General features: G+C 68.0%; 98 protein-coding genes, 1 tRNA gene, 1 pseudogene and 1 riboswitch (1 of these 101 running past the window's edge). Of the genes and pseudogenes, 71 read left to right on the top strand and 29 right to left on the bottom strand.

Features of this window, described 5'->3' with window-relative positions; translation table 11 throughout:
• On the bottom strand, positions 1 to 936 hold the 5' portion of the coding sequence (locus QZ853_RS20500) for a GspE/PulE family protein (protein WP_295579843.1). Its footprint begins 900 nt before the window's first position; the window shows 936 of its 1836 coding nt (coding positions 1–936); it begins with the start codon at positions 934 to 936; its stop codon lies beyond the left edge, outside the window.
• 83 nt (positions 937 to 1019) lie between these two features.
• Between QZ853_RS20500 and glyQ the strand changes: the two genes are divergently transcribed.
• The 8 genes from glyQ to QZ853_RS20460 all read left to right on the top strand — a co-directional run bounded on the left by glyQ (position 1020) and on the right by QZ853_RS20460 (position 17530).
• Complete coding sequence (glyQ, locus tag QZ853_RS20495; RefSeq protein ID WP_049430272.1) at positions 1020 to 1931, top strand: glycine--tRNA ligase subunit alpha; 912 nt, start codon at positions 1020 to 1022, stop codon at positions 1929 to 1931.
• 75 nt (positions 1932 to 2006) lie between these two features.
• Positions 2007 to 4082 (top strand): glycine--tRNA ligase subunit beta, encoded by a 2076-nt coding sequence (gene glyS, locus QZ853_RS20490; protein ID WP_295579840.1) that lies wholly within the window; start codon positions 2007 to 2009, stop codon positions 4080 to 4082.
• A 234-nt stretch (positions 4083 to 4316) separates the two neighbouring features.
• Positions 4317 to 6113, top strand: a complete 1797-nt coding sequence (locus tag QZ853_RS20485; protein ID WP_295579928.1) for an autotransporter assembly complex family protein — start codon at positions 4317 to 4319, stop codon at positions 6111 to 6113.
• Entirely contained in the window at positions 6110 to 9970 is a 3861-nt protein-coding gene (locus tag QZ853_RS20480) for a translocation/assembly module TamB domain-containing protein (RefSeq protein ID WP_295579837.1), read from the top strand. Before QZ853_RS20485 ends, QZ853_RS20480 begins: the two co-directional genes overlap by 4 nt.
• A 135-nt stretch (positions 9971 to 10105) precedes the next feature.
• Complete coding sequence (locus QZ853_RS20475; RefSeq protein ID WP_295579834.1) at positions 10106 to 12253, top strand: S46 family peptidase; 2148 nt, start codon at positions 10106 to 10108, stop codon at positions 12251 to 12253.
• 151 nt (positions 12254 to 12404) lie between these two features.
• Complete coding sequence (locus QZ853_RS20470) at positions 12405 to 15863, top strand: PAS domain-containing hybrid sensor histidine kinase/response regulator (RefSeq protein WP_295579831.1); 3459 nt, start codon at positions 12405 to 12407, stop codon at positions 15861 to 15863.
• Positions 15864 to 16002: 139 nt separating this feature from the next.
• Positions 16003 to 16092, top strand: a riboswitch (yybP-ykoY riboswitch).
• Positions 16093 to 16180: 88 nt separating this feature from the next.
• Positions 16181 to 16756: a manganese efflux pump MntP family protein gene (locus QZ853_RS20465; RefSeq protein ID WP_295579804.1), complete on the top strand. Its 576-nt coding sequence runs from the start codon at positions 16181 to 16183 to the stop codon at positions 16754 to 16756.
• A 114-nt stretch (positions 16757 to 16870) separates the two neighbouring features.
• Positions 16871 to 17530 (top strand): transposase, encoded by a 660-nt coding sequence (locus tag QZ853_RS20460; protein WP_345777924.1) that lies wholly within the window; start codon positions 16871 to 16873, stop codon positions 17528 to 17530.
• Here the strand turns inward: QZ853_RS20460 and QZ853_RS20455 are convergent.
• A complete protein-coding gene (locus QZ853_RS20455; protein WP_005411662.1) occupies positions 17418 to 18083 on the bottom strand; it encodes a response regulator transcription factor in 666 nt (221 codons plus the stop codon). The two genes, QZ853_RS20460 and QZ853_RS20455, sit on opposite strands and share 113 nt — an antisense overlap.
• A gap of 80 nt (positions 18084 to 18163) precedes the next feature.
• Positions 18164 to 20107, bottom strand: a complete 1944-nt coding sequence (gene acs, locus QZ853_RS20450) for an acetate--CoA ligase (RefSeq protein WP_295579792.1) — start codon at positions 20105 to 20107, stop codon at positions 18164 to 18166.
• Positions 20108 to 20351: 244 nt separating this feature from the next.
• Between acs and QZ853_RS20445 the strand changes: the two genes are divergently transcribed.
• The 4 genes from QZ853_RS20445 to xth all read left to right on the top strand — a co-directional run bounded on the left by QZ853_RS20445 (position 20352) and on the right by xth (position 26083).
• The gene (locus tag QZ853_RS20445) at positions 20352 to 21779 is read left to right on the top strand and encodes a DcaP family trimeric outer membrane transporter (RefSeq protein WP_295579779.1); all 1428 of its coding nucleotides are present in this window, start codon (positions 20352 to 20354) and stop codon (positions 21777 to 21779) included.
• Between the two features lie 98 nt (positions 21780 to 21877).
• Positions 21878 to 23539 (top strand): MFS transporter, encoded by a 1662-nt coding sequence (locus QZ853_RS20440; RefSeq protein WP_295579768.1) that lies wholly within the window; start codon positions 21878 to 21880, stop codon positions 23537 to 23539.
• 196 nt (positions 23540 to 23735) lie between these two features.
• Positions 23736 to 25145, top strand: coding sequence for a coniferyl aldehyde dehydrogenase (locus tag QZ853_RS20435; protein WP_295579765.1), 1410 nt, complete (start codon positions 23736 to 23738; stop codon positions 25143 to 25145).
• 170 nt (positions 25146 to 25315) lie between these two features.
• Positions 25316 to 26083, top strand: coding sequence for an exodeoxyribonuclease III (gene xth / locus QZ853_RS20430; protein WP_295579761.1), 768 nt, complete (start codon positions 25316 to 25318; stop codon positions 26081 to 26083).
• A gap of 72 nt (positions 26084 to 26155) precedes the next feature.
• Here xth and QZ853_RS20425 read toward each other — a convergent pair whose 3' ends face one another.
• Positions 26156 to 26407: a GlsB/YeaQ/YmgE family stress response membrane protein gene (locus QZ853_RS20425; RefSeq protein ID WP_295579757.1), complete on the bottom strand. Its 252-nt coding sequence runs from the start codon at positions 26405 to 26407 to the stop codon at positions 26156 to 26158.
• Between the two features lie 84 nt (positions 26408 to 26491).
• Here QZ853_RS20425 and QZ853_RS20420 point away from each other — a divergent pair, with 84 nt between their 5' ends.
• The 9 genes from QZ853_RS20420 (at position 26492) to QZ853_RS20380 (ending at position 34578) form a co-directional block, all read left to right on the top strand.
• Complete coding sequence (locus tag QZ853_RS20420; RefSeq protein WP_295579754.1) at positions 26492 to 27091, top strand: 4'-phosphopantetheinyl transferase superfamily protein; 600 nt, start codon at positions 26492 to 26494, stop codon at positions 27089 to 27091.
• Between the two features lie 39 nt (positions 27092 to 27130).
• Positions 27131 to 27769 (top strand): 16S rRNA (guanine(527)-N(7))-methyltransferase RsmG, encoded by a 639-nt coding sequence (gene rsmG, locus QZ853_RS20415; RefSeq protein ID WP_295579751.1) that lies wholly within the window; start codon positions 27131 to 27133, stop codon positions 27767 to 27769.
• A 113-nt stretch (positions 27770 to 27882) separates the two neighbouring features.
• A complete protein-coding gene (locus tag QZ853_RS20410) occupies positions 27883 to 28680 on the top strand; it encodes a ParA family protein (RefSeq protein ID WP_295579748.1) in 798 nt (265 codons plus the stop codon).
• Entirely contained in the window at positions 28680 to 29603 is a 924-nt protein-coding gene (locus QZ853_RS20405; RefSeq protein WP_295579743.1) for a ParB/RepB/Spo0J family partition protein, read from the top strand. Before QZ853_RS20410 ends, QZ853_RS20405 begins: the two co-directional genes overlap by 1 nt.
• Before the next feature lie 117 nt (positions 29604 to 29720).
• The gene (locus QZ853_RS20400) at positions 29721 to 30452 is read left to right on the top strand and encodes a suppressor of fused domain protein (RefSeq protein WP_295579731.1); all 732 of its coding nucleotides are present in this window, start codon (positions 29721 to 29723) and stop codon (positions 30450 to 30452) included.
• A gap of 51 nt (positions 30453 to 30503) precedes the next feature.
• Positions 30504 to 31469, top strand: coding sequence for an NAD-dependent epimerase/dehydratase family protein (locus QZ853_RS20395; protein WP_295579717.1), 966 nt, complete (start codon positions 30504 to 30506; stop codon positions 31467 to 31469).
• A gap of 90 nt (positions 31470 to 31559) precedes the next feature.
• Positions 31560 to 32282 carry a glycosyltransferase family 2 protein gene (locus QZ853_RS20390; protein WP_295579705.1) on the top strand — a complete coding sequence of 241 codons (723 nt, stop codon included), beginning with the start codon at positions 31560 to 31562 and terminating at the stop codon, positions 32280 to 32282.
• Positions 32282 to 32629: a lipid-A-disaccharide synthase N-terminal domain-containing protein gene (locus QZ853_RS20385; protein WP_049415940.1), complete on the top strand. Its 348-nt coding sequence runs from the start codon at positions 32282 to 32284 to the stop codon at positions 32627 to 32629. Before QZ853_RS20390 ends, QZ853_RS20385 begins: the two co-directional genes overlap by 1 nt.
• Positions 32630 to 32805: 176 nt before the next feature.
• Entirely contained in the window at positions 32806 to 34578 is a 1773-nt protein-coding gene (locus QZ853_RS20380; RefSeq protein ID WP_295579693.1) for a DUF885 family protein, read from the top strand.
• Between the two features lie 126 nt (positions 34579 to 34704).
• Here QZ853_RS20380 and QZ853_RS20375 read toward each other — a convergent pair whose 3' ends face one another.
• From QZ853_RS20375 to QZ853_RS20355, 5 genes are all read right to left on the bottom strand, one after another.
• Positions 34705 to 37914 (bottom strand): CusA/CzcA family heavy metal efflux RND transporter, encoded by a 3210-nt coding sequence (locus QZ853_RS20375; protein WP_295579682.1) that lies wholly within the window; start codon positions 37912 to 37914, stop codon positions 34705 to 34707.
• A 10-nt stretch (positions 37915 to 37924) separates the two neighbouring features.
• Positions 37925 to 39130, bottom strand: a complete 1206-nt coding sequence (locus QZ853_RS20370; RefSeq protein ID WP_295579674.1) for an efflux RND transporter periplasmic adaptor subunit — start codon at positions 39128 to 39130, stop codon at positions 37925 to 37927.
• Positions 39127 to 40380 (bottom strand): TolC family protein, encoded by a 1254-nt coding sequence (locus QZ853_RS20365; protein WP_295579671.1) that lies wholly within the window; start codon positions 40378 to 40380, stop codon positions 39127 to 39129. Before QZ853_RS20365 ends, QZ853_RS20370 begins: the two co-directional genes overlap by 4 nt.
• A gap of 56 nt (positions 40381 to 40436) precedes the next feature.
• Positions 40437 to 40775, bottom strand: coding sequence for a hypothetical protein (locus tag QZ853_RS20360; RefSeq protein WP_295579668.1), 339 nt, complete (start codon positions 40773 to 40775; stop codon positions 40437 to 40439).
• Between the two features lie 166 nt (positions 40776 to 40941).
• Positions 40942 to 41331 (bottom strand): RidA family protein, encoded by a 390-nt coding sequence (locus tag QZ853_RS20355; protein WP_295579665.1) that lies wholly within the window; start codon positions 41329 to 41331, stop codon positions 40942 to 40944.
• Between the two features lie 108 nt (positions 41332 to 41439).
• Here QZ853_RS20355 and QZ853_RS20350 point away from each other — a divergent pair, with 108 nt between their 5' ends.
• The gene (locus QZ853_RS20350; RefSeq protein WP_295579663.1) at positions 41440 to 42333 is read left to right on the top strand and encodes a LysR family transcriptional regulator; all 894 of its coding nucleotides are present in this window, start codon (positions 41440 to 41442) and stop codon (positions 42331 to 42333) included.
• Positions 42334 to 42501: 168 nt separating this feature from the next.
• Positions 42502 to 43011 carry a DNA polymerase III subunit epsilon gene (gene dnaQ, locus QZ853_RS20345; protein WP_295579658.1) on the top strand — a complete coding sequence of 170 codons (510 nt, stop codon included), beginning with the start codon at positions 42502 to 42504 and terminating at the stop codon, positions 43009 to 43011.
• A gap of 13 nt (positions 43012 to 43024) precedes the next feature.
• Here dnaQ and QZ853_RS20340 read toward each other — a convergent pair whose 3' ends face one another.
• Positions 43025 to 44239: a glycosyltransferase gene (locus tag QZ853_RS20340; RefSeq protein WP_295579646.1), complete on the bottom strand. Its 1215-nt coding sequence runs from the start codon at positions 44237 to 44239 to the stop codon at positions 43025 to 43027.
• Between the two features lie 281 nt (positions 44240 to 44520).
• Here QZ853_RS20340 and rpmB point away from each other — a divergent pair, with 281 nt between their 5' ends.
• The 8 genes from rpmB to QZ853_RS20300 all read left to right on the top strand — a co-directional run bounded on the left by rpmB (position 44521) and on the right by QZ853_RS20300 (position 52044).
• Complete coding sequence (rpmB, locus tag QZ853_RS20335) at positions 44521 to 44757, top strand: 50S ribosomal protein L28 (RefSeq protein ID WP_005411638.1); 237 nt, start codon at positions 44521 to 44523, stop codon at positions 44755 to 44757.
• A gap of 10 nt (positions 44758 to 44767) precedes the next feature.
• Positions 44768 to 44935, top strand: coding sequence for a 50S ribosomal protein L33 (gene rpmG / locus QZ853_RS20330; RefSeq protein WP_169411268.1), 168 nt, complete (start codon positions 44768 to 44770; stop codon positions 44933 to 44935).
• A 219-nt stretch (positions 44936 to 45154) separates the two neighbouring features.
• Entirely contained in the window at positions 45155 to 46573 is a 1419-nt protein-coding gene (gene cls / locus QZ853_RS20325) for a cardiolipin synthase (protein WP_295579926.1), read from the top strand.
• Between the two features lie 45 nt (positions 46574 to 46618).
• Entirely contained in the window at positions 46619 to 48040 is a 1422-nt protein-coding gene (locus tag QZ853_RS20320) for an FAD/NAD(P)-binding protein (protein WP_295579634.1), read from the top strand.
• A gap of 9 nt (positions 48041 to 48049) precedes the next feature.
• Positions 48050 to 50242, top strand: a complete 2193-nt coding sequence (gene uvrD / locus QZ853_RS20315) for a DNA helicase II (RefSeq protein WP_295579622.1) — start codon at positions 48050 to 48052, stop codon at positions 50240 to 50242.
• A 64-nt stretch (positions 50243 to 50306) separates the two neighbouring features.
• Complete coding sequence (locus QZ853_RS20310; protein ID WP_295579611.1) at positions 50307 to 50633, top strand: low molecular weight protein tyrosine phosphatase family protein; 327 nt, start codon at positions 50307 to 50309, stop codon at positions 50631 to 50633.
• 178 nt (positions 50634 to 50811) lie between these two features.
• Entirely contained in the window at positions 50812 to 51366 is a 555-nt protein-coding gene (locus tag QZ853_RS20305) for a hypothetical protein (protein WP_295579599.1), read from the top strand.
• Between the two features lie 231 nt (positions 51367 to 51597).
• Positions 51598 to 52044: a universal stress protein gene (locus tag QZ853_RS20300; RefSeq protein ID WP_005411629.1), complete on the top strand. Its 447-nt coding sequence runs from the start codon at positions 51598 to 51600 to the stop codon at positions 52042 to 52044.
• 149 nt (positions 52045 to 52193) lie between these two features.
• Here the strand turns inward: QZ853_RS20300 and QZ853_RS20295 are convergent, their stop codons facing one another.
• Positions 52194 to 52478: a DUF2782 domain-containing protein gene (locus QZ853_RS20295; RefSeq protein WP_057500897.1), complete on the bottom strand. Its 285-nt coding sequence runs from the start codon at positions 52476 to 52478 to the stop codon at positions 52194 to 52196.
• 97 nt (positions 52479 to 52575) lie between these two features.
• Here QZ853_RS20295 and polA point away from each other — a divergent pair, with 97 nt between their 5' ends.
• Both polA and QZ853_RS20285 read left to right on the top strand, forming a co-directional pair.
• A complete protein-coding gene (gene polA, locus QZ853_RS20290; protein ID WP_295579588.1) occupies positions 52576 to 55350 on the top strand; it encodes a DNA polymerase I in 2775 nt (924 codons plus the stop codon).
• A gap of 364 nt (positions 55351 to 55714) precedes the next feature.
• Positions 55715 to 56194 carry a YetF domain-containing protein gene (locus QZ853_RS20285; RefSeq protein ID WP_295579584.1) on the top strand — a complete coding sequence of 160 codons (480 nt, stop codon included), beginning with the start codon at positions 55715 to 55717 and terminating at the stop codon, positions 56192 to 56194.
• 76 nt (positions 56195 to 56270) lie between these two features.
• Here the strand turns inward: QZ853_RS20285 and QZ853_RS20280 are convergent, their stop codons facing one another.
• The 7 genes from QZ853_RS20280 to QZ853_RS20250 all read right to left on the bottom strand — a co-directional run bounded on the left by QZ853_RS20280 (position 56271) and on the right by QZ853_RS20250 (position 64664).
• On the bottom strand, positions 56271 to 57434 hold the full coding sequence (locus QZ853_RS20280; RefSeq protein WP_295579581.1) for a hypothetical protein: 1164 nt from the start codon (positions 57432 to 57434) through the stop codon (positions 56271 to 56273).
• Positions 57435 to 57528: 94 nt separating this feature from the next.
• Positions 57529 to 58425 (bottom strand): oxygen-dependent coproporphyrinogen oxidase, encoded by an 897-nt coding sequence (gene hemF / locus QZ853_RS20275; RefSeq protein WP_295579579.1) that lies wholly within the window; start codon positions 58423 to 58425, stop codon positions 57529 to 57531.
• Between the two features lie 54 nt (positions 58426 to 58479).
• A complete protein-coding gene (locus tag QZ853_RS20270; RefSeq protein ID WP_295579576.1) occupies positions 58480 to 60096 on the bottom strand; it encodes a hypothetical protein in 1617 nt (538 codons plus the stop codon).
• Between the two features lie 37 nt (positions 60097 to 60133).
• Positions 60134 to 61255 carry a hypothetical protein gene (locus tag QZ853_RS20265; protein ID WP_295579572.1) on the bottom strand — a complete coding sequence of 374 codons (1122 nt, stop codon included), beginning with the start codon at positions 61253 to 61255 and terminating at the stop codon, positions 60134 to 60136.
• Between the two features lie 35 nt (positions 61256 to 61290).
• Positions 61291 to 61848, bottom strand: a complete 558-nt coding sequence (locus QZ853_RS20260) for a hypothetical protein (RefSeq protein WP_295579569.1) — start codon at positions 61846 to 61848, stop codon at positions 61291 to 61293.
• Between the two features lie 30 nt (positions 61849 to 61878).
• A complete protein-coding gene (locus QZ853_RS20255) occupies positions 61879 to 62298 on the bottom strand; it encodes an NUDIX domain-containing protein (protein WP_295579567.1) in 420 nt (139 codons plus the stop codon).
• Positions 62295 to 64664: a S9 family peptidase gene (locus QZ853_RS20250; RefSeq protein WP_295579563.1), complete on the bottom strand. Its 2370-nt coding sequence runs from the start codon at positions 64662 to 64664 to the stop codon at positions 62295 to 62297. The genes QZ853_RS20255 and QZ853_RS20250 overlap by 4 nt, the downstream gene beginning before the upstream one ends.
• A gap of 150 nt (positions 64665 to 64814) precedes the next feature.
• Here QZ853_RS20250 and QZ853_RS20245 point away from each other — a divergent pair, with 150 nt between their 5' ends.
• From QZ853_RS20245 to QZ853_RS20105, 29 genes are all read left to right on the top strand, one after another.
• Positions 64815 to 65258 carry a hypothetical protein gene (locus QZ853_RS20245; protein WP_295579560.1) on the top strand — a complete coding sequence of 148 codons (444 nt, stop codon included), beginning with the start codon at positions 64815 to 64817 and terminating at the stop codon, positions 65256 to 65258.
• Between the two features lie 79 nt (positions 65259 to 65337).
• Positions 65338 to 65667 (top strand): hypothetical protein, encoded by a 330-nt coding sequence (locus tag QZ853_RS20240; RefSeq protein WP_295579557.1) that lies wholly within the window; start codon positions 65338 to 65340, stop codon positions 65665 to 65667.
• Positions 65668 to 65703: 36 nt separating this feature from the next.
• Complete coding sequence (locus QZ853_RS20235; protein WP_295579546.1) at positions 65704 to 66348, top strand: sigma-70 family RNA polymerase sigma factor; 645 nt, start codon at positions 65704 to 65706, stop codon at positions 66346 to 66348.
• The gene (locus QZ853_RS20230; RefSeq protein WP_295579535.1) at positions 66345 to 66560 is read left to right on the top strand and encodes a hypothetical protein; all 216 of its coding nucleotides are present in this window, start codon (positions 66345 to 66347) and stop codon (positions 66558 to 66560) included. The genes QZ853_RS20235 and QZ853_RS20230 overlap by 4 nt, the downstream gene beginning before the upstream one ends.
• Before the next feature lie 248 nt (positions 66561 to 66808).
• Positions 66809 to 68206, top strand: coding sequence for a cytochrome ubiquinol oxidase subunit I (locus tag QZ853_RS20225; protein WP_295579525.1), 1398 nt, complete (start codon positions 66809 to 66811; stop codon positions 68204 to 68206).
• A gap of 1 nt (position 68207) precedes the next feature.
• Positions 68208 to 69221, top strand: coding sequence for a cytochrome d ubiquinol oxidase subunit II (gene cydB / locus QZ853_RS20220; RefSeq protein WP_295579510.1), 1014 nt, complete (start codon positions 68208 to 68210; stop codon positions 69219 to 69221).
• A 216-nt stretch (positions 69222 to 69437) separates the two neighbouring features.
• Positions 69438 to 70181 (top strand): beta-ketoacyl synthase chain length factor, encoded by a 744-nt coding sequence (locus QZ853_RS20215; RefSeq protein WP_295579499.1) that lies wholly within the window; start codon positions 69438 to 69440, stop codon positions 70179 to 70181.
• Positions 70174 to 70971, top strand: a complete 798-nt coding sequence (locus QZ853_RS20210; RefSeq protein ID WP_295579489.1) for a lysophospholipid acyltransferase family protein — start codon at positions 70174 to 70176, stop codon at positions 70969 to 70971. Before QZ853_RS20215 ends, QZ853_RS20210 begins: the two co-directional genes overlap by 8 nt.
• Complete coding sequence (locus tag QZ853_RS20205; protein ID WP_005411610.1) at positions 70958 to 71215, top strand: phosphopantetheine-binding protein; 258 nt, start codon at positions 70958 to 70960, stop codon at positions 71213 to 71215. The genes QZ853_RS20210 and QZ853_RS20205 overlap by 14 nt, the downstream gene beginning before the upstream one ends.
• A gap of 17 nt (positions 71216 to 71232) precedes the next feature.
• On the top strand, positions 71233 to 71490 hold the full coding sequence (locus QZ853_RS20200) for an acyl carrier protein (RefSeq protein ID WP_057497823.1): 258 nt from the start codon (positions 71233 to 71235) through the stop codon (positions 71488 to 71490).
• A gap of 22 nt (positions 71491 to 71512) precedes the next feature.
• Entirely contained in the window at positions 71513 to 72064 is a 552-nt protein-coding gene (locus tag QZ853_RS20195) for a hypothetical protein (RefSeq protein WP_249842469.1), read from the top strand.
• Positions 72057 to 73742, top strand: a complete 1686-nt coding sequence (locus QZ853_RS20190; RefSeq protein ID WP_295579486.1) for an AMP-binding protein — start codon at positions 72057 to 72059, stop codon at positions 73740 to 73742. Before QZ853_RS20195 ends, QZ853_RS20190 begins: the two co-directional genes overlap by 8 nt.
• Positions 73732 to 74502: a glycosyltransferase family 2 protein gene (locus tag QZ853_RS20185; protein WP_295579483.1), complete on the top strand. Its 771-nt coding sequence runs from the start codon at positions 73732 to 73734 to the stop codon at positions 74500 to 74502. The genes QZ853_RS20190 and QZ853_RS20185 overlap by 11 nt, the downstream gene beginning before the upstream one ends.
• A 1-nt stretch (position 74503) precedes the next feature.
• Positions 74504 to 75445 carry an acyltransferase gene (locus QZ853_RS20180; protein WP_295579481.1) on the top strand — a complete coding sequence of 314 codons (942 nt, stop codon included), beginning with the start codon at positions 74504 to 74506 and terminating at the stop codon, positions 75443 to 75445.
• Entirely contained in the window at positions 75435 to 76985 is a 1551-nt protein-coding gene (locus tag QZ853_RS20175) for an aromatic amino acid ammonia-lyase (RefSeq protein WP_295579478.1), read from the top strand. The genes QZ853_RS20180 and QZ853_RS20175 overlap by 11 nt, the downstream gene beginning before the upstream one ends.
• Positions 76972 to 77403 (top strand): acyl-CoA thioesterase, encoded by a 432-nt coding sequence (locus QZ853_RS20170; RefSeq protein ID WP_197591585.1) that lies wholly within the window; start codon positions 76972 to 76974, stop codon positions 77401 to 77403. The genes QZ853_RS20175 and QZ853_RS20170 overlap by 14 nt, the downstream gene beginning before the upstream one ends.
• Positions 77404 to 77405: 2 nt before the next feature.
• Entirely contained in the window at positions 77406 to 78029 is a 624-nt protein-coding gene (locus QZ853_RS20165) for an outer membrane lipoprotein carrier protein LolA (protein ID WP_295579924.1), read from the top strand.
• Positions 78007 to 80376, top strand: a complete 2370-nt coding sequence (locus QZ853_RS20160) for a hypothetical protein (protein ID WP_295579471.1) — start codon at positions 78007 to 78009, stop codon at positions 80374 to 80376. Before QZ853_RS20165 ends, QZ853_RS20160 begins: the two co-directional genes overlap by 23 nt.
• A gap of 53 nt (positions 80377 to 80429) precedes the next feature.
• Entirely contained in the window at positions 80430 to 81680 is a 1251-nt protein-coding gene (locus QZ853_RS20155) for an NAD(P)/FAD-dependent oxidoreductase (RefSeq protein WP_295579468.1), read from the top strand.
• Positions 81668 to 82225, top strand: coding sequence for a DUF3261 domain-containing protein (locus tag QZ853_RS20150; protein ID WP_295579465.1), 558 nt, complete (start codon positions 81668 to 81670; stop codon positions 82223 to 82225). Before QZ853_RS20155 ends, QZ853_RS20150 begins: the two co-directional genes overlap by 13 nt.
• The gene (locus tag QZ853_RS20145) at positions 82222 to 83406 is read left to right on the top strand and encodes a beta-ketoacyl-[acyl-carrier-protein] synthase family protein (RefSeq protein ID WP_295579462.1); all 1185 of its coding nucleotides are present in this window, start codon (positions 82222 to 82224) and stop codon (positions 83404 to 83406) included. The genes QZ853_RS20150 and QZ853_RS20145 overlap by 4 nt, the downstream gene beginning before the upstream one ends.
• Positions 83403 to 83858 (top strand): hotdog family protein, encoded by a 456-nt coding sequence (locus QZ853_RS20140; RefSeq protein ID WP_295579459.1) that lies wholly within the window; start codon positions 83403 to 83405, stop codon positions 83856 to 83858. The genes QZ853_RS20145 and QZ853_RS20140 overlap by 4 nt, the downstream gene beginning before the upstream one ends.
• A complete protein-coding gene (locus QZ853_RS20135) occupies positions 83855 to 84586 on the top strand; it encodes a 3-ketoacyl-ACP reductase FabG2 (RefSeq protein WP_295579457.1) in 732 nt (243 codons plus the stop codon). Before QZ853_RS20140 ends, QZ853_RS20135 begins: the two co-directional genes overlap by 4 nt.
• Positions 84586 to 85824 carry a beta-ketoacyl-ACP synthase gene (locus QZ853_RS20130; protein WP_295579427.1) on the top strand — a complete coding sequence of 413 codons (1239 nt, stop codon included), beginning with the start codon at positions 84586 to 84588 and terminating at the stop codon, positions 85822 to 85824. Before QZ853_RS20135 ends, QZ853_RS20130 begins: the two co-directional genes overlap by 1 nt.
• A 58-nt stretch (positions 85825 to 85882) precedes the next feature.
• Positions 85883 to 86323: an excinuclease ATPase subunit gene (locus QZ853_RS20125; protein WP_295579415.1), complete on the top strand. Its 441-nt coding sequence runs from the start codon at positions 85883 to 85885 to the stop codon at positions 86321 to 86323.
• A 61-nt stretch (positions 86324 to 86384) separates the two neighbouring features.
• Complete coding sequence (locus QZ853_RS20120; protein ID WP_295579405.1) at positions 86385 to 86666, top strand: hypothetical protein; 282 nt, start codon at positions 86385 to 86387, stop codon at positions 86664 to 86666.
• 48 nt (positions 86667 to 86714) lie between these two features.
• On the top strand, positions 86715 to 86879 hold the full coding sequence (locus QZ853_RS20115; protein WP_295579402.1) for a hypothetical protein: 165 nt from the start codon (positions 86715 to 86717) through the stop codon (positions 86877 to 86879).
• Between the two features lie 150 nt (positions 86880 to 87029).
• Positions 87030 to 87290, top strand: a complete 261-nt coding sequence (locus QZ853_RS20110) for a YcgL domain-containing protein (protein ID WP_106549965.1) — start codon at positions 87030 to 87032, stop codon at positions 87288 to 87290.
• Positions 87283 to 90621, top strand: coding sequence for an ankyrin repeat domain-containing protein (locus QZ853_RS20105; RefSeq protein ID WP_295579399.1), 3339 nt, complete (start codon positions 87283 to 87285; stop codon positions 90619 to 90621). The genes QZ853_RS20110 and QZ853_RS20105 overlap by 8 nt, the downstream gene beginning before the upstream one ends.
• A gap of 168 nt (positions 90622 to 90789) precedes the next feature.
• On the opposite strand, the gene QZ853_RS20100 is transcribed toward QZ853_RS20105, so the two are convergent.
• Positions 90790 to 92568 carry a monovalent cation:proton antiporter-2 (CPA2) family protein gene (locus QZ853_RS20100; RefSeq protein ID WP_295579396.1) on the bottom strand — a complete coding sequence of 593 codons (1779 nt, stop codon included), beginning with the start codon at positions 92566 to 92568 and terminating at the stop codon, positions 90790 to 90792.
• Between the two features lie 374 nt (positions 92569 to 92942).
• Here QZ853_RS20100 and mgtE point away from each other — a divergent pair, with 374 nt between their 5' ends.
• Entirely contained in the window at positions 92943 to 94313 is a 1371-nt protein-coding gene (gene mgtE / locus QZ853_RS20095) for a magnesium transporter (protein ID WP_295579394.1), read from the top strand.
• 129 nt (positions 94314 to 94442) lie between these two features.
• The gene (locus QZ853_RS20090) at positions 94443 to 97169 is read left to right on the top strand and encodes a bifunctional acetate--CoA ligase family protein/GNAT family N-acetyltransferase (RefSeq protein WP_295579391.1); all 2727 of its coding nucleotides are present in this window, start codon (positions 94443 to 94445) and stop codon (positions 97167 to 97169) included.
• Positions 97170 to 97184: 15 nt separating this feature from the next.
• On the opposite strand, the pseudogene QZ853_RS20085 reads toward QZ853_RS20090, so the two are convergent.
• Positions 97185 to 97334 (bottom strand): annotated as a pseudogene (locus tag QZ853_RS20085) (heavy metal-binding domain-containing protein); the annotation flags it as partial.
• Positions 97335 to 97368: 34 nt separating this feature from the next.
• On the opposite strand from QZ853_RS20085, the gene QZ853_RS20080 reads away from it, so the two are divergent.
• The gene (locus QZ853_RS20080; RefSeq protein WP_295579388.1) at positions 97369 to 98076 is read left to right on the top strand and encodes an alpha/beta hydrolase; all 708 of its coding nucleotides are present in this window, start codon (positions 97369 to 97371) and stop codon (positions 98074 to 98076) included.
• 106 nt (positions 98077 to 98182) lie between these two features.
• Here QZ853_RS20080 and dkgB read toward each other — a convergent pair whose 3' ends face one another.
• On the bottom strand, positions 98183 to 98992 hold the full coding sequence (gene dkgB, locus QZ853_RS20075) for a 2,5-didehydrogluconate reductase DkgB (RefSeq protein WP_295579384.1): 810 nt from the start codon (positions 98990 to 98992) through the stop codon (positions 98183 to 98185).
• 85 nt (positions 98993 to 99077) lie between these two features.
• On the bottom strand, positions 99078 to 100292 hold the full coding sequence (locus QZ853_RS20070) for an MFS transporter (RefSeq protein ID WP_295579371.1): 1215 nt from the start codon (positions 100290 to 100292) through the stop codon (positions 99078 to 99080).
• A 105-nt stretch (positions 100293 to 100397) separates the two neighbouring features.
• Between QZ853_RS20070 and QZ853_RS20065 the strand changes: the two genes are divergently transcribed.
• Positions 100398 to 101300, top strand: a complete 903-nt coding sequence (locus tag QZ853_RS20065; protein WP_295579338.1) for a LysR family transcriptional regulator — start codon at positions 100398 to 100400, stop codon at positions 101298 to 101300.
• Between the two features lie 91 nt (positions 101301 to 101391).
• Here QZ853_RS20065 and QZ853_RS20060 read toward each other — a convergent pair whose 3' ends face one another.
• Positions 101392 to 103512, bottom strand: coding sequence for a methyl-accepting chemotaxis protein (locus QZ853_RS20060; RefSeq protein ID WP_295579325.1), 2121 nt, complete (start codon positions 103510 to 103512; stop codon positions 101392 to 101394).
• 183 nt (positions 103513 to 103695) lie between these two features.
• On the opposite strand from QZ853_RS20060, the gene QZ853_RS20055 reads away from it, so the two are divergent.
• Positions 103696 to 104151: an Rrf2 family transcriptional regulator gene (locus QZ853_RS20055; protein ID WP_295579312.1), complete on the top strand. Its 456-nt coding sequence runs from the start codon at positions 103696 to 103698 to the stop codon at positions 104149 to 104151.
• Complete coding sequence (locus QZ853_RS20050; RefSeq protein ID WP_295579309.1) at positions 104141 to 105046, top strand: NAD(P)/FAD-dependent oxidoreductase; 906 nt, start codon at positions 104141 to 104143, stop codon at positions 105044 to 105046. Before QZ853_RS20055 ends, QZ853_RS20050 begins: the two co-directional genes overlap by 11 nt.
• Before the next feature lie 45 nt (positions 105047 to 105091).
• Here QZ853_RS20050 and QZ853_RS20045 read toward each other — a convergent pair whose 3' ends face one another.
• The 4 genes from QZ853_RS20045 to QZ853_RS20030 all read right to left on the bottom strand — a co-directional run bounded on the left by QZ853_RS20045 (position 105092) and on the right by QZ853_RS20030 (position 109519).
• Positions 105092 to 106312 (bottom strand): RtcB family protein, encoded by a 1221-nt coding sequence (locus QZ853_RS20045; RefSeq protein ID WP_295579306.1) that lies wholly within the window; start codon positions 106310 to 106312, stop codon positions 105092 to 105094.
• 56 nt (positions 106313 to 106368) lie between these two features.
• Positions 106369 to 107493: a slipin family protein gene (locus QZ853_RS20040; protein WP_295579303.1), complete on the bottom strand. Its 1125-nt coding sequence runs from the start codon at positions 107491 to 107493 to the stop codon at positions 106369 to 106371.
• Positions 107494 to 107847: 354 nt separating this feature from the next.
• Positions 107848 to 107918, bottom strand: a tRNA-Gln gene (locus QZ853_RS20035).
• A gap of 644 nt (positions 107919 to 108562) precedes the next feature.
• Positions 108563 to 109519, bottom strand: a complete 957-nt coding sequence (locus QZ853_RS20030) for an aldo/keto reductase (RefSeq protein WP_295579301.1) — start codon at positions 109517 to 109519, stop codon at positions 108563 to 108565.
• Positions 109520 to 109688: 169 nt separating this feature from the next.
• Between QZ853_RS20030 and QZ853_RS20025 the strand changes: the two genes are divergently transcribed.
• Both QZ853_RS20025 and QZ853_RS20020 read left to right on the top strand, forming a co-directional pair.
• Entirely contained in the window at positions 109689 to 110546 is an 858-nt protein-coding gene (locus QZ853_RS20025) for a methyltransferase (RefSeq protein ID WP_295579298.1), read from the top strand.
• A 137-nt stretch (positions 110547 to 110683) separates the two neighbouring features.
• Complete coding sequence (locus tag QZ853_RS20020; protein ID WP_295579921.1) at positions 110684 to 111223, top strand: pseudouridine synthase; 540 nt, start codon at positions 110684 to 110686, stop codon at positions 111221 to 111223.
• 101 nt (positions 111224 to 111324) lie between these two features.
• Here the strand turns inward: QZ853_RS20020 and QZ853_RS20015 are convergent, their stop codons facing one another.
• Together QZ853_RS20015 and hrpB are read right to left on the bottom strand one after the other, a co-directional pair.
• Positions 111325 to 111699 (bottom strand): hypothetical protein, encoded by a 375-nt coding sequence (locus QZ853_RS20015; RefSeq protein ID WP_295579295.1) that lies wholly within the window; start codon positions 111697 to 111699, stop codon positions 111325 to 111327.
• Positions 111700 to 111925: 226 nt separating this feature from the next.
• Complete coding sequence (gene hrpB, locus QZ853_RS20010) at positions 111926 to 114430, bottom strand: ATP-dependent helicase HrpB (RefSeq protein ID WP_295579292.1); 2505 nt, start codon at positions 114428 to 114430, stop codon at positions 111926 to 111928.
• 67 nt (positions 114431 to 114497) lie between these two features.
• Between hrpB and QZ853_RS20005 the strand changes: the two genes are divergently transcribed.
• A complete protein-coding gene (locus QZ853_RS20005) occupies positions 114498 to 115295 on the top strand; it encodes a TatD family hydrolase (RefSeq protein ID WP_295579285.1) in 798 nt (265 codons plus the stop codon).
• Positions 115296 to 115343 lie beyond the last annotated feature (48 nt).

The following is a 115343-nucleotide window of genomic DNA, read 5'->3' as shown; positions in this document are numbered from 1 at the left end:
GGCCGTGGGCATGGTCGACAGGCGCATCTCGACCTCGCGGCCCCCTGGCGAACGGGTCTTGATGCGACCATCCTGCGGGCGTCGGCGCTCGGCCAGGTCCATGCGGCCCAGCACCTTGATGCGGCTGACCACGGCGGTCATCACTGCCGGCGGCACTTCGAACACCTTGTGCAGCACGCCGTCGATGCGGAAGCGCATGCGCCCCATCTCGCGGCGCGGTTCCAGGTGGATGTCCGAGGCGCGCTGTTCGTAGGCGTACTGCAGCAGCCAGTCGACGATGTGCACGATGTGCTGGTCGTCGGCGTTGACGTCGCCGGTGCGGCCCAGTTCGACCAGCTGCTCGAAGCTGGGCAGGGTGGTGCTGGCCTCGCCACGCGCGTCGCTGCGGGCGCCGCGCACCGAGCGGGTCACCCCGTAGAACTCCATGGTGTAGCGGTGCAGGTCCAGGGGGTTGACCACCGCCAGTTCGATGCGGCGGCGGGTCAGGTGCTGCAGGTCACGACGCCATTCCTGCACCAGCGGCTCGCTGGTGGCCACCAGCACGCGCTCGGCATCCACCGCCAGCGGCAGGAAACGATGACGTCGGGCGTAGGCGTGCGACACCAGTGCCGTGACCGCGGCGACATCGACCCGGGTCGGGTCGATGCGCAGGTAGCGGCTGCCGGTGCGCTGCGCCAGCCATTCGGTGAGGCGTTCCAGGCTCAGTTCGCCGCCGCCGGTGGCGGCCAGCTTGAGGTTGGACAGCAGCACCAGCGGATGCACTTCACTGGCGTTGCGCGCGCCCTGCGCCGAAAAGCGCATGCGTTCGCGGTCCTGTTCGGCCACCAGGCCATCGGCGATCAGCGCCGCAGCGATCTGCTCGAAATGCAGCCGTCCCCTGGGCAGCGGGATGCCGCCCGCCTCGCCGGGCGTGCCTGCTGGCAGCCGATGTTCCATCTGCCTGCTCCTCCCGGGTACGGAATGCCCCGCAGGTCGGCCGTTATACTAGCGCACCCCCTTGCCGGCCAAGACTCGTACGCATGTCCGCGACCCCGACCGTTCCGATCACCTTCCAGGGCCTGATCCAGACCCTGAACCAGTTCTGGGCCCAGCAGGGCTGCGTGCTCATCCAGCCGCTCGACCTGGAGGTGGGCGCCGGTACCTTCCACCCGGCCACCTTCCTGCGTGCGATCGGTCCGGAAGGCTGGAATGCGGCCTACGTGCAGCCCTCGCGTCGCCCGACCGACGGCCGCTACGGCGAAAACCCGAACCGCCTGCAGCGCTATTACCAGTACCAGGTGGCGATGAAGCCGGCGCCGGACAACATCCAGCAGCTGTACCTGGATTCGCTGAAGGCGCTGGGCATCGACCCGCTGGTGCACGACCTGCGCTTTGTCGAGGACAACTGGGAATCGCCCACGCTGGGCGCGTGGGGCCTGGGCTGGGAAGTCTGGCTCAACGGCATGGAAGTGACCCAGTTCACCTACTTCCAGCAGGCCGGTGGCCTGGAATGCCGCCCGGTGCTGGGCGAGATCACCTACGGTCTCGAACGCCTGTGCATGTACCTGCAGAACTGCGACAACGTCTACGACCTGGTCTGGACCTACGGCCCGGACGGCCAGCCGGTGACCTACGGCGACGTCTACCACCAGAACGAGGTGGAGCAGAGCACCTACAACTTCGAATACGCCGACGTGGAAGAGCTGTTCCATCGCTTCGATGCCTGCGAGCGTGAGGCGCAGAAGCTGGTGGAAGTGAACCTGCCGCTGCCGGCCTACGAACAGGTGATGAAGGCCAGCCACACCTTCAACCTGCTCGATGCGCGCCGCGCGATCAGCGTGACCGAGCGCCAGCGCTACATCCTGCGTGTGCGCGCGCTGGCCCAGGCGGTGGCCAAGGCCTACTACGAGCAGCGCGAGAAGCTGGGCTTCCCGGGCGCGAAGAAGGCCTGACGGCCGCTCTCCCTCTCTCAACTTCCGGGGCGCCGGACGCGTTGCGCGCTGCGCCCCCACCACAGGATCGAACCGATGAGCCAACTGTCCCCCCTGCTGATCGAACTAGGCACCGAGGAGCTGCCGGTCAAGGCGCTGCCGGGCCTGGCCCAGGCCTTCTTCGACGGTGTTGTCGACGGCCTGCGCAAGCGCGGCGTCGCGCTGGAACTGGGCGATGCGCGCCCGCTGTCGACCCCGCGCCGCCTGGCCGTGCTGCTGCCGGGCGTCGGCCTGGAACAGCCGGAACAGCACAGCGAAGTGCTGGGCCCGTACCTGAACATCGCGCTGGATGCCGAAGGCCAGCCGACCAAGGCCCTGCAGGGCTTCGCCGCCAAGGCCGGGATCGACTGGACCACGTTGGAGAAGACCACCGACAACAAGGGTGAGCGCTTCGTGCACCGTGCGGTGCGCCCGGGCGCGAGCACCGCCAGCCTGCTGCCGGAGATCCTGCGCGAGGCGATCGAGGCGATGCCGATTCCCAAGCCGATGCGCTGGGGCGACCACGCCTGGGGCTTCGCGCGCCCGGCGCACTGGCTGGTGCTGCTGCACGGTGCCAACGTGGTCAAGGCCGAACTGTTCGGCCTGCAGGCCGGCCGCGTCAGCCGTGGCCATCGTTTCCACCACGACCAGACCGTGTCGCTGGCGCAGCCGCAGGACTACGTTGAAGCGCTGCGCGCTGCGTTCGTGCTGGTCGACCCGAGCGAGCGCCGTGCGCGCATCGTCGCCGAGGTCGAGTCTGCTGCGGCCAAGGCCGGTGGCAGCGCCCGCATCACCGACGACAACCTGGAGCAGGTGGTGAACCTGGTCGAATGGCCGTCGGCGGTGCTGTGCAGCTTCGAGCGCGCGTTCCTGGCGGTACCGCAGGAAGCGCTGATCGAGACGATGGAGATCAACCAGAAGTTCTTCCCGGTGCTTGATGACAGCGGCAAGCTGACCGAGAAGTTCATCGGCATCGCCAACATCGAGTCGAAGGACGTGGCCGAAGTGGCCAAGGGCTACGAGCGCGTGATCCGCCCGCGCTTCGCCGACGCCAAGTTCTTCTTCGATGAAGACCTGAAGCAGGGCCTGGCGTCCATGGGCGACGGCCTGAAGACGGTGACCTATCAGGCCAAGCTGGGCAGCGTGGCCGACAAGGTAGCGCGCGTGGCGGCCCTGGCTGCAGTGATCGCGCCGCAGGCCGGTGCCGATCCCGTGCTGGCCAAGCGTGCCGCCGAGCTGGCCAAGAACGATCTGCAGTCGCGCATGGTCAATGAATTCCCGGAACTGCAGGGCATCGCCGGCCGCCACTACGCCGTGGCCGGTGGCGAATCGGCCGAGGTGGCGCTGGCCATCGACGAGGCCTACCAGCCGCGCTTCGGTGGCGATGACATCGCACTGTCGGCGCTGGGCAAGGTGCTGGCCATTGCTGAGCGCTTGGACACCCTGGCCGGTGGCTTCGCTGCCGGCCTGAAGCCGACCGGCAACAAGGACCCGTTCGCCCTGCGCCGCAACGCGCTGGGCCTGGCCCGCACGGTCATCGAAAGCGGCTTCGAGCTGGACCTGCGCGCGCTGCTGGCCAGCGCCAACGTCGGCCTGGCGGCACGCAACGTGCAGGCCGATGTGGGCGAGCTGTACGACTTCATCCTCGACCGCCTGAAGGGCTACTACAGCGACAAGGGCGTGCCGGCCACGCACTTCAACGCCGTGGCCGAGCTGAAGCCTGCTTCGCTGTACGACTTCGACCGTCGCCTTGACGCAATCGGCACGTTTGCCGCGCTGCCGGAAGCCGAAGCGCTGGCCGCGGCCAACAAGCGCATCCGCAACATCCTGCGCAAGGCCGAGGGCGAGATTCCCGGCCAGATCGATCCGGCGCTGCTGCAGGAAGACGCAGAGCGTGCGCTGGCCGAGGCGGTCACCGCCGCCATCGATGACACCGGCGCCAGCCTGCATCACAAGGACTACGTGGCCGTGCTGGCACGCCTGGCGCGCCTGCGCCCGCAGGTTGATGCGTTCTTCGATGGCGTGATGGTCAATGCCGAGGATCCGGCACTGCGCGGCAACCGCCTGGCGCTGCTGACGCTGCTGGGTGAGCGCCTGGGCAAGGTGGCGGCGATCGAGCATCTGTCGAGCTGAGTTGTGGTGCCAAGCAAGCTTGGCACCCACCGGGAGTGCCGGCCGCTGGCCGGCATCGTCCCTGCGCACGGAACTGACGGTGGATGTCCATCGGGGTCATCGCCGGCATCGTGCACGATGCGGGCATCCTCGCCTGTGATCGCGATGATCGCCACAAAGGCGCGTATTTTGACCGCGACTTAACAACCGATCCCCAACGGCGTGATGCATTTCGCATCGTCACCTCCGGTCGGTATGCTGTGCCGCATGCAGCCAAAGAAATACGCCCTGCCGCTGATGGTCCTGTCGCTGGCCGCCACTACCGTGGCCCACGCGCGCGGCACCATCGACAAGGTGGACATCAAGGGATTGGACAAGGGCGACGACGCCGCAATCATCGAGAACATCCAGGAATCGCTGTCGCTATACGACACGATCGGCAAGGAGCAGGGCGAATCGCGCCTGGAGTACCTGTTGTCGCAGGCTGAGCGGCAGACCCGCCAGGCGCTGGAACCGTTCGGCTACTACAACCCGGTGATCACCGTTGAAGCACCGCGCGAGGATGAGCACGTGCGCGTTCTCATCCACGTCGACAAGGGCGCCCCGGTGACCGTGCGCCGCGAGCACATCGACATCACCGGCCCGGCAATCTACGATCAGTACCTGCAGGACGACCTGGCCGCGTTCAAGCCGCGCAAGGGCCAGCGCTTCGAGCACACCCAGTACGAAGCCAGCAAGATCACCATCACCCGGCGCCTGGCCGAGCGTGGCTACTTCGACGCCGACTACACCCAGCGTCAGGTGCAGATCACCCGCGCCGACAATGCTGCCGACATCGACCTGACCTGGGACAGCGGCCGCCGCTACAACATGGGACCGGTGCGTTTCCACCAGGACTACTTCGTCGACAAACTGTTCGATCCGCTGGTGTACTGGGACGAGGGCAGCTACTACCACGAGGGCAAGCTGGACCGGCTGCGGCAGTCGCTGACCAAGCTGGATTATTTCAGCGTGATCGACATCCAGCCACGGCCGGATCAGGCTGACGAGAACGGTGACGTGCCGGTGGACGTCAACCTGACCCGCGCCAAGCGCACCATCTACACCGCGGGCCTGAGCTACGGAAGCGAGAGCGGCCCGGGTGTGCGCGGCGGCATCGAGCGGCGGTTCCTGAACAGCCGCGGCCACAAGATGAATACGCAGCTGGACTATGCGCAGAAGCGCAAGAGCCTGGTCACCAGCTACCGCATCCCGGCGTTCGCCTGGCTCGACGGCTGGTACACCTTCGCTGCAAGCGCGTATGACGAGCAGACCGATTACATCGACCTGCGCAACTTCAAGCTGATCGCCAGCCGCAGCGGCGAGATCAACGAGCACTGGACCGCGATCGCTTCGGTCAACGCCCTGCGCGAGCGCTGGCGCTATGCGTCCGGCACCGAGTTCACCGACGCGGTCTACAACACCTCGACGCTGGTGTACCCGCAGATGGTTGCCGACTACGTAAACGTTGACGACACGATGTTCCCGCGCAAAGGCATCAGTGGTACGGCGACGATGCGCGCCGGCGTCGAAGGCGTCGGTTCGGATACCAGTTTCGTGCAGGCCAACGCGGTGCTGCGCTGGTACATCCCGGTGGGCGAGAGCAACCGGCTGATCCTGCGCGGCGAAGGTGGCACCACCTGGACCAGCGACCTGGTGGCGATGCCGCCGAGCCTGCGCTACTTCGCCGGTGGTGACCGCAGCATCCGCGGTTATGCCTACCGCGAGGTCGGCCCGCGCACGCCGGCGCCGGACAAGTACGCACTGGGTGCCAAGAACCTGGTGATCGGCTCGGCCGAGTACGAGCACTACTTCAATGGAGGCCCGTGGGGCGCGGCGGTGTTTGTCGATACCGGCAGTGCCTTCGACAACACCATCGACCTGCATACCGGCGTCGGCTTCGGCGTGCGCTGGAAATCGCCGGTCGGCCCGGTGCGTATCGATATCGCGCATGGCCTGAACAACCCGGATTCGCAGTTCCAGCTGTACCTGAACATCGGAGCGGACCTGTGAGCACGCCTGCCCCCACCCCGAACCCGAACACGCCGCCGCGCGTGCGCTTCTATCGCCGTCGCCGCTTCTGGGCGTGGTCCGGCGTGGGCGTGATCGGGCTGGTGCTGCTGGCCCTTCTGGCGGTGTACTGGCTGCTGCAGACCGTGGCCGGCCGTGACGTGCTGCTGGCCCAGGTGGTGGCCCGCCTGCCGGTCGGCGCCAGTTTCACCTGGGACAAGGTGGATGGCCCGGTGGCGGGCCCACTGACCCTGTACAACGTCGACTTCCGTTACAACGACATCCATTTCCATGCCGAACGCGCGCACCTGGAGCCGGACCTGCGCCCGCTGCTGGGCCGCAAGCTGCTGCTGGACAAGCTGGAGCTGACCAACGCGACCTTGAACCTGGCCAAGAGCGATGAGCCGTTCAAGCTGCCGTCGTGGCCGGACTCGCTGCCGCAGATCGAGATGCCGCTGGCGATCCAGGCCGATGCCATCGCCATCGATGGCTTCCGCATCAGCCAGGCCAACGAGCCGGTGATCGACATCAGCCGCGTGCGCGGTGGCATCGAGATCGCCAACGGCGAATTCCAGGCGCACAAACTGGTCGTGGACAGTGACATGGGCAATCTCACCGCCCAGGGCCGATACATCCCGGCCAAGGACTACGATACCGACGTGACCGTGACCGCCGTGCTGCCGGCACCGTGTGGGCGAACCGCCGCCACCCTGGGCTTGGTCGCGCGCGGCGACCTCGCGCACATGGAAGTGGCCGTGGCCGGCCGTGCACCGCAGCCGCTGAAGGCGATGCTGGTGTTCGACGGCCGCACCGATCCGGCCTGGAATGCCAGCGTACGCAGCGATGAACTGGATCTGGCGCTGCTGTCGCCGGCGCTGGCGAGCTCGGCGATCGCACCGCTGGCCCTGGACTTCACTGCCAGCGGCAAGGGCGGCAACGCCAATCTGCAGGGCAAGGTGAAGCAGGGCGATCAGGAACTGGAACTGGCCCCGTCGGTGGTGTCATTGCAGGACCAGGTGCTGAAGGTTTCGCCGCTGCGGTTGAAGGGCCTCGGCGGCGAAGCGCGGCTGGAAGGCACTGCCGATTTCAGCCAGGAAGACCAGCAGACACTCAATTTCTCGGTGGTCGCACGCGATCTGACCTACGTGCCTGCAGCGGACCCGAACACCGCCGGCAGCGCGCCGGTACCGGTGACGCTGAAGGAAGCGCGTTTCGGCCTGGCGGGTACGTTGAAGGCGTGGGCGGCGATAGGCCGTGCCGAAGTCGAACGCGAAAAGCAGAAGGCACAGCTGCGCTTTGACGTGCGCGGCAACGACCAGGCTGCATCGATCCACGAACTGCAGGCGCAGACGCCGGGTGGCCAGCTGCAGGTGGAAGGCCAGGTGGCGTGGGCACCGCAGCTGGACTGGGATGCCAAGGCCACGCTGAAGGACTTCGACCCCGGCTATTTCGTGCCGGGCTGGAATGGCCGCCTGTCCGGCAACCTGGCGTCCAAGGGCCGCCAGCTGCCGCCGCCGGCCAATGCGCCGCCGGGCACGGCCGGAACACTGGAAGCCACGGTGGACCTGCCGTCACTGAAGGGCATCCTGCGCCAGCGCAATCTCGATGCGCAGGGCAAGTTCGCGCTGCAGGGTGATCAGGGCCAGGGCGAACTGAAGCTGGCCCTGGGCAGCAGCCGGGTGACCGCGGCGGGCAAGGTCGGTGATCGCCTCGACATCGACGCCCGTTTCGAACCGCTGCAGCTGAGTGATCTGCTGCCGGGCGCCGATGGTGGCCTGCGTGGCCAGGTGCAGGTTAAGGGTCCGCGCGATGCGCCGGACATCACCGCCGATCTGGTGGGCAACAACCTCAATTGGGATGGCTACGGCGCCGGGAGCGTGAGCATCAAGGGCCACCTGCCGTGGCGCGGCGACAGCGGCACGCTGGCGGTACAGGGCCAGCAGGTCAATGCCGGCATGCTGCTGGAGCGGTTGAACATCGACGCGCAGGGCAGTGTCTCCAACCTGCGCCTTGCCGCGCAGACGCGCAACGAGATGGGCGCGATCGAACTGCAGGGAAGCGTGCGCCAGCAGGGCACGCAGTGGCGTGGCGAGCTGGCATCGCTGCGTATCGCACCGGTGAAGGGTGATGCCTGGTCGCTGCGTGCACCGGCGGCGTTCGCGATCAACGGCAGCACCTACACGCTGGGCGAAGCCTGCCTGGCAGCCGCCAGCAGCGGCGCGCTGTGCGCCCAGGCCAACTGGCCGCGCGAGGGCCTGCTGGTACGCAGTGATGCGCTGCCGCTGGCGCTGGTGCAACCCTGGCTGCCGCCGCAGTCGGGCCGCCGCATCTACCTGCGTGGCGATGTCAGCCTGGACGCGCAGATCCGCCCGCGCGGCAATGCCTGGGAAGGCCATGTGGAAGTGCGCTCGAAGGAGGGTGGCGTGCGCCTGGGCGAGAACCGCACCACGGTGGGCGATGCCTCACGTGGTGAGCTGGTGCGCTATGACCAGTTCTCGCTGAAGCTCGACATGACCCCGGCCAGCATCAAGGGCTATCTGGGCATGGGCTTCCAGGGCAACGGCTTCGTCGACGCCAAGATGCAGACCGGCTGGGAAGCCAGCGCGCCGTTGAATGGCGAGCTGTACCTCAACATGTCGCGGCTGTACTGGCTGGAGCTGTTCTCGCCGGACATCGTGCGCCCGACCGGCCTGATCGAAGGCCACGTCAGCCTGCGTGGCACGCGTGGCCAGCCGTCGCTGGGCGGTGATGCGCAGCTGAGCAACTTCAAGGGCGAGTTCCCGGCACTGGGCCTGACATTCGACCAGGGCAAGGGCAGCTTCGTGGCCCAGCCCGATGGTTCGGCCAAGATCACCGCGCAGGCCAACTCCGGCCAGGGCACGCTGTACGTGGATGGCGGCCTTTCCTGGTTCGGTGATGCACAGCCGCTGCAGCTGAAGATCCACGGCGACAACGTGCTGCTGTCCAACACCAGCGAACTGCGTATCGTCGCCAATCCCAACCTCGATTTCACCCTGGCCAAGGCGGCGATGGAGTTGCGCGGCACCGTGCATGTGCCCGAGGCCGATATCGATCTTGAACGCCTGGACCGCGGTACCTCGGTGTCTGAGGACGTGGTGGTGCTCGACCCGGTAGACCCGGAAGAATCGCGCACCTCGCCGCTGGACATGGACCTGACGGTCAGCCTGGGCGACAAGGTGAAGATGACCGGCTTCGGCCTGAAGGGCGCCCTGACCGGCAAGATGCAGGTCTGGGCCAAGCCCGGCCGCGAGATGACCGCCAACGGTGGCCTGGAAGTGAGCGGTCGCTACAAGGCCTACGGACAGGACCTGACCATCACCCGCGGCAACCTCACCTGGAACTACAACGCGGTGTCCGACCCGCGCATCAACATCCGTGCCGAGCGCCGGGTCGGTGATGTCACCGCCGGCATCGACGTGACCGGGCGTGCGCAGCAGCCGCGCGCGGACGTATGGTCCGATCCGGCGATGTCGCAGTCCGAAGCACTGGCGTACCTGGTGCTGGGGCGCAGCCTGACTGGTGCCAGCAGCGACCAGGCCCAGCAGGTGAACGCGGCTTCGGCGGCACTGTCGGCCGGCAGTGGCCTGCTCGCCTCGCAGCTGGGCGCCAAGCTGGGCCTGGACGATGCCGGCGTGAGCCAGTCGCGCGCGCTGGGCGGATCGGTGATCGGCGTCGGCAAGTACATCTCGCCCAAGCTGTACGTCGGCTACGGTGTGTCGCTGGTCGGCGCCGGCTCGGTGATCACGCTGAAGTACCTGCTGCGACGTGGCTTCGACGTGGAAGTGGAATCGAGTACGGTGGAAAACCGTGGTTCGATCAACTGGCGCAGGGAAAAGTAGCGCCACGCCATGCGTGGACGGGGCCACGCCGGGCCACGCCCGGCGGGTGCAATCCCCACCCCCAACCATCGGCCGTTGCCCCGCCGGGCCCCAGCGGCTATGGTCCCGGGCTGTTCTGTCGTACCGGATTGCCTCATGTCACCACGCAAAGCCCTTCCCACCGCCCTGGCCCTGGGCCTGACCCTCGCCGCCGGCGCACATGCCGATGAAGGCATGTGGATGCCGACCCAGCTGCCGGAGTTGGCCAAGCCGCTGCAGGCTGCCGGCTTCAAGGGCAATCCGGCCGACCTGGCCAACGTCACCGCGCCGCCACTGAGCGCGGTGGTGCGCGCCGGTGGTGGCACCGGTTCGTTCGTGTCCGCCGACGGCCTGCTGCTGACCAACCATCACGTGGCGATGGGCGTGATCCAGTACAACAGCTCGCCCGAGCACAACCTGATCGACAACGGCTTCATCGCCCAGGGGCGCGCCGATGAGCGCCCGGCCAATCCGGACTTCCGCGTGCTGGTCACCGTCGGCTTCGACAAGGTGACCGACCAGGTGCTGGCGCAGGCCCGCGGCAAGACCGGCCGCGCCTACTTCGATGCGGTGGATGCGGCCAGCAAGCAGATCGTGGCCGAGTGCGAGAAGGACGGCAGCGTGCGCTGCTCGGTGGCCAACATGTACTACGGCACCGACTTCTACCGTATCGCGCAGCTGGAACTGAGCGACGTGCGCCTGGTGTATGCCCCGCCGCGCGCGATCGGCAACTACGGCGACGAGATCGACAACTTCATGTGGCCGCGCCACACCGGTGACTTCACCCTGCTGCGCGCCTACGTCGGCAAGGACGGCAAGCCGGCTGCCTACAGCAAGGACAACGTGCCCTACCAGGCGCCGGCGCACCTGCAGATGTCGGTGGAAGGCCCGAAGGAAGGCGACTACGCGATGCTGGCCGGTTACCCGGGCATCACCTACCGCCACCGCACCGCGGCCGAGTTCGCCGGCCAGATCGATGCCGTGCTGCCGCGACGCGTATCGGTGTTCCAGCAGATGATCGATACCATCGAAGCCGCCAGCGCCAAGGATGCGCAGGCACGTACCCGCTATGCCTCGCAGCTGCAATCGCTGAAGAACAACCGCAAGCGCGCCGCCGGCGAGCTGGAAGGCCTGCTGCGCAGCGATGCCAAGGCCCAGCGTGCCGCCGACGAGAAGGCCATGCTGGCCGCGACCGACCGCAAGTACCAGGCCGACATCAAGGCGCTGCTGGCCAACCTGTCGCAGGGCGCGGCGGTGGGCGAACGTGACCTGCTGCTGGATCAGATGGCGATGCAGAGCCAGCTGCTGCGCTCGGCACTGCTGCTGGAGCGCCTGCGCATCGAATCGGCCAAGCCGGACGCGCAGCGCGAGAGCGGCTACCAGCAGCGTGACCAGGCGATGATTGAAGGCGTGCTCAAGCAGGTCCAACGCCGCTACGCGCCGGAAGTCGAGAAGGCCCTGCTGACCACCCTGCTGACCCGCTACCAGCAGCTGCCGGATGCGCAGCGCGTGGCCGAGTTCGACACGGCCTTCGGCCGTACCCCGGCGCAGCTGGCCAAGGCACTGGATACCCTTTACGCCGGCACCCAGCTGGGTGACGAGGCACAGCGCCTGTCGCGCTTTGCTGCCGCCCGCGAAGGCAAGGCGCTGGCGGCCGATCCGCTGATCGCCGTGGCTGGCCCGCTGGTGGCCGCGCAGCTGCGCATCGAGAACGAGAGCAAGACCCGCGAAGGCGAGCAGCTGCGCCTGCGCCCGGCCTACATGCAGGCACTGTTCGCCTGGCGTGCCAAGCAGGGCCGCGCGGTGTACCCGGATGCCAACCGCACCCTGCGCATCAGCTACGGCAAGGTCGAGGCACTGCACCCGCGCGACGGCGTGACCTACTCGCCGGTGACCACAGTGGCTGGCATCGTCGAGAAGAACACCAACGCCTATCCGTTCGATGCACCCAAGCCGTTGCTGGCGGCGATCGCCAAGGGCGATTTCGGCAGCACCGCCGACCCGGCGCTGAAGACCCAGACGGTCAACTTCCTGACCAACCTGGATACCACCGGCGGCAACTCCGGCTCGCCGGTGCTCAACGCCAAGGGCGAACTGATCGGCCTGAACTTCGACAGCAACTGGGAATCGGTCAGCGCCAGCTGGTGGTTCGACCCGCGCTACAAGCGCGCCGTGCACGTGGACATGCGCTACCTGCGCTGGCTGCTGGCCAAGGTCTACCCGGCACCCGAACTGCTGAAGGAAATGGGCGTACCGGCGGAATAAGGCCGGTTCGAGCACGGATTGCAGGCTCTCGCCTCGATGAGGGCCAGATGATTGTGGGCCCCCACCTTGGTGGGGGTGGTTGCCCCCAAGGAGCCCGTACACCCGGCCACGCCTGGCCTACACTGCGGGTTCCTCCGACGGAAACACACGCGTGGTCTCCAGTTGGATCCTGCTGCTGGTCTCGGTTGCCTATGCTGCGCTGCTGTTCGGCGTGGCGTGGTGGGGCGACCGTCGGCCGATGTATCCCGACCGGCCCTGGCTGCGGCCGGTGGTCTACAGCCTGGCGCTGGCTGTTTACTGCTCGTCGTGGACCTTCTACGGCGCGGTGGGTACCGCCGTGCGCAACGGTATCGGCTACCTGCCCATCTATATCGGTCCGTTGCTGCTGCTGTTGTTCGGCTGGCGCATCATCGAGCGCCTGGCGCTGATCGCGCGCAGCCAGAACGTGGTGTCCATCGCCGATTTCATCTCCTCGCGCTTCGGCCGCTCGCGGCGGTTGGCCGCGCTGGTCGCGATCATCGCGCTGATCGGCATCATTCCGTACCTGGCCCTGCAGTACAAAGCCGTGGCGATGAGCCTGCAGGTTCTCACCGGCAACACCGGCCCGACCGGGTACTTCAGCGACCCCGCGCTGTACGTGGCGCTGCTGATGGCATTGTTCGCCACGCTGTTCGGCACCCGCCAGGTCGATGCCACCGAGCACCACCACGGGATGATGCTGGCGATCGCCTTCGAATCGGTGATCAAGCTGCTGGCGATGCTCGCCGTGGGCGTGTTCGCCTACCTGTGGCTGAGCAACCGTACCGATGCGGTGGTCGAGTCGGTGCATACGCTGTTCACCGGCCTGCCGCCGGTCGGCTTCATCTCGCAGACGCTCCTCAGCTTCCTGGCCATCATCTGCCTGCCGCGCCAGTTCCACGTGGCGGTGGTCGAATGTGGCGACGTGCGCGACGTACGCCGCGCGCGCTGGATGTTCGGCGGCTACCTGGTGCTGATCTCGGCGATGGTGCTGCCGATCGCCACCGCGGGCGTGACCCTGTTCGGCACCGGCGGCAGCGTTGCCGATGACTCCATGGTGCTGGCGCTGCCGCTGGCCGAAGGCCGCAACGCGCTGGCACTGATCGCCTATGTGGGCGGTTTCTCGGCCGCCACCGGCATGGTCATCGTGTCCTCCATCGCACTGGCGACCATGGTCAGCAACGATCTGGTGATGCCGGTGCTGCTGCGCCGCAGTGGCGACCACCAGGAAGCGGCCGATGTCGCCTCGCGCGTCCTGTGGATCCGACGCCTGGCGATCCTGCTGCTGGCGCTGATGGCCTACAGCTACTACCGCACCAGCAGCAACGACAGCACGCTGGCGTCATATGGGCTGATGGCGTTCGCGGCGGTGGCGCAGTTCGCGCCGGGCCTGATCGGTGGCCTGTACTGGCGCGGCGCCAGCCGCCGTGGCGTCGAGATGGGCATGCTGCTCGGCTTCGCGACATGGCTGTACACACTGCTGCTGCCGGCGATGACCATGGCCGGCTGGGTTGATGCCGCCTGGGTGCAGCACGGTCCGTTCGGCATCGAGTGGCTGCGTCCGCAGCAGCTGTTCGGCATGACCGGCTGGGATCCGCTGACCCACGGCACGTTCTGGTCGCTGCTGGTCAACGCGGCGACGATGATGCTGGTGTCCGCGCGCTGGCGCCCCGGTGTGGACGAGCGGCTGCGCGCCGCGCCGTTCCTCGACCCGTATGCCGAGCGCCCGTCGGTGGCCGGTGGCTGGCCCGGTCATGTGCATGTGGGCGACCTGCTGGCACTGGCCTCCCGCGTGGTCGGCGAACGTCATGCGCGGCGTTCGTTCTTCGAGCAGGCGCAGTCGCTGGGCCGTGAACTGCAATCCTCCGCGCCTGCAGACCGCCCGTGGGTGCAGTTCACCGAACGCCTGCTGGCCGCGTCGATCGGCGCGGCGTCCGCACGCCTGCTGCTGACCAGCCTGCTGCGTGGCTCGGGCATGGACCTGGGCGAAGTGGTGGCAGTGCTGGACGAAGCCGGGCAGGAGCTGCGCTTCAACCGCGAGATCCTGTCGACCACGCTGGAGAACATCAGTGCCGGGGTCAGCGTGGTCGATCCTGACATGCGCCTGACGGCCTGGAACCGCCGCTACCAGGACATGTTCGGCTACCCCGACGGCATGCTCTACGTGGGCCGCCCGGTGGCCGACCTGATCCGTTACAACGCCGAGCGCGGTGAGCTGGGCGAAGGCGATATCGAAATCCAGATCAACCGTCGCATCGGCTACATGCGTGCCGGCTCGCCGCATGTGTTCGAACGCACGCGCAGCGATGGCAAGGTGATCGAGATGCGAGGCCAGGCGCTGCCCGGTGGCGGCTACGTGACCAGCTACAATGACATCACCGACTACAAGCATGCGGAAAAGGCGTTGCTTGAAGCCAACGAGACGCTGGAGCAGCGCGTAGCCGAGCGCTCGCACGAGGCCGAGGTCGCACAGCAGTCGAAGACCCGCTTCCTGGCCGCGATCAGCCACGACGTGCTGCAGCCGTTGAATGCCGCGCGGTTGTTTGCCTCGGCATTGCGTGACAGCGACCACGTGAGCGACGAGCAGAAGCACCTGGCCGAGCGCGTGGACGCGTCGTTGCGTGCGGCGGAGGAACTGCTCGATGGCCTGCTGGATGTATCGCGGCTGGATGCGGGCGGCCTGCATCCGGTGATCGGCGAGTTCGACGTCAGTGCACTGATGCGCGAACTGGCTGCACAGTACACGCCGGTCGCCGCGGGCCGTGGCCTGCGCCTGGACCTGTTCGCGCGTCCGGCGTGGGTACGCAGCGATCGCCGCCTGCTGCGCCGCGTGCTGCAGAACTTCCTGGCCAACGCGCTGCGCTACACACGGCAGGGGCGCATCGTGCTGGCGGTACGCCATCGCGGTGACGAAGTGGAACTGCAGGTGTGGGATACCGGCCCCGGCATTCCCGAGCACCACATGCGTCAGATCTTCGATGAGTTCCATCGCTACCAGCAGCCGTTCGACTGGGGCGAGCAGGGCCTGGGGCTGGGTTTGTCGATCTGCCAGCGCATCTCGCGCCTGCTCGACCATCGCCTCAATGCGCGCAGCCGGGTGGGCAGTGGATCGATGTTCTCGATCATCCTGCCGCGTGTGGCGCCGTTGCCGGGTTACACCGAACTGGCCACGCCGGTGCAGGCGGTGGCCGCACTGGTACGCAGCGATTCGCTGGCGGGGCTGCGCGTGCTGTGCGTGGACAACGACGAGGAAATCCTCGACGGCATGCGTGCGCTGCTCGGCCGTTGGCAGGTGCAGGTGATCACTGCATCGACGGTGGATCAGGCGTTGGAGAAAGTGGCCGAGCGCCCACAGGTGATGCTGGTCGATTACCACCTGCACGACCGGATGGATGGCCTGGACGCGCTGGTGGCACTGCGTGAAGCGGCCGGCTACCCGCTGCCGGGCGCGCTGCTGACCGCCGATGGCCGCGACGAGCTGAAGCGGACGGCACGCGAGCGTGGCTACCGCGTGCTGACCAAGCCGATCAAGCCGGCTTCACTGCGCGCCTTCCTGGGCGCGCTGCGCGATGCAGGCAACAGCGATGCCTGATGGCAACTGTAGAGCCGAGCCAACGCTCGGCTCCCGCCCGCAGCGCGGCGTTGATATAGCCATCGCTATACAAACCAGCCCTGCCTGCGCGTTTCGCTGGAAATGCGCCACGCGCGGATCGCGATGCTAAGCTTCGCGTCCCCTTGGGGAGTAGCCGGATTCCTTCGCAGGAATCGTCCACGTCAACATACTCGGCCAGTGCGCCGTGGCGTGGACAACCATGATGGTTGGCGAGACCAGCGGCCCGCGCGCGCAACGTCAGGTTGGGCGCGAGCGCAGGCCGTGCGTCCGTCCTAGCCCGACCTCAGCATCCGCCCATGTCCCCTCTTTCGATCCTCCTGATCGGCTTTGCCATGTCCACCGATGCCTTCGCTGCGGCGATCGGCAAGGGTGCGGCCATGCGCAAGCCGGTGTTCCGCGATGCACTGCGTGCCGGCATCATCTTCGGCGTCATCGAGGCGATCACGCCCGTCATCGGCTGGCTGCTCGGCCGCGCCGCGCTGCAGTACGTCGAAGCCTTCGACCACTGGATTGCCTTCGGCCTGCTCGGCGCGCTGGGCATCCACATGATCTACAACGGCCTGCGCCCGGACAGTGCGGAGGAAGACGAAGACCCTTCGCAGCACCACGGCTTCTGGAAGCTGGCGTTGACCGGTTTCGCCACCAGCATCGATGCGATGGCGGTGGGTATCGGCCTGGCCTTCATGGACGTGCATATCGGCGTGATGGCCGCGGTCATCGGCCTGTGCACGCTGACCATGGTCACCGTCGGCATCATGCTCGGCCGCGTGCTGGGCAGCATGGTCGGCAAGCGCGCCGAGATCATCGGTGGCGTGATCCTGGTGATCATCGGTGCGACGATCCTGTACGAACACCTGCACGGCGTGGGGTAACACCTGTTCCTGTAGAGCCGAGCCCATGCTCGGCTCTACATCAGGGTGTTGGCTGACGAGCATTGCAGTGTTGCACTGATGGAGAGGCTGTCATGCGCTCCATAGCCTCTTCGCATCGCCAGTCCCGCACTCCGCTATGGTCGTTGGCCGCATACCGGCAATGTCGATGCGCTCACCACGGCGACGCATGCGCGTCGTTCCTGGTTCAGTGACAAGGCCAACGTCGATCTTCTGATCGAAGCGCTGCGCATAGTCGAGCGGACTGGTCGCACCTTCTCCCTTGCCTGGGTGATCATGCCGGACCACCTGCATTGGTTGATCGGGTTGCGTAGCGGCACGCTGGCCGGCTGCATGCAGATCCTGAAGTCCAGGAGTGGAAGATCCATCGCCACGCGCGTTGATGCGAACGCGCCGATCTGGCAGCTGGGGTACTACGACCATGCGTTGCGCACTGATGACGGCCTGCGCGCGCAGGCGATGTACATCGTGGCCAATCCAGTGCGTGCTGGCTTGGCCAACTGTCTCGGCGAATATCCCCACGCCTGGAGCAGGTGGCCTCTGCGGGACTGGTGTGGCCTTCAGACGAAGAGCAGCCGAGCGGGGGCTCGGCTCTACAAGGGCATCATGAGATGCCCATGCTCGGCTCCGCAGTCCGTCACGGTCAATCTTCTTCCGGCGGCAGCACGATGGCGTCGTCGTCGATCGCCAGCTTGCCGGCCATCAGCACGGCCTGGGTGCGGTTGGTTACGCCCAGCTTGCGCAGGATGGCGGTGACGTGGGCCTTGATTGTCGCTTCGGAGACGTTGAGGTCGTAGGCGATCTGCTTGTTCAAGCGGCCAGCCCCCAGCATCTGCAGTACGCGGAACTGCTGCGGGGTCAGCTCGCGCAGGCGCTGGCCGACTTCGCGTTCCTCGCGTTCGGTCGGCGGCACGTTGTGCGCTTCCGGCGGTGCCCAGGTCTCGCCGTCGAGGATGGTACCCAGTGCATGGCCTATGGTGTCCGAGTCGGCCGACTTCGGAATGAAGCCCAGCGCGCCGTGGTCGAGCGCGCGTCGCATCACCGTCGCCTCTTCGCGCGCGGAGACCACCACCACCGGCAGGTGCGGGTGCAGCGAGCGCATGTGCACCAGTGCGTTGAAACCCTGCGCACCGGGCATGTTGAGATCCATCAGGACCAGGTCAGCGTCATTGTGCTGGTCGGCCAGCGCGTACAGCGCTTCCACACTGTCGGCCTCGAACAGCTGCACGCCGGGGATGACCCGCTGCACGGCGCCGCGCAGGGCTTCGCGGAACAGCGGGTGGTCATCGGCAATCAGGAGGGTGGTCATGGTCGGGGGGAACCGTGGGGGAAAGCAGGTGGGGCCGGAGCCCTTTCCCTGCGGAAAGAGATCCGACCCCGGGTCGTACCTCAGCGCACCTTGCGCTCGTCCACCAGCGACGCCACCACCGACGGATCGGCCAGGGTCGAGGTGTCACCGAGCTGGTCCGGCGCGTTCTCGGCGATTTTGCGCAGGATGCGGCGCATGATCTTGCCTGATCGGGTCTTGGGCAGGCCTGGCGCCCACTGCAGGTGGTCCGGCGTGGCGATCGGACCGATCTCCTTGCGCACCCAGGCGACCAGTTCCTTCTGCAGCTCGTCGCTCGGGGCCTCTTCGGCCACCAGGGTCACATAGGCGTAGATGCCTTGGCCCTTCACGTCGTGCGGGAAACCGACCACGGCGGCTTCGGCCACCTTCGGGTGCGAAACCAGCGCGCTTTCCACTTCGGCAGTGCCGATGCGGTGGCCGGAGACATTGATCACGTCGTCGACGCGGCCGGTGATCCAGTAGTAGCCGTCTTCGTCGCGGCGGCAACCGTCGCCGGTGAAGTAGCTGCCCGGGTAGGTGCGGAAATAGGTATCGATGAAGCGCTGGTGGTCGCCGTACACCGTGCGCATCTGGCCCGGCCAGGAATCACGGATGATCAGGTTGCCCTCGGTCGGGCCGTCCTGGATCTCGCCATCGGCATTGACCAGCGCCGGCTGCACGCCGAAGAAGGGCAGGGTGGCCGAACCCGGCTTAAGATCCATCGCACCGGCCAGCGGCGAGATCAGGATGCCGCCGGTCTCGGTCTGCCACCAGGTATCGACGATCGGGCAGCGGCTGTCGCCGACCACTTCGTAGTACCAGCGCCAAGCTTCCGGATTGATCGGCTCGCCGACGCTGCCGAGCAGGCGCAGCGACGCGCGCGAGGTCTTCTTCACCGGCTCCTCGCCCTCGCGCATCAGTGCACGGATGGCGGTCGGGGCAGTGTAGAAGATGCTGACCTTGTGCTTGTCGATGACGTTCCAGAAGCGCGAGGTGTCCGGGTAGTTCGGCACGCCTTCGAACATCAGCGAGGTCGCGCCGTTGGCCAGCGGGCCGTACACGATGTAGCTGTGGCCGGTGACCCAGCCCACATCGGCGGTGCACCAGTAGATGTCGTCCTCGCGCAGGTCGAACACCGCTTCATGGGTGTAGGCCGCGTACAGCAGGTAGCCACCGGTGGTGTGCAGCACGCCCTTGGGCTTGCCGGTGGAACCGGAGGTGTAGAGGATGAACAGCGGATCTTCCGCGTTCATGCGCTCCGGCTCACAGCTGGACGGCTGGCTGTCCACCACGTCGTGGAACCAGCGGTCGCGCGGGGCCTGCATGTCCACCGCACCGCCGGTGTGGCGCACCACCAGCACGGTTTCCACGGTATTGGTACCGGGCAGCTTCAGCGCGGCATCGACGTTGGCCTTCAGCGGGATCTTCCGGCCACCACGCAGACCTTCGTCGGCGGTGATGATCAGCTTGCTCTGGCAGTCGCTGACGCGGTCGGCGATCGAGTTCGGCGCAAAGCCCCCGAACACTACCGAGTGGATCGCACCGATGCGTGCACAGGCCAGCATGGCCACTGCGGCGTCGACGATCATCGGCAGGTAGATGGTGACCCGGTCACCCTTCTTCACGCCAAGGTTGCGCAGCGCATTGCCGAGGCGGCAGGTGCGCTCGTACAGCTCGCGATAGGTCACGTGCTGGGCCGGTGCATCCGGGCTGTCCGGCTCGAACAGCAGCGCGGTCTTGTCACCGCGCTTTTCCAGCTGGCGATCCAGGCAGTTCACGCTGGCATTGAGCTCGCCATCCTCGAACCACTTGATGTGGAAGTCGGACAGGTCGTAGCTGACGTTCTTGATCTTCGTCGGCTTGCGCATCCAGTCCAGTCGCTCGGCGGCCTTGCCCCAGAAACCCTCCGGGTCGGTCACCGAAGCCTGGTACTGCTGTTGGTAGGACGTCCTGTCGATGCGTGCCTTGGCGGCGAACTGCGGATCGACGGGGTAGATATCAGCCATGGCACCCTCACTTGCACGTTGACTTTGTATGTGCGGTCGCAGCATCGCGGCGACCGATTCCCCTCAGTTTGCCCCATCAACCCCCTGCCGCGTCACCACCGTGCTTAGACCATGGTCGAAAGTGGGCGCCATGCAGGCCCGGCTTCGACCAATGGCGAATACCGCTATACATAAACGCCCCGCAGTCTCGGCTCGACCGTGCCCCACGCGCGGCATCACCTTGCCACTTGGGAGAGAGGGCAACATGAGCCACCGTACGTTGAAAGCCGTGCGCAAACCTTTGGCGGCCTGCCTGTTGGTCGCCCTGGTCGCACCGGGCATGGCGTTCGCAGAGACCGCCAAAGAGAAGGCGCTGGAAGCACGCGTTGCCGAACTGGAACGCCAGGTCCAGCTGCTGCTGTCGTCGCAGCAACAACAACAGACCCAGATCAGCCAGACCCAGCAGGCCGTAACCGAAGTCCGCACGGTGCAGGCCGAGCAGAAACCGGTCGCACAGGTTCCGGCCGGCAAGCAGCCGATCCAGGTCACCACCATCACCCCGGGTGCCGCGCCGGGCACCACGGTCAAGATCGGCGGCTTCATCAAGGCCGACTTCCTGGCCACCCAGACCAGCGATGGCCAGCTGGCCGACGACGCCACCGGCCGTGCGCTGTACCTGCCGGGCCAGACCCCAGTGGAAGGCGCCGGTGGCAGCGGCAAGCGTTCGGGCACCGACTTCAATGCCCACGCCAAGTTCTCGCGCTTCAACCTGGGCATCGACAATGTGAGCGAATCGGGCAACAAGGCCGGCGCGTTCTTCGAGATGGACTTCTTCGGCAACTCGCTGGGCAACCAGACCGCCACCAACACCTATGGCGTGACCCTGCGCCATGCCTACATGTACTGGAACAACTGGCTGGCCGGCCAGACCTGGTCCAACTTCATGGACGCGGCCGCATTGCCTGAAGCGGTCGACTTCGTTGGCCCGACCGACGGCGTGATCTTCGTGCGCCAGGCGCAGGTGCGTTACACCCAGGGCGGCTTCAGCGTCGCGCTGGAAAACCCGGAAACCACCACCCTCACCGGTACCCGCAACCCGCTCACCGGGGCATGGACCAACGCCAGTGCCAACTCCGACCGTGGCAGCCTGCCCGATCTGACCATGCGCTATGGCTGGAAGGGCGACTGGGGCAACTTCGGCGTCGGCGGCATCGTCCGCCAGCTGAAGGTCGACAACCAGGCCACCGGCGCCAAGGCCGACAAGGTGGCCGGCGGCCTGACCCTGGGCGGCAAGTGGGTGATGGGTGACAGCGATTCGCTGCACTACCAGCTGACCGGCGGCGAAGGCATCGCCCGCTACATCGGCCTGGGCATCACCGCAGACACCGCCTATGACGTGGCCCGCGACGAGCTCAACCCGACCGGCGTGCTTGCCGGCTACGTGGGCTGGCGGCATGCGTTCTCGCCGAAGCTGCGCACCAACCTGATCTACGCGCGCAGCGACTACGACAACGACAGCGTGCTCGGCCCGCTGGTGACCAAGAGCGTGCAGAGCATCCGCGGCAACATCTTCTACTCGCCGCTGCCCAAGGTCGATATCGGTGCGGAGCTGATGTACGGCCGTCGCGAAGTCGAGAACGGCAACAAGGGTGATATCACCCGGTTGCAGTTCACCACGAAGTACAGCTTCTAAGAGCGTGCCGGCCAACAGCCGGCACCTACCGAATTCAGTGCCGACCAACGTTCGGCACCCACCGACCCTGGTCGGCATCCACAGAGGGAAAGCGTCCCATGTCCAGCACACCCAGCACCGCACACAAAGCGGGCACCCTGACCAAGGGCCACAAGAAGGTCATCTTCGCCTCGAGCCTCGGCACGGTGTTCGAGTGGTATGACTTCTTCCTGTACGGCTCGCTCGCGGCCATCATCGCCAAGCAGTTCTTCAGTGGCGTCAATGAAACCACGGGCATGATCTTCGCCCTGCTGGCGTTCGCCGCCGGCTTCTTCGTGCGCCCGTTCGGCGCGGCGTTCTTCGGCAGCCTTGGCGACCGCATCGGCCGCAAGTACACGTTCCTGGTCACGATCCTGATCATGGGCATCTCGACCTTCCTGGTCGGTGTGCTGCCCAACTACGCCACGATCGGTTTTGCCGCTCCGGTGATCCTGATCGTGCTGCGCCTGGCCCAGGGCCTGGCAATGGGCGGCGAGTACGGTGGTGCGGCCACCTACGTGGCCGAGCACGCGCCGGACGACAAGCGCGGCCTGTACACCAGCTTCATCCAGTGCACCGCCACGCTCGGTCTGTTCATGTCGCTGCTGATCATCCTGGCCTGCCGCTACTTCCTCGGCAACGAAGCCTTCGAAGCCTGGGGTTGGCGCATCCCGTTCCTGGTCTCGATCCTGCTGCTGGGCATCTCGGTGTGGATCCGCCTGCAGCTGAGCGAATCGCCGCTGTTCCAGCAGATGAAGTCGGAAGGCAAGGGTTCCAAGACGCCGTTCCGTGACAGCCTGAAGGGGGGCAACCTGAAGCTGATGCTGCTGGTTCTGCTCGGTGCTGCGGCTGGCCAGGCGGTTGTCTGGTACGGCGGCCAGTTCTACGCGCTGTTCTTCCTGAGCAGCATGCTGAAGGTCGACGCGACCACCTCCTATCTGCTGATTGCTGCGGCGCTGGCGCTGGGCGTGCCGTTCTTCATCTTCTTCGGCTGGCTGTCCGACCGTATCGGCCGCAAGAAGATCATCCTGGCCGGCTGCCTGCTGGCCGCCGTCACCTACATCCCGATCTTCAAGGGCTTGACCCACTTCGCCAACCCGGCCATCGAAGAGGCACGTGCGTCCTCGCCGGCGCTGGTCGTGGCCGATCCGAACACCTGCTCGTTCCAGTTCGATCCGGTCGGCCTGCGCAAGTTCACCAGTTCCTGCGACGTGGCCACGGCCGCGCTGACCAAGGCCGGCGTGCCGTACGACGTGCAGCCCGCCGCCGCCGGTTCGCTGGCGATGGTGAACGTGGGCAGCGCCAGCGTGACTTCGTATGAAGCCGCCGGCCTGACCAAGGAAGAAGGCAAGGCCAAGGCCGATGCGTTCGGTGCGGAACTGAAGACCGCCCTGACCACCGCCGGCTACCCGGCCAAGGCGGATGGCGCACGCATCAACATCGCCGGCACGGTGTTCATGCTGTGGTTGCTGGTGCTGTACGTGACCATGGTCTACGGCCCGATCGCCGCCTACCTGGTCGAACTGTTCCCGACCCGCATCCGCTACACCTCGATGTCGCTGCCGTACCACATCGGCAACGGCTGGTTCGGCGGCTTCCTGCCGGCCATCTCGTTCGCGCTGGTGGCCGGTACCGGCAACCTGTACTACGGCCTGTGGTACCCCATCATCATCGCGCTGATGTCGGTGGTGATCGGCGGCCTGTTCCTGCGCGAGACCAAGGACGTGGATATCACCAAGTAACCAGTGTGCCGACCAACGGTCGGCACCCACCGGGTTTCAGGGGCCGTGGTGCAGACCACGGCCTTTCTGTTTGTGGGAATGCGGTAAATGAGGCGGGGTAGAGTCGACTATCGCGCGCAGCGCGGGGTTTCCAGATGTCCCGCCAAGAGCAGCCGGCTCCACCGTTACATGGCGCGGCACCCCGTATAGTCGGCCCATGACCACCCTCAGCCCCGCTGACCTTCCCGCCCTCCTGCACACCCTGCGCAATGCCTGGCAGTCGCAGCGCCCCTCGCTCGACCAGCGCGAGGCCGACCTGCGCCGCCTGCGCGAAGCGCTGAAGGCACGCCTGGATGAAATGGCCCTGGCCATCGCCGAGGACTTCGGCCATCGCGCCCACGTTGAATCGAAACTGGCCGATGGCATGAGCGTGTTGTCGGCCATCGACCACCTGCGCCGCCACCTGCGGCGCTGGTCGAAGCCGCAGCGGGCATCGGCCGGCTGGAAGTTGTGGCCGGCGCGCGCGCAGCTGCGGCCGACGCCGCTGGGGGTGGTCGGGGTGATCTCGCCCTGGAACTACCCGGTCACGTTGGCGCTGGTGCCGCTGGCCACGGCTATTGCCGCCGGCAACCACGTGCTGCTGAAACCCTCCGAGCACACCCCGCGCACCAGCGCGTTCCTGGCCGATCTGCTGGCCGGCGTGTTCCCGCCCGATCGGGTGGCGGTGGTGCAGGGTGGGGCGGATGTGGCGGCGGCAGTGTCCTCGCTGCCGCTGGACCATCTGCTGTTCACCGGCTCGACGGCCGTGGGCCGCAAGGTGATGGCAGCGGCAGCCGAGCATCTGGTGCCGGTCACGCTGGAACTGGGCGGCAAGTCGCCGGCCATCGTCTGCCGCGATTTCCCGCTGGACAAAGCCGCCGCGCGGCTGGCCACCGGCAAGTGGTTCAACGCCGGGCAGACCTGCATTGCGCCGGACTACGTGCTGATCGACACCGCGCGCCAGCGCGAGTTCGTGCAGGCGCTGCAGCAGCAGGTACGCGAGCGCTACGGCGATTTCAGTGATGCCGATGACTACACGCGCATCATCAACGAAGGCCAGTACCGGCGCCTGCGGGGCTATCTGGCGCAGGCGCGCGAACGCGGCGTGCCGGTCATCCCGCTGGCGCAGGTGGATGAGGCGCGCGCCGACCGCGAGCGCCTGCTGGTGCCGACCGTGGTGCTGGACCCGCCGGATGACCTGGACCTGATGCGCGAGGAGATCTTCGGACCGATCCTGCCGGTGCGGGCCTACCCGGACCTGGAGGCGGCGCTGGCCGACGTGCTGTCCCGCGACCGGCCGCTGGCGCTGTATCCCTTCAGCCACGACACGGCGACGGTGGAGCGCATCCTCGGCCAAGTGGTGGCCGGTGGGGTGACGGTGAATGACACGCTGCTGCACTTCGCCGCCGATGGCCTGCCGTTCGGCGGGGTAGGGGCCAGCGGCATGGGCGCGTACCACGGCCGGGCCGGGTTCGATGCGATGAGCAAGCGGCTGCCGGTGCTGTGGCAGTCGCGCTGGGCGGCCAGTGACCGGCTGCGGCCGCCGTATTCGAAGATTGCGGGGGTGTTGCGGTTCCTGTTGCGGTGAAGCCACGCATGGCGTGGCTCTACTGAACCAGGGCCCGATTCTTCTGTAGAGCCGAGCCCACGCTCGGCGGCTCTTGGCTGGGTGCCCGATCAATGCAGCCGAGCGTGGGCTCGGTTCTACACGGGAATCCGGGCCGACCCCCATCCCGGCCACCCGGGTAGAATGCCCGCATGAAGATCGCCTCGTGGAACGTCAATTCGCTCAATGTCCGCCTGCCGCACCTGGAGCAGTGGCTCAAGGCGTTCGGCCCGGACATCGTCGGCATCCAGGAAACCAAGCTGGAGGACCACAAGTTCCCCGATTCGGCGCTGATCGCCGCGGGTTACCGCAGCGTGTTCGCCGGCCAGAAGACCTACAACGGCGTGGCGCTGCTGTCGCGTGAGCCGGCGCAGGACGTGCAGCTCGGCATCCCCGGCTTCGAGGACGAGCAGAAGCGCGTCATCGCCGGTACCTTCGGCGACCTGCGGGTGATCAACCTGTACGTGGTCAACGGCCAGGACATCGGCACCGACAAGTACGACTACAAGCTGCGCTGGCTGGAGGCGGTGCACGCCTGGATCGCCGAAGAACTGCAGCGTCACCCGAAGCTGATCGTCATGGGCGACTTCAATATCGCCCCGGACGCGCGCGACGTGCACGATCCGGCGGTGTGGAATGAAAACCACATCCTCACCTCCACCGCCGAGCGCGGCGCACTCACCCAGCTGCTGCAGCTGGGCCTGCACGATGGCTTCCGCCTGCACAACGACGAAGCGGGTGTGTTCAGCTGGTGGGATTACCGCGCGGCCGGCTTCCGCCGCAATCTCGGCCTGCGCATCGACCTGACCCTGGTCTCCGATGCGCTGAAGCCCAGCGCAGTGGCGTCGGGCATCGACCGCGAGCCGCGCACCTGGGAACGCCCGAGCGACCATGCGCCGGCGTGGGTGGAGTTGGCTTGAACGAACGGGGCCCGGCAATCGCCGGGCCCGTTGTGGAACGACTGCCGGCCAGCGGCCGGCACGACCCTCAGATCACCGTAGGCTCTTGCGGGTGAACAGGTTGACGATCGCCAGCAGGATGACCGCACCGATCAGCGAGAACAGGAACGTGCGGATGGTGATCGCTTCGTTGATGCCGCCGCCGAACAGCCAGCCGGAAATCAGCGCGCCGACGATGCCCACAACGATGTTGAGGATGATGCCCTGCTGGGCATCGCGCTTCATGATGATGCTGGCCAGCCAGCCTACGATGCCGCCGACGATCAGCCAGATGATGATGCCCATGATCGAACCTCCGGTGGGAAACGGTGACCAGTTGACGCGCACGGCCGTGAACCCGTCGTGCAATTACGTGATGGGCGTGTGCGGATGAGCCTGCCAGCCACCCTCGACGGCCCTTGGCGCTTCGGTCCGGTGACGGTCTGGCGGCGCCCGCACGTGCCCGGCCGGCGCGGCGAACCGCAGGCCCGGCAGGTGCTGGCGCAGGCGCTGGGCACCGAGCCGGATACCCTGCCGCTGATCCGCGACGACAAGGGCCGGCCGGAGCTGAGCGGCGCGCTGGCCCACTACGGCACCGGCTGGAGTCACAGCGGCGAGGTGCTGCTGGTGGCGCTGGGCGAGGGCGTCCGCCTGGGTGTCGACCTGGAGCTGCTGCGCCCGCGCGCACGCCTCCTGGAAATCGTCCAGCGCTTCTTCCACCCCGCCGAGGTGGTTTGGCTGGAGAGCCTGGACGAGGCCGCCCGCGAGCACTGGTTCTTCCGCGTGTGGTGCGCCAAGGAGGCGATGCTCAAAGCGCACGGCCAGGGCATCTCGTTCGGCCTGCACCGACTGCAGCTGGCCCCCGGCGACGATGGCGCGCTGCACCTGCGCTGGTGCGATCCGGAACTGGGCGAGGCCGCACGCTGGCATCTGCACGAATGGCAGGCGACCGGCCAGTTCCGCGCCGCGTTGGCCTGGTATCCGCAGTGAAGCGGCGATCCAGCGCGCAAAACCGGCGATAATGTCGGCATGAGCGAACATGATCTTCCCGCCAGCGTGGCCGCCACGCTGGAACAGGGCCTGGCCAGCATGGGCCTGGACGCCGCGCTGGCGGCGCCGCTGCTGCGCTACCTGGCCCTGCTGCACCGCTGGAACGGCACCTACAACCTCACCGCCATCCGCGACCCGCAGGAGATGGTTACCCGCCACCTGCTCGATTCGCTGGCGATGCAGCCGTTCGTGTCCGATGGCAGCCTGGCCGACCTCGGCACCGGCCCCGGCCTGCCCGGCATCCCGCTGGCGATCGCCTGCCCGGGCCTGCACGTCACCCTGGTGGAGAGCAACGGCAAGAAGGCCCGCTTCATGCGCGAGGCCGTGCGCCAGCTGGCCCTGGGCAACGCCCGCGTGGCCGAATCGCGGGCCGAGGCGCTGGACGAGGCCGGCCGCTACGACCAACTGACCGCGCGCGCGATGGACACCCTGGCCGGCATCGTCCGTGTCGGTGGCCATCTGCTGCGCCCCGGTGGCGTACTGCTGGCCATGAAGGGCGTCTATCCCCATGAGGAGATCGCGGAGCTGCCGGCTGGCTGGCAGGTGCGCGAAGTGACCCCGCTGAGCGTGCCCGGCCTGGCCGGCGAACGCCACCTGGTCACTGTTACAGGCCCCTGATTGCCATCGCCAGCCCCTTGTGGAACAAGAGGTTGGCGATTCACGATTTCCGCCCGGGGCCGGTTGTACGCATAATGACCGGTCCCAACCATCCGTCGACGAGGCACACCTGCATGGCCCGCATCATCGCCATCGCCAACCAGAAGGGTGGCGTCGGCAAGACCACGACCGCCGTCAACCTGGCCGCTTCCCTGGCCAACGCACCCAAGCGCGTGCTGCTGGTCGATCTGGACTCTCAGGGCAACGCGACCATGGGCAGCGGCGTGGACAAGCGCGAGCTGGCTGCCTCCACCTGCGATCTGCTGCTGGGCGAGAACAGCGCCGCCGATGTGCGCGTGCAGACCGCCGAGGGCTACGACCTGCTGCCCGGCAACATCGACCTGACTGCCGCCGAAATCCAGTTGATGGGTGAGAGCGAGCGCGAGCAGCGCCTGAAGCGCGCGCTGGCGCCGATCCGCGACGAGTACGACTTCATCCTGATCGACTGCCCGCCGGCGCTGTCGCTGCTGACGCTCAACGCGCTGGCGGCCGCCGATTCGGTGATCGTCCCGATGCAGTGCGAGTACTACGCACTGGAAGGCCTCAGCGCGCTGGTGGAAACCATCGAAGCGCTGCGCACCAGCCTGAACCCGGCGCTGGAGATCGAAGGCGTGCTGCGCACCATGTTCGATGTGCGCAACAACCTGGCCAACGCAGTGTCGGCCGAGCTCACCGAGCACTTCGGCGACCGCGTGTTCCGCACCATCGTGCCGCGCAACGTGCGCCTGGCCGAGGCGCCCAGCCATGGCCAGAGCATCGTCGGCTACGACCGCGCCTCGCGCGGCGGCGTGGCCTACCTGGGCCTGGCCGGCGAGATCATCCGCCGCAACAACGAACGCAACAAGGCCGCCAAGGCCGTGGAGACCGTCTGATGACCAGCAGCAAGCCGGCAGCCAAGAAGCGGGGCCTCGGACGTGGCCTGGATGCGCTGCTGGGCCCGAAGGGGGCGGTCAGCCAGGTGCAGGCCACCACCGCGGTGATCGAGCCGCTACCGGGTGAAGTGCTGCGCAAGCTGGCTGTGGGCCAGCTGCAGCCGGGCAAGTACCAGCCGCGTCGCGAGATGGACGAGGGCAAGCTCTCCGAGCTGGCCGATTCGATCAAGTCGCAGGGCGTGATCCAGCCGATCCTGGTGCGCCAGCTGCCGGCGGGCAACTACGAAATCGTCGCCGGTGAGCGCCGTTGGCGCGCCTCGCAGCTGGCCGGCCTGGACGAAGTGCCGGTGGTGGTGCGCGAGTTGGAAGACCGCACCGTCATCGCGATGGCGCTGATCGAGAACATCCAGCGCGAAGACCTCAACCCGCTGGAAGAAGCCGAGGCGCTGCAACGCCTGATCAGCGAGTTCACCCTGACCCATGCCGAGGCTGCCGAAGCGGTGGGCCGCTCGCGTGCGGCGGTGTCCAACCTGCTGCGCCTGCTGGAGCTGCCGGTGGCGATCCGCCTGCTGCTGGAAACCCGGCGCCTGGAAATGGGCCACGCCCGCGCGCTGCTGACCCTGGCCCCCGAGCTGGCCGGCAAGCTGGCGCAGGAAGCGGCCGATGAAGGCTGGTCGGTGCGCGAGGTCGAGCGCCGTGCGCAGGCCTTCGCCGCCGGCAAGGTGCCGAGCAACCGTCCTGTGGCCACGCCGAAGGTGCAGCAGGCCGACATCGCCTCGCTGGAAACCGAGCTGTCCGAATCGCTGGGCGCCAAGGTGGCGATCAGCCACGGTCGCGGCGGCAAGGGCAAGCTGATCATCCACTACACCGACCTGGACACCCTGGACGGCGTGCTGGAAAAGCTGCGTACGCGCCAGGGCTGAGCCCGGCGCCGTGACCGGGGATACGGCCTGTGTCCCCTCAACGACAGGGAACGCACCGCCGCGCGCGCCGGGGGATGCACGGCTCTCCGGTCTGCGGCGTCATCCAGGGAGCAGGACATGAGCAACGCCTTCGACCACGTCAGCCCGGGCGGCAGCCCGATCATGGTGCACAGCCGCCAGAAAGACTTCAGCCCCGCGCAGGGCGAAGCACACATCGAGGCGATCAGCGCCCACATCGAGCGCCATCTCGGCCCGGTTTCCGGTGTCTTCCACGAAATCATCTCCGACCTGGTGCACATCGACGTGCATGTGGTACCGGCCAATGACCAGTTCCCGTACCTGCGTCTGGTGACCTCCGGCATGAGCGACCTGCCGATGACCGTGCCGGCCGAAGTGGATGCGGACGTGCCGCGCTACATGGAGGTGATGGTGACCCTGCCGGCCGATTGGCCGATCACCCAGGACGCCTTCGAGGACGAGCGCAACTACTGGCCGGTGCGCCTGCTGAAGGGCATGGCCCGGCTGCCGCACGAGTACGACACCTGGCTGGGCTTTGGCCACACCATCCCCAATGGCCATCCCAGCGAGCCCTATGCGCCGGGTGTGGGCTTCGACGGTGCCATCGTGCTGCCGCCGGTGACCGCCCCGGAAGAATTCGCCGCGCTGCAACTGGACGACGGCAAGATCATCAGCTTCATGACCCTGGTTCCGCTGTACCCGGAAGAAATGGACCTGAAGCTGAAGAAGGGCGCCGAAGCGCTGCTCGACCGCTTCGATGCGAAGAAGATCCAGGACGTGATCGAACCCGGCCGCCGCAACGTGGCCAAGAAGCGTTTCGGGCTGTTCTGAGCCCGCGGCGTATCCTCTGCACCTGCACTCATTGATTTCCAGGCAACTGCAATGACCATCCTGCTCACCGGCGCTGCCGGCTTCATCGGTGCCTACACCGCCCGCGCGCTGCTGGAGGCCGGCCAGCCCGTGGTCGGCCTGGACAACTTCAACGACTACTACGACCCGCAGATCAAGCATGATCGCGTGGCTGCGCTGTGCCCGACGCTGGACCTGCGCACGCTGGACCTGACCGATCGCGATGGCCTGGCCGCGCTGTTCGACGAGGTGCAGCCGGCCGCCGTGATCCATCTGGCCGCGCAGGCCGGCGTGCGCTATTCGCTGGAAAACCCGCACGCCTACGTCGACAGCAACCTGGTCGGCTTCGTCAACATGCTCGAGCTGTGCCGCCACCGTGGCGTTCAGCACCTGGTGTATGCCTCCAGCAGTTCCGTGTATGGCGACTCGGCCACGCCGCCGTTCTCCGAAGATCAGCGCGTGGACCAGCCGCGCTCGCTGTACGCGGCGACCAAGGCCGCCAACGAGCTGATGGCCTACACCTACGCGCAGCTGTACGGCCTGCATGCCACTGGCCTGCGCTTCTTCACCGTGTACGGCCCGTGGGGCCGGCCGGACATGGCACCGCTGCTGTTCTCGCGCGCGGTGCTGGCCGGTCGGCCGATCGACGTGTTCAACGAAGGCCGCATGCAGCGCGATTTCACACATGTCTCCGACATCGTCTCCGGTATCCTCGGCGCCCTCGCGCATCCGGCCGACGGTACGGTGCCGCACCGGGTGTTCAACCTCGGCAACCATACGCCGGTCGAGCTGGAGCGCTTCATCAGCGTGATCGAGCAGGCCGCCGGCCGCCCCGCGCAGAAGGTCTACAAGCCCATGCAGCCCGGCGACATGGTGCGCACGATGGCCGATACCCGCCGCGCATATGACGCTTTCGGCTTCGATGCGGTGACCCCGATCGAACAAGGCCTGCCGCCAGTGGTGCAGTGGTGCCGCGAGTATTTTGGTGATCGCGCCTGAGGACGGATCCTCACGCCGCCGGGTTCATCTTCGGATAACCTCGGTTTCGGAGAATGCGCGGTCTTTGTCCCCCCTTTGGCCGAGTGCCTTATGAGCCAACCCGAGCTTTCCGTTGTCGTCCCGGTGTTCAACGAGCGCGACAATGTTGCCCCGCTGGTCGCCGAAATCACCGCTGCACTGCGCGGGCAGCTACCGTTCGAGATCGTCTACATCGATGACCACTCGCGCGATGACACCCTGGCCGTGCTGCAGGGCCTGAAGGCGACCACGCCGGAACTGCGGGTGCTGCACCACGTAAGCCAGAGCGGGCAGAGCACGGCGGTGCGCACCGGCGTCAAGCACGCACGGGCGCCCTGGATCGCCACCCTCGATGGTGACGGCCAGAACGATCCAGCCGATATTCCCAAACTGCTGGCCGCGCGCGATGCCGCCGAGGCGCAGGTGAAGCTGTTCGCCGGCTGGCGCGTCAACCGCCAGGACAGCGGCAGCAAGCGCTGGGCCAGCCGCTGGGCCAACGCCATCCGCGCGCGCATGCTGCGCGACGATACCCCCGATACCGGCTGCGGCATCAAGCTGTTCGAACGCAGCGCGTTCCTCGACCTGCCGTACTTCGACCACATGCACCGCTACCTGCCGGCGCTGATGCAGCGCGCCGGCTGGAAGACCACCAGCGTGCCGGTCAATCACCGCCACCGTACCGCCGGTGTGTCCAAGTACAACAACCTGGGCCGCGCGCTGGTCGGCATCCGCGACCTGCGTGGCGTGGCCTGGCTGATCACCCGCAGCAAGCGCACCGCGGTGGAGGAGCGTTGATGGATCTGGAGCTGCACTGGCTGGACCAGCCGCTGACCTGGCTGTACTGGACCGGGCTGCATGTGACCGGCTGGAAGCTGATCGGCTACACCGGCGCACTGATGTTCGGCGGCCGCTGGCTGGTCCAGTTCATCGCCTCCAAGCGCGCCGGCAAGCCGGTCATCCCGCGCCTGTTCTGGTACATGAGCGTGATCGGCAGCCTGATGACGCTGAGCTACTTCCTGTTCTCGGCCAAGCAGGACTCGGTGGGCGTGCTGCAGAACCTGTTCCCGGCGTTCACCGCGCTGTACAGCCTGCACCTGGACATCAAGCACCGCGGCTGGAAGCGGGACAGGGCCAGCCACTGAGGCCTGGGGTCGGATCCCCGTCCGGATCCGCGGCGCATCCGCACATGGCGTGGATCCAATGCATGTTCGGCGGCCGGTTCCCGGTCCTGCCTGCGTTGCAGGCAGGACCTTCGTCCCATGCCACGGGCGGTGGGGGGTGCCATCATCGGGGTCTGCCTTCCCGGGAACCTGTGCTCGTGAAAACCCGTCTTGCCGTTGCCCTGCTGATCGCCCTGTCCGCCCCCGCCGTGGCCCTGGCCGCGCCGCCCGCCGTGGCCGCGCCGGCCAGCGTGGCCACCGAATCGCCCGCCGATGCCGCCTTCCGCGCGCTGTACGAGAAGGAATGGAAGTGGCGCCAGCAGGGGGGCGGGGAGGCCAGCGAGGACGAAGACGCCCCGGCCAACGCCACCCGCATGCCCGACGTCGGCCCGGCCGCGCAGCAGGCGCGCCTGAAGGTCTGGGACGAGACCCTGGCCGCACTGAAGAAGATCGACCCGAAGACCCTGTCGGTCGACAACCAGGTCAACTACGCGATCTACCACGACCAGGTGTTCAACCTGGCCGAAGAAGTGCGCCTGCGCGGTTACGAGATGCCGTTCAACGCCGACTCCTCGTTCTGGTCCAATCTGTCCTTCATGGCGCGACGCGAGATGAAGACCGTGCAGGACTACCAGAACTACATCGCACGGCTGAACGATGTGCCGCGCTATTTCGGGCAGCAGACCGAGAACATGCGCGCCGGCCTGAAGCGTGGCTTCAGCGTGCCGCGTGCGGTGCTCGACGGACGCGAGGTATCCATCGCCACCGTCGCCGAGCTGAAGGACCCGACCGAATCGCCGCTGTACGCGCCGTTCAAGAAGCTGCCCAACAGCATCCCGGCCGCCGAGCAGGCCAGGCTGCAGGCGCAGGCGCGTGAAGCGATCAGCGGCAAGGTGGTGCCGGCGTTCCAGCAGCTGCGCACCTTCTTCGTCAACGAGTACGTGCCGCAGGCGCGCACCACCCTTGCCGCCGAAGCAATGCCCGATGGCAAGGCGTACTACAAGCAGCAGATCCACGAGTACACCACGCTGGACCTGTCGCCGGACGAGATCCACCGCATCGGCCTGGAGGAAGTCGCTCGCATCCAGGGCGAGATGAACGACATCATCAAGCAGGTGAAGTTCAAGGGCAGCTTCGCCGAGTTCCTGACCTTCCTGCGCACCGACCCGCAGTTCTACGCCAAGACCCCGGAAGAGCTGCTGTCGCGCGCTGCGTGGATCTCCAAGCGTGCCGACGGCCAGCTCGGCAAGTACATGACGCTGCCGCGGGCGCGCTTCACCATCGTGCCGGTGCCGCCGGACATCGCGCCGTTCTGGACCGCCGGCCGTGGTGGCATGGGCACTTACTGGCTCAACACCTACAACCTGCCGTCGCGCCCGCTGTACAACCTGCCTGCGCTGACCCTGCATGAATCCGATCCGGGCCACGCGCTGCAGGGCGCCATCGCCGCCGAGCAGAAGAACCTGCCCGAATTCCGCCGCAACGCCTACATCTCCGCCTATGGCGAAGGCTGGGCGCTGTACTGCGAAAAGCTGGGCGTGGAGATGGGCATCTACGAAACCCCGTACGAGGATTTCGGCCGCCTGACCTACGAAATGTGGCGCGCGGCGCGCCTGGTGATCGACACCGGCGTGCACAGCAAGGGCTGGTCCCGCGAGCAGGCGCTGGCCTACCTGCGCGACCACACCGCGCTGAGCGAGCATGAAGTGACCACCGAAGTGGACCGCTACATTTCCTGGCCGGGCCAGGCGCTGAGCTACAAGCTGGGTGAGATCGCCATCGTGCGCCTGCGTGCGCAGGCCGAGAAGGAGCTGGGCGACAAGTTCGACATCAAGGGTTTCCATGACACCCTGCTCAAGCAGGGCTCAGTGCCGCTGCCGGTGCTGGAACAGCAGATCCAGGCCTACATCGCCGAACGCAAGAAGGCCTGACCGTTCCGAGGCAGTGCCGGCCGCTGGCCGGCAACCCGCACGCACCGCAATCGTTCGACATTGCCGGCCAGCGGCCGGCACTACCGGGAAACGGGGTCGGATCCCAGGATCCGACCCCGTGGTCTTTCAGCCGACCGCCCGCGGCTTGGCCACGCGTGCGGCAAACGTCGGCAGCACCAGAAGGGTCAGCACGGTGGCGGTGATCAGCCCGCCGATCACCACGGTCGCCAGCGGCTTCTGCACTTCCGCGCCGGAACCACTGGCAATCGCCATCGGGATGAAGCCGACGATCGCCACCAGCGCCGTGGTCAGTACCGCGCGGATGCGGCTCGAAGCACCGTTGATCGCCGCCTGCAGCGGCAGGTCACCGGCGTCCAGGCGCTCGCGGATTGCCTGCATCAACACCAGGCCGTTCAAGGTGGCCACGCCGGAGACGGCGATGAAGCCGACCGCCGCCGACACCGAGAACGGCATGCCACGCAGCAGGAGCGCGAGGACGCCGCCGACCAGTGCCAACGGCACGCAGCTGAACACCAGAATGGCTTCCTTGCCGCTGCGCAGGGCCATGAACAGCAGGCTGCCGATCAGCAGGAACACCACCGGTACCACCGTCGCCAGCCGCTTCTCCGCACGCTGCAGGTTCTCGAACTGGCCACCCCAGGTCAGGTAGGCACCCGGCGGCAGCGCCACGCCAGCCACTGCCGCCTGTGCCTCGCCGACGAAGCCGCCCAGGTCACGCCCACGCACATTGGCCTGCACGACGACGCGGCGGCTGCCGTTGTTGCGGCTGATCTGGTTCGGCCCCTCGCTGACCGTGATGCGGGCGACCGACGACAGCGGAATCACCAGCCCCGACGGCGTAGCGATCGGCAGTGACGCCAGCTGGTCCGGATCGTTGCGTGAGGCATCGTCCAGGCGCACCACCACGTTGAAGCGGCGATCCCCTTCGAAAATCTTGCCGGCCGCGGTACCGCCGATGCCGGTGGACAGCGCATCACTTACATCCGCGGCGGTCAGCCCGTACTGCGCCGCCGCCACGTGGTCGATCGCCACGTTCAGCGTGGGCAGGCCGGAAATCTGCTCCACCCGCACGTCGGCCGCGCCATCCACCGCACGCAGCTTCAGCGCCACCTGGTCGGCCACCTTCTGCAGCTGGCTGAAGTCATCGCCGAAGATCATGACCGCCAGGTCGGTCCGCACGCCGGAAATCAGCTCGTTGAAGCGCAGCTCGATCGGCTGGCTGAACTCGAAGCTATTGCCCAGCTGCTGCCCGGCCAGCGTTTCGAAGCGGGCCACCAGTGCGTCCTTGGCCAGCGTCGGATCGGGCCAGTCCTTGCGCGGCCTCAGTACGATCACGCTGTCGGAGATGTTGGTCGGCATCGGGTCGATGGCCGCCTCGGCGGTACCGGTGCGCGAGAACACGGTTTCCACTTCCGGCTGCTTGGCGATTGCCTTCTCCAGCGCCAGCTGCATCGCCAGCGACTGCTCCAGCGAGGTCGACGGCACGCGCAGGGCCTGCATGGCCACGTTGCCTTCGTCCAGCGTTGGCATGAACTCGCGGCCCAGCAGCGAGAACGCGCCGATGCCCACCACCACCATCATCACTGCACCGGCCAGCACCGTGCGCGGATGCGCCACGGCCTTGCGCACTACTGGTTCGATGCGCCCACGCAGCACGCGGATCAGCCTGGTTTCGTGCTCGCCATCGTCGGCATGGGCATCGCCGTCCTTCACCTTGGGCTCGCGCACCAGCAGCGCGGCCATCGCCGGCACGAAGGTGAAGGAGAAGATGAAGGCCCCGACCAGGGCCAGCATGAAGGTGGCCGCCATCGGGTGGAACGTCTTGCCTTCCACGCCTTCCAGGGTGAGGATCGGCGCGAACACCAGCAGGATGATCAGCTGGCCGAACGCCGCTGGCCTCGCCATCTTCAGCGCCGAATCGGCGGCCACGCGCAGGCGTTCCCTCGTGGTCAGTGCACGGCCCAGTTCGGAGCGGCGTTGGCCCAGCATCAGCAGCGTCGACTCAACCACGATCACCGCGCCGTCCACCAGTATGCCGAAGTCCAGCGCACCCAGGCTCATCAGGTTGCCGCTGATGCCGAAGCGGTTCATGCCGATCACTGCGAACAGGAACGACAGCGGAATCACCAGCGCGGTGATGGTGGCCGCACGCAGGTTGCCCAGCAGCAGGAACAGCACCACCACCACCAGCAGTGCGCCCTCGGTGAGGTTCCTGGCGACGGTCTTGATGGTGGAATTGACCAGCACGCTGCGGTCCAGCACCGGTGCCGCCACGATGTCGGCCGGCAGCGATGTGTTCACCTGTTCCAGGCGAGCGGCTGCGGCCTGGGCCACGGTGCGGCTGTTGCCACCGGCAATCATCAGCGCAGTACCCAGCACGGCTTCATGGCCATTGCGGCTGGCCGCACCCAGGCGCGGCGCGCGGCTCAGCTCGACCTCGGCCACATCGGCCACGCGCACCACTACGCCATTGCGGGTGGCTACCGGAGCCTGTGCCAGATCGTCGGTGGTCAGCGCCAGGCCGTTGGCACGCACCACCAGGCCCTCGCCGGCACGCTGCACGAAACCGGCACCGGCCTGCACGTTGGAGCGCCGCAGGGCAGTGACCAGGTCGTCCAGGCCGAGGCCGTGCGCGGCCAGCCGGGCGCTGTCCGGATGCACGCCGTACTCCTTGACGTAGCCGCCGACCGTATCGACGCCGGCCAGCCCCGGGCTGGAACGCATCTGCGGCGCGATGATCCAGTCCTGCACGGTGCGCAGGTAGGTGGCACGCTCTTCCGGCGTGCGCAGCAGGTCGCCTTCCGGCGTGCGGTAGACCTCGCCGGCCTGCCAGCCGGCGTCACCGGGCTTGGCCAGCCTGGCTGGATCGAAGGTGGTGAAGTCCACCGTCCACATCAGCACCTCGCCGAGGCCGGTGGTGACCGGCGACAGCATCGGCGATGCACCGTCGGGCAGGTCATCGGCCGCTTCGCGCATGCGTTCGGCCACCTGCTGGCGCGCGAAGTAGATGTCGGTCGCATCGGTGAAGATCGCGGTGACCTGCGAGAAGCCATTGCGCGACAGCGAACGGGTGGTGGTCAGGCCGGGAATGCCGGCCAGTGCGGTTTCCAGCGGGTAGGTCACCTGCCGCTCGATCTGCTCCGGGGTCAGTGCTGGCGCCACCGTGTTGATCTGCACCTGGCGGTTGGTGATGTCCGGCACCGCGTCGATCGGCAGCTTGCCCAGCTGGAACAGGCCCACCGCAGCGATCAGCGCCGCCAGGAACACCACCAGCCAGCGGTGGCGCACCGCTGTTTCAATGATCAGCTTGAACATGGTCGCCTCCTCAGTGGCCGTGCTCGGCTTCGCCCTTGGCCAGTTCGGCCTTGAGCAGGAAGGCGTTGGCACCGACGATGCGCTCGCTGCCGGTCAGCCCACCGAGGATCTCGATGCGGTCGCCGGCGCGACGCCCGGCCAGTACCGGCTGTGCCTTGAAGCCGCCTTCGACGGCGACGAACACCGCGCTGCCGCCATCAACGTTCTGCACCGCATCGGCGGGCACGCTGAGCGAACCGTCCTGGCCTTCGGTGACCACCACCGCCGACACCGGCGAACCGGCGGGCGGCAGCGAGGCGTCCACCGGCGTGGCACGGATCACTGCGACGCCGCCCTGTTGACGCACATCCGCAGCCGAGCCGGTGACGGTGGCGGTGAAGCTGCCACCCGGCACACTCACTTCCAGCTTCATGCCCGGCGTGACCTGCGCGGCCAGCGCCGGCGGTGCGGTGAACACCAGCTCGTTCATCGCCGGATCGGCGACGTCGGCCACGGCGCTGCCGGCGGCGACCACGCCACCCGGGGTGACCTGCACGTTGCCGACGATGCCGGCCACCGGGCTGGTGATGCGCACGCGGCCATTGGCATCGGGCGCACCGTTGGCGGCGGCCTGCGCCTGCGCTGCCGCGGCTTGGGCCTGTGCCGCCAGCGAGCGGGCGCGCGAAGCTTCCATCTCCTGGCGCGCGACCACGCCCTGGTCGACCAGCGCCTTGTCGCGGCCATAGGCCAGGCGTGCGGCCTCGGCGTCGGCGGATGCGGCCAGCGCATTGGCGCGGAACACCGCCGCCTCGCCGCTGACCACGATGGCCAGTGCCTGGTTCTGTTTCACCACGGTGCCCGGTGCAACCAGCACGCGTTCGACGCGGCCGGTTACGGTCGAAGCCACCGAGGCACGTGCACCGACCGAGGGCTCGACCCGGCCTGCGAGGCGGGTTGAACCGCCGCCGCCACGACCGACGGCGACCACTTCGATACCGGACGCCTTGATCTGCTCCGGGGTCAGCTGCACCACGCCTTCATCGGCGTCTGCCGGCGCCTTGGCGGTTTCTGCCTTGGCCTCCTTGCTGTCGGCGGCGTGGCCATGGCCATCGTCGGTGCCGGCCTTGGCCGCAGCGGGCTGCTCATCTGCAGGCGTCTGCGCATTGCCAGCGCAGCCGGCCAGCAGCACGGCCAGCAGCACGCCGCCGATCAGCGGGAAAGTACGGGAGAGAGTCATGGGGCCTCCACAAAGGGTGCGCGCCCTTCCAGGCGGGCAAGATCGATTTCCGCGGCGACGCGCGACAGGCGCGCATCCACGGCGGTGCCGCGGGCGGCGATGAGTGCGCTGCGCGTGCTGCGAAGTTCCAGCTGCGAGATGCGTCCGGCGTCGAAGCCGATGCGTGCAAGGCGATACGCCTCTTCGGCGGCGACCACGCTTTCATCGGCGGCACGGGTACGGCTGCCGGCCGCCTTCAGCCCGGCCACGGCGGACAGGCGCTCGGCCTCGCTTTCGCGGCGCTGCTGGTCCAGGCGCGCTTCGGCCGCGCGCTGGTCGGCATTGGCGGCGCGAACGCCACCGCGGTTGCGGTCGAACAGCGGGATGCTGAGGCTGACCCCGAGGTTGTAGGCACGCTCGCCGCCTTCGCGGAAGCGGGTCTGCGCGGCAGTGACGCTGAGGTCGGGCAGGGCGCGCTTGCGCTCCACGTCGACCAGCTTGCTGGCCACATCAGCCTCGGCTTCGGCGATGCGCATCGCCAGCGTGGTATTGGCGGCACCGCGCGGCAGCGGTGGCGCGCGGTCGAGCAGGCTGCTGTCGATCGACTGCACCGGTGCATCCAGCAGCGCGATACCGGCAAGACGCGCCAGTGCGGCATCGCGGAAGGCCTGCGCTTCATCCAGCGACGCCGTGGCATTGGCCACTTCGCTTTGTGCCTGCACGGCGCGCAGCTGCGGTTCGCGGCCCTGCTTGACCATCGCATTGACGGCAGCCGCATCATCGCGGGTCAGGGTCAGCGCTTCGCCGGCAAGGGCGTAACGACGCAATGCACTTTCCGCCTGTGCATAGACGGCCGCCAGTTGGCTGGCGACATCACTGCGGCTCTGCGAACCACGCAGGGCAGCGGCTTGTGCCTCGGCCCGGGCGGCACGAACGCGCGCGCCGCGCTGGCCCCAGACCTCCAATGGCTGGGACAGGGTAAGCACGCTGTCGGCCTTGCCCATGCCGCCATAGGAGCCGGTGCCCCGGGCGTTCTCGGCCGACCAGGACAGGGAAGGGTTGGGTAGTGCGCGGGCCTGGTCGGCGCGCGCATCGGCGGCCTCGGCCAGCGCCGCACCGACGCGGGTGCCGGGCAGCTGGTCCAGGCGTTCAAGCAGGGTGTCATAGGAAGGGGCGGCTTGCGCCATCACCGCTGCCGCCGGGGCCAGGCCCAGCAACACGGCGACGACCCGCCCGGCCGCACGCAGCGACCGAGGTGTCAGGATCGACATAGGGGGATTCCGGTTGTGAGTGAAACGGGAGCCCGCAATCGCGGGACGCGCTCAACTCACGCCCGGGGGGGACGCGTCAATTCATCCTGGGCGACCGCATAGGTCGCCGCGTCGCCGGCATTCATCCAGCGCGCCGGCAGCGGCGCACCGAAGGCGGCGAGAGTGCTGGCCGGCAGGCTCAGGCTGGAGTGGTGGCAGTGGTTGTGGCTGCAGGCACCGGTGTGCTTGCCGTCACTGTCACCGTCGGCATCATTGGCGTTGCTTTCCACGTGCACCGCAGTGGTGTCGTGCGGTTCAACCGCGCAGGCCAGCACGTCGGCCACCGGCACGACCACGAATGCCACCATCAGCAGCATCAGCAGGGTCGAACGAAGGTGGCGGGAGATCCAGCGCATGAAGGGGAGGCTAGCAAGCGGTTTTCGCCGGATACAATATCAATGGCCGCTTCGGGAATACGTCGGAATCTCCCGTTCAGGTGGGCCGGGCGCGGGTCGGATTCCTTTTCTCTGGAAAGGGCTCTGACCCCATCACATTGCCGGCCAGCGGCCCGCACTACCCGGCTCACGGCAGCTTGGCGATGACCTTGATCTCGAACTGGAACCCGTACAGCCAGGTCACGCCGATGCCGGTCAGGGTCGGGTGCGGCGCTTCGCCCCAGTACTCGGGCACGATCGCCCAGGCCTTCTCGAAGTTCTTCTCCGGATCGACCAGGAACACGGTCACGTCGACCACATCGTCGAACGTGCAGCCGGCGGCGGCCAGCACCGCGTTGAGGTTGTCGAAGGCGCGGCGCACCTGGGTTTCGAAGTCCGGCTCGGGCGAGCCATCCTCGCGGCTGCCGACCTGGCCGGAAACGAACAGGAAACCGTTGGATCGGATCGCCGGCGAATAGCGGTTGCGCTCGTAGAGGGCCTGCCGCCCGGCGGGGAAAACGACATCACGCTGTGACATGGGGAAGATCTCGTGGGAGAGAACGCCATCCTCCCTGTCAGCGCTGTCTGGATAAACCGCGATGATCGGCCTAAATTGATTGCCAATCCCAAACAATCATGGCCGGCCATGGACCGTTTCGAGGCGATGCGGGCCTTTGCCCGGGTGGTGGAAACGGGCAGCTTCACCCGCGCTGCGCACACCCTGCAGATCAGCCGCACCAAGGTCACCCAGCTGGTGCAGCAGCTGGAGGTGCACCTGCGGCTGCGCCTGCTCAACCGCACCACGCGGAGGGTCAGCGTCACCGCCGACGGTGCGGCCTATTACCCGCGCATCGCCCGGCTGCTGGCCGAGCTGGACGAGGTGGAAGCCGGGCTGGGTGATGCGGCTGCCCAGCCGCGCGGACGCCTGCGCGTGGATGTGCCCGGGCCGTACGCGCGGTTGCGGCTGGTGCCGGCGCTGCCGGCGTTCCAGGCGCGCTACCCGGAAATCCAGCTCGACATCGGCGTCAGCGACCGCGAGGTCGATGTCATCGCCGACAACGTCGACTGCGTGATCCGTGGTGGCATCCCGGCCGATCCGGCGCTGGTGGCGCGGCCGCTGGCTGCGCTGCCGATCGGCTTCCACGCCAGCCCCGGCTATGTGCAGCGTTTCGGCCTGCCGACCAATCCGCGCGCGCTGGAAGGGCCCGATCACCACATGGTTGGCTTCCTCAGCCCGCGCAGTGGCCGCGCACGCGTGTTCAGCGCGCAGCGCGGCGATGAGCGCGTTGAGGTGCAGGGCCGCTATACGGTCGGTTTTGACGACGGCAACGCCTATCTGGCGGCGGCGCTGGCAGGTCTGGGCGTGGTGGCGCTACCCATCTACATGGCCGAACTGCATGTAGCACGTGGCGAGCTGTTGCCGGTACTGGAGGACTGGCAGCTGCCGCCGATGCCGATGCACGTGATGTTCCCACCGAACCGGCACATGAGCCAGCGCCTGCGGGTGTTCATCGAATGGGTGGTGGAAGCGCTGGGATGAGTGCGCGCGCACCCATAGAGCCGGGCCCACGCTCGGCTGCTTCTGGCTGCAACGCTCAAGGCCCGCGCTTCGCGCGTGACCCGAGCATGGGCTCGGATCTACAGTGGGGGCTTCCCGCTGCAGGCATGCGAAAATCACCAGAGCACGTAACAGGACACATCGCCACGCATGAGTCGCATCGTCGCACTGGATACCGAAACCACCGGCATCTCCCACCGCCTGGGGCACCGTGTGATCGAAATCGGTGCCGTCGAACTGATCGATGGCCAGCTCACCGGCCGCCAGTTCCACACCTACCTGCAGCCGCAGCGCAGGGTCGACTGGGGCGCACAGCGCGTGCACGGCATCAGCGATGCGATGCTGGTGGGCAAGCCGCTGTTCTCCAGCAAGGCCGCCGAACTGCTGGACTTCCTGCGCGGCAGCGAGATGATCGCGCACAACGCCACCTTCGATGTGGGCTTCCTGGACAACGAGCTCCGTCTGTCCGGCATCCCCGGCACGCTGGCCCAGCACTGCCGCATCACCTGCAGCCTGAAGCTTGCACGGGGACGCTGGCCCGGCCAGGGCAACAAGCTGGACGATGTGCTGCAGCGCCTGTGCATTACCAGCCGGCGCGGCCTGCATGGCGCGTTGAAGGATGCCCATCTGCTGGCGCAGGTGATTCCGCACCTGCGCTGAGGCCTGGCCGCCGTTACACCGGCCGCAACCAGCGCTCGATCATTGCCACGCCACCTGCCACCCCGTCTTCATCGCTCATTGCCATGCCCAGGGCCGACGCGCGTGCGCGTGTTGCGTCGGTTTCACTGAAGCGGATGGCTGCAGCCAGCGTTGCTGCATCCAGTCGCTTCGGTGACAACGGTGCCGGTGCCACGCCCAACCGATACAGACGATCGGCCCAGAAGAACTGATCGGCGGCGAATGGCATCACCAGCGAGGGAATGCCGGCGCGGCAGGCCGAATGGGTGGTGCCGCTGCCACCATGGTGGATGGCCAGCGCGCAGCGCGGGAACAGCGCCTCGTGCGGGGTCGGGCCGACCACGAACGCCTCTGCTGGCAGCGCACCCGGCGGCAGCCCGGCCCAGCCGGGAAACAGCAGCACCCGGCGCGGTGCCAGCGCCTGCAGCAATGCTGGCAGCACACGCTCGCGGTCGAAGCCGGTCATGCTGCCGAAGCCGAGGTAGACCGGGGGCGGGCCGGCATCGAGGAAGGCCTGCAGGTCCGGCGGCGGCGACCACGGCTGCTCCGGCATACGCCATTGCCCGCACGCCACGTGGTCGGCGGGCCAGTCCGCTGGCGGTGGCAGCAGCTGCGGGGAGATGCCGTACAGCATCGGCAGGCCGCTCCACAGCGTGCGGCGCGGCGGTTGCCCCCGTGCTGCGCGGGCGGCGTTGATCGGCCTGCGGAAGGTGCGCCAGACCGCCTGGTTCACCAGGCCGTAGCTGGCCCGGCGCAGGACGCCCGGCAGCGGCACCGGCGGCAGGAAGGGCGAGGCGAATGCGCGCGTCGGGGTCAGCGGAATCATGCCGGTGCCGATCGCCGGCAGCCCGTGGTGCTCGGCCACGCTCAGGCCCACCAGCGCAGCCAGCCCGCCGGCCAGCACCGCGTCGCAGCCGGCAGTGGCGGCATCGGCCTGTGCCATCCAGGCCGGCACGTGGCGGCCGGCCATCCTCGCCAACCCACGCGAGGCGGCGGCCAGATGGTTGCCGCGTGCCACCAGCGCCACCACTTCATCGTGGATGTCGCCGTCCAGCGCGGCGTGCGGCACGCCCAGGTCGCGGGCGGTCTGCAGCGTGCCCTGCTCGGCCAACAGCATCACCTCGTGGCCGGCCTGGCGCAGCCCGTGGCACAGCATCACCAGCGGGCGGGTGTCGCCTTCGGTTCCATAGGTCAGGGCCAGCAGGCGCATGGGCGGTTCTCGGGCAGGGGCGCCAGTATGGCCAGCCAGGCCGTGAACGCCGCGGGGCCGGTTCAGCCAGCACCCTGTGGACAACTTGCGCAAGTGCTTGAACCCCTGCATAATGCGCGGCTCGCTGTGTCCGGTTTTCTACCGGGCGGCGCCCCCGGGAGCACGTCCCCGGCCGCCCAACGCCAGCGTAAACCTTTGATTCTCTTGACGTGTGGTGGGCAACCATCGAGGCCGCCGTCTCCCGGGCTACGGGCTGACAACTACTACTATCGAGGTGCGCAATGTCCCGCGTATGCCAGGTTTCCGGCAAGCGAGTGCAGACGGGTAACAACGTCTCGCACGCCAACAACAAGACCCGTCGTCGTTTCCTGCCGAATCTGCACGAGCGCCGTTTCTGGGTGGCCAGCGAGAACCGCTGGGTCAAGCTTCGTGTTTCCGCGCATGCACTGCGCACCATCGACAAGAACGGCATCGATTCCGTTCTGGCTGAGCTGCGTGCGCGCGGCGAAAAGGTCTGAGGAGTAAAGCATCATGGCAGGCAAGCGCGATAAGGTCCGTATGATTTCCTCGGCCGGTACCGGCCACTTCTACACGACCGACAAGAACAAGAAGAACACCCCGGGGAAGATGGAATTCCTGAAGTACGATCCGGTCGTGCGCAAGCACGTCCTGTACAAGGAAGGCAAGATCAAGTAATCCGCACGGATTGCTGGTCCCCGCGAAGAAACCCGCCCATGTGGCGGGTTTTTTCATGCCTGGTCTTCCCGTGGTGGGTGCCAACCTTGCTTTTCACACTCATCCCGCCCCGGTAGGTGTCGACCTGGGTCGACGCGATGGTTCAAAGCAATCGAGCGTAGCTCGACTCTGTACACCCTGCTGGGCAGAATGGCCCATCACCTCCCGACGGACGATGCGATGCTGTTCGAGTGGTTGCTGGGGTCGTACCTGCTGCTGATCGACTGGCTGATCCGGCTGGTCGCGCTGTGCTGGATCCCCACCCGCACCACGCCGGGTGCGGCGCGCAGCTGGCTGCTGCTGGTCGGCTTCGTGCCGCTGCTGGGCCTGCCGCTGTACCTGCTGTTCGGTCACCCGTGGCTGTCGCGCGAGCGCATCCGCCGCCAGGCCGAGGCTTCGCAGGTGATCCGCGAGGAGCAGGCGCTGCAGCACCGCCTGCGCTGGTCGCCAGAGCCGGACACCGCCAGCGCCGAGATCGTGCCGCTGGTGCAGCGCCAGGGCGATTTCATGCCGGTGCACGGCAATGCGGTCGATCTGCTGACCGGCTACGACGAATCGCTGCACACGCTCATCGCCGACATCGATCAGGCCGAAGACCGCGTGCACCTGCTGTACTACCTGATGTTCGACGACGCGGTGGGCGAGGCCATCGTCGAGGCGCTGCAGCGCGCGGCTGCACGTGGCGTGCAGTGCCGCGTGCTGCTCGATGCGGTGGGCGCCAAGCGCGGCCTGCGCGCCTACCGCAACCGTCTGCAAGCGCGCGACATCGAAGTGCGCGCAATGCTGCCCGGTGGCCTGCGCTGGCGGCGCAGCGGGCGCATGGACCTGCGCAACCACCGCAAGATCGCGGTGATCGACAACGAAGTGGCCTATGTCGGTTCGCAGAATCTGGCCGGCCCGCAGTTCGTGCCCGGCCACCCGAACCGCGAGCTGGTGGCGCGCGTGCGCGGCCCGGCGGTGGCGCATCTGGAAGCGGTGTTTGCCAGTGACTGGTACATGGAAACCGGCCAGCGCCTGGACGTGATTGCCGATGTGCCCGAGTGCAGCGATGACATTGCCACCCAGCTGCTGCCCAGCGGCCCGGCCTACCCGTACAGCAACGCGCGCGATGCGGTGGCGGCGCTGATCCACCTGGCACGGCGACGGCTGGTGATGGTCACCCCGTACTTCGTGCCTGACGAAGCCACGCTGAGCGCGCTGCGCATTGCCGCGTTGTCCGGCGTGGAAGTGCAGCTGATCCTGTCGGCCAGCAACAATCAGCGGCTGACCTCGTGGGCACAGGAGGCCTACTACGACGAGCTGCTGCGCTGTGGCGTGCGCATCGCCCTGTACGAGCCGCAGTTCCTGCACGCCAAGCACATGAGCGTGGACGAGGACATCGCCGTGCTGGGTTCGATCAACATGGATATCCGCTCGTTCGCGCTGAATGCCGAAATCGGCCTGATCTGCTACGACCGCGCGCTGGTGCAGCAGCTGTGCGCGATCGAGGATGGCTACCTGCGCGAGTCGCGGCAGCTGGATCTGCAGCAGTGGCGCAGCCGCCCCACCTGGCGGCGCAGCCGCGAGGGCATCGCACGGCTGGCCGATGCGTTGATGTGAGGAAATGCCGGCCGCCCATTCCGGCAAGCCGGCCCGTCATCGCCAATGGCCTACAATCGGCGCATGACTGATTCACCGCGTAATGGCGAACTGGACCTGGCAATCATCGGCGGTGGTGCCGCCGGAGTGCTGGTGGCGATCCAGGTATTGCGCCAGGCGAAGGCGCCGCTGGCGCTGGCCATTTTCGAACCGGCCTCGCAGCTGGCGCAAGGCATCGCCTATGCCACGCCGTGGCCGGAGCACCTGCTGAACGTGCCGGCGGCGAAGATGAGTGCGTTTGCCGACCAGCCCGGCGATTTCCTTGATTACCTGATGGTCGACAACGCGTACCCGGGCGAGGCACGCGAGGTGCTGGGCGAGCGCTACGTGTGCCGCCACTTCTTTGCCGCCTATCTGCAGCAGCGCCTGCAGGAGGCCGTGGCCGCCAGCCCGGCGCAGCTGCAGGTGGTCGCGCAGCCGGTGCTGGGCCTGCAGCCGGATGACCATGGCTACCAGCTGACACTGGGCGATGGCAGCACGCTGCACGTCGCGCAGGCGGTGCTGGCCACGGGCAACAGCATGCGCCCGCTGCCGGTACCCGGCGCCGAGGCCCTGCCCGCCGATGATGTGATCGAGGCCTGGGACTACGACGGTGTGCGTACCCTGGCCGGCGACCATGCCCTGGCCATTGTCGGCTCCGGCTTGAGCATGGCCGACACCGTGCTGGCGCTCGTCGCCGCCGGTCATACCGGCCCGCTGCATGTGATCTCGCGCCACGGCCTGTTGCCGCTGCCGCACGCGCACGGCGGCCAGCCCAGCTTCGATCCGGCGGTGCTGCTGCCGATGAGCCTGCGCCAGCGCCTGCGCGCGTTGCGCGGGTTCGCGCGCCAGGCGCAGGCCGACGGCCTGCCGTGGCAGGGCGTGATGGACCGCATCCGCCCGCACGGGCAGGCGCTGTGGTGCAGCCTCGACGCGGCCGACCAGCGCCGCTTCCTGCGCCATGTGGTGCGCTATTGGGACGTGCATCGCCATCGCATCGCCGAAGAGGTCGACGCGCAGCTGCAGACCCTGCAGGACAGCGGCCAGCTACGTGTCCACCGCGCCCGTCTGCACCGCGTCTGGCGCGAGGGCGATGCCGTGCAGCTGTCCGGCCGCGACGCCTCGGGCGAGGAACAGCAGTGGGCGATCGGCGGCGTGATCAACGCCACCGGCGTCGAAACCCGCGCCAGCGCGCTGCGCAATCCGCTGCTGCAGCAGTTGCAGGCCGATGGCCTGGCCCGCCCCGGCCCGCATGGGCTGGGCCTGGACAGCACGGTGCCGGGTGACCGTCTGCGCGCCGTGGGCGGTCAGCCGCAGGCACGGCTGGGTGTACTCGGCAGCCTGCGCATCGGCAGCCTATGGGAAAGCCTGGCGGTGCCTGAACTGCGTCAGCAGGCGCAGGCGCTGGCCACCGAGGTGGTCGCAGGTGCCGCGACGGCGATGCCGTAAAATGGGGGCATGGATGTCTCCCACCTGCTCGATGGCCTGAATCCGGCCCAGCGCGAAGCCGTCTCCGCTCCCCCCGGCCACCACCTGGTGCTGGCCGGTGCCGGTTCCGGCAAGACCCGCGTACTCACCCACCGCATCGCCTGGCTGCATGAAGTCGACGGCGTGCCGACCCACGGCATTTTCGCGGTGACCTTCACCAACAAGGCGGCCGGCGAGATGCGCCACCGCATCGATGCCCAGCTGCCCAATGGCAGCCGCGGCATGTGGATCGGCACCTTCCACGGCCTGGCCAACCGCCTGCTGCGTCTGCACTGGCAGGACGCCAGGCTGCCCGAAGGCTTCCAGGTGATGGATTCGGATGACCAGCTGCGGCTGGTCAAGCGGGTGGTGCAGGCGCTGGAACTGGACGACGGCAAGTACCCGGCCAAGCAGATCGCGTGGTGGATCAACGCGCAGAAGGACGAAGGCCGCCGCCCGCAGCACATCCAGCCCGAGCCGAACGACGCGTGGCTTGAAACCATGCGCCAGGCCTACATCGAGTACCAGGCGCGCTGCGACCGCGCCGGCCTGGTCGACTTCGCCGAGCTGCTGCTGCGCGCGCATGAACTGCTGCGTGACAACCCGGCACTGCTGTCGCATTACCGCGCCCGCTTCCGCGAAATCCTGGTGGACGAATTCCAGGACACCAACGCCATCCAGTACGCCTTCGTGCGCGTGCTGGCCGGTGATTCCGGCCACGTGTTCGTGGTCGGCGACGATGACCAGGCCATCTACGGCTGGCGTGGCGCCAAGGTCGAGAACGTGCAGGGCTTCCTGCGCGACTTCCCGGGTGCCCAGACCATCCGCCTGGAACAGAACTACCGCTCCACTGCCAACATCCTCGGTGCCGCCAACGCGGTGATCGCGCACAACCCGGATCGCATCGGCAAGCAGCTGTGGACCGACAGCGGCGACGGCGAGCCGATCGATCTGTACGCCGCGTACAACGAGATGGACGAGGCGCGCTACATCGTCGAGCGCGCCCGCCAGTGGGTGCGCGACGGTGGCAGCTACACCGAAGTGGCGGTGCTCTACCGCAGCAACGCGCAGTCTCGCGCGCTGGAAGAGGCGCTGCTGAGCGAACAGGTGCCGTACCGCGTGTACGGCGGCATGCGCTTCTTCGAGCGTGCCGAAATCAAGGACGCGCTGGCGTACCTGCGCCTGCTGTCCAACCGCAACGATGACGCGGCGTTCGAGCGCGCGGTCAACACGCCCACCCGTGGCATCGGTGACCGCACGCTGGACGAAGTGCGCCGCGAGGCACGTGCGCAGGGCATTTCGTTGTGGGAAGCGACCATGCTGGTCACCCAGGGCAGCGCGCTGGCCGCACGTGCGCGCAATGCACTGGCCGGCTTCCTGGGGCTGGTCAACGAGCTGCAGGCGCAGACCGTGCACATGACCCTGGCCGAGCGCGTCGACCACGTGCTGGCCCGCTCGCAGCTGCGCGAGCACTGGAGCAAGGAAAGTCGCAATTCGCTGGATTCGGAATCGCGCACCGACAACCTCGACGAACTGGTCTCGGTCGCCTCGCGTTTCGTGCGCCGGGCCGACGACATCGAGGAAGTGGGCGAGGACATGGACGAGCTGGTCGCGTTCCTGGCCTATGCCGCGCTGGAGGCCGGCGAGGGCCAGGCGCAGGCCGGCGAGGAGGGTGTGCAGTTGATGACCCTGCACTCGGCCAAGGGCCTGGAATTCCCGCTGGTGTTCCTGGCAGGCATGGAAGACGGCCTGTTCCCCAGCGCACGTTCGCTGGAGGAAAGCGGGCGGCTGGAAGAAGAGCGCCGCCTGGCCTACGTCGGCATCACCCGCGCGCGCCAGAAGCTGGTGCTGAGCTACGCCGAATCGCGCCGCATCCATGGCCAGGACAACTACAGCCTGCCGTCGCGCTTCCTGCGCGAGATTCCGCGTGAGCTGCTGCACGAAGTGCGCCCGAAGGTGCAGGTCTCGCGGCCGGCTTCGATGGGCGCCAGCCGGGTGATGGGCCATGCCTCGATCGAGGCACCGCCGGTCAAGCTCGGTGCGCTGGTCACCCATCCCAAGTTCGGCGAAGGCATGGTGACCGACTACGAAGGCAGCGGTGCGCACGCCCGCGTGCAGGTCGAATTTGCAGACGCCGGCAGCAAATGGCTGGTGATGGCGTACGCCAACCTGACGGTGATCTGATCACCGTCGGGGTCGGATCCCTTTTCCGTTGGAAACGGGATCCGACCCCCGGTACGCTGGGTGCATGACCCGCAACGTGCTCTTCCTCTGCAGCCAGAACCGCCTGCGCAGCCCGACGGCCGAGCAGGTATTTGCCGATTGGCCGGGTATCGAGACCGCCTCGGCCGGGTTGCTGGCCGACGCCGAAGAAGTGCTCAGCCCTGAGCTGCTGCAGTGGGCCGATCTGGTGTTCGTGATGGAGAAGGCCCACCGCAACCGGCTGTCCAGCCGCTACAAGGCCTGGTTGAACGGCAAGCGGGTGATCTGCCTGGATATCCCCGACCACTACGAGTACATGGACCCGGTGCTGGTGGAACTGCTCAAGCGCAAAGTGACCCCGTTCCTGCGCTGACGGGCTGTTGTAGAGCCAAGCCCATGCGCGGCTGCTGCTGGCGGGAAAGGCAGTCGAGCCTGGTGATGCCGGTCGTCCTGACCGGCACCCATCGGGCCGTCGCAAGCGACGTTGGCAGCGGCTCTTGCCGCTACCTTCGACTCTACAATGGGGCCTGACATCTCCCAGGAACGCCCCCATGACCGAAGCCACGCTGCACGCGACCGTGAAATTGAACGCCCGGCTGCAGCCCGAGCATCGCCACGAGCTGTTCGAGGATCCGCTCGACGCATTGCTGCAGGCGTCGCAGATCGGCGAGATCGTTGGCGGTGGCACCGCGATCTCCGATGAGGGCGAAGTTGAATACGGCGACATCGAGGTAGCGTTGGTGGACGCCGCAGGCGTGCCCAAGCTGATCGATCTGCTGGAACAGCTGGGTGCACCGAAGGGCTCGCAGGTGCAGGGTGCCGGCGAGGCGGATCGCAGCTTTGGCGTGACCGAGGGCCTGGGCATCTACCTGGATGGCCTGACCCTGCCCGACGAGGTCTACGAACAGTGCGACTCCAACCACGTCTTCGAGCAGCTGTCCGAGCGCATCGATGGCCTCGGCGAGATCTGCAGCTGGTGGCAGGGCCCGAGCGAGACCGCGCTGTATATGTACGGTCAGTCATTCGAGGCGATGCGTGAGGCGATCGCTGAATTCGTCGCCAGCTACCCGCTGTGCCAGAACGCGCGCGTGGTGCAGATCGCCTGAGGGCGAGCCTGATGCAGAGCCGAGCCCATGCTCGGCTCCTTTTCCCGCCAGAAGCAGCCGAGCATGGGCTCGGCTCTGCAGAAGAGGGCCGGCCGAGCCCGTCCCTCGGACCACGTGGCGGTGCGCACGGGCCCCTGCGCGGCGCCGGATTGATCCTGCTCAAGGCGCAGCCTGCACATCCGGTGTGTAATGGTGTCGTTCCCATCTGGCCGATCGACGCGGAGCCCCACCATGTACAAGCGCATCCTGATTGCCACCGACGGCTCCGAGCTGGCCGACAAGGGCCTGGCCAAGGGCCTGGAACTGGCCAAGGACCTCAATGCCGAGGTCGATATCGTGACCGTCTCCGAGCCGTGGGCCGTCGGCATGTACGATGCCATGGGCTGGAGCGTGGGCTACATGAACAGTCCCGAGTACAAGGCCGACCGCGAGGAAGGCGCGCAGAAGGTGCTGCAGCCGGCGCTGGCCAAGGCCGCCGAGCAGGGCATCACCGCCAACCCGGTGCATGTGCTGGACCGCTACGCGGCCGACGGCATCATCGAGACCGCGGGCGAGCGCAACAGCGACCTGATCGTGATGACCTCGCATGGCCGCCGTGGCGTGACCCGCGTGCTGCTGGGCAGCCAGACTGCCGAAGTGCTGGCGCGCAGCACCCTGCCGGTGCTGGTGATCCGCTGATCCACACGCGCTGATACAAGCGTTCCCGGGGAGGGGACCCGACGCCGGCCGCAGGATGCGCGCCGGCGTTGTTTTTTGTGGGGGCCGGCAGGGACCCAGCCACGCATGGCGTGGATCCATTGAATCGCGGGGATCCGTCCCCGGTCACCTCACCAGCTGTACAGCTTCCAGTACACCGGCGAGACGCCATCCTTGTCGTTGTCGAAGCGGCCATCGCCGTTCTTGTCGTACATGTAGTACGGGGCGCCGCGCGACGGGGTCACCTTGACCATGCGCAGCTGGCCGGACACACGGTATTCCTCGATGGTGTCGCCGTTGTCCATGGTCCGCTTGGAGACATCGGCGCCCTTGACGTCCACCGGGGGAGCGCCTGCGCCACCCATGCTGGCGCAGCCAGCGAGCAGGAGCAGGGAAGCCAGCATCAGGGTCTTCATCGGCGGAACCTTTGCCTGGAGAGAGGCCTGATTATGCCCCATCGCCGGGTGCGTGCCGTGTCGTCGCGGTGCAGGCACGGGCGCGTAGAATCGGCGCATGAGCAGATTAGTCCTGATCGACGGGTCCAGTTACCTGTACCGCGCGTTCCACGCGCTGCCGCCCCTGTCCAATGCACAGGGTGAACCCACCGGCGCACTGTTCGGCGTGGTCAACATGCTGCGTTCGACGCTGAAGGAACGCCCGGCCTACGTTGCGTTCGTGGTCGATGCGCCCGGCAAGACCTTCCGTGATGACCTGTACGACCAGTACAAGGCCAACCGTCCGCCGATGCCCGACGAACTGCGCAGCCAGGTCGAGCCGATGTGCCGCATCGTTGAAGCACTGGGCATCAGCATCCTGCGCATCCCCGGCGTGGAAGCCGACGATGTGATCGGCACGCTGGCGCTGCAGGGCCTGGCGCAGGACCTGAAGGTGACCATTTCTACCGGCGACAAGGACTTCGCGCAGCTGGTCCGCCCGGGCATCGAGCTGGTCAACACCATGACCGGCAGCCGCATGGATTCGGACGCGGCGGTGATGGACAAGTTCGGCGTGCGCGCCGACCAGATCATCGACCTGCTGGCGCTGATGGGCGACACCGTCGACAACGTGCCGGGCGTGGAGAAGTGCGGGCCGAAGACCGCCGCCAAGTGGCTGGCCGAGTACCAGCATCTGGACGGAGTGATGGCCGCCGCGCCGACCATGAAGGGCAAGATCGGCGAGAACCTGCGCGCCGCGCTGGAACGCCTGCCGCTGAACCGTGAGCTGGTGACCATCCGCACCGATGTGGAGCTGGACGCCAGTCCGACCACGCTGGCCCTGCGCGAGCAGGACGTGCCGGTGCTGACCGAGCTGTATGCGCGTTACGGCTTCACCCAGGCGCTGAAGGAACTGGGTGCGCCGCTGCCGGCACCCGCTGTCGCCAGCGAAGCCGCGCCGAGCCTGCGCGGCACCGCTGCCGGCTTCGCCCGAGGCAGTTCCGAGGCCCCGGCCGCCGGCACGCTGGACCCGGCGCTGGCCGCCCCGGGTGAGTATGAGACCGTGCTCACCGGCGAGCAGCTGCAGGCCTGGGTCGAGCGCCTGCAGCAGGCCGAGCTGATCAGCTTCGATACCGAAACCGATGCGCTGGATGCGATGCGCGCGCGCCTGGTCGGCGTCAGCCTGGCGGTCGAGCCGGGCAAGGCTGCCTACATCCCGGTCGGCCACGACTACCCCGGCGCGCCGGCGCAGCTGCCGCTACAGCAGGTGCTGGACGCGCTGCGCCCGGTGCTGCAGGACCCGGCGAAGAAGAAGCTGGGCCAGCATGGCAAGTACGACCTGCACGTGCTGCGCCGCCACGGCGTGGACGTGGAGGGCTACCACGACGACACCATGCTCGAGAGCTTCGTGCTCAACTCCACCGCGACCCGACACGATATGGATTCGCTGGCGCTGCGCTACCTGGGCTACAGCACCATCAAGTTCGAGGATGTGGCCGGCAAGGGCGCCAAGCAGATCCCGTTCTCGCAGGTGGGCATCGACGAAGCCAGCCGCTATGCGGCCGAGGACGCCGACATCACCCTGCGCCTGCATCGCGCGCTGCAGCCGCAGCTTCTGGCCGAGCCGGCGCTGGACAGCGTGTACCGCGACATCGAGATGCCGCTGGTGCCGGTGCTGACCACGATTGAAGCCAACGGCGTGCGGATCGACACCGACGAGCTGCGCCGGCAGAGCCAGGACCTGTCCTCGCGGATGCTGGCTGCGCAGCAGAAGGCCACCGAGCTGGCCGGGCGCAGCTTCAACCTGGATTCGCCCAAGCAGCTGCAGGCGGTGCTGTTCGACGAGCTGAAGCTGCCGGCGGTGGTGAAGACCCCGAAGGGCCAGCCCAGCACGAATGAGGAAGCGCTGGAGGCGATTGCCGACCAGCACGAACTGCCGCGGGTGATCCTCGACTACCGCGGCCTGGCCAAGCTGCGCAGTACCTACACCGACAAGCTGCCGGAGATGGTCAACCCGGACACCGGCCGTGTGCATACCAGCTACCACCAGTCCGGCGCGGCCACCGGCCGACTGTCCTCGTCGGACCCGAACCTGCAGAACATCCCGATCCGCACCGAAGACGGCCGCCGCATCCGCCGCGCCTTCGTGGCGCCGGAGGGCTGCCAGCTGCTGGCCGCCGACTATTCACAGATCGAACTGCGGATCATGGCCCACCTGTCCGAAGACCCGGGCCTGGTGCGTGCCTTCGAGCAGGGCGCCGACGTCCACCGTGCCACCGCCGCCGAGGTGTTCGGGCGCACGCTGGAGGAGGTGACTCCGAACGAGCGCCGCGCCGCCAAGGCGATCAACTTTGGCCTGATGTACGGCATGAGCGCCTTCGGCCTGGCCCGCAACCTGGGCATCGACCGCGGCCAGGCGCAGGACTACGTGGCGCTGTACTTCAGCCGCTACCCCGGTGTGCGCGACTTCATGGAGCGGATGCGCCAGACCGCCCGCGACCGGGGCTATGTGGAAACCCTGTTCGGCCGCCGCCTGTACCTGAACGACATCCATGCCCGCAACCAGGGCCTGCGCGCCGGTGCCGAGCGTGCCGCGATCAACGCGCCGATGCAGGGCACCGCGGCCGACATCATCAAGCGCGCGATGGTGGACGTGGACCAGTGGCTGCGCGACAGCGGCGCACCGGCACGGATGATCCTGCAGGTGCACGACGAACTGGTCTTCGAAACCGAAAGTAGTTTTGTCGAAGACTTGCGTTTGCAGGTGGTGGAACGCATGTCGCAAGCGGCCCAATTGCGGGTGCCGCTGGTGGTGGATACCGGCGTCGGCAACAACTGGGACGAAGCACACTGACGGTGTTTCAGGCCGAAAACGACGTGAATTGGTTCAGATGTCAGATGTTTCTGACTCGACCATGAATGTCACCCGGATTGACGTTCATTAAATTGGGCCCCTTCACGAACTGTTAGTGTTCGGAGTGCTTCTATAACTCCCGACAGGCGCAACGCCTGTCGTGGATCTCTCCCATCCCCTGGAGCAGATCTCGGAACGGGGACTCCTCCCCAAGTGCCCGTTCCCCGGCCCCGTTGACCTCCCCCTGGTCAGCGGGGCTTTTTATTTGTGCCGATGCGCATTGGCATCAGATCCCTTTGCCCGATGGGCAAAGGGATCTGACCCCAGGTGCTAGGCTGAGCCATCACGCCGCAGGGAACCCGCAATGCCCGATCTGTTCGCACTGGCGATGCCATGGTGGGAGTTCATCCTGCGCGCGGTGGTGGTCTATGTCGTGGTGCTGGGCATGGTCCGGCTCAGCGGCAAACGCCCGCTCGGGCAGATCACCCCGTTCGACGTGCTGCTGGTGGTGCTGCTGGGCAATGCGGTGCAGAACGCGCTGCTGGGCACCGACACCTCGCTGGGCGGCGGCCTGTTGCTGGCGGCCACCCTGATCCTGCTCAACTACGGGGTGGGCTGGGTGAGTACCCGTAGCCGGCGGATCGAGAGACTGGTGGAAGGAGAACCGGTGGTGATCGCGCGTGATGGGCGCCTGTTCGACGCCGTTCTGCACCGCGAGCAGGTCACCCGCTCGGATTTCGAGGCCGCCATGCGCCAGCAGGGTTGCCTCGGCGTGGAGGATGTCGAGCTGGCCCTGCTGGAGATCAACGGGCACATCACGATCATCCCCAGGAAGAGCACCTGACGACATAGAGCCGAGCCCCTGACTCGGCTGCGCTGGTTGTTCAGCCGAGCGTGGACTCGGCGCTACATCACGCTGCTCAGGGAGTGCAGCGGACGTTGCCTGCAGCCGCCTTGCGCTCGTAGTACGCGAAGCGGTTGCCGCTGTCGACGCCCACCAGGTTGCCGTTCTGCAGCAGCTGCAGCACGAAGTCGCTGCCGACATCGCGGTGCAGGCGCACCTGGCCGTCGCGCAGGCTCGCGCGCAGGCGCACGTCCTCACCACCGGCTTCCACGATGCCGCCCTCCAGGAAGCGCAGCTGCGACAGCACGCTGCGTTCGGCGACAAAGCTGCCGCAGGGCAGGGCGGTGGCGGCGATCGGTTCGAGTGCCGCTGCGGTCGCACCGGCAACAGCAGCGAGGTCCTTGGCCGGTCCGCAGGACGGCGCATCCGCGCGCTGTGCGCAGGCCAGCTGCAATGCCTCGCGGGCCTGCTGCAGGCGCCCGCCGCTCCACAGCGACTCGGCCGACGCTTCACAGAAGGTCTCGCCGCGCTGTTCGCGGCAGAGTGCCGTCAGCTCATCCAGCTGCGCCGGCGGCAAGGGCGCATCGACCGAATGCCGCAGGCCCAGCAGTGCCTCCCCTGCCATCTGCGAGGCGACCTTCCTGGCTGCCGCCATGCAGCCTTCGGCGTCGAAGGACGGTGATTCCTCCTTGCAGATCTCAGGCATCGGCGGGTCCGTCACTTTCGGTGCCGCTGCGTTGGCCTCTTCCTGGTAGGTCTCCAGCAACCGCATGCAGGCTGCGCCCACGCCCTCGGCACACCAAGCGTGCAGTTTCACGGGTGCGGCCTCCGGCAGCGCCTCCAGGCACTCGGAGGTATTCATCACGCAACCGTCTTCGACGGGCTCTGGCATCGCCTTGCAGGCGGCGGCGCGCTCACGGGTAAACTCGCGATAGGGCGTGCTGATCGTGCGGTCGTTGTCCGAGAAGTACCAGTTCTCCAGCTGGCCCGTGGACAGGTTGCCGGTACCGAGCACGTCTTCCTGGCGGGCGATGCGCAGGTTCTCGGTGGCCTGGTAGGGGCCGGACAGGGAGCCGTGGCCTTCACTCTCGAGGGTCAGCGTGGTGTTGCCGCTGCTGTCCTTGTAGGTGCCACAGGCCATCGACTGCGCGGCAGCCGGCAGGCTGGCCGAGGCCAGGGCCAGCAACAGCAGGGAACGCCAGCCCGCAGCGCGGGGGCGAAGGAAAACAGCAGCAGACATTGGTTCGTCCCTGAAGGCGGTGGAACAGAGCCTGTCCGGTGCAGGGCGCACCACAGGCAACGGAGGCGCCACGGTCAGCCGTGGCACCGGAACTTCAGAGCCAGTCGCGCGGCACCAGGTAGTCGGCCAGGCGCGCCTCGGCGCTGCCGGCCTCCGGGCTGAAGCCGTACTCCCAGCGCACCCGCGGCGGCAGGCTCATTAGGATGCTTTCGCTGCGGCCGCCGCTCTGCAGCCCGAACAGGGTGCCGCGGTCATAGACCAGGTTGAACTCCACATAGCGGCCGCGGCGGTACAGCTGGAACTCGCGCTCGCGCTCGCCGTATGCGCTGTCCTTGCGCTGCTGCACGATCGGCAGATAGGCATCGAGGAAGCCATCACCGACCGCCCGCAGGTAGTCGAAATCGCGCTCGAAGTCGCCGTGCAGGTCGTCGAAGAACAGACCGCCGACACCGCGCGTTTCATTGCGATGGCGCAGGAAGAAGTACTCGTCGCACCAGCGCTTGTGTGCGGCATAGCGTTCCTCGCCGAACGGCGCGCACAGGTCGCGTGCGACCCGGTGCCAGTGCTGCACGTCCTCGTCGAACGGATAGAACGGGGTCAGGTCGAAGCCGCCACCGAACCAGCTGGCCACCACTTCACCGTCGCGCTGCGCCTGGAAGAAGCGCACATTCGCGTGGGTGGTCGGCACGTAGGGATTGAGCGGGTGGAACACCAGCGACACGCCGGTGGCGCGCCAGGAGGCACCGGCCAGTTCCGGGCGGTTGGCCGAGGCCGACGGCGGCAGGCGGCTGCCGGCCACGTCGGAAAAGCCGATGCCGGCCTGCTCGAACACCGCACCGTCACGCAGCACGCGGGTACGCCCGCCACCGCCCTCGGCACGCTGCCACAGGTCTTCCTGGAAGCGGGCCTGGCCATCGACGGCCTCGATCGCCGCACAGATGCGGTCCTGCAGGTCGGTAAGGTAGGCGCGCACGCGCTCGAATTCGTTCATGGCGCGTACTTTACCGCAGGGCCCGGCCGAAGCTGCGGACAGGCCCTGGCCGGCTCAGCGCTTGCGGTTGGGGTTGCGCGGTACCGGAGTGTCGTCCACTGCCGCCTCGTCAACCGCCTTCTGCAGGGCACCGCCCAGCGTGATCAGCTCCCAGTTCTGGGTTTCGAGCACGTCGCAGGCCACATGCAGGCCGCTGCGGTCGGCCTTGCACAGCTGTCCCAGGATTCGACGCGCATCCACCTCCGCACCGTTGCCCTGCGCGGTGACCAGGCTCTCGCACCCTTCGCGGACACCGGCGCGGCAGACAGTGGTGTAGTGCTCTGCGGCCTGCAGCCAGTGCCCGGACAGCGCAAGGCGGTTGCCGAGAATGTTGCAGCCCTGCAGCTTGCCCTGCGCGCAGCAGGCCCCGGCACCGTCCTCGTTGGCCAGCGCCAGCGGGCAATCCTGCGGCAGTGGCAGCACCTTGAACTGCTTCGGTGCACTGCACCGGGTCGGGCCCTTCCCGGTGGGGACGAACACCTGGAAGCGGGTCCAGTTATCCAGGCCCAGCAACTGCCCGCCCGGCAGCGGGCGCAGCACGAAGTCGCCATCCCGGTCGTGGCGGATGCGGATGTCGCCCGCTTCGACACGTGCGCGAAGATGGCTGCTCCAGCCGACACCGACCAGGCCGTTGTCACCGAAATCCAGCGTGTCCATCAGGCCGCCGTCGGACCGGTAACTGCCGCAGGGCAGGACCGTTGCCGGCTGCGGTCGCAACGATGCACCCACCGCCTGCAACGCCGGCAGGCGCTCGCAGGTGACGGTATCGTTGCCGGGGGGGCAGGCTGCAGCCAGGGCCTGTACCGCCTGCTGGGGATCTCCCGCCTCCCAGGACAGCTCAGCCACGCGGGTGCAGAAGCCGCCGTGCGGTACCTCGCGGCACAGCCGCAACAACTGTTGCCGCCGCTCGGCCGGAACGATCGCCGGCACGGTCGGCGCTGCCATCGTCACCACGGCTTCGGTCATGGCTGCGGTCATCGCCGCCTTGACCAGCTGCTCCTGCACCGCAGGGTCGGCCTCGAGTGCGGCGGCACACGTCGCGGTTCCCTGCTCGAAGCCACCGTCGTCACAGGCGGCGGGGAGTTTGACGCCGGACAGGGCGGCGTCCAGCGCTGCCTTTGCCAGAGCGGGATCGGCCTCGACCGTAGGTTTGGCCTCCTCGTGCCAACGATCAGCCAGTTGCAGGCACATGCCGGGTACGCCTTCCCGGCACCCTGCTTCCAGCGCGGTCGGGCTTGCTTCGCGACGGTTGTCCAGGCACGCCGCCGCATCGGCCAGGCAGCTGCCTTCAGGCGGCGCAGCTGCTGCGGCGCACTGTGCAGGGGCCTGCAGGATGTAGACCGTGCCATCCACCTCGACCGTCCGGCCACGATCGCGCACCTGCAGCGCGCTGGGCAGGCCGTACTCCAGGTTCACCAGTTGCAGCTTTCCGTCGATCTGCTGGAAGGCGACCGGAGACGGGGCACTGCCGACGTGTTTCTGCTCGCCGCGGTTCGGCGAGCTGATACGCAGCGTACCGCTGCCTTCATCGGCCTTGAACAGGCCGCATTGTGGCGATTGTGCGGCGGCCATCGGCGCGGCCAGCAGCAGCGCCCAGGCCAGCCAGCGGCGGCGCGGTGCGGGTGAAAGCATGTCGTCTCCTTGACGATCGAACGGGAAACTCCAGGCGCTACGGCGAACCATGGCCCTCGCGCGGGGGCGTGCATTGTGCCGTGCCGGGCACGGGTTGATAGCGCTGGTAGCCGGTCTGCTCATCCATGCCGAGCAGGTCGCCATTGCCGAGCTGGCGCAGGACAAGGGCTTCACCGTTCTGCTGCAGGTGGATGGCGCCGTCATGCAGGCGGCCACGCGTGCCATTGCCGAAGTCGAGCCTGGCGATCACGCCACCATCGGCCTGGTAGCGGCCGCACGGCACCCGGTGGGCCGGGACGAGGCGCAGATCCGCACCGAGATCGCGCAGCGGTGCGACACGTTCGCAGGCGCTGACGCGCCCCGCATCGCAGACCACCTGCAGCGCCTGCACCGCCAACGCAGGTTCCAGTGCGATCAACTGCTGTCCGGCCACTTCGATGCAGAAGCGGCCACCACGGTGCTGCAGGCACAGCTGCTGCAGACGTTCGCGTGCAGCGGCCGGAAGCGGCAAATCCAGCGTGCCTTCATCTTCCCCTTGCAGGCGTTCACCTATCCGCTGCATGGCGGCAGCCAGCGCATCGTCAGTCAGCGCCTCGCAGGCCTGCGGGTCATGCCCGGGTGTGTGTTCGCGGCAGGCGGGCGGGCGTTCAAAGCGCGCGTGGCCGGTGTCATCGTTCCCGGCCGCCGTTACGCCATCGCGCAGCTGTCGCAACAGCGCTGAGCAGCCCGCGCCCATGCCCTCGCTGCACGCGCGCTGGGCCTGGCCGGGTGAAGCCGTGGGCAGCTGCGCAATGCAGTGGCTGCCGGCGGCGCGGCAGCTGCCGTCGATCGCGCCGGGTTCGGTGGCGCAGGTGCGGGACTGGCGCAGGGTGTAGGTCGCCCCCACGTCGTCCTCGATGCGCTGCCCATCGGTGCTGATCCGGATCCCCTGCGCCACGCCATCGTCGAGCATGACCAGGCGCGTCTGCACCGCACTGCGATCAACCCACAGCGGCTGCGGTTCGCTGCCGTCATCGTGGCGGTAGCCGGTGCTGGGGGTGGTGAACACCAGCGCCACACCGCCATCGGCGCTGCGGTACTCGCCACACTGCAACGCATCGGCGCCGGCAGGCCGCGCGACGAACAGCAGCAGTGCGGGGAGAAGGCTCAGCAGGCGCATGCGACGGTCCTTGTCGTGCGGGAAAGGGAGGGGGCTCAGTGGAAACGCGAGCGGATGTCCGGCCGCAGCAGGCGCCACGCCAGCCAGCCCTGCAGGCCGAGGAACAGGACCGACGTGCCGAGCAGGGTGAAGGTCATCATCCAGCGCCGCGGCTGCATCGATTGCTGCATGCCCGGGTCGTCGGCGAGCAGCACGATCACCTCGCGCATGAACACGTCCAGCCACCAGGTGATCGCGAAATTGGCCAGCGCGCTCAACAGCAGCATCATCACGAAGCTCCACAGGCCCCAGCGACGCTCCCGCAGCAGGCCCCAGCTGGCCACGGCCGAGACCAGGCAGAGCAACGCGGCGATCATCGAGGCAGCCACCGGGTGCGCCAGCAGCCAGGTCAGGCTGTGCATCTGCCGACGCTGTACTTCACCGGCCAGCAGTTGCCAGAGTGGAACGTCGCGCAGCGGCCACGCCAGCAGGCCCTGCAGGAGGAAGTAGCCGGTCAGCAGCGCGGACAGCCAGAAGGAGGCCTGGACCAGCGGTCGAATCCACGCATGGTAGGGCGAAGGCTGCAACGAGGGCGACGGGAGCGGCACTGACATCCGGTGTCCTTGCAATTGGTGCCCGCACGGTCAGCGGGCCGTCACCCGGGTGGCGACGGCCGGCAGGATATGGTGTTCGCTCAAGGGTGCCAAGGGCAGGCCATGCGGCGGCTGCAGCGGCACCCAGGCCAGTTCGGCGATCTCGGCGCGCACCTGCGGCGTGCCATCCACCTGCACCCACCACGCCTGCGCCTGCACGCGGTGGCCCGGTTCATTCACCGCCCAGTCCTCGAAGCTGCCCAGCGCGATGGCGTCGGCGGTGCGCAGCTGCACGCCCAGCTCCTCGTCCAGCTCGCGGGCCAGTGCCTGCAGCGGTGCTTCGCCGGGTTCGGGCTTGCCACCCGGCTGGATGAAGCGGCGGGCACCGTGCTTGCGCACCACCAGCGCCCGACCGCGGTCATCCAGGATGACCGCGGCCACGATGTGGATCGTGGCCGCGGTGTTGCTCACTTCAGGTTCTGCTCGAACAGCTTGAGGATGCGCTTGTACTGGTCCAGCCAGGAATCGGCACGGGTGTAGCCGTGACGTTCCAGCGGGTACGGTGCGATCGACCAGTTGTCCTTGTGCAGCTCGATCAGGCGCTGGGTCAGGTGCACCGAATCCTGGAAGAACACGTTGTCATCCATCATGCCGTGGGCGATCAGCAGGTTGTCCTGCAGGTTCTGCGCGTACTCGATCGGCGAGGACACGCGGTAGGCCTCCGGGTCGATGTCCGGGGTGTTGAGGATGTTGCTGGTGTAGCCGTGGTTGTAGTTGTGCCAGTCGACCACCGGGCGCAGCGCGGCGCCGGCCTTGAAGGTGCCCGGTGCACGGAACAGCGCCATGAAGGTCATGAAGCCGCCGTAGGAACCGCCGTAGATGCCGGCGTGGTCACGGTCACCCTGCTGGGTGTCGACCAGCCAGTCCAGGCCGTCCTTGTAGTCTTCCAGTTCCGGGTGGCCCATGTTGCGGTAGATCGCCGTGCGCCAGTTGCGGCCGTAGCCCTCGCTGCCGCGGTAATCCATGTCCAGCACGATGTAGCCCTTCTGCACCAGCAGGTTGTGGAACATCTGCTCGCGGAAGTAGGCCGGGTAGCGCTGGTGCACGTTCTGCAGGTAGCCGGCGCCATGCACGAACATCACGATCGGGTACTTCTTGCCGGGCTCCTTGGTTTCCGGCTCGTAGTACTTGGCCCAGACCACGCCGGCGCCGTGCTTGGACGGCACCGCCACCAGCTTCGGCTGGATCCATTGGCGCGCCTTGTAGTCGGCGGTGCGGGTATCGGTCAGTACGCGCGCCTGGCCACCGGTGCTGGGCAGCACCGCCAGCTGCGGCGGCAGGTAGGCGCCGGAGTAGCGCACCAGCAGCTGCTGGCCGTCCGGAGACAACGAGAAGTCTTCCACGCCGTTGAGGCTGGTCAGCTCGCGCACCTGGCGGCTGCCGGTGTCGACTGCACAGACTTCGTAGTCATGCGGCGCCTGCTGGTTGCACAGGAAATAGAAGCCCTTGCCATCGGCCGACGGTACCGGTGCCGAGGTTTCCCACTTGCCGCTGGTCAGCGCCTGCGGCTTGGCGCTGCCGGCCTGGGTGTACAGGTGCGAGAAGCCGGATTCCTCCGACAGCAGCCACAGCGTGCGGCCATCGGCCATCCAGCCGAAATCATTGAACCCCCAATTGATCCAGGCGTTGTCGGTGAGGCGGTGGCGGTTCTGCACGCGGCCATCGGCGGCGTTGACGCTGATGATCCAGCGGTCCTTGTTGTCGTTGGCGCGCAGCATCACCGCGGCCTGCTGGCCGTCGGCGCTCCAGCGGATGCCGCCGCCCATGAAGTCGCTCATCACCTGCACGCTGCGCTCGCCCTTCAGCGCATCCTTGCCGGCCTTGCGGCGCAGCTCGGCCAGCGGGTCGGTGCCGATGCCCGGCAGGCCGGCCAGCGAGAGCTTCTCGGCCTTGCCGGTGCGCACGTCGACATACCACAGGGTGTGCGGTTCGAAGCCGTTGCGGCCGACGCGGGTGCGGGTGTCCTCGGTTTCCTCGTAGCCCGATTCGGTCACGTACAGCGGCATCTTGCTGGTGCGGCCGTCGTCGAAGTCCTTCGGCTTGGTCACCACGATCAGGTGGGTCAGGTCCGGCGACAGCACGCTGTCACCGATCTCGACGTCGGCGCCCAGGTACACCGGGCCCGGTGCGCGGGTCGGGTCGGCCTGGCGCCAGCGCTGGTCCTGGTCCTTCAGCGCTTCGCGCTGGTCACGGTCGCGGCGCAGGGTTTCCAGCGTGCGCAGCTGCTGGTCGCGCAGCACGTCGGCCTTCGGCGCCGTGCGCGGGTCTTTCTCGGCCTTCAGGCTGGCCACCTGCTGCACGCCGCTGGCGGCGGTCCAGTGGAACCAGTTCTGGCCGACGCGCCAGATCACGCCGTTGTCGGCAGCGAAGTTCACGTTGCCCGCGCGCTCGTTGCTGCGGGTCAGCTGGGTCAGCGCGCCGCTGCGCAGGTCGCGCACGAACACATCGCCATTGCGCACGAAGGCGCTGCGGCTGCGGCTGCGGTCGTAGACCGGCTCGGCCACGTCCAGGGTGCCGCGCTGGTCATCGGCGACCTGCGCGGCCACGCCGCCGGTCACCGACTGGCGGAAGGTATCGCGTACCGGGCTGCCGTTGCGCTTGAGCTGGTATTCCACCTGCTGGCTGTTCCACGACCACCAGGCCTTCTCGACCGGCGGACCGATCCAGTCCGGGTCGGCCATGGCCTGTTCGATGGTGATCGGCGTCGGCGCAGCATGCGCGGCCGGTGCGGCCAGCACGGCCGACAGCAGGAGGGACAGGGGCAGCACTCGGGACATGGGCGGACGGCACCAGAAGAGGAAACCGGCCAAGGGTAGCAGCCGCCCGCGCCGGGGGAGGGGGCCACAGGTCATGCAGACCGCTTGGGCAAAGGGCCGGCGGCGCCCAGTCTGGCGCATGATGGGCGCCTGATCCGGAAGGAACCGACCATGTACAGCTACGACTACTGCATTTCCCTGGGGGTGCAGCACCCCGTGCGCTCCAGCGCCGACATCGCGGCCCGGCTGGGGTTGGAACGCGGGTTCTTCCGCGATGTGGGCACCGACCTTCGTGACGCCGATGGCGGGTTGATCCGCGTGTATGCGCACACCTGGGTGCTGTTCAAGCTGGCCGAGGGCAAGGGCGGCTGGCTGATGGACGCTTGGCCGGAGGTCGTCGGCACACTGCAGGCGCGGGCGGCCGTGATCGAGGAACTGACCCAGGAAGGGGCCGAAATCGGCCTGCGCATCGGCGTGTTCGGCAAGCAGGCCTGGGCCGGGTTCGTGCTGGACGACGCGCTTGTAAGGCTGATGGCGGACCTGCGGCTGGGCTTCCAGCTGGAAACCTACTTCCCGGATGCACCGGTCGAGGCCGAAGCCGGCGAGGCGTCCTGACGCATCCACTGCAACCGGTTGCCGGGCCTGCGCATCCAATCTCCTGTACCCGCATCATCCACCGAACAGGAGCCCGACCATGCAGGAACTGATCCCGATCACCCTCTTCATCTGCATCGCCTACGCGATCCATGCCGTCGCCGATGCGCGTGCACGCAGCAAGCTGGTCGCCCCGCACGTGCCCGAGGAAGTGATCCGCTCGCTGGCCGGGCTGGAAGAAGAGCGCCGCCGCCAGGGGGCGCTGCGCTGGGGCATCAGCCTGGTCAGTCTGGCCATGGCCATGGCCCTGCTGGAAGCCATCGGTGCACGCGAACTGACCTTCGGCGCCGCCGCCGCGATGGTCGGCAGTGCCGGCCTCGGCCAGCTGCTGGCGTGGCACTTCACCCGTCCCGTCGTCCGCAAGGGCTGACCGGCACATGCCACGGGCGCCCGGAGTGCACTGCGCATGAGCCTGCTGGGCGGTGCCCTGGCCGCGCTGCGCGGGCGTCATCGCGACGCCCCCGTGGAGGTGCCGACTGCGTGGGAGGACGACCGCGCGCTGGTGGCTGCCATCATCGATGGCTCGCAGGCGGCGTTCGCGCAGCTGGTGCAGGCCCATCAACGCACCTGTGCGCACGTGATCGGGCGCATGGTCGGTGACCGCGACCAGGTGGCCGATCTGCTGCAGGAGACCTTCCTGGCGGTGTTCCGCCAGCTGCACCGGTTCCGTTTCGAGTCCTCGCTGCGCACCTGGGTTTCGCGGGTGGCCTACACCACCGCGCTGCAGCATCTGCGCCGGCGGCGCCTGGAGATGCAGTGGATGGTGGCAGTGGAGGTGCCCGAGGAACTTGGCGTCGGCGACGAAGGCCCCGGCCCGGCCGAGCTGAGCGAGACGCTGCAGGCTGGACGCGAACTGGGCGCTGCGTTGGAGCGCCTGACCCCGCCGCAGCGCCTGATCGTGGGCCTGCACTACCTGGAGGATTTCGATCTGGTCGAGATCGAGCAGGTGACCGGGCTGGCGCGCGGTACCATCAAGAGCCACCTGTTCCGCGCGCGGCAGACCCTGAAACAGGAGCTGACGCGACGCGCCACCGCCGGAGAGCTGCTGTGAGCGAAGCCAACGACCCCCGCGATGCCGATGCGTGCGCGCTGTCGCAGGCGCTGCGCGAGCAGGAACAGCAGGCACCGGCGCCGGATGTGAGCGACGCGCTTCAGCAGCGGCTGAAGGCGGAAACGCGCGACAGTGGCGTGCTGTATGTGGTGGTGCAGGTGCTGTTGTTTGGCGCGCTGTTGGCCGCAGCGGCCTGGTATTTCTGGCACTGAGGCACCCGCCGGGTGATGGGCCGCTCCAGTCGTTGTGGGTAGATGCCGACCATGGCCGGTGCCCGGGTGCGTGGCAACCCAGGTTGGCAGTTACCAGAGCGGTCAATCGGTAGCGCCAGGTGATGCCCGGCGGCCTTCACGCCGCCCTGCGACAAAGTGAAGCAGCGCGTCACCCGGTCGCATCCCACGTTAACGAAATCCTCCTAAAGTGGTCCTGTATCCCACCGGTCGCAGGCAGGAGGCGTCCCTTGGACGCGTTGTTGTTGTCACGGATCCAGTTCGGATTCGTCATCAGTTTCCACGTGCTGTTCCCCGCCTTCACCATCGGTACGGCCAGCTGGCTGGCCTTCATCGAATGGCGCTGGCTGCGCACGAAATTGCCCGTGTGGCGCGAGCTGTATTTCTTCTGGCAGAAGATCTTCGCGGTGTCGTTCGGCATGGGCGTGGTCAGCGGCATCGTCATGGCCTTCCAGTTCGGCACCAACTGGCCGCGGCTGAGCGAGGTGGCCGGTACGGTCATCGGCCCCCTGCTGACCTACGAAGTGCTGACCGCGTTCTTCCTGGAAGCCAGCTTCCTCGGCGTGATGATGTTCGGCTGGGGCCGGGTCTCGCCGCGCCTGCATTTCCTGTCCACCTGCATGGTGGCGCTGGGCACGCTGTTCTCCACGTTCTGGATCCTGTCGTCCAACAGCTGGCTGCATACGCCGGCCGGCTACGAGATGGTCAACGGCATCGTGCATCCGGTGGACTGGTGGCAGGTGGTGTTCAACCCCTCGTTCCCCTATCGCCTGGCGCACATGGCGCTGGGCTCGTTCATCACCACCTGTTTCGTGATCGGCGGCGTGGGCGCGTGGTACCTGCGCAAGGGCACGCACGTGGAAGCGGGCCGGCGCATGCTGATCGCCGCCGTGGCGTTCGCCGCGCTGACCGTGCCGGTGCAGATCTTCGTCGGCGACATGCATGGCCTGAACACGCTCAAGCACCAGCCGATGAAGATCGCGGCGGTGGAAGCGCACTGGCATGAAACCCGGGAAGGCGAGGGCGTACCGCTGGTGGTGTTCGCGCTGCCCAACGAGAAGGAAGAGCGCAACGATTTCGAAGTGGCCATCCCGAAGCTGGGCAGCGTGATCCTGACCCACAGCCTGGACGGCACCTTCGACCCGCTGACCTCAGTACCGGCCAGCGAGCGGCCGCCGGTGATGCCGGTGTTCTTCGCCTTCCGCATCATGGTCGGGCTGGGCACGCTGATGCTGTTGCTGGCCTGGGTATCGGCGTTCCAGCTGTGGCGGAACAAGCTGCTCGATTCGCCGTGGCTGCTGCGCGGCTGGAACTGGATGCTGCCCAGCGGCTTCATCGCGCTGCTGTCCGGCTGGTTCGTCACCGAGATGGGCCGGCAGCCGTGGGTGGTGTATGGCCTGCTGCGCACCGCTGATGCGGTCGGCCCGCAGAGCGCATGGATGACGGCGTTGTCGCTGGGTGTGTACGTGGTTGGCTACGCCTTCGTGTTCGGCTGGGGCATCTGGTATCTGGTGAAGATCCTGCGCCACGGGCCGCAGCCGTACGCCGAAGGCCCTTCGCTGGACCACGGCAGCCATACCCCGGCGCGCCCGTTGTCGGCCGCCGACGAACCGCTGGAGGAGCGCTGACATGGACCTGATGACCTGGCTGCCGGTGGCATGGTTCGCGGTGATCGGTTTCGGCGTACTGATGTACGTGGTGCTGGACGGCTTTGTGCTCGGCATCGGCATCCTCGCCCCGTTCGCCGAGGACGAGGACCAGTTGGACCTGATGATGAACACCGCCGCGCCGATCTGGGACGGCAACGAGACCTGGCTGGTGCTGGGCGGCGCCGGCCTGCTGGCGGCGTTCCCGAAGGCGTATGCGGCGCTGCTGTCGGCGCTGTACCTGCCGGTGCTGCTGCTGGTGGTGGCACTGGTGTTCCGTGGCGTGGCGTTCGAGTTCCGCTTCAAGGCACACCGTTCGCGCCGGCTATGGAGCGTGGCGTTCGCGCTCGGTTCGCTGCTGGCCACGTTCGCGCAGGGCGTGATCCTGGGCACCCTGGTACAGGGCATCCCGCTGGTGGGCGGTGTTTATCAGGGCGGACCGTTCGCTTGGTTCAGCCCGTTCGCAATGCTGACCGGTGCCGCGCTGGTGGCCGGCTATGCGTTGCTGGGCAGCACCTGGCTGATCCTGAAGACCGAAGGGCGCGTGCAGGCGCTGGCGCGGCAGCTGACCCGGCCGCTGGTGGTAGCGGTGATCGCGGCGATGGGCCTGGTCAGCAGCTGGCTGCCGTTCCTGGATTCGCGGCTGATGGAACGCTGGTTCAGCGACGGCAACTTCTGGTGGCTGTCGCCGGTGCCGCTGCTGACTCTGGCGGTGGCGGCCGCGCTGTGGCGCAGTGCCAACCATCCGCGCCGCGACCTGCCGCCGTTCCTGCTCAGCCTGGCGCTGTTCGTGCTCGGCTTCCTGGGCCTGGTGCTGGGCATGTGGCCGTACCTGCTGCCGCCGTCGATGACGCTGTGGCAGGCCGCGGCGCCGGCCTCCTCGCTGGGCTTCACCCTGGTCGGGCTGGTTGTTCTGCTGCCGGTCATCCTCGGCTATACGGCATGGTCCTACCGGGTATTCCGCGGCAAGGTGCACGCCGATACCGGTTACCACTGATCGATCCAAACGCGGACTCGATGGTGCCGGGCCCGCGTTGGGGAATGTGAAACCTGCACACCCTGTGCCGGACGTGCTAGCGTGCGCTCCTTTCCGGCGGCCAGGGGGGCAGCCGGCGACGTCCTGGACGGACGCACGGCCGCAGGAATGGGGGGCCGCCGCGCGTCGCCGTAATGGCTCGTGCCTATCGTTCTCCCATTGAAGCACCACCGCTAAATGATCGAATTCTCCATCGTCGACTGGGCCGCTTGGGCGCCCGGCCTGAGCGAGCGCAGCCAGTGGCTGCGCTGGGCCGAGGCACCGTACCTGCCGCAGGGGGATGACACCCCGGCGCTGGCCGAGGTGCCGGCGATGCAGCGCCGCCGCATCGAGCGGCTGGGCCGGATGGCGATCCAGGCCGCGTGCTGGTGCGAGGACGGGCAGGGCGCTGACAGCGAGGTGCCGCTGGTGTTCGCCAGCCGCCATGGCGACGTGGCCCGTTCGATGGACCTGTTGGGGGCGCTGGTCGACGAGCAGCCGCTGTCGCCGACCGGGTTCGGCCTGTCGGTGCACAACGCGATCGCCGCGCTGTACTCGATTGCCCGTGGCCATCGCGGCAACTACCTGGCGCTGGCCGCCGGGCAGTCCACCGTGGAGGCCGCCTGCCTGGAGGCCGCGGGCCTGCTGGCCGATGGTGCCCGCGAAGTGCGGGTGGTGGTGTATGAATCATCGCTGCCGCGTATTTACGCGACGTTCGCCGATGAACCCGACCCGTTCTTTGCCTGGTGCTGGAGACTGACCGCGCCCGCTGCGGGGCACCCGACCCTGTCGCTGCAGTGGCAGCCGGCCGAAGGCCAGGCAGACACCACGCCGGGCACGCTGCCACACGCGCTGGACCTGCACCGTTTCCTGCTGTCGGCTGCGCCGGCGCTGGAGCACGTGACCCAGGGCCATCGCTGGCGCTGGAGGCGTCGTGGCTGAGCTGCGGCGACGCCTCGACCATGCCTGGCGGGTGTTCGGTACCGGCCTGAGCTTCGCCGCGTTCGGCGTGGGCGGGCTGCTGCTGGGCCTGCTGGTGATGCCGGTGCTGATGCTGATGCGTGATCCGATGGCCCGCCGCCGCCGGGCCCGCCGGCTGGTGCAGGCCGCTTTTGCCAGCCATGTCGGGCTGATGTGCCGGCTGGGCGTGATGACTCTGCAGGTCGAAGGGCGCGAACGCCTGCAGCGCGACGGTTTGCTGATTCTGGCGAATCATCCGACCCTGATCGACGTGGTCTGCCTGATCGCGCTGTTGCCCAACGCCGATTGCGTGGTCAAGCGGGCCGTGGCCCGCAACCCGTTCATGCGCGGCCCGGTGCGGGCGGCCGGCTACATCTCCAACGATGATGGCGCTGGCCTGGTGGACGATTGCGTAGCGGCGGTGCAGGCCGGCGGCACCCTGGTCATCTTTCCGGAAGGCACCCGCAGCGTGCCCGGGCAGCCGCCGCGGCTGCAGCGCGGCGCGGCCAACATCGCCGTGCGCGGCCGGCTGGACATCACCCCGGTGCGGATCACCTGTACCCCCCCGACCCTGACCAAGGGACAGAAGTGGTATCGTGTACCCTCACGTCGCTTTCACGTTCGGCTGCAGATCGGCGAAGATATCCCGATCGCGCCTTTCCTGGCCGAAGACGACTCGCCAAGGGGGGATGCCTTGGCGGCACGCCGCGTTACCGAGCACCTTTCTCGTTATTTCGACCTGTCTGGAGAGCCGCCCCGTGCAAGCACTTGAGCACGAGATCAAGGAATTGATCATTTCCTCCCTTTCGCTGGAGGACATCACGCCGGAGGACATCGATCCGACCGCGCCGTTGTTCGTCGAAGGCCTCGGCCTGGATTCGATCGATGCGCTGGAGCTGGGCCTGGCGCTGCAGAAGAAGTACGGTGTCAGCCTCTCGGCCGATTCGGAAGAAACCCGTCGCCATTTCTCCAGCGTGCGTGCGCTCGGCGAGTTCGTCGCCGCCCGCCAGTCGTAACGGCGCCAGGAACTGCCATGACCAAGAATGAACTGTTTGAACGCATCGTCAGCATCCTGACCGACAGCTTCGAGATCGAGCCCGCGCGGATCACCCCCGAGGCGCGCCTGTACGACGACCTGGACATCGACAGCATCGATGCGGTCGACCTGATCGTGCAGCTCAAGCCGCTGCTCGGCCGCAACCTGCAGCCGGAAGCGTTCAAGGCCGTGCGTACCGTGCAGGACATCGTCGATGTCGTGCACGGGTTGCTGCCGGACCAGGCAGCCGCCTGACCGCAGCGCCGGCGGCTTCGCCATGGCACGCGCACGCACCGTCGTGGTGGCCGCAATTTCGCTGGCCTACCCCCTGCTGGTGTACCTGGCGATGGGCCGTTTCGAGCCGCGCTGGCTGTCGCTGCTGTTGTTTGCCCTGGCGGTGCTGCGGGCGCTGAGCACGCGCCAGCCGCTGTGGTGGGCTGCCGCCGCCGGTACCGGACTGCTGGCCGTGCTGGCCACCGTGCTCAACCAGGCGCTGCCGCTGAAGCTGTACCCGGCGCTGGTCAACGCGGTAATGCTGGCGGTGTTCGGCACCAGCCTGCGTTTCGGCCCGCCGCTGGTGGAGCGCCTGGCGCGGCTGCAGGAACCGGACCTGCCACCGTTTGCGGTGGCCTATACCCGCCGCGTCACCCAGGTCTGGTGCGGCTTCTTCGTTCTCAACGGCAGCCTGGCCCTGCTGACCGCGCTGTATGCGTCGGACCGGGTCTGGATGCTCTACAACGGATTGTTGGCGTACGTGATGATGGGCGTGTTGTTTGCAGGAGAGTGGCTGGTGCGGCGGCGGGTCAAGGCAGCGCACGCGCATGGCTGAGTGGATCGCCCTGGACCGGCTGCTGGTGGAACCGCAGCGGCAGCGCCGCATCGGCCTCTGCCAAGGCGAGGTGATCGATCACCCCCGCTTCCGCCAGTGGGTGCTGGCCTGGCGCGCGGCCTTTGCCGCCGCCGAGGGCCGCGACTGGGCGCTTTATTTCGATGATGCGGTGGCCTTCGCGGCGGCGCTGTTCGGTGCCTGGCATGCCGGCAAGCGGGTGTTCCTGGCCGCCGACAACCTGCCGGCCACGCTGCAGGCACTGCAACCGCAGGTGAGCGGTTTCGCCGGTGATGTGTCGGCCGATTACCGGCCTCTGGCGCCACTGGACGCAGCGCTGGATGGCCCGTTGCAGGCGCTGGACGAGCGTGCCTGCGAGCTGTGCGTGTTCACCTCCGGCAGCACCGGCCACCCCAGTGCGATCAGCAAGCGCATGGACCAGCTGGCGCGCGAAGTCGATGCGCTGCAGGCCGCGTTCGGCGCCCAGCTGGAGGGCGTGCAGGTGCATGGCACGGTGTCCCACCAGCACATCTACGGCCTGCTGTTCCGCGTGCTGTGGCCGCTGGCCGCCGGCCGCGTGATCCACCCGCGCCGGTTCTTCCACGAAGACCTGGTGGGCGCGCTGGCCGGTACTGATACGGTGCTGGTGGCGACCCCGGCCCACCTCAAGCGCCTGCCCGCACAGCTCGACTGGGCCAGCCTGCATGGTCGCCTGCGCGCGGTGTTCTCCTCTGGCGGCCCGCTGCCGGAAGAGGCGGCGCGGCAGGTGCGGCAGTGGTTGGGCGTGGCCCCCACCGAGGTGTACGGCAGCAGCGAGACCGGCGGCATCGCCTGGCGCCGCTGGGACACCGATCTGCCGCCATGGCAGCCGCTGCCGGGCGTGCAGTGGCGGATCGAGGATGGCTGCCTGGCGGTCGCCTCGGCGCACCTGGAAAACACCGATTGGTGGCGCACCCAGGACCGGGTCGAGGCGCTGGCCGGGGGCCGCTTCCGCCTGCTCGGCCGCGCCGACCGCATCGTCAAGATTGAAGAGCGCCGTGTATCTCTGGATGCACTGGAGCGCGCGCTGCGCGAAGACGCCGAAGTGGATGACGTGCGCGTGCTGGTGCTGCCCGGCCAGCGCGAGCAGCTGGCCGCGGTGGTGGTGCCGGCCGACCGCGCGCTGCTGGACGGTGGCGATGCGGCGCGCCGCGCGCTCGGCCAGCGCCTGGGCGCGCGCCTGGCTTCTGCCCACGACGCGGTCACCCGGCCGCGCCGCTGGCGCCTGGTGCAGGCGATGCCGATCAACGCGCAGGGCAAGGTCACCCAGGCCGCCCTGGCAGCGCTGTTCCAGCCGCTGATGCCGGAAGCGATATGGGACCAGCGCGGCGCGACCCACGCCACCCTGCGCATGATCCTGGACCCGGCGCTGCGGCCGTTCCAGGGCCACTTTCCGCAGGCGGCGATCCTGCCCGGCGTGGCGCAGCTGGACTGGGCGGTACGCTTCGGCCGCCAGGCGTTCGCGATGCCCGCTGCCTTCCTGCGCATGGACGCAGTGAAGTTCCAGCACGTGGCGCGCCCGGGTGATGAGCTGACCCTGCAGCTGGACTGGGATGCCGCGCGCGGGGTGCTCACGTTCCGCTATTCCTCCCGCCACGGCGTGCATGCCAGCGGCAAGCTGGTGTTCGCAGATGTGGACTGACCCCGCCGTTGCCGGTGCTGCGTTCGCGCCACTGGTGGTGATTCCCGTCTACGACCACGAGCACGCGATCGTGGCGGTGGTCGACGGCGTGCAGGCCGCCGGCCTGCCGTGCCTGCTGGTCGACGATGGCTCGCACGCGTCCTGCGCGGCGGTGCTGCGTTCGCTGGCACAGCGCCAGGGCGTCGACCTGCTGCGCCTGGATCCCAACCAGGGCAAGGGTGGGGCGATGCTGGCCGGCTTCGCCGAGGCCGCCGCGCGTGGCTACAGCCACGTCCTGCAGATCGATGCCGACGGCCAGCACGATACCGCCGACCTGCCTCGCTTCATCGAGGCCGCGCGTGCGCATCCGGACGCGGTGATCTGCGGCATCCCGGCTTACGACGCCAGCGTGCCCAAGGCACGCCTCTATGGCCGCTATGCCACCCATATCTGGGTCTGGATCAACACGTGGTCGCTGCATCTGCGCGACACCATGTGCGGCTTCCGCGTGTATCCGCTGCCGCCGGTGCTGCGCCTGATCGGCGAAGAGACCATCGGCCAGCGCATGGATTTCGACACCGAGATCATGGTGCGCCTGTACTGGCGGCAGCTGCCGGTCGAACACCTGGCCACGCGCGTGACGTATCCGTCCGATGGGGTGTCGCACTTTGATGTGTGGCGCGACAACGTGCGCATCAGCCGCATGCACACCCGGCTGTTCTTCGGCATGCTCTGGCGCGCGCCACGCCTGCTCTGGCGCCGCCTGCGCGGGCAGGGTTGAGATGGCGACCACGCACGACGCTCCGCACTGGGCCGACATCGGCGAGTCCACTTCGGTGGCCGGCGTGCTGTTCCTGTGCTGGGTGCACCGCTGGTTCGGGCGCTGGCCGTTCCGCCTCTGCGTGTGGCCGGTAGTGGCCTGCCACTGGCTCGGCAACCGTGTCGGCCGCCAGGCCTCGATGCAGTACCTGCAGCGCCTGCAGGCATACAGCGGCGTGCTCGGCCGCACGCCGACACGGCGTGACAGCCTGCGCCATTTCTTCGCCTTCGCCGACACGATGCTGGACAAGATCCTCGGTCTCGGTGGGCGCTACCCGCCCGAACGCATCCACCTGCACCGCGACCTGGTGCTGGACAGGATCGCGCGCCGCGAAGGCGGCCTGATCCTGACCGCGCACATCGGCTGCCTGGAACTGTGCCAGGTGCTGGCCGAGCAGGTGCCGGGATTCCGCATCACTGTGCTGGTGCACACCACGCATGCGCAGCGCTTCAACCGCCTGCTGCAGCGGCTGGACCCGCTGGCGGCGGTGGAGCTGGTGCAGGTCACCGCAATGGGACCGGCCACCGCCGTAATGCTGGCCGAGCGCGTGGCGGCCGGTGGCTTCGTCGCCATCGTCGGCGACCGCACGCCGGTGCAGGGCGGCCGCAGCGTCACCGCAGATTTCCTTGGTCATCGCGCGCCGTTCCCGATCGGTGCCTATGTGCTGGCCGCGGCATTGGGCTGCCCGGTCTACACGATGGCCTGCCTGCATCAGGGCGAGGGCTACCGGGTGGCGTTTGAACAGTTCGCCGAGCGCATCGTGCTGCCTCGTGGCTCACGCGATGCCGCGCTCGCCGAACAGGCACAGCGCTTCGCGCGCTGGCTGGAACTCCAGGTCATCCAGTCCCCGTTGGACTGGTTCAATTTCTTCCCCTTCTGGGATCAGGTTCCGCATGACGACTGACGCCGTACCCGTGTGCCGCTTTGGCGATGCACCGTTGACCATCGAAGACGTGGTGGCCCTGGCCCAGCGCCAGTGCGAGGCCGCGCTGAGCGACGCGCCGGCGTTCCGCGCGCACATCCAGCGCGGCGCCGATTTCCTCGACCGCCTGCTGCGCGAGGATGGCGTGATCTACGGCGTGACCACCGGCTACGGCGACTCGTGCACGGTGAACATTCCGCCGGCGCTGGTGGCTGAACTGCCACACCATCTGTACACCTATCACGGCTGCGGCCTGGGCCGTTACCTGGACCCGGTCGAGACCCGCGCGGTGCTGGCCGCGCGCCTGGCCTCGCTGGTGCGCGGCATGTCGGGGGTCAGCGTGCCGCTGCTGGAAGGCCTGGCCATGCTGCTGCAGCACGATGTGCTGCCGATGATTCCGGCCGAAGGCTCGGTCGGTGCCAGCGGTGACCTGACCCCGCTGTCTTACGTGGCGGCGGTGCTGTGTGGCGAGCGCGAGGTGCTGTTCGAAGGCCAGGTACAGCCGGCCGGGCCGGTGCTGGCGAAGATCGGCATGGTTGCGCTGAAGCTGCGGCCGAAGGAAGGCCTGGCGATCATGAACGGCACTGCGGTGATGACCGGCCTGGCCTGCCTGGCCTGGCAGCGCGCCGATTACCTTGCGCGCATGGCCACGCGCCTGACCGCGTTCAACGTGCTGGCCAGCGACGGCAATGCCCACCACTTCGACGAAACCCTGTTCGCGGCCAAGCCGCACCCGGGTCAGGGCCGCATCGCCGCACGCCTGCGCAGCGACCTGCACAGCGAGCGGCCGCCGCGCAATGAACAGCGCCTGCAGGACCGTTACTCGCTGCGCTGCGCACCGCACGTGATCGGCGTGCTGGAGGACAGCCTGCCATTCCTGCGCCAGTTGATCGAAACCGAACTGAACAGCGCCAACGACAACCCGCTGATCGATGCCGACGGCGAGCGTATCCTGCATGGCGGTCATTTCTACGGCGGCCACATCGCGCTGGCGATGGATACGCTGAAGAACACCGTGGCCAACGTCGCCGACCTGCTCGACCGCCAGCTGGCACTGGTGGTGGATGCGCGCTACAACCACGGCCTGCCGGCCAACCTGTCGGCGGCGGCCGGCCCGCGTGCGGCGATCAACCATGGCTTGAAGGCGCTGCAGATCAGCGTGTCGGCGTGGACCGCCGAAGCGCTGAAGCAGACCATGCCGGCCAGCGTGTTCTCGCGTTCCACCGAGTGCCATAACCAGGACAAGGTCAGCATGGGCACCATCGCCGCGCGCGACTGCCTGCGCGTGATCGAGCTGACCGAACAGGTGGTGGCGGCGATGCTGATCGCTGCGCGCCAGGGCCTGGCCCTGCGCGAGCGGGTTGGCCTGAATGCGCAGCTGCATGGCAGTCTGGCCGACATGTACGCCGACCTGGGGCAGCGCATCGCCCTGGTCGAAGAAGACCGCGCGCTGGATCGCGAACTGCGGGAACTGCTGGTGGAGATCCGCACGCAACGTTGGGAGCTGTATGCCGGTGAATGAGGCCATCGAACGGGTCGGCGAAATCACGCTGACCCCCGCCTTCCATGACTGCGATCCGATGAACGTGGTCTGGCATGGCAACTACTTCAAGTACTTCGAGATCGCGCGCTGCGCGCTGCTCGGCCGCTACGACTACGACTACCCGCAGATGCTCGAATCGGGCTACCTGTGGCCGGTGGTCGATGCGCGGGTGAAGTACGTGCGCCCGCTGCTGTTCAACCAGGCCCTGCGCGTGGTTGCGCGCATCGTGGAATGGGAGAACCGGCTGAAGATCGAGTACGAAATCCTCGATGCGGAAAGCGGCCAGGTGCTGACCCGCGCGATGACCATCCAGGTCGCGGTGGACGCGGCCAGCAAGGAAATGCTGTACCAATGCCCGCCGGTGCTGTGGGAACGCCTGGGAGTGCCTGCGCCGTGAATATGCTTGCCCGTCTTTCGAGCGTGCTGCTGTGCACGCTGCTGCTGGTGGCCGTACCGCGTGTACAGGCGGCCGATTCCGCCGTCGATGCGATCACCCAGGCGGTGGCGCGGCCCGACGTGCTGCGTGGCCAGTTCAGCCAGGACAAGCAGGTCAGCGGCTTCAAGAACCCGCTGCGCTCGCAGGGCCGGTTCGTGGTCGCGCGCCAGCACGGCGTGATCTGGACCACGCTCAAGCCGTTCCCGTCCGAAGTGGTGGTCACCGCCGACCGCATCCTCAGCCGCCAGCGCGATGGCACCACCCGCGTCGAGCTCGACGCGCGGCAGCAGCCGGCGATGCGCTCGGTCAACGCGATCATGTTCGCGTTGATGAGCGGCGACGTGCAGGCGCTGTCCAGCCAGTTCAATGTTGCTGCCAGCCGCGACGGCCAGGGCTGGCGCCTGCGCCTGACACCGAAGTCGGCAATGCTGGCAAAGGCGTTCGAATCGCTGACCCTGCAGGGTGACCGCTATGTGCGCCAGGTGGAGATCGTCGAGGCCAACAAGGACCGCACGCAGATCCAGTTCAGCGCATTGAGCGAGGCCCCGGCCACGCTGAATCCCGATGAGGCACGCCGCTTTGAGTGACGCCGTGGCGTTGAACGCACCGGACCGGTTGCGGCGTTGGTGGCACTGGCTGGGCGTTGCCTGGCTGGTGCTGCTGCTGGTACTGGGCGTGCAGCAGTGGCGGCTGTGGAGCCAGGAATCGCGGATCGACACCGACATCCTCGCGTTGCTGCCGCAGGATGCGCATGACCGCCTGTTGAGCGATGTCACCCGGCGCATCGCCGATGGCAGTTCGCGGCAGGTGGTGGTGCTGCTCGGCAGCCAAGACGGTGCCGCCGCCAAGCGCGCGCAAGCGGCGTTCGCCGCGGCCATGGCTGCCGATGCCGACAGTGCGTTGCTGGTGCCCAGTGGTTCGATCGAAGGCTGGTTCGATGAGGCGCGCGCGTTCTATGCGCCGTACCGCGACCGCCTGCTGACTCCCGGCCAGCGCACCCAGCTTCAGAGCGATAACACCGGGGCGCTGGCCGAACAGGCGCTGGCCGCGCTGTATGGCCCGATGGGCGCGCCGCGCTTGACCGACTGGCGGCAGGACCCGCTGTCGTTGTGGCCACAGTGGTGGCAGCAGCAGGCGCAGGGGTCAGGCTTGCGCCTCGGCGATGACGGCTTGCTCGAAGCCGAGGGCAAGCATTGGGCGGCGCTGCAGTTCGATACGCCGGGCTCGGCCTTCCAGCTCGATGGCGAGCGCCATCTTGATGGCCTGCTGGAACGTGCCGGGCAGGCCGCCAAGGCGGCGGCGCCGTCACTGGAAATCCTGCATGCCGGCGTTCCGCTGCACGCAGAGGCCGCCGCGGTACAGGCCAACCAGGAGATCAACACCATCGGCTGGGGCTCGCTGGCAGCGGTGCTGCTGCTGGTGTGGCTGGCCTTCCGTTCGCTGCGCCCGATCCTGCTGGTGGCCGCCTCGCTGCTGATCGGCTGCGGCGTGGCACTGGCGGTGACCGTGCTGGTGTTTGGCAAGGTGCACGTGCTGACCCTGGTGTTCGGCGCGTCGCTGGTGGGCGTGGCCGAGGACTACGGCATCCACTGGTTCGCCTCGCGCCAGGCCGAGCCGGCCGATCGCCGCTGGAAACTGCTGCGGCACCTGTTGCCGGGCCTGTGGCTGGCCCTGCTGACCAGTGCGCTGGCCTATCTGGCGCTGGGCCTGGCCCCGTTCCCGGGCCTGCGCCAGATGGCGCTGTTCTCGGTGGTCGGCCTGGCCGCCGCCTTCCTCACGGTGATCTTCTGGTTCCCGTGGCTGGACGGTGGCGAGATCCGCCAGACCCGTTTTGCGCAGTGGCTGGGCAACACGCTGGAACGCTTCCCGCGCCTGCATGGCACGCGGCCGGTGGCGATCTTCGTGGTGGTCGCGCTGGCGCTGTCCGCGCTGGGTATCGCGCGCCTGCACAGCAACGACGACCTGCGCAGCCTGCAGTCTTCGCCTCCGGCGTTGATGGCCCAGCAGATCCGCCTGAGCCAGCTGCTGGGCATGCCCAGCCCGGCGCAGTTCTACCTGGTGCAGGGTGCCGATGCGGCGCAGCTGCTGCAACGCGAAGAGGCACTGACCGAACGCCTGCGTGCGCTGGCCGATGACAAGCGCATCGGCGGCTACCGCGCGATCAGCGACTGGCTGCCGTCGCCCGCACGTCAGCAGGCCGATGCAGCGCTGACCGCAAAGGTGGAACCCCGCGTCCTGGATGCCGTGTCCGAGGCGGTGGGTGAACCGCTGCCGCGCCCCGATTTCGCCGCCACGCCGTTGACTGCCGAGGCCTTCCTCGCCTCGCCAGCCTCGCAGCCGTTCCGCCATCTGTGGGTGGGTGCGGTGGGCGGGCAGATGATCAGCGTGGTGATGGTCGATGACCTGTCGCGCGCCGACGCGTTGGCGACCCTGCGTGGCGCGGCCGAGGGCCTGCAGGGCGTGCGCTGGGTCGACCGTACCGCCGATTTCTCGCAGCTGCTCGGCCATTACCGCAAGCTGATGGGCGGGCTGCTGCTGGTCGGCATCGTGCTGGTGTTCGGTGCGCTGTGGCTGCGCTACCGTCGCCAGGCTTGGCGCGTATTCGCGCCGACCCTGATTGCCGGTGCGCTGACCCTGGGCCTGCTGGGCCTGTTCGGCCAGCCGCTGCAGTTGTTCAACGTGCTGGCGCTGATGCTGCTGCTGGGCATGGGCATCGACTACGGCATTTTCCTGATCGAGCATCGCGGTGATGCCAGCGCATGGCTGGCAGTGTGCGTGGGTGCGGCCAGTACCTGGCTGTCGTTCGGCCTGCTGGGCCTGTCGCAGACTCCAGCGCTGCGCGCCTTCGGCCTGACCCTGCTGTTCGGCATCGGCCTGGTCTGGCTGATTTCGCCGTTGTTCCGGCCGCCGCCGCACGACGTGCCCCCGGCCTGACCCCGCCTTCCGGTTTTCTTCATTTTCTCTGATCGAGCAACAAGGACGCCCCGATGAGTACTGCTGTGGATGCTGTCGAACGCACTGAAATCCTGATCATCGGGGCGGGCCCGGCCGGCTCCGTCGCCGCGGCGATGCTGCGCCAGCAGGGCCGCCAGGTGCTGATGCTGGAGCGCCAGCAGTTCCCGCGCTTCTCCATCGGGGAAAGCCTGCTGCCGCAGAGCATGGAGTACATCGAAGCGGCGGGGCTGCTGCAGGACGTGGTCGAGGCCGGTTTCCAGTACAAGAACGGTGCCGCCTTCGTGCACGGTGAGGCGCGTACCGCGTTCGATTTCAGGAAGAAGTTCTCGCCCGGCTGGGGCACCACCTACCAGGTGCAGCGCGCCGACTTCGACAACGTGCTGGCACGCGGTGCCGAGCGCATGGGCGCCACGCTGCGCTTCGGCGATGAAGTGCTGTCGGTCGAAGCCGGTGAGCAGCCGGCGGTGAACGTGCGTCGCCCGGATGGCAGCGAATACCGCATCGAAGCCGACTTCATCCTCGATGCCTCCGGCTTCGCGCGCCTGCTGCCGCGCCTGCTGCAGCTGGAATCGCCGTCCAACTTCCCCGTGCGCGGTGCGATCTTCTGCCATGTGCGCGACAACATTCCGGCCGAAGCGGAATTCGACCGCAACAAGATCCTGATCACCACCCACCCCGAGCACATCGACGTCTGGTACTGGACGATCCCGTTCTCCAATGGCTGCTGCTCGCTGGGCGTGGTCGCCGAGCCGTCGTTCTTCGAACGCTACGAAGGCGACGACCTGCAGAAGCTGCAGGCCATCGTCGGCGAGGACCCGAACCTGACCGGGCTGCTGGCCAATGCCGAATGGGCGGTGCTGCCGGTGCGCCGCATCACCGGCTACTCGGCCAATGTCAGCTCGCTGTGGGGCCCGGGCTATGCGCTGCTGGGCAACGCCGGCGAGTTCCTCGATCCGGTGTTCTCCTCCGGGGTCACCATTGCCTTCAAGTCCGCGCAGCTGGCCAGCGACTGCCTCAGGCGCCGCTACGCCGGTGAAACCGTGGACTGGGAGGCGGAATTCTCCAGGCCGCTGCGCGCGGGCGTGAAGACCTTCCGCCGCTTCGTGGAAAGCTGGTACCAGGGCGGCTTCCAGAAGATCATCTACCACCCGCAGCAGCAGCCGGAAGTGCGCAACATGATCAGTTCCATCCTGGCCGGATACGCCTGGGACACCAACAACCCGTATGTAGCCGATGAAAGTGGCCGCCGCATGCGCGTGCTGGAGGAACTGTGCAGCGCCTGATCGTCCGCACCGCGGCCCTGCTGCTGTGCCTGCTGCTGGCCGCCTGTGCCGGGCGCATGCCCAAGCCACAGGTGGAACTGCCGTCGCTGCGCCTGTCGCCGGCCAGCCTGCCGGCGCCGCTGGCGCTGCAGCAGCAGCTGCATTTCCGTTTCGGCAGCCATGAGCGCGACCTCGATGCGCTGCTGGAAGCCGATGCACAGCAGGTGCAGCTGGCCGTGCAGGCGATGGGCCAGACCGGCGTGCGCCTGCAATGGGATGGCCAGCGGCTGACCCAGCAGCGCGCGCCGTGGCTGCCGCCGCAGGTGCGCGCGGAGCGTGTGCTGGACGACCTCCAGTTCGCGCTGTGGCCAACCGCCGCCATCGCCGCCGCACTACCGGCCGGCTGGCAGGTCAGCGATGACGGCCAGCAGCGCCGCCTGTCGCGCGATGGCGTGGTGTGGTTGCAGCTGCAGCGCCTGGACGACGGCAGTGTGCAGCTGGACAACCGCGCCGAAGGCTATGCGCTGCGCATCGAATCGATCGACACGGCCGGGCAGGACCGATGAGCGCACCGATCTACCTGAACGACCTGGGCATGGTCTGCGCGCTCGGCGAGGGCCGTGCCGCGGTGGCGTCGGCACTGTTTGCCGATGCACCGGGGGGGCTCAGCGACAACGATACCCTGCTGCCGGGACACACCCTGGCGCTGGGGCAGGTGCGTACACCGCTGCCGACGCTGGAAGAGCTGCCGGCCGCCCTGCGCGGGCGCAACAACGCCCTGCTTGACGTGGCACTGGCGCAGATCGCGCCGGCGGTGAGCGCCGCCATCGCCCGCCACGGTGCCGATCGCGTAGCGGTGGTGCTGGGCACCAGCACCTCGGGCATCGGTGAATCCGAGCTGGCACTGCGCACCTACGCCGACCAGGGCCAATGGCCGCCGGGGTTCGATTACGCCCAGCAGGAAATGGGCACCGCCGCGCAGTTCGTGCGTAAGCGCAGCGGCGCGCAGGGCCCGGCGTGGACCCTGTCCACCGCCTGCTCGTCCAGCGCCAAGGCGCTGATGTCGGCTGCGCGCATGCTGCGCGCCGGCATCGTCGATGCGGTCATCGCCGGCGGTGCCGACTCGCTGTGCCGCTTCACCGTGGCCGGCTTCAGCGCCCTGGAATCGGTATCGGCGGCACGCTGCAACCCGTTCTCGCAGCACCGCGCCGGCATCAACATCGGCGAAGGCGCCGCGTTGTTCCTGCTCACCCGCGAGCCGGGCCCGGTGTGCCTGGCCGGGTGGGGCGAATCGGCCGACGCGCACCATATGTCCGCCCCCGACCCGCAGGGGCTGGGTGCCATCGACGCCCTGCAGCAGGCGCTGCAGCGCGCCGGCTGGGCGTCCGGTGAAGTGGATTACGTGAATCTGCATGGCACTGCCACCGGCCACAACGATGCGATGGAAAGCCTGGCGGTCTCTCAGGTGCTGGGCACTGGCGTGCCGGCCAGCTCGACCAAGCCGCTGACCGGGCACACGTTGGGTGCCTCGGGTGCGATTGAAGCCGCGTTGTGCTGGATCCTGCTGGCCGAGAATCCGCAGCAGCAGTTGCCGCCGCACTGGTGGGACGGCGTCGCCGATCCGGCGCTGCCGGTGCTGCCGCTGGTCGCGCCCGACACCCGCCTGGCGCAGCCGCCGCGGCGGGTGCTGAGCAATTCGTTCGCCTTCGGCGGCAGCAATGCCGTGCTGGCGCTGGAGCGTCGATGAACACGCTGTATGCAATCGAAGAGGTGGTGCCGCACCGCCAGGACATGTGCCTGCTGGAGCGCATCACCCAGTGGGACCAGGACACCATCGAGGCCGAACTGGTGGTGCCCGAGGCTGGCCTGTTCGTCGAAGGCGGGCAGGTGCCGGCGTGGGTCGGCATTGAATACATGGCGCAGGCCATCGCGGCCTGGGCGGGCTGCCGCGCGCGCGCGGCCGGCAAGCCGCCGCAGCTCGGTTTCCTGCTCGGCAGCCGCCGCTACAACAGCGCGCGCGGCAGCTTCCCCAGCGGCTCGCGGCTGCGTGTACAGGCGCGCTGCGAGCTGTTGGGCGACAATGGATTGGGGATGTTCGCCTGCCGCATCCTGGCGGGCGAGGACGAATGGGCGACAGCCAACGTGTCGGTGTTCGAACCGGCCGATGCGATGGCCTATCTGGAGAGTGGACAGGCATGACAGGGAATCGAAGCGTGCTGGTGACCGGCGCCAGCCGGGGCATCGGCCGGGCCATCGCGCTGCGCATCGCGCGTGATGGCTTCGACGTGGTGGTGCATTGCCGCAGTCGCGTGGATGAAGCACAGGCGGTGGTCGCCGAGATCCAGGCACTGGGCCCGCAGGCCCGCGTGCTGGTCTTCGACGTGGCCGACCGCGAGGCCGCACGCGCAGCGCTGGAGGCCGATGTCGAAGCGCATGGCGCGTATTACGGCGTGGTCTGCAATGCCGGCATCGCCCGCGACGGCGCTTTCCCGGCACTGTCGGCCGACGACTGGGACCAGGTCATCCACACCAACCTGGATGGCTTCTACAACGTGCTGCACCCGTTGATCATGCCGATGGTGCGGCGGCGCAAGCCCGGCCGCATCGTCACCCTGTCGTCGGTGTCCGGGCTGGCCGGCAACCGCGGGCAGGTCAACTACAGCGCCGCCAAGGCCGGCATCATCGGTGCCACCAAGGCGCTGGCGCTGGAACTGGCCAGCCGCCAGATCACCGTCAACTGCGTGGCCCCGGGCCTGATCGAGACCGAAATGCTCAACGACGAAGTGGTTGAACACGCGCTCAAGCTGATTCCCGCCGGCCGTGTCGGCCGTCCCGACGAAGTGGCGGCGACGGTGGCGTTCCTGATGTCCGAACCGGCCGGCTACATCACCCGCCAGGTGATCTCGGTGAACGGGGGCATGCTCTGATGGCCGCCGATCGTCGCGTGGTGGTGACCGGTGCGTCCGCGATCAGTCCGCTTGGCCATGACTGGCCGACCATCGAGGCGCACCTGCGCAGCTGCCGCAACGCGGTACGCACGATGCCCGAGTGGGATGTCTATGCCGGGCTGAACACCAAGCTGGCCGCACCGGCGCAGGACTTTGCGCTGCCGCCCAACTACAACCGCAAGACCACCCGTTCGATGGGCAAGGTCGCGATCATGTCGGTGCGCGCCACCGAAGTGGCATTGCGCGAGGCCGGCCTGCACGAACATCCGGTGCTGCGCAGCGGTCGTACCGGCGTGGCCTACGGTTCCTCATCCGGCAGCCACGAGGCCACCGGCGAATTCGGGCGCATGCTCAACGAGTTCACCACCGATGGCATCAGCGCCACCACCTACCTGAAGATGATGAGCCACACCGCGCCGGTCAACATCGGCGTGTTCTTCGGCTTGTCCGGGCGTGTCTACACCACCTCCAGCGCCTGCACCTCGGGCAGCCAGGGCGTCGGCGCGGCCTATGAAGCGATCCGCAGCGGCAAGCAGACGGTGATGGTGGCCGGCGGCGCCGAGCAGCTCGATGCCACCGCTGCGGCGGTGTTCGACACGCTGTTCGCCACCAGCGTGCGCAACGATGCACCGCAGAGCACGCCGCGCCCGTTCGATGCCGGCCGCGATGGCCTGGTGCTCGGCGAAGGCGCCTGCACGCTGATCCTGGAGGACCTGGAACATGCGCAGGCGCGCGGCGCCACCATCCTCGCCGAAGTGGTGGGCTACGGCACCAACAGCGATGGCCAGCACGTCACCCAGCCCAGCGCCGACACCATGGCCCAGGCGATGCGCCTGGCACTGGAAGATGCCGGCCTGGATGCGGCGCAGATCGACTACGTCAACGCCCACGGCACCGCCACCGACCACGGCGACATCGCCGAGACCCAGGCCACCGCGCAGGTGTTCGGCAGCCGCGTGCCGATCAGCTCGCTGAAGAGCTATGTCGGCCACATGCTCGGCGCCTGTGGTGCGTTCGAGGCCTGGCTGAGCATCGAGATGATGCGTACCGGCTGGTTTGCGCCGACCCTGAACCTGGCCGAGGTCGACCCGCGCTGCGGCCAGCTGGACTTCATCACCGGGCACGGCCGCGAACTGCGGGCCGAGTACGTGATGAGCAACAATTTCGCCTTCGGCGGCATCAACACCTCGCTGGTGTTCCGCCGCTGGAGCGAATGATCCACCGCGTGACTGCACCGTTCCCGTTACCCCGCACCCTCGACAAGGAGATGTTTCGATGCGCCGTACCCTGATGATCGCCGCCGCCACCACGCTGCTGGCCCTGACCTCCACCGCCTCCGCGCGCGATACCCGCCTCGAGCAGTCCCTGCAGGAACTGGTCAGTTCGCAGGCCGCGAAGGACGCCGGCATTGACGGCAGCGTGCGCTTCTACCTGGCCGGCCAGCCGGTCGGCGTGCAGCAGCGCCTGGGCGAAGACGTGACCAACAGGAAGACCAACGCCGCCAACAAGAGCGACGCCGAAGCCTGCCGCTGGGTCGCGCTGTCGGCGCTGCGCGCGCTGCAGGATGGCGCCAGGTCGCGCGGTGCCAACGCCGTGGTCGACATCGTCAGCTACTACAAGAAGAACGAGTTCAAGAGCACGACCAACTACGAGTGCTGGGCCGGCACCTTTGTCGCCGGTGTGGCGCTGAAGGGCACCTACGCCAAGGTCAAGTAAGCCACCGTCATTCCCGCCCGCGGGCGGGGGATGCCGTCCACAGGGGGACACCATTAACTCGATGCACGCTACGGCCCTGGCCGTGGCTTTCTGCCGCGTGCCCGCGCTGTCGGCGCACGCGACCGATGCCACACCCATCCGCATGGCCGCCGAGAGGCCGTACCGGGGCGAGGTCGGCGGTGACCTGATCCGCCAGGAATGCGAATTCGGCCGCGACCCGAGCAGCAGCATCGTGCGCCATGCCGGTGGCAAGGTCGTGGTTGCCGCACCCGGCGAAGACGCCGCACGCCGCCTGGACATTGTCGTGACCAAGGCGCACTCCGCCGGCGGGGGCACCATTTGAAGGCCGAAGTGGGGGCGCATCTATGGCGAGCTCAAGGAAGACGGCCGCGTGGTCGGCAATTTCAGTTTCAAGCGCACCACCCGCCGGCCCTTCACCTTCCGCGCCTGCATTACCCTTGAACGGGTGGCCGATGCACTGGGCAGGGATGTGGCGCGCTGGCTGGAAAACCCGACACGCGATCCGCTGATGACCGAAGAGATCGCGGCCAACTGAGCCCGCCGCGTTGCCTGAACGCCGTCGCCACATTGCTGAACCTCACCGGGGAAACGCCGTCGATCACGCTGCCATCGTCGGCTGACGGCTTTCCCCGGTGTCGGCTTTCCGACACAATCATGGCTCTTCCCGGGTTATTGTCCCGCGGACATGCACGCCTACGTCTATAAAAGCCAACTCAAGCCGGACACCTACGTCTACGTTCCCCGACGCGAAGATTTCAGCGCGCTGCCTGCGCCGCTGCTCAAATCGCTGGGGACGCTCACTTTCGTCCTGGACGTGGCCCTGGATGCCGGGCGCCGCCTGGCCCAGGCCGATCCGGACAAGGTCCGCAGCGAAATGAGCGAGCGCGGGTTCTACCTGCAGGTGCCGCCGTCGGTGGCCAGCCTGATGCCGCGCCACTATGACTGACGCCTCCCGTCCGCGCGCCCTGTCGATTGCTTTCGCGGTCGGCACCCTGCTGGCGCTGGGTGCTGCCGTGGGCGGCATTGCCGGTGCTGTCCTTGCCGCACTGGCACAACCGGCGTTCGCGTTGGCTGTGTCGTGGTGGCGGCGCAGCCGCGCGCTGTTGCCTTTGAAGGTAGTTGCGCGCCAGGACCTGCCGGCGCTGCTGGCGTTGTGGTCAGCCGCGCCGGTGTTGCTGGCACTGCTGCTGGCCTGGCCGCTGGCCGCGCTGCGTGACAGTGGCAGCCTGGCCGCGGTGCTGGGCCTGAGCGTGCTGGTCAGTGCCGGCCTGCTCGCCGCCTGGCGCACCTGGCCGTTGTGGAACGATGTCGAGCGTCTGGATGGCAGCCTGGCCCAGCATTGGCATGCGCTGGCCGGACGTGACCTGACCGCCTGGCGCGGCCTCGGCGTGGCCGCGCTGGTGATCGCGCTGGCGGCGCTGGTGGTGCTGCCGGCGTGGCCCGAGCTGCTGCCGGGAAGTGCACGCTGGCCTGCCGCGTTGGCGGTGGTGGTGCTGTCGCCGCTGCTGCACCTGCTGCTGCAGCGGGTCGCGCCCGCACCGCTGGTGTCGTTGCGCCCCACGCCGTTGGCCACGGCCAGCGGCGAACACGAACCGATGTTCTCCGCGGCTGCTGAAACCGCGCCGCTGGAGGCAATGGCGCCGCAGGAACTGACCCCCGCACTGTATGAAGCCGCCCGCCATGGCCGCGTCGACCGTGGCCTGCAGCTGCTGCAGGCCGGTGCCGATCCCTATGCGTTGCCGGACCCTAACTGGCGCGACCAGCGCAGCCTGGCGGTGCTGGCCGCCGTGCTGCCGGACCTGCGCCTGCTGCGCGAACTGATTGCCCGTGGCGTCGACGTCAACGCGCCGCACCGTGGCATGACGCCGTTGCTGGCGGCCACCCGTGACAGCTGGCATGGCCGCCCCGAAGCGGTGATGACCCTGCTCGCCAACGGCGCCGATTCGCGCGCCACCGACAGCGATGGCAATACACCGCTGCACCATGCCGCGCGCAGTTCCGATCCGGGTGTGGCCGCGCTGCTGCGCGATGCTGCCGCCGAAGTCGACGCGCTGAACCGCGACGGCTGGTCGCCGCTGGCGGTGGCCTGCCAGGTCGGCAACTGGCGCCTGGCGCGCTTCCTGCTCGAGCGCGGTGCACGCAGCGAACCGGCCGAGGGCACCCCGGTGCTGCTGGCCGCCGCCGCCACCGAAGACGACGATCCGGCTGGCGTGCAGCTGCTGCTCAAGCACAAGGCACGCGCCGACGCCCGCGACCGCCAGCGCCGCAGCGCGCTGCACGAGGCGGCGTTGGCCGGCCACGTGGAGATCATCGGCGTGCTGCTCGGTGCCGGTGCCAATCTGGAAGCACGCGACGCCCTGGGCCGCACGCCCTGGCTGGAAGCGGCGCGCGCCGGTCGCGCAGCGGTGGTCGAACACCTGCTGCCGCACAAGCCGGACCTGCTCGCCGTGGATGGCGAAGGCCGCAACGCGGTGCAGCTGGCGGTGATGGCCGAGGATGTCTCGCCGTTGCTGATCAAGCGACTGGTGGAACTGGGCATCGCCGCCGACGCGACCGATCCGGCCGGTCGCCGTGCGGTGGACTACGCCGCCGAAGCCGGCCGCTGGGCGATCGTCGCGCTGCTGGATCCCGCCTATCCGTTGCCGGCCGCCGTCAGCGATGGCCTGGCCGAGCGTGGCGAAGCCGCCAGTGCCGGTGGCCTGCTGCCGGACCGCCCGCCGCTGACCCTGCTGCGTGAAGCGCTGGGCTTCGGCAACACCGACGGCATGGCCGCGCTGGCCAAGCTGTGCCAGCCGGAAGAACTGGGCGGCCTCCTGCTCGACCCGGAGCTGGCGCTGGAGCCGCGCGCGGTTGATTGGCTGCTGGGCCATGGCGCCGATCCCTACGTGCGCGACGCCTGTTCCGATACGCCGATGTTCGCCCTGCTGTCGCGCGGCATCGATGCCGTGCCGGCGCTGCAGGTGATGCTGCAGCGTGGCCTGTCGCCGGCCGGTCGCGGCGGCCTGGCGCGCTTCCTCGCCGCGTGCGCGCAGCACGATCAGGCTGCGCGAGGCCTGGAACAGCTGGCGCTGGAGCTGCTGGAGCGTGGCGCCGACCCGTTCGCGGCCTCGCCAGCCGGCGATCCGCCGCTGTCGCTGGCGGTGCGCCTGGGCTGGCTGCGCCTGCAGCAGGCGCTGCTGAAGGCGGGCGTCGATCGCGAAGCGCGCGACAGCCACGGCATGACCGCATTGCACCTGGCCACCGCGCTGGCCCGCGAAGGCGCACTGAAGCTGCTGGTGCAGCACGGCGCCTCGCCGGAAGCACGCGCCGCCGATGGCCAGACGCCACTGGGCGTGGCGCTGTCGATTGGTCGCCGCGATCTGGCCGACTGGCTGGACTGGCGGGTGTGGCCGTTGCCGCGCCGCACCCTGCGCGAGGCCGACCTGCCGGCTGCCGCGATGGCCGGTGACGTTGATGCCGTGCGGCGCCTTATCGATCTGGGCTTCGCCGTCGACGCAGTCGATGCACAGGGCTGTACCGCGCTGCTGCGCGCCGCCGGTGGTGGCCATCTGGCGGTGACCGACCTGCTGCTGGCACGCGGTGCCGATCCGCAGCATGCGGCGGCCAGTGGCGCCACGCCGCTGTCGGCGGCGGTCAGCATGCGCCAAGTGGATATCGTCTCGGCCCTGCTCGACGCTGGCGCCAAGCTGGAACACCGCCTGCCGGGCGGGGTGACCGTACTGATGCTGGCCTCTGCGCTGGGCCTGCCGGACATCGTCGCGCGCCTGCTGACCGCCGGTGCCGACGTACACGCCGGTGACGCGCAGCAGCTGGGTCCGTTGCACTGTGCCGCGCTGTACGGCTTCAGTGCCCGCGACCGCTCGCGCCTGCTCGCCCTGCTCGACACCCTGCTGCTGGCCGGTGCCGAGCCGGATCAGGCCGCCGCCGGCTCGGTCACACCGTTGCTGCTGCTGCTGGGCGCACGCGCCGAGCCCGGCACCGCCTGCGATGAGCAGGTGGTGATGGCCGCGGTGGAGCGCCTGCTGGACGAGGACGTGAGCCTGGACGTGCGCGACCCGCGCGGTTTCGGCCCGCTGCACTTGGCCGCCCTGCATGGCCTGCCGCTGCTGGTACAGCGCCTGCTGCGTGCCGGTGCCGATCCGGAAGTGCGCGACAGCCTCAATCGCAGCCCACGCGAGATCGCGGTGATGCGGGGCTTCATCGACGTGGCCGGCGAGTTCGAACCGCGCGTGCCGGGCGTCTCGTCGATGGCCCGGTTCCTGCGCGACAACGGCTGAGCCGAGGTCTGCGACCTCGACGCGTGGCGTGCACCTGCTGGCGGAATCCGCAGTGGGTAGTGCCGGCCGCTGGCCGGCAACCTCTTGGAACTCCGGGATTCTGAGCTTGCCGGCCAGCGGCCGGCACCACCGCAATTGGTGGTGGGTGCCGAGCGATGGTCGGCACGCTTACTCGCCGTCGCTTTCCGCGTCGGCCTCGAACAGGTGCATCAGGTCGTTGCGTGCATCACGCGAGGTCTGGATCACCGCCGCTTCGTCGTCGTAGACCAGGTACTGGTCGCGCAGCAGCTGTTCGTCGTGCTCGCGGAAGCGCTGCACGTGGCGCTCGGCCACGTTCGGCGCAATGCCCAGTGCGGTCAGCACGCGCCCGCTCATCTCCAGGCTGGTGCCGAACACTTCGCGGAACGGCTCGGCCGACATGTCCATCAACCGCCACGCATGCTGGCGGTTGCGCGCACGCGCCAACACCGTCGCGTCCGGGTACAGCCGGCGCACCATGCGCACCGCACGCAGGTTGGTCTCCGGGTCATCCACGGTGATCACGAACACATCGATGTGCTCGCCGCCAGCCGCGCGCAGCATCTCCGGCCGGGTCGGGTCGCCGTAGTACAGCTGGTTGCCGAAACGGCGCAGGTCGGCCACGGTGTCCGGGTTCGCTTCCAGCGCCACGAACGGCACCTTCTGCGCGGTCAGCAGGCGCGCGATCACCTGGCCGAAGCGGCCCATGCCGGCGATCAGCACCTTCGGCCGGTTGTCCGGCGCCACCTTGTCGGCGTCGGCCGGCTCGCGCGGCGCGGCCTTCTCCTGGCCCAGCAGTTTCAGCAGCGCGATCATCAACAGCGGCGTGATCGCCATCGACAGGCCGACGATGGCCACCAGCCGGTCGTGGTTGGCGTTGCCCAGCAGGTGCGCGCGCTGCGCTTCGTTGAACACCACGAACGCAAATTCGCCGCCCAGCCACAGCACGCTGCCCAGCAGCAGCGACTGCCGCGAACTGAGCCGGGCGACGCGGCCGACCGCGTACAGCAGGCCGAACTTGACCACCAGCAGGATGCAGACGCCACCGGCGATCATCCACGGCTCGGCGGCGATGCGGTCCAAGTCGATGCCCATCCCCACCGCGATGAAGAACAGGCCGAGCAGCAGGCCCTTGAACGGCTCGATCTGCGATTCCAGCTCGTGCCGGAATTCCGAGTCGGACAGCAGCACGCCGGCCAGGAATGCGCCGAGGCTGGGGCTGAGGCCGGCCTCCTGCATGAACCAGGCGGTGCCCAGCACCACCAGCAACGCGGTGGCGGTGAACACTTCCGGGCTGCGGGTGCGGGCAATGGTGCTGAACACCCGGCGCAGCACCGGCCGCCCACACAGGATCACCACCGCCAGCGCGCCCAGTGCGACCGCGGCATCCTCCCAGCGCAGGGTTTCGTTCTTCACCCCGCCCAGCAGCGGAATGGCCGCCAGGAGGGGGATCGCGATCAGGTCCTGGAACAGCAGGATGGCGAAGCCGAGGCGGCCGTGGTCGCTGTTGATCGCCTTGTGCTCGGACAGCAGCTGCAGGCCGACCGCGGTGGACGACAGTGCCAGCGCCACACCCACCACCAGCGCGCTCTTCCACTGGAAGTGGTCGAGCAGCAGCAGGCCGCCCAGCACCAGCCCGGACAGCGCCACCTGTGCTGCGCCAGCGCCGAATACCGAGCGCCGCATCACCTTCAGGCGTGCCGGCGACAGCTCCAGGCCGATCACGAACAGCAGCATCACCACGCCGATTTCGGCCGCACCGAGGATGCGGTCGGCGTCCTGCACGAACCCCAGCCCGTCCGGGCCGAGCACCACGCCGGCCGCCAGGTAGCCGAGTACCGCGCCGAAGCCGAACTTCTTGAACACCGGCACGGCGATGACCGCCGCCAGCAGCAGCACCAGGGCCAGTTCCAGACCACCGCTATGCATGGGAATACCTGGTCATCGCGGGGGCCTGTGCTGCGTTCGTCCGGGGAGCGCGGCCGTGCAGGCCACCCCTTCATTATGCGCGCATGCCGGCGGTCGCATCCTCTTTCGCAGCAAGCTGTCCTGACCCCAGGGCCGCCTGACCCCCCGCCCGGGCCAGGGTTGACCGGGCGTGCCGGCAGGTCCAGACTGCCCGCCGCTGCCGGCCCCGCCGTTGTCGAGCGTGTCAGGCAGTACACCCATCCCGGAGTCCCAACCCATGTCCAGCGACAGTAGAAGTCGACCTCGTTCGACGCCAGCGATGGCCACCGCCTGACATCGGGACGGTTTGCCTGCGTTGGCGTTGCGCGAGGTCGCACCCCCATAAGGCACAACCGATGAACCAGAAGCAACTGCTGCGCCCGGTGGCCGATGCCGCTGCCTTGGCCGCACCGCTGGCGAACTACAACACCGCCGACGCGGTGGAGTTCCTCAACACGCTTGAATTGACTCGCGCCGCCGACACGCTGGCGGCGCTGCCGTTGCCGCGTGCGGTGAAGCTGCTGGAAGCGCCCGAACTGCAGCGCAGCGGCGAGCTGGTGGCGGCGCTGCCCCCGGCCCGCGCCGCCGCTCTGCTCGGGCTGATGGCCGACGACCGCGCCACCGACATCGTCCATGAGCTGGACGAGGACGAGCGCGCGCGGCTGATCCCGCTGCTCGGCAACGACGCCCGCCAGGCCATCCAGAAGCTGCTCAGCTACCCGCCGAACACTGCCGGTGCGCTGATGACCACCGAGTACGTGGCGGTGCCGGCCAGCTGGACCGTGGCGCAGACCCTGCAGCACATCCGTCAGGTCGAGCGCACCCGCGAGACGGTGTACGCGATCTACGTGCTGGACCCGGCCAGCCAGCAGCTGCAGCAGGTGGTGACCATGCGCCGGCTGATCACCGGCCTGCCGGAGGAGTCGATCCTGGATGTCGCCCAGATCAATCCGCCGGTGACGGTGGACGCGCTGATGGACCAGGAAGAAGTGGCGCGGTTGATCCGCCGCCACGACCTGCTGGCGATTCCGGTGGTCGACGCGCAGCAGCAGATGCTCGGCATCGTCACCGTCGATGACGTACTGGATGCGCTGATCGAGGAGTCCACCGAGGACGCACACAAGTTCGGCGGCATGGAGGCGCTGGACAAGCCGTACATGCAGATCGGTTTCTTCGAGATGCTGCGCAAGCGCGCCGGCTGGCTGAGCGTGCTGTTCCTGGGCGAGATGCTGACCGCCAGCGCGATGCAGCACTACGAGGACGAACTGGCGCGCGCGGTGGTGCTGACCCTGTTCATTCCGCTGATCATGAGTTCGGGTGGCAACTCCGGCTCGCAGGCCACCTCGCTGCTGATCCGCAGCCTGGCGCTGCGCGAGCTGCGCCTGCGTGACTGGTGGAAGGTGGCGATCCGCGAGATCCCTACCGGCATGGTGCTGGGCGCCATCCTCGGCTGCCTGGCGATCGTGCGCATCGTGATCTGGCAGCTCGGTGGCCTGCATGACTACGGTGAGCACTGGATCCTGCTGGCGATCACCATCGGCGCGGCACTGGTGGGCATCGTCACCTTCGGCTCACTGTCCGGCTCGATGCTGCCGTTCATCCTCAAGCGCCTCGGCTTCGACCCGGCCAGCGCCTCGGCCCCGTTCGTCGCCACCCTGGTGGACGTGACCGGCCTGGTGATCTATTTCAGCATCGCCGCGCTGATCCTGCACGGCACGTTGCTGTAATCGGGCCGTCATCCACGCATCGCTTGGATCTGCTGGTTCCGGCGCTAGATCCGCGCCGTGCGTGGACATGGCGCCAGGGCCCGGCGCACGATCATGCCGCTGCATCGCCAGTCCGTGTACCGTAGGCACATGAGTACCTACCACCTGCAGTCCGTGTTCCGTCCGCAATCGGTCGCGGTGATCGGCGGCAGCCCGCGTGAGCGCTCGGCCGGCCGCGCGGTGATGCGCAACCTGCGTGGCACCGGCTTCCCCGGCAAGGTGGCGTGGATCAACCCGCGGCATGGCGAGATCGATGGCATCCGCACGGTCAAGCGGCTGAAAGACCTGGACTGGGTCCCGGACCTGGTGGTGATCACCGCACCGGCGGCGATCGTGCCGCAGGTGGTGCGCACGGCCGCAGAACGTGGCGTGCAGGCGGCGATCATCCTCACCGCACACCTCGGTGAAGGCCCGGGATCGCTGTCGGCGCAGGTAGAGGCGGTGGCGCGCAAGCATGGCCTGCGCATCCTCGGCCCGCACTGCCTGGGCGTGATCGCGCCGCATGCGCGGCTCAACGCCAGCATCGCCGCGCACTTCCCGCAGGCTGGCGACCTCGCCTTGGTCTCCGAATCCTCGGCCATTGCCGCCGCGCTGGTGGAGTGGGGCGTAGCGCGCTCGGTCGGCTTCTCCGCCGTGGTTTCGCTGGGCGACACGATGGACGTCGACTTTGGCGACCTGCTCGACTACTTCGCCACCGACTACCGCACCCGCGCCATCCTGCTGTATGTCGAGCAGATCAAGGACGCGCGCAAGTTCATGTCGGCCGCCCGTGCCGCTGCACGCGCCAAGCCGGTGGTGGTGGTGAAATCCGGCCGCGCCGAGCGCGTGCAGCCGGGCAGCCGCGATACCCATGTGCAGGCACTGGCGCGCGCCGACGATGTCTATGGCGCTGCGTTCAACCGTGCCGGACTGCTGCGCGTGGGCGCCCTGGACGAACTGTTCACCGCCGCCGAATCGCTGGGCCGTCTGGGCACCTTCCCCGGCCGCCGGCTGGCAATCCTCAGCAACGGCGGCGGCGTTGGCCGGCTCGCCGTGGACCAGCTCATCGCATTGCGTGGCACGCTGGCCAACCTGTCCGACAGCACGGTCGAGAAACTCGACGCGGTGCTGCCGCAGGGCTGGTCGCGCAGCAATCCGGTCGACATCGTTGTCGATGCCGACGGTGACCGTTACGCAGCGGCGATCGAAGCACTGTTGGCCGACAACGAGAATGACGCGGTGATGGTGGTCAACGTACCGACCGCGTTCACCTCATCGGCCGACGCCGCGCAGGCACTGACCCGCACGCTCGGCCTGCGCCCGCGCCATCACCGCGACAAGCCGGTGTTCGCGGTCTGGCTGGGCAACGATGACCAGGCCACCGCCACGCTTAACGCAGCACGGGTGCCGACCTATCCGACCGAGGCTGAAGCGGTGCGCGGCTTCCAGCATCTGGTGCGCTACCGCGAGGCGCAGAACGCGCTGATGGAAACGCCGCCCAGCCTGCCGCAGGACTTCAGTGTCGACGCGGCTACCGCACGCACGCTGGTCGATGCGGCGCTGGCCAACGGCCAGCAGTGGCTGGACCCACTGGCTACGCATGAACTGCTCAAGGCCTACGGCATTCCCTCCGCGCCGGTGATGCATGCGCGCGATGCGCACGAGGCGATGGACCTGGCGCAGCCGCTGCTCGAGCGCGGTGCCACGGTCGCACTGAAGATCCTGTCACCGGACATCCCGCACAAGTCGGAAGTGGACGGCGTGCGCCTGAACCTGTCCACGTTGCCGGCGGTGCAGAGCGCGGCCAACGCGATCCTGTCGCGCGCACGCCAGCTGCGGCCGGATGCCCGCATCGATGGCCTGCTGGTACAGCCGACCATCGTCCGCCCGAAGGCACGCGAGATCATTGTCGGTATTGCCGATGACGCGACGTTCGGCCCGGTGATCGTGGTCGGCCGCGGCGGCACCGCGGTCGAAGTGATCAACGACAAGGCGCTGGCGCTGCCGCCGCTGGATCTACGCCTGGCCCATGAGTTGATCGGCCAGACCCGGGCTTCGCGCATCCTCAAGGCCTATGGCGATGTGCCGGCTGCCGACGAGCGCGCGCTCGCCCTGGCACTGGTGAAGCTGGCACAGCTGGCCGCCGATATTCCCGAAGTACGCACGCTGGACATCAACCCGCTGCTGGTCGACAGCAAGGGCATTCTTGCCCTCGACGCACGCGTGGCGGTGGCGCCGTCGCGCATTCTGCACAAGGGCCGCGGTCATCCGCGCTTCTCGGTGTTCCCGTACCCGAAGGAGTGGGAGCGCACCATCGAACTGTCCGATGGCGGCCGCGCCTTCGTGCGTCCGGTGCGTCCGGAAGACGATGCACTGTTCCGTGCGTTCTTCGCCCGGGTCAGTGACGAGGACCTGCGCCTGCGCTTCTTCCAGTCGGTGAAGCACTTCAGCCACGAATTCATTGCGCGCCTGACCCAGCTCGACTATGCGCGCTCGATTGCACTGGTGGCGATCGAACCACGCAGCGGCGAAATGCTGGGTGCCGTGCGACTACACGCCGACGCCGATTACCACCGCGGTGAGTACGGCATCCTGATCCGCTCTGACCTGAAGGGCCACGGCATCGGCTGGCGGCTGATGGCGATCATGATCGAGTACGCCAAGTGGCTGGGCCTGGATGTGGTGGAGGGGCAGGTACTGCGCGAGAACAGCACCATGCTGGCGATGTGCCAGAGCCTGGGGTTCAAGACCAAGCTGGATCCGGACGACCCGACGGTGATGATGGTGACCCTGCCGGTACAGCAGGTCGAAGTGCCCGACGTACCGCCGGTGGCGTGATCCCCGATAGCGCCGGGTCTGGATGCCGCCGAGGAAATTGCCGACGATCGAGCGCGAACGCACGGTGATGCCGTGCACCTCGCCGAGGCTGCGCACCACCCGATGGCCGGGAAGCTCGAAGGCGGTGGTGACCCGCGCATCAGCCCAACCGCCCCATTGCGGCATGGCCGGACCCAACCCGCCGCGCGACAATACCTCCATGACCGATCGCATTCCCCTGTTGCTGCTGCCCGGCCTGCTCAACGACGCCGAGCTGTGGCGCGCGCAGCTGGCCGACCTGGCCGATATCGCCGACTGCACGGTGGGCGACCAGACCCGTGGCGAGACCCTGCGGGCTGTGGCCGAGGATGTACTCGCGCAGGCGCCGGAGCGCTTCGCACTGGCTGGTTTCTCATTGGGCGGCTTCGTCGCCCAGCAGATCCTGCGCATTGCACCGGAACGGGTGATGCAGCTGGCGTTGATCGATACCTCGATCCACGCCGACTCACCGGAGCGCGCCGAGCAGCGCCGCCGCCAACGCGCCAGCGTGCGCCTGCCGGGCAAGTTCCACGGCTTCGGCGATGCGCTGATGCGCAGCTACATCGACGCCTCGCGGCTGGACGATTACGTGCTGGTGCAGCGCGTGCGCGACATGACCGCCCGCCTGGGCGCGGAGGTGTTCCTGCGCCAGAGTGCGCTGGAACGGCGCGATGGACATGACGTGCTGGCAGGTTACCGCGATCGGCTGCTGATCGTGTGCGGTGCCAACGACCGCATCACGCCGCTGGCGGTGAGCGAGGAAATGCACGTACTGGTGCCGCATTCGCAGCTGGTGGTGGTGCCCGATTGCGGGCACCTGGCGCCGATGGAGAAGCCTGAAGAAGTCAGTGCAGCGATGCGTGGGTGGTTGCTGCAGGGCAGGGAGTGAACGGTAGGTGCCGACCTGGGTCGGCACGCTGTTTCAACGATCAATCACAGGTCAGTGCCGACCCAGGTCGGCACCTGCCGATTCGGTTCCGCAACCGCGGTCGGGATCAATCCCAGGCCGGCGCGATGCCGTCCGGATTGGCCAGGCGGTGCCCCCGATCCAGCTTGGCGATCTGCGCCATGTCCTCGTCGGTCAGCCGGATCGCGGCCGCGTCCAGGTTGCTGGCCAGGTTCTCGCGCTTGGTCGAAGACGGAATGACCGAGTAACCCTGCTGCAGGGCCCAGGCCAGCGCGATCTGCGCGGGTGTGGCCTGGTGGCGGCCGGCAATGGCCTGGATCACCGGGTCCTTGATCACCTCGCCATAGGCCAGGCTCATGTAGGCGGTGATGTGGATGCCGTTGTCCTGCAGGAACTTCACCAGCAGGCGGTTCTGCAGGTACGGATGGATCTCGATCTGGTTGGTGGCGATCGCATCGGCGCCGAGGATCTCGATCGCCTTGCGGGTCTGGGCGATGGTGAAGTTGGAGATACCGATCGCCCTGGTCAGCCCCTGCGCCTTGGCTTCGGCCAGCGCCGGCAGGTACTCCTCCATCGGCACGTCGACCTTGTCGTTCGGCGAGGGCCAATGGATCAGCGCCAGGTCGACGCGGTCGGTGCGCAGCTTTTCGAGGCTGGTACGCAGGCTGGCCAGCAGTGCATCGTGCTTGAACTCGGAGATCCACACCTTGGTGGTGAGGTACAGATCATCACGCGGCACGCCGGACTCGGCGATGGCCCGGCCGACTTCGGTTTCGTTGCCATAGATCTGCGCGGTATCGACGGCGCGGTAGCCGACATCCAGTGCATTGCGTACCGAGTCGATCACGGTCTGGTCCTTCAGGCGGAAGGTACCAAGGCCAAAGGCGGGAACAGTCATGGAAAGCTCCAAGGGGGAGGGAGTTGCAAGGGAAAGAGGGTAGGACAGGTGCCGTATGCATGCCGGCAACGCTGCATTGCATGGATCAGTGCGCGGCCACGGCGATGCCGTCGGCACGATCATCGATGCCATCACGACGGTCCAGGCGCCCGCTGAGCACGGTCAGCGCATAGGCGGCCAGTACCACCAGCGCGCCGAGCCACGGCGTGTGCATCAGGCCGACGTGCTCCACCACCAGGCCACCCAGCGAGGCGCCCAGCGCGATGCCGATGTTGAAGGCGGCAATGTTCAGGCCCGAGGCCACGTCGGTGGCCTGCGGTGCATAGCGCTGCGCCTGCTTGACCACATAGACCTGCAGGCCGGGCACGTTGCCGAATGCCACCGCGCCCAGCGCCAGCACCGTCAGCAGCATCAGCCAGATGTTGTAGGCGGTGAAGGTGAGCACGAACAGTACGACCGCCAGCAGCGCGAAGATACGCTTGAGCGCGGGTACCGGGCCCATGCGGTCGGCCAGGCGCCCGCCCCACAGGTTGCCGATCGCCACCGATACGCCATACACCAGCAGCACCAGGCTGACCGCGTTGGCTGAGAAACCGGTGACGTCCTGCAGGATCGGCGCCAGGTAGGTGAACGCCAGGAAGGTGCCGCCATACCCCAGCGTGGTCATCGCATAGACCAGCAGCAGGCGCGGCTGGGCCAGTACCGCCATCTGCTGGCGGAAGCTGGACGGGGTGCTCTGCGGCACGCTGCGCGGCACGAACAGCAGCGCGCCCAGCAGTGCGATCACGCCGAGCCCGGCCACGGCCAGGAAGGTGGCGCGCCAGCCCAGGTGCTGGCCGATGAAGGTGCCCAGCGGCACGCCGGTCACCAGCGCCACGGTCAGGCCGGTGAACATGATGGCGATGGCACTGGCTGCCTTCTCCTTCGGCACCACCGCGGTGGCGATGATCGAGCCAATCGAGAAGAACACGCCATGTGCCAGGCCGGTGAGGATGCGCGCGGCGATCAGCGACGTGTAGCCCGGTGCCAGGAAGGCGATGACGTTGCCGACGGTGAACAGCACCATCAGCGCCACCAGCAGGGTCTTGCGCGGCACGCGGCCGGTCAGCGCGGTCAGCACCGGCGCGCCGATCGCTACACCCAGCGCGTACAGCGACACCAGCAGGCCGGCCGAGGGCAGGCTGACCTGCAGGTCGGCGGCGATGGTCGGAATCAGGCCGACGATGACGAACTCGGTGGTGCCGATTGCGAAGGCACCGAGGGTCAGGGCCAGCAGGGCAAGGGGAATGCCACGGATCATGGCAGGCTCCAAAGGGAAGGAAGGCGCGCAGTGTGCGCGGTCCACCTTTGCCTAAAAACCCATCTTCACGCCAATCACTCTTGCCGCGTGGTCAATAATGGCGGCATGAAAACCACCCTCGATGAAATGCAGGCGTTCCTGACGGTGATCGACAGCGGTTCGATCAGCGCCGCGGCCGAGCAGCTGGGGCAGACGCCCTCCGGCGTCAGCCGTGCGCTGGGGCGGCTGGAGGACAAGCTGGGCACCACCCTGCTGACCCGAACCACGCGCCGCCTGCACCTGACCGCCGAGGGCGAAGCTTACCTGCGCCATGCCCGGGCGATCATCGACGCGGTGGAATCGGCCGAGGAACAGATGGCCGCCCGCCGCGAGCGCCCGGCCGGACGCCTGCGCGTGGATGCGGCGATGCCATTCGTGCTGCATGTGATCGCGCCGCTGGTCGCCGGCTATCGTGCGCGCTATCCGGAAGTGCAGCTGGAGTTGAACAGCTCCGAGCGCTACATCGACCTGCTGGAACGGCGCACCGACCTGGCGATCCGGATCGGGCCGCTGGCCGATTCCACCCTGCATGCGCGGCCGTTGGGCCGCTGCCGGCTGCGTCTGGTGGCCAGCCCGGCCTATCTGGCCGCACATGGCGAACCGGCCAGCGTGGCGGCGCTGGGCCAGCACACGCTGCTCAGCTTCAACGAACCGGAATCACTGAATCACTGGCCACTGCCGGGCGATGCCGATGGCCTGCTGCGGGTGCGCCCGGACATCGCGGTGTCCAGCGGCGAGACGCTGCGCCGGCTGGCAGTGGAAGGCGTGGGCATCACCTGCCTGTCCGACTTCGTGACCGACCGCGACCGCGCCGCCGGCACGCTGGTGCCGGTGCTGTCTGCGCAGACGCTGGACGTGTACCAGCCGATCCATGCGGTGTACTACCGCAACACAGCTGTGTCGGCGCGGATCAGTTCGTTCCTGGACTACCTGGGTGAAGCAATGGCGCAGAGCGATTACCTGCGTTGATCTGCGCCGCGAGCAGGCTCGGCTCTACAGAGCCCGGAACGATTGACGGCCCGGTGTAGAGCCGAGCCCGCGCTCGGCTGCCTGCAAAGGATCAGGCTGCGCGCGCCAGCGCATCCTTCGCTGCGGCGGCGGTCGACAGATCGAACACATCCACCGCATCGATCAGCCGGTTCGCCTGCTGTTCCAGGCTGCGCGCGGCGGCACTGGCCTCCTCCACCAACGCGGCATTCTGCTGGGTGGTGCCATCCATCTGGATCACCGTCTGGCTGACCTGCTCAATGCCCGCGCTCTGTTCCTGCGAGGCCGCGGAAATCTCGGCCATGATGTCGGTCACGCGCTGCACCGACGCCACGATCTCGGCCATGGTGTCGCCCGCCTCGCGCACGCGCTGCGCGCCGTGGCCGACCTGTTTCACCGAGGCCTCGATCAGTGCCTTGATCTCCTTGGCGGCGGCGGCCGAGCGCTGCGCCAGCGTGCGCACTTCGCTGGCCACCACCGCAAAGCCGCGACCCTGCTCGCCCGCGCGTGCGGCTTCCACTGCGGCGTTCAACGCCAGGATGTTGGTCTGGAAGGCGATGCCGTCGATCACGCTGATGATCTCGGCGATCTGCCGCGACGAGGTCTCGATCGCACCCATCGTCGCCACCACCTGGCCGACCACGTTGCCGCCGTGCGAGGCGACCGTATGCGCGCCGATCGCGAGCTGGTTGGCCTGGCGTGCGTGCTCGGCGTTCTGGCGCACGGTGGAGGTCAGTTCCTCCATCGAGGCAGCGGTTTCTTCCAGGTTGGCGGCCTGCTGTTCGGTGCGGCGCGACAGGTCATTGTTGCCGGCGGCGATCTCTGCGGCGGCGGTGTGGATGTTGCCGGAGGCGTGCTTGATGTCGGTGACGATGGTCGCCAACTGCGCGGCGGTGGTGTTGGCGTCACCGGCGATGCGCGCGAACACGCCTTGGAAATCGCCGTGCATGCGCGCGCCGAGGCGGCCGTCGGCAATCGCGCGCAGCATGCTGGAAACCTCGCCCAGGTTCAGCTCGGTGGCCTGCATCAGGCGGTTCAGGCCGTCGACCATCGCGCGGAAGTCATGTTCGAAGCGCGCGCTGTCGCCACGCTGGCTGAAGTCGCCGGCGGCGGCGGCTTCGGCCAGGCGGCGGATCTCGCCGTTGATCATGCCGAGATTGGCCTTGGCGGTATCCAATGCATTGGTGATCACGGCCTTCTCCCCGGGCAGGCGTTCCATGTCCTGGCTGAGGTCACCGACGGCGTAACGGCCCATGATCGCGATCGCGCGCATCTTCACCTGGATGTGCGCATCCACCAGCGTGTTGCTGTCGGCCACCATGGTGCCGAAGGCGCCGGGGAAGGCGCTGGCGTCCATGCGGTGGCTGATGGTGCCGGCCTCATGCGCCTGCGCCATCGCGGCCTGTGCATCCAGCACGCCGCGCAGCGTCGACTGCACCGCCTGCATGGCCTGCGCGAGGCGACCGATCTCGTCGCGGCTGCGCACCTGCACCACATGCTGCAAGTCACCGGCGGCCACCGCACGGGCGGCGGCTTCCACGGCCAGCACCGGCTGCACCACGGCACGCCGCAGCCACCAGGCCAGGCCCATCAGCAGCAGCACCGCGGCCAGCACGGTCAGCGCCGCGCACAGCAACAACGTCTGCCGCGCCTGCTGGGAACGCGCGGCCACCGCCGCTTCTGCCACCTGTGTGGCGTGCGCGCTCAGCGTATCCAGTGCGCTCGCCACCGGGCGATCCTTGCCGCGCACGAGGTTGTCGCCGGCAGCGGGATCGTAGCCGGCCTCCGCAAATGCCTGCAGGGCGGCGTGATAGTCCTTCTGCAGCTGCGCGTGCAGGCCGATGAAGGCCTGTGCCCGTTCACGCGTGCGCGCGTCCGGGCTGGCCAGCAGGCCCTTGGCCAGCTGCTCGACCAGACGGCCCTCGCTGTCGAAGGCGTCCAGATGGCGCTGGCGCAGCGCATCGTCGTGGCTGCGCAGCAGCACATTCTTCCATTCCTGCACCTGGCCGCGGAACTCGCGCTGCAGGCGTTCTGCATCGCGGCTGTGCGCGACTTCGGGTGGCGCCTCGGTGGACAGTTTCAACCAGGCGGAGGCCAGGCCGGCGAGGGCGCACAACAGGACCACGGCCAAGCCAACGGAGACCGCACCAAGCAGCTTGGACTGCAGGCGCGGTGCACGGACAGACGCATTCATGTGGAAGGACTCTCGGGAAGGGGCGATTCGGTATCGACCCGTGCGGCCGCCTCTGAAGTGCGACGTGTATCACATTACCGTTTCGTTTAGCGATGTGAAGGAAGTGTTTCATAGGACAGATGTGTCCATATGGAACGAAAGCAGACCCTCGACAGGTGGTTTAAATGTAACTATCTTTGTTACATGAAATCCGCGAACCCGCTCTCCGATGCCCTGCACGTGATGGCCCATCTGGTCGGCCAGCAGGGCCCGCGCACCTCCGAACAGCTGGCTGCGTGCCTGCCGACCCATCCGGTGGTGATCCGCCGCCTGCTGGCGCAGCTGCACAAAGCCGGTTTGGTGAACAGCGCGCGCGGCCATGGCGGTGGCAGCCAGCTGGCACGCGATGCCGCCGCGATCACTCTGCACGACATCTATCTGGCCGTCGGGGCGCCTGCGCTGGTGCAGGTCGGCACGCGGGATGCCGGCCACGGCTGCCCCATCCAGCAGCTGGTCAACAACGCGCTGCTGGAGGGCGCGCGCGAGGCGCAGCGGCTGCTGGAAGCGCGCCTGCAGGCGACTACGCTGGACCAGCTCGGCGCCGACTTCGCCCGCCATCTCGCCCATCACCGTTCCCTGGAAGGCCACCATGAATCCTGATGTGCTCATCGTCGGCGGCAGCTATGCCGGCATCGCCGCCGCCCTGATCCTGGCCCGTGCGCGCCGCCCGCTCACGGTCATCGACGCCGGATTGCCGCGCAACCGTTTTGCCAGCCATTCGCATGGCGTGCCGGGGCTGGATGGCGTCAGTGGCGCCGAGCTGCTGAAGACCGCGCGCCAGCAACTGCTGGATTACCCCAGCGTACGCTGGCTGCACGCCGAGGCGGTGCAGGCATCCGCCACCGCCGCAGGCGTCGAAGTGCACACCGCCGATGGCCAGGTGCTGGCCGCTCGCAAGCTGCTGCTGGCCAGCGGCATCGCCGACCAGCTGCCGGAACTGCCGGGGCTGGCCGAGCGCTGGGGCAGCACCGTGCTGCATTGCCCCTACTGCCACGGCTACGAAGTGGGTGGTGGCGCAATCGGCCTGCTTGGTGGTCATCCAATGTCCGCCAGCAAGGCGCCGCTGTTCGCCGATTGGGGAAATGTCACCTTCTTCAGCCAAGGCCTGCCGATCACCGATGAGGAGCGGGCCGCCATGCAGCAGCGCGGCGTGCAGATCGAGACCGCGCCGGTGGTGGGCGTGCAGGGCGACCAGCCCACCTGGCTGGAAGTGGAGCTGGCCGATGGCCGCCGCATCGCCCAGCGGGCGCTGTTCGTGCCGGCCACGCAGACGATGGCGACGCCCCTGGTGCAGCAGCTGGGCTGCGCCCTGGTGGAGAGCCCGCTGGGCGTGCTGATCGAGGTCGATGCGATGAAGCAGACCTCGCTGCCGAACGTGTACGCCGCCGGCGATGCAACGACAGTTGGCAACATCACCCTGGCCGCCGCCGAGGGCGTGCGTGCGGGCATCGGCGTGCATCACGCGCTGGTGGCCGAAGACAGCGTGGCGCGCTGAACGCGCGTGTTCCGTTGGGTGCCGGCCTTGGCCGGCACCGTTCCATTACCCCTTCACGCACAGCACCTGCCGCAGCGTGTGTACCACGTCCACCAGGTCCAGCTGGGCGGCCATCACATCATCGATCGACTTGTACGCCGCCGGTGACTCGTCCAGCACGCCGCTGTCCTTGCGGCACTCGACGTGTGCGGTGGCCTCGCGATGCTGTGCCAGCGTAATCTGCTGGCGTGCGGCACCGCGGCTCATCACCCGGCCTGCACCGTGGCTGCAGCTGTGGAAGCTATCCGCGTTGCCCTTGCCGCGCACGATGTAGCTGCGCGTGCCCATGCTGCCGGGAATGATGCCCAGCTCGCCCTCGCGGGCACTCACCGCACCCTTGCGCGTCACCAGCAGTTCCTGGCCGTGGTGCGTTTCCTTCTGCACGTAGTTGTGGTGGCAGTTCACCGCCATTGCTGCCAGCTGGAACTTCGGCAGCCGGTGGCGCATCTCGGCCAGCACCCGCGACATCATCGCCTCACGGTTCTGCCGCGCGTAGTCCTGCGCCCACGACACCGCTTCCACGTAGTCGTCGAACAGCGGCTCGCCTTCCATGAAGAACGCCAGGTCCTTGTCCGGCAGGTGGAAGCCGAGCACGCGCCGGGCCAGTTCCTCGCGCGCCTTCTCAATGAAGTAGGTGCCGATAAGGTTGCCGGTGCCGCGCGAGCCGCTGTGCAGCATCACCCACACCGTATCCGTCTCATCCAGGCACAGCTCGATGAAGTGATTGCCGCCGCCCAGCGTTCCCAGCTGACGGTCCAGCTTGTCGGTGCGGATCTTCCGGTGCCTGTCCTTGATCTTCTCCAGCCCGGCGACCAGCCCGGACTGCACCAGCCGGGTGTGGATGCTGTCGGGCATGCGCTGATGCTCGCCACCACGCCCGTTGCCGACCGGAATGCTGCGCTCGATGCTGTTGCGAAGCTGCCGCAGGTCATCGGGAAGGTCGTTGGCACGCAGCGTGGTGCGCACCGCCGCCATGCCACAGCCGATGTCGACGCCGACCGCAGCCGGGATGATCGCGCCCCGGGTCGGGATCACCGAGCCCACGGTCGCGCCCTTGCCCAGGTGCACGTCCGGCATCACCGCCACCCATGGCCCGACGAACGGGATCGCGGCGATGTTGCGCAGCTGCTCGTGGGCCTGCGTTTCCAGCGGAACGCCGTTGACCCAGCCTTTGATCGGCGTGGTGCCCTCGGCGTGCAGCCATTGATAATTGTGTTGAGTGTCCATTGTCTACTTGAATGTCCTTGATGGGCCGGCGGCGCGTCCCTGCGCCGCCGCTACCCCTACCTGATCGTCACCAGCTGCTTCAGCACGCCATCCAGGCCACCGAACACGGTGAGCTTGTCGATCTTCTCGGTGACCTTCTCCAGCGCCTCCAGCTCCTTCAAGCGCATCAGCACCGGGTTGTCCTCGATCAGCTTTGCGGTGTTGAGCTGCGAACGCGTGGCGTTGGCCTCCTCGCGGCGACGGATCACGCTGGCCTGGGCCTGCTTCTCGGCCAGCACCACACCGTTGAGGATCTCCTTCATCTCGCCCGGCAGGATCACGTCCTTGATGCCGACGCCAAGCAGCCGCACGCCGTGGCCTTCGATCGCGGCCTGCACATGGGCGGCAATCTCGCCGTCCAGCGCGGCCTTGTCACCCAGCAGCTCGTCCAGGCTGCGCGCGGCAATCGCCTGGCGCAGGCCGAACTGCAGCTGCCGATAGATGAACTCATCGGCATTGCTGAGCGTGCGGTGTGCACGCACGGGGTCGACCACCTGCACGGTCGCGGCGAGGTTCACCCGCAGGGTCACCTTGTCGCGGCTCAGCAGCTCCTGGCCGGACACGTCCAGCGAGCGTGCACGCAGCTCCACACGCTCCACCGACACGTTGCCGTTGAAGTTCCAGAACGCGTGCAGGCCGGCGCCCAGCGTCTGCCGCAGCGTGCCGTCGATGAACAGCAGGCCGACCGACTCGCTCGGTACGGTGCTGATCACCGCGACACGCGGCAGCACGCCCAGCTGACCCAGGCGCTGCTGCACATCCACCGGCACGTACGGCTCGTCACCCAGTGCCAGCACGCGCACCTGGGTGTCGACCGAGCCCCGCCAGTACAGGCGGCGGCTGCCCGGCGGCAGGACCTCGTCGATGCGGCCGTTGCGCAGCAACAGGCCGACCTCGCCGGCGCCGATGTTGGCCAGTACGAAGTGCGTGCCAAGCGTGGCGCCCAGCGCTTCGATCAGGCTGTCCTGGTCGCTGCCGGTGTAGGCCGCACCCTTCGATGCGTTGTGGATGTCTACCTGCGGGCGGCCGCCGAACAGCGACAGGCGGTGCACGCCCGGCAACAGGATCTGCTGGAAACGACGGTTGCGATACACCAGGCCGCGCTCGCCGTCGCCGATCACGACCTTGATGGTCCAGAACATGGGAGTCTCTCCTTGTATGGCTCTGGTGGTTCGACCCGATGGAATGAATGCCATGGCCCGGGTCGATCAGGTCATGGCAGGGCCGGCTGCACACCACGCGCAGCGGGCGGAAGAGGGCGACCATCGGCGGACGGTCCGCGCGCGGAGCCTGCGGTGCGTCATCACCGTTGCGGCCATCGCTGCCGGCAGACAGCACCGGCACAGCGTGGGGCAGGTAGTGGTGACAGGCCGAGGCCCGGCGTGCGGTCCGTTGCCTTCCACGCCCCGCCCGAAGGTGATGACAGTGGACGGCGACGATGGCCGCTGGGGCTTGCGCCCCGGGTGTTGCTTCAAGTCATGACGTGGAAGGTCATGTGGTTGGAGTGGGAATCGAACCCACGACAGACGGAATCAGGATCCGTTGCTCTATCCGACTGAGCTATCCAGTGGTGAACCGCGCGGAATCGAACCGCGTGCCGGCGAACCGGCGCCTGCCTCCAGCAGGCGATCCAGGCGATGGCATGTCCGCGACCTCCGGCATACGCTACGGCAACGCCGCGCGCACCAGCCCGTGGTTGAAACGGGACCGTTGGTAGTCGAGGGTGCACGCCATCGACATTATCGGCGAGCGATAATGTTTTGATGCGATGCAGATAATGTCCAGGCGCTGCCATGCACGCGGAGAAAATCCTCCGGCGGGGCGGGAAAACCTGGTCAGTGAGCGGCGGGTTGCCGCGCGGGGCGCAGTTCTGGCATCGCGGGTCCTTGTGCCGACGCAAACGAAAACGCCCCCGGGACGTGCGTTCCGAGGGCGTCGTCAAGCCTCGGAGATCGGGGTGGCCGATCTCCGCAGGGCGGGTATCAGGCCGTTGTCAGCTGGTCTTCCTTGCCGAGCGCGCGCGCCAGCACGCCCATGCGCAGGCATGGCAGCAGTTTGGCGATGGCGACGAAATGCGCGTTCAAGGAAGGTTTCCAGTGGTTGTTGAAACGAGGTGCGCACGATAAACCACGATTTAGTCGTGCGCAACCATTTTGTTCAATTATTTTCTTCGGTATGTGTGCAATGCCGGCCAGCGGCCGGCACTCCAACTCAGGCTTCCGCGCTGGCGGCATCCAGCTGCGCAACGTCCTGCACGCTCAACGACAGGTTGGCCGCCGCCAGCAGATCGTGCAGCTGTTCAACGCTGGTGGCGCTGACGATCGGCGCAGTGATCGACGGCCGTGCGATCTGCCACGCCAGCGCGATCTGCGCAGCGCTGGCGCCGTGCTTGCTGGCGACGTCATCCAGTGCCTGCAGGATGCGCAGGCCGCGCGGGTTCAGATAGCGCTTCACCACGTTCTCGCCACGCGCCGGGCTCTTGGCTGCATCGGCCGGGCTGCGGTATTTGCCACTGAGGAAGCCGCTGGCCAGGGCGTAGTAACCGATCACGCCGATCTGCTCGCGCTGCACCAGCGGTTCCAGTTCCTTCTCGTAGCCGGCGCGGTCGTACAGGTTGTACTCCGGCTGCAGGGTTTCGTAACGCGGCAGCTTGTAGTCGGTGGAGACCTTCAGCGCGTCGGCCAGGCGTGTGGCGCTGTAGTTGGAGGCACCGATCGCGCGCACCTTGCCGGCCTCGATCAAGCGGCCGAATGCCGCAAGCGTCGCCTCCAGCGGCGTCGACTCATCGTCCTCGTGGGCCTGGTACAGATCGATCACGTCGGTCTGCAGGCGGCGCAACGAGTCCTCGACCGCCGCACTGATGTTGTCCGGGGTCAGCCCGGGGCGCTCGGCCCACTTGGCCACCTTGGTCGCCAGCACCACCTTGTCGCGCTTGCCGCTGCGCGCGAACCACTTGCCGATCAGCGTTTCCGATTCGCCACCGGCATTGCCGGGCACCCAGGCCGAGTACACGTCGGCGGTATCGACCAAGTTGAAGCCGGCATCGACGAAGGCATCGAGCAGGGCGAAGCTGGCCTTCTCATCGGCGCTCCAGCCGAACACGTTGCCACCGAAGGCGAGCGGACGTACATGCAGGCCGGAGCGGCCCAGTTCGCGGGTTGCCGTCATGGGCACGGACTCCTTGGGGGAAGTGCTTCAGAATAGAGCGCGTTGTGTGACCGTGCTGCGGCGACGACCACAAAACAGTGTTCCGCGACGCGCACGCCGCTAACGTTTTGTGAACACCTGGGACGCTGCGACTGCTAGTCTCGCCGCATCTTCCGTTGGAGTCGTCCCGATGATGCCTGCTTCGTCCCTGCGTGGTTGCCGCCTGCTGCTTGCCTCGGCCCTGCTTGCTGCCGTTCCTGCCTTTGCCGCACCCGCCACGGTGGCGCCGGCGAAGATCCAGGTCTCACCTGCCATCGATGCGGCGGTGAAGGCGCCGACCCGCGATGCCAACAACATCAAGCGCGACGGCTATCGCCATCCCGCGCAGACGCTGGCCTTCTTCAAGGTCGCGCCGGAAAAGACCGTCATCGAGATCACCCCCGGCAACGGCTGGTACTCGGAAATCCTCGCGCCGCTGCTGCATGACAAGGGCCATTACATCGCCGCCGTGGTCGATCCGATGGCGGTGGCCGAAGGCCGTGGCCGCGATTACCAGCAGCGCAGCCGCGACAGTCTGGAAAAGAAATACGCCGCTGCACCGGCGCAGTTCGGCAAGACCGCCGTGGTCGCCTACGATCCGGCCAGGCCGGTGTTCGGCCCGGCCAATTCAGCCGACGTGGTGCTGACCTTCCGCAACGTGCACAACTGGCGCAAGGCCGGCCAGGCGCAAGGCATGTTCCAGGGCTTCTTCAACGTACTCAAGCCGGGTGGTGTGCTGGGCGTGGTCGAGCATCGCGCCAAGTCTGACGTGGCCGACGACGATGACACCGGCTATGTCGGCCAGCAGCAGGTGATCGCGATGGCCGAGGCCGCCGGCTTCAAGCTGGATGCGCGCAGCGAGGTCAATGCCAACCCGCGCGATACCAAGGACCACCCGAACGGTGTGTGGACGCTGCCGCCGACCAACCAGCACGACAAGGCCGACGACGCGAGGTACCAGGCGATCGGCGAGAGCGATCGCATGACCCTGCGCTTCATCAAGCCGTAAGGGGTTGGCGCCGGGCCACGCCCGGCCAGCGCAGCGGCGCCGCAATGGACGTACTGTGTATCCGCCGGGCATGGCCCGGCGCTGCGGGTGGCGCGCGGCATGGGACAATGTGCCATCCGTCGCCTGCCATGCCCTCAATGCTGATCGCCTTCAACAAGCCCTTCAACGTGCTCTGCCAGTTCACCGACCGCAGCGTGCCGCCGCGGCCGACGCTGGCCGGGTTCGGCTTGCCGCCGCGCGTGTACGCTGCTGGCCGGCTCGACCATGACAGCGAGGGCCTGCTGCTGCTGACCGACAACGGCACGCTGGCGCACAAACTGACCGACCCGAAGCACAAGGCCGACAAGACCTACTGGGTGCAGGTGGAAGGCACGCCCAGCGACGACCAGCTGCAGCAGCTGCGCGACGGCGTGGTGCTCAACGATGGGCCGACGCTGCCGGCAAAGATCGAACGCCTCGATCCGGCGCCGTCGCTATGGACGCGCGACCCGCCGGTGCGCTTCCGCAAGACCGTTCCCGACAGCTGGCTGGCAATCACCCTCCGCGAGGGTCGCAACCGCCAGGTACGACGGATGACCGCAGCGGTGAACCTGCCGACGTTGCGGCTGGTGCGGGTATCGATGGGGCCGTACCGGCTGGAGGATCTGCAGCCGGGTCAGTGGCGGCAGATAGGTTGAAACAGCAAGGGCCGGCAGCCTTGCGGCGTCCGGCCCTCATGTGGCTGCTGGGGAATCGGGGTCAGATCCCTCCCGCAGGAAGGGCTCCGGCCCGGGCAGCCTCAGGCATCGCTGCCGATATCGCTGTGCTCATCCACCACCGTGTCGTTGCGACGGTCACGGGCATGGATTCGCTGCGCCTGTCCATCCACCACATGGCCACTGGCAGCCTTCTTCTTCTGCTGCTTGCGATACAGCGCATAGCCGAGCAGGCCGACACCGACGGCAGCAGCGGCGATGGTCACGGCCGGGTTGCGGCGTGCGAACTTGGTGGCGACCTTGCCACCGGTCTTCACTGCGCCGATGGCGGCGCCGGTCTTGATCCAGTCCGCATTGCGCAGGCTGCCACCGGCGCTCTTCAGACCGTCGCCGGCGGTGTGTGCCAGTTCCAGGGCGCGCTCCAGAGCGCGGTCGGTGATTACGGTCAGCTTGCTCATGCGTGGGGTCCTTTGCCTCGGGTCGAAGTCCAGTGTCGCTTGTTGCCCGTAAACGGTATGTCAGGCGGCGTCGCGCGTGGCGTGACTCTACCGCAGCCATTCAGGATCGGGCAGGGTCCCCACCCGGTGCGGCCGACCGCGTCCCCGCCCGGTAGTGCCGGCCGCTGGCCGGCAGCCTCGTGCCACCGTGTGGAAAGCACTGCCGGCCAGCGGCCGATACTACCGCTCACGTTCCGCGCGGCTTGGCGCGGTGCGTGGCCGTTGCCGTCCACGGGTCATCCGGCCATGGATGGCGCGGGTAACGGCCCTTCATTTCCTTCTTCACCTCGGCATAGGTGTTTTCCCAGAAATTGCGCAGGTCCTGGGTGACCTGCAACGGGCGGCCGCCGGGCGACAGCAGGTGCAGGGTCAGCGGCACGCGGCCATCAGCGATGCGCGGGGTGTCGGCCAGGCCGAACAGTTCCTGCAACTTCACCGCCAGCACCGGTGGCAGTGGCTCACCGCTCTCGCCGTCCAGCGCGTAGGTGATCGGCCGCTCCAAGCCTGAAGGCACGGTGATGCGGGGGGGCGCGTGGCGCTCGATCAGCTGCCGTTGTGACCACTCCAGCGGCGACTTCAGCGCTTCGCCGAAGCTGGACTCATCCAGCGCATCCAGGCGACTCTTGCCGGCGAACGCGGGTTGCAACCATTGCGCGCGCGTAGCCAGCAGGGCGTCGTCGCTGCAATCGGGCAGGTCCAGCTCCGGCATCCAGCGCCGCAGCGACTCGATCCGCGCCTGCCACTGGCGCAGTCCTTCGGTCCACGGCAATGCCTGCAGTCCGAGCTCGGCCACCGCATCGGTGAGTGCCTGTGCGGCGTGCTGCGGATCGACCCGGCCCGCCGAGCGGCTGTCCAGCACGATGAGGTCGAAACGGGTTTCACGCAGCGCAACCAGGGCGCGGCGTTCACTGTCCCAGCGCACCACATCTTCAGTGACGAAACGCTCCGGCCATGCCTTGCGCAGGGCACCTTCGTCCACCGGTGCTGCGCGCAGCAACAGCGCGTCACGTGCCTCGAAGCGCAGTTCGCTGGCCACAAGCCACGGTTCGCCACGCAGGTCGCTCAACTCGTGCAGGCGCGCGCTGCGGCCATTGGCCAGCAGGTAGCGCAATGGATCGTTGGGATGTTGGACGCCAATGCGGTCGGGGAAGGCATGCGCGAGCAGGTCACCCAGTTCGTGCGCTTCGATGCTGGCCGGCGGCGCGGCCTCGCAGTGCAGGCGACGCCGCCACTGTTTGGCGGCGGCATCGATCGCGGCCAGCCCGCTGCGATTGGCGTCGCCCGGTGCACGGCCGTTACGGAACGCGGCCAGTGCGCGCCAGCGCGCTGCCAAGGCATCGCCGCCCTGGCGCAGCGGATCGCGCGCTTCGAGCAGGGCGGCCAGATCTGCTGCCAGCGCCTGCGCGCGCGCATCCGGCGCGGCCAGCAGCATCGCCGCCACGCGCGGGTGGGTACCCAGCGCCAGCACACGGCGGCCGAGCGCGGTGATCGCGCTGGTGTCCGACAGCGCGCCCAGGCGCTGCAGCAGTTCGCGTGCTGCGGCAATCGGGCCGGCCGGCGGCGGGTCGAGGAAACGCAGGTCGCTGCTGCCCCACGCCGCCAGTTCCAGTGCCAGCCCGGCCAGTTCCACCTGATCGATCTCGGCGCGGCGCTGTGGCTCCAGCCGCTGCGACTGCGGCCACAGCCGCCAGGCCACGCCCTCAGCCACGCGTCCGGCACGGCCCGCACGCTGATCGGCCGAGGCCTGCGCGATCGCCACCACGTCCAGCCGGGTGAAACCGCTGTTGGGGTCATAGCGAGGTTCGCGTGCCTGGCCGCTGTCGATCACCACGCGCACACCGGGCAGGGTCACCGAGGATTCGGCCACGTTGGTGGCCAGCACCACGCGGCGGCGTCCGTCACTGGCAGCCTGCAGTACGCGCGCCTGCTGCTCTACTGGCAGTTCACCGTGCAGCGCCAGCACCTCGACGCTGCCGTCCAGCGATTCCTGCAGGCCCGCCAGCACGCGCGCGATCTCGCGTTGGCCGGGCAGGAACACCAGCAGGTCACCGGGGTGTTCGGCCAGGGCCTGCTGCACCGCGCGACGCACCTGCAGTTCCAGTGCCTCGTCGCGGCGCGCCGGGAAATGGCTGACCGCCACCGGGTAGCTGCGGCCCTCGCTGCTCAGGCGCGGTGCATCGAGGAAGCGTGCCAGCCGCTCGCCATCCAGCGTGGCCGACATCACCACCAGGCGCAGGTCGTCGCGCAGTTGCGCCTGCACGTCCAGGGCCAGCGCCAGGCCCAGATCGCCACTGAGATGGCGCTCGTGGAATTCATCGAACAGAATCGCGCCGACCTCTTCCATCATCGGGTCGTCCTGCAGCATGCGGGTCAGGATGCCTTCGGTGACGACTTCGATGCGGGTGCGTGCCGAGACCTTGTTCTCGAAGCGGATGCGGTAGCCGACCGTACCGCCGACCTCTTCGCCGAGCTGGCGCGCCATGAACAGCGCGGCGCTGCGTGCGGCCACCCGGCGTGGCTCCAGCAGGATGACCTTGCGGCCCTGCAGCCACGGCGCATCCAGCAGCGCCAGCGGCACCTGGGTGGTCTTGCCGGCGCCGGGCGGTGCTTCCAGCACCAGCCGCGGCTGCGCGGCCAGGTGCTGCTGGATCTGCGGCAGCAGCGGGGAAATCGGGAAGAGCGGGGCGTTCATGTGCAAAGGATAAGGGGCCACGGCGGGCGCAGGTACAATGCGCGGGCACTTTTCCCCCGCGATGACCATGCACCTGATCGATATCGGCGCCAACCTGACCCACGATTCCTTCGACCGCGACCGTGACGCCGTGCTGGACCGCGCACGGCAGGCCGGCGTGGTGCAGATGGTCATCACCGGTGCCAGCCGCGAGCACTCGCCGCTGGCCCTGCAGCTGGCGCAGCAGCATCCGGGCTTCCTGTATGCCACCGCCGGCGTGCACCCGCATCATGCGGTGGAGTACACCGAGGAATGCGATGCCGAGATGCGCGCGCTGCATGCGCACCTGGAAGTGGTGGCGGTGGGCGAGTGCGGGCTGGATTACTTCCGTGATTTCTCGCCGCGCCCGGCCCAGCACCGCGCGTTTGAGCGCCAGCTGCAGCTGGCTTCGGACAATGGCAAGCCGCTGTTCCTGCACCAGCGCGACGCACATGCCGATTTCATGGCCCAGATGAAGAACGTCGAAGGTCGCATTGGCCCGGCAGTGGTGCATTGCTTCACCGGGGAACGCGACGAACTGTTCGACTACCTGGACCAGGACTGGTACATCGGCATCACCGGCTGGCTGTGCGACGAACGCCGCGGCGCGCACCTGCGCGAACTGGTGAAGAACATTCCGGCCAACCGCCTGATGATCGAGACCGACGCGCCGTACCTGCTGCCGCGCACGCTGAAGCCGATGCCGAAGGACCGCCGCAACGAACCGATGTTCCTCTCGCACATCGTCGAGGAACTGGCGCGCGACCGTGGCGAAGACGTGGCGGTGACCGCGGCCAATGCCACGGCGGCCGCGCGCGCGTTCTTCCGCCTGCCCGACGTGGGTTGATCCGGTAGTGCCGGCCGCGGGCCGGCAGCACGGGTGATTGCCGGCCGC

The sequence above is a fragment of the uncultured Stenotrophomonas sp. genome (genome assembly GCF_913778665.1).
In the GTDB taxonomy this organism is placed as follows: Bacteria; Pseudomonadota; Gammaproteobacteria; order Xanthomonadales; family Xanthomonadaceae; genus Stenotrophomonas.
This window is presented reverse-complemented; position numbering and strand designations above follow the sequence as displayed.

Coding starts and splice junctions, on each gene's coding strand:
- QZ853_RS20245 (WP_295579560.1), top strand. CDS start 64,815: ATGTACAGCTACGACTACTGCATTTCCCTGGGGGTGCAGCACCCCGTG.
- QZ853_RS20020 (WP_295579921.1), top strand. CDS start 110,684: ATGCTGATCGCCTTCAACAAGCCCTTCAACGTGCTCTGCCAGTTCACC.
- QZ853_RS20070 (WP_295579371.1), bottom strand. CDS start 100,292: ATGATCCGTGGCATTCCCCTTGCCCTGCTGGCCCTGACCCTCGGTGCC.
- QZ853_RS20140 (WP_295579459.1), top strand. CDS start 83,403: ATGAACACGCTGTATGCAATCGAAGAGGTGGTGCCGCACCGCCAGGAC.
- QZ853_RS20025 (WP_295579298.1), top strand. CDS start 109,689: ATGATGCCTGCTTCGTCCCTGCGTGGTTGCCGCCTGCTGCTTGCCTCG.
- dnaQ (WP_295579658.1), top strand. CDS start 42,502: ATGAGTCGCATCGTCGCACTGGATACCGAAACCACCGGCATCTCCCAC.
- QZ853_RS20305 (WP_295579599.1), top strand. CDS start 50,812: ATGACCGAAGCCACGCTGCACGCGACCGTGAAATTGAACGCCCGGCTG.
- QZ853_RS20390 (WP_295579705.1), top strand. CDS start 31,560: ATGAGCCAACCCGAGCTTTCCGTTGTCGTCCCGGTGTTCAACGAGCGC.
- QZ853_RS20090 (WP_295579391.1), top strand. CDS start 94,443: ATGAGTACCTACCACCTGCAGTCCGTGTTCCGTCCGCAATCGGTCGCG.
- QZ853_RS20040 (WP_295579303.1), bottom strand. CDS start 107,493: ATGTTCTGGACCATCAAGGTCGTGATCGGCGACGGCGAGCGCGGCCTG.
- QZ853_RS20445 (WP_295579779.1), top strand. CDS start 20,352: ATGAGCCACCGTACGTTGAAAGCCGTGCGCAAACCTTTGGCGGCCTGC.
- QZ853_RS20250 (WP_295579563.1), bottom strand. CDS start 64,664: ATGTCCCGAGTGCTGCCCCTGTCCCTCCTGCTGTCGGCCGTGCTGGCC.
- QZ853_RS20120 (WP_295579405.1), top strand. CDS start 86,385: ATGCACGCTACGGCCCTGGCCGTGGCTTTCTGCCGCGTGCCCGCGCTG.
- QZ853_RS20410 (WP_295579748.1), top strand. CDS start 27,883: ATGGCCCGCATCATCGCCATCGCCAACCAGAAGGGTGGCGTCGGCAAG.
- QZ853_RS20170 (WP_197591585.1), top strand. CDS start 76,972: ATGCCGGTGAATGAGGCCATCGAACGGGTCGGCGAAATCACGCTGACC.
- mgtE (WP_295579394.1), top strand. CDS start 92,943: ATGAACCAGAAGCAACTGCTGCGCCCGGTGGCCGATGCCGCTGCCTTG.
- QZ853_RS20180 (WP_295579481.1), top strand. CDS start 74,504: ATGGCGACCACGCACGACGCTCCGCACTGGGCCGACATCGGCGAGTCC.
- cydB (WP_295579510.1), top strand. CDS start 68,208: ATGGACCTGATGACCTGGCTGCCGGTGGCATGGTTCGCGGTGATCGGT.
- QZ853_RS20360 (WP_295579668.1), bottom strand. CDS start 40,775: ATGCGCTGGATCTCCCGCCACCTTCGTTCGACCCTGCTGATGCTGCTG.
- QZ853_RS20175 (WP_295579478.1), top strand. CDS start 75,435: ATGACGACTGACGCCGTACCCGTGTGCCGCTTTGGCGATGCACCGTTG.
- dkgB (WP_295579384.1), bottom strand. CDS start 98,992: ATGACTGTTCCCGCCTTTGGCCTTGGTACCTTCCGCCTGAAGGACCAG.
- QZ853_RS20355 (WP_295579665.1), bottom strand. CDS start 41,331: ATGTCACAGCGTGATGTCGTTTTCCCCGCCGGGCGGCAGGCCCTCTAC.
- QZ853_RS20060 (WP_295579325.1), bottom strand. CDS start 103,512: ATGAATGCGTCTGTCCGTGCACCGCGCCTGCAGTCCAAGCTGCTTGGT.
- QZ853_RS20385 (WP_049415940.1), top strand. CDS start 32,282: ATGGATCTGGAGCTGCACTGGCTGGACCAGCCGCTGACCTGGCTGTAC.
- rpmB (WP_005411638.1), top strand. CDS start 44,521: ATGTCCCGCGTATGCCAGGTTTCCGGCAAGCGAGTGCAGACGGGTAAC.
- QZ853_RS20285 (WP_295579584.1), top strand. CDS start 55,715: ATGCCCGATCTGTTCGCACTGGCGATGCCATGGTGGGAGTTCATCCTG.
- QZ853_RS20420 (WP_295579754.1), top strand. CDS start 26,492: ATGAGCCTGCCAGCCACCCTCGACGGCCCTTGGCGCTTCGGTCCGGTG.
- QZ853_RS20050 (WP_295579309.1), top strand. CDS start 104,141: ATGAATCCTGATGTGCTCATCGTCGGCGGCAGCTATGCCGGCATCGCC.
- QZ853_RS20395 (WP_295579717.1), top strand. CDS start 30,504: ATGACCATCCTGCTCACCGGCGCTGCCGGCTTCATCGGTGCCTACACC.
- QZ853_RS20350 (WP_295579663.1), top strand. CDS start 41,440: ATGGACCGTTTCGAGGCGATGCGGGCCTTTGCCCGGGTGGTGGAAACG.
- QZ853_RS20405 (WP_295579743.1), top strand. CDS start 28,680: ATGACCAGCAGCAAGCCGGCAGCCAAGAAGCGGGGCCTCGGACGTGGC.
- QZ853_RS20005 (WP_295579285.1), top strand. CDS start 114,498: ATGCACCTGATCGATATCGGCGCCAACCTGACCCACGATTCCTTCGAC.
- QZ853_RS20125 (WP_295579415.1), top strand. CDS start 85,883: ATGCGCCGTACCCTGATGATCGCCGCCGCCACCACGCTGCTGGCCCTG.
- cls (WP_295579926.1), top strand. CDS start 45,155: ATGCTGTTCGAGTGGTTGCTGGGGTCGTACCTGCTGCTGATCGACTGG.
- acs (WP_295579792.1), bottom strand. CDS start 20,107: ATGGCTGATATCTACCCCGTCGATCCGCAGTTCGCCGCCAAGGCACGC.
- QZ853_RS20065 (WP_295579338.1), top strand. CDS start 100,398: ATGAAAACCACCCTCGATGAAATGCAGGCGTTCCTGACGGTGATCGAC.
- QZ853_RS20080 (WP_295579388.1), top strand. CDS start 97,369: ATGACCGATCGCATTCCCCTGTTGCTGCTGCCCGGCCTGCTCAACGAC.
- QZ853_RS20465 (WP_295579804.1), top strand. CDS start 16,181: ATGTCCCCTCTTTCGATCCTCCTGATCGGCTTTGCCATGTCCACCGAT.
- QZ853_RS20055 (WP_295579312.1), top strand. CDS start 103,696: ATGAAATCCGCGAACCCGCTCTCCGATGCCCTGCACGTGATGGCCCAT.
- QZ853_RS20200 (WP_057497823.1), top strand. CDS start 71,233: ATGACCAAGAATGAACTGTTTGAACGCATCGTCAGCATCCTGACCGAC.
- QZ853_RS20260 (WP_295579569.1), bottom strand. CDS start 61,848: ATGTCAGTGCCGCTCCCGTCGCCCTCGTTGCAGCCTTCGCCCTACCAT.
- QZ853_RS20310 (WP_295579611.1), top strand. CDS start 50,307: ATGACCCGCAACGTGCTCTTCCTCTGCAGCCAGAACCGCCTGCGCAGC.
- QZ853_RS20440 (WP_295579768.1), top strand. CDS start 21,878: ATGTCCAGCACACCCAGCACCGCACACAAAGCGGGCACCCTGACCAAG.
- xth (WP_295579761.1), top strand. CDS start 25,316: ATGAAGATCGCCTCGTGGAACGTCAATTCGCTCAATGTCCGCCTGCCG.
- glyQ (WP_049430272.1), top strand. CDS start 1,020: ATGTCCGCGACCCCGACCGTTCCGATCACCTTCCAGGGCCTGATCCAG.
- QZ853_RS20015 (WP_295579295.1), bottom strand. CDS start 111,699: ATGAGCAAGCTGACCGTAATCACCGACCGCGCTCTGGAGCGCGCCCTG.
- QZ853_RS20485 (WP_295579928.1), top strand. CDS start 4,317: ATGCTGTGCCGCATGCAGCCAAAGAAATACGCCCTGCCGCTGATGGTC.
- QZ853_RS20045 (WP_295579306.1), bottom strand. CDS start 106,312: ATGGACACTCAACACAATTATCAATGGCTGCACGCCGAGGGCACCACG.
- QZ853_RS20300 (WP_005411629.1), top strand. CDS start 51,598: ATGTACAAGCGCATCCTGATTGCCACCGACGGCTCCGAGCTGGCCGAC.
- QZ853_RS20240 (WP_295579557.1), top strand. CDS start 65,338: ATGCAGGAACTGATCCCGATCACCCTCTTCATCTGCATCGCCTACGCG.
- QZ853_RS20370 (WP_295579674.1), bottom strand. CDS start 39,130: ATGACTCTCTCCCGTACTTTCCCGCTGATCGGCGGCGTGCTGCTGGCC.
- QZ853_RS20105 (WP_295579399.1), top strand. CDS start 87,283: ATGACTGACGCCTCCCGTCCGCGCGCCCTGTCGATTGCTTTCGCGGTC.
- QZ853_RS20270 (WP_295579576.1), bottom strand. CDS start 60,096: ATGCTTTCACCCGCACCGCGCCGCCGCTGGCTGGCCTGGGCGCTGCTG.
- QZ853_RS20135 (WP_295579457.1), top strand. CDS start 83,855: ATGACAGGGAATCGAAGCGTGCTGGTGACCGGCGCCAGCCGGGGCATC.
- rsmG (WP_295579751.1), top strand. CDS start 27,131: ATGAGCGAACATGATCTTCCCGCCAGCGTGGCCGCCACGCTGGAACAG.
- QZ853_RS20280 (WP_295579581.1), bottom strand. CDS start 57,434: ATGTCTGCTGCTGTTTTCCTTCGCCCCCGCGCTGCGGGCTGGCGTTCC.
- QZ853_RS20295 (WP_057500897.1), bottom strand. CDS start 52,478: ATGAAGACCCTGATGCTGGCTTCCCTGCTCCTGCTCGCTGGCTGCGCC.
- QZ853_RS20455 (WP_005411662.1), bottom strand. CDS start 18,083: ATGACCACCCTCCTGATTGCCGATGACCACCCGCTGTTCCGCGAAGCC.
- QZ853_RS20195 (WP_249842469.1), top strand. CDS start 71,513: ATGGCACGCGCACGCACCGTCGTGGTGGCCGCAATTTCGCTGGCCTAC.
- QZ853_RS20265 (WP_295579572.1), bottom strand. CDS start 61,255: ATGCGCCTGCTGAGCCTTCTCCCCGCACTGCTGCTGTTCGTCGCGCGG.
- QZ853_RS20185 (WP_295579483.1), top strand. CDS start 73,732: ATGTGGACTGACCCCGCCGTTGCCGGTGCTGCGTTCGCGCCACTGGTG.
- QZ853_RS20375 (WP_295579682.1), bottom strand. CDS start 37,914: ATGTTCAAGCTGATCATTGAAACAGCGGTGCGCCACCGCTGGCTGGTG.
- QZ853_RS20425 (WP_295579757.1), bottom strand. CDS start 26,407: ATGGGCATCATCATCTGGCTGATCGTCGGCGGCATCGTAGGCTGGCTG.
- QZ853_RS20400 (WP_295579731.1), top strand. CDS start 29,721: ATGAGCAACGCCTTCGACCACGTCAGCCCGGGCGGCAGCCCGATCATG.
- QZ853_RS20145 (WP_295579462.1), top strand. CDS start 82,222: ATGAGCGCACCGATCTACCTGAACGACCTGGGCATGGTCTGCGCGCTC.
- QZ853_RS20235 (WP_295579546.1), top strand. CDS start 65,704: ATGAGCCTGCTGGGCGGTGCCCTGGCCGCGCTGCGCGGGCGTCATCGC.
- QZ853_RS20340 (WP_295579646.1), bottom strand. CDS start 44,239: ATGCGCCTGCTGGCCCTGACCTATGGAACCGAAGGCGACACCCGCCCG.
- QZ853_RS20110 (WP_106549965.1), top strand. CDS start 87,030: ATGCACGCCTACGTCTATAAAAGCCAACTCAAGCCGGACACCTACGTC.
- QZ853_RS20365 (WP_295579671.1), bottom strand. CDS start 40,380: ATGTCGATCCTGACACCTCGGTCGCTGCGTGCGGCCGGGCGGGTCGTC.
- QZ853_RS20155 (WP_295579468.1), top strand. CDS start 80,430: ATGAGTACTGCTGTGGATGCTGTCGAACGCACTGAAATCCTGATCATC.
- QZ853_RS20190 (WP_295579486.1), top strand. CDS start 72,057: ATGGCTGAGTGGATCGCCCTGGACCGGCTGCTGGTGGAACCGCAGCGG.
- QZ853_RS20100 (WP_295579396.1), bottom strand. CDS start 92,568: ATGCATAGCGGTGGTCTGGAACTGGCCCTGGTGCTGCTGCTGGCGGCG.
- QZ853_RS20030 (WP_295579301.1), bottom strand. CDS start 109,519: ATGACGGCAACCCGCGAACTGGGCCGCTCCGGCCTGCATGTACGTCCG.
- QZ853_RS20160 (WP_295579471.1), top strand. CDS start 78,007: ATGAGGCACGCCGCTTTGAGTGACGCCGTGGCGTTGAACGCACCGGAC.
- polA (WP_295579588.1), top strand. CDS start 52,576: ATGAGCAGATTAGTCCTGATCGACGGGTCCAGTTACCTGTACCGCGCG.
- hrpB (WP_295579292.1), bottom strand. CDS start 114,430: ATGAACGCCCCGCTCTTCCCGATTTCCCCGCTGCTGCCGCAGATCCAG.
- QZ853_RS20435 (WP_295579765.1), top strand. CDS start 23,736: ATGACCACCCTCAGCCCCGCTGACCTTCCCGCCCTCCTGCACACCCTG.
- QZ853_RS20475 (WP_295579834.1), top strand. CDS start 10,106: ATGTCACCACGCAAAGCCCTTCCCACCGCCCTGGCCCTGGGCCTGACC.
- QZ853_RS20165 (WP_295579924.1), top strand. CDS start 77,406: ATGCTTGCCCGTCTTTCGAGCGTGCTGCTGTGCACGCTGCTGCTGGTG.
- glyS (WP_295579840.1), top strand. CDS start 2,007: ATGAGCCAACTGTCCCCCCTGCTGATCGAACTAGGCACCGAGGAGCTG.
- QZ853_RS20215 (WP_295579499.1), top strand. CDS start 69,438: ATGATCGAATTCTCCATCGTCGACTGGGCCGCTTGGGCGCCCGGCCTG.
- uvrD (WP_295579622.1), top strand. CDS start 48,050: ATGGATGTCTCCCACCTGCTCGATGGCCTGAATCCGGCCCAGCGCGAA.
- QZ853_RS20320 (WP_295579634.1), top strand. CDS start 46,619: ATGGCCTACAATCGGCGCATGACTGATTCACCGCGTAATGGCGAACTG.
- QZ853_RS20130 (WP_295579427.1), top strand. CDS start 84,586: ATGGCCGCCGATCGTCGCGTGGTGGTGACCGGTGCGTCCGCGATCAGT.
- hemF (WP_295579579.1), bottom strand. CDS start 58,425: ATGAACGAATTCGAGCGCGTGCGCGCCTACCTTACCGACCTGCAGGAC.